This window comes from Vibrio ruber DSM 16370 (genome assembly GCF_900163965.1).
In the GTDB taxonomy this organism is placed as follows: Bacteria; Pseudomonadota; Gammaproteobacteria; order Enterobacterales; family Vibrionaceae; genus Vibrio; species Vibrio ruber.
Genome location: NZ_FULE01000005.1, coordinates 1 through 111,468 on the forward strand (window position 1 = coordinate 1; position 111,468 = coordinate 111,468).

Consider the following 111,468-nt stretch of genomic DNA (forward strand, 5'->3'; position numbering starts at 1 on the left):
ATCGCATTGCCCGGTAGCTAAGTTCGGAATCGATAACCGCTGAAAGCATCTAAGCGGGAAGCGAGCCTTGAGATGAGTTCTCCCTGGCGCTTAAAGCGTCCTGAAGGGTTGTTCGAGACTAGAACGTTGATAGGCAGGGTGTGTAAGCGCTGTGAGGCGTTGAGCTAACCTGTACTAATTGCCCGTGAGACTTAACCATACAACACCGAAGGGGTTTTGTGGCTCATTAAGAACGATTTGATTGTGTAGAGAACAGAAAGACAGCTTTCCGAATTAAAGAATTTGCTTGGCGACCATAGCGTTTTGGACCCACCTGACTCCATGCCGAACTCAGTCGTGAAACGAAACAGCGCCGATGGTAGTGTGGGGTCTCCCCATGTGAGAGTAGGACATCGCCAGGCTTTAATTTGCAGTTTGTCTACTGAAGCTTGATGCTTTTGATAGCTGCGATGCTCATGTGCGTTTGCACACTGCGCGTCTCGCTTCAAAATCCTCATCGCACAGCGACAAACTTCTAAATAAAGCGGTTGATTGTAAGACTTTATTTAAAGAAACATCTAAGTGGAGCTGTTCAGCGTAATACTCTATTTAGCAAATGTCTGTAGAGACAAGCTATTACCCAATTTGCTGATATAGCTCAGGTGGTAGAGCGCATCCTTGGTAAGGATGAGGTCCCCAGTTCGAGTCTGGGTATCAGCACCATTATATAGATAAAAATCAAATTTTGTTTAGCGGCCATAGCGTTTTGGACCCACCTGATTCCATGCCGAACTCAGAAGTGAAACGAAACTGCGCCAATGGTAGTGTGGGGTCTCCCCATGTGAGAGTAGGTCACTGCTAGACACTCATTTTAAAGCCCTGACATTGTCAGGGCTTTTTTCGTCTGGTGATTGGTGATACAGATGTAAGAGCGGCAATAAAGAAAAAGCTGATGTATACATCAGCTTTTTATCACTTCCATAAATGGCTTTGTTTTTGGGCTAACTTAAGAAGCTTGGGATTTTCGCTTCATACTCGGCAATTTTATCTTCGTGTTGCAGTGTCAGGCCGATATTATCCAGCCCGTTCAGAAGACAGTGGCGACGAAATTCATCAATTTCAAAGCTGTATTCTTGACCGTTTGCCGAAACTTTCATTGCTTCCAGATCAACGGTAATTTCAGCCCCTTCGTTAGCTTCAACGTACCGGAACAGCGCATCAACTTCGCTCTCTTTCAGGCGAACCGGCACCATCTGGTTGTTGATTGAATTACCGTAAAAAATATCAGCAAAGCTTGGTGCGATCATGACTCGAATACCGTAATCAGCCAAGGCCCATGGGGCATGTTCACGTGATGAACCACAACCAAAGTTTTCCCGAGCCAGCAGAATACTTGCGCCCTGATAACGGGGAGCATTCATCACAAAGTCAGGATTGGGCTGTTGGCCGGCATCGTCAAGAAAGCGCCAGTCATGAAAAAGGTGTTTACCGAAACCGATACGGTTTACTTTTTGTAGAAACTGCTTCGGGATAATCGCATCAGTATCGACGTTCGCTGCATCCAGCGGAACGACTAAACCTGTATGTTTTTTAAATCCTGACATCATTATTCCCCTTGCTCTAGTGTACGAATGTCGACAAAGTGTCCCGCGATTGCTGCCGCTGCTGCCATTGCAGGACTGACAAGGTGCGTGCGGCCATCCCGGCCTTGACGTCCTTCAAAGTTTCGGTTTGATGTCGATGCACAGCGTTCCCCCGGCCCTAAACGATCATTATTCATCGCCAGACACATGGAACATCCCGGTAAGCGCCATTCAAACCCGGCATCGGTAAAGATTTTATCCAACCCTTCAGACTCTGCTTGTGCTTTAACTTGTTCAGACCCCGGTACAACAATTGCCTGCACGTGCGGTGCGACTTGTTTACCCTGAGCAATTTTTGCCGCAGCGCGCATGTCTTCGATTCGGGAATTGGTACAAGAACCGATGAACACTTTATCGACGTTATAGTCAGAAAGGAGTTTTCCACCTTCAAGCCCCATGTAGTTCAGCGCTTTGATTGCAGATGATTGCTCAATTAAATCGCTAAAACTTTCCGGAGTCGGAATAGGTGCATCAATCGAAATCACTTGTCCCGGATTGGTGCCCCATGTGACCTGAGGTTTAATCTCGGCTGCATCTAATGTCACCACAGCATCGTATTCTGCACCGTCGTCAGATTTTAAGGTCTGCCAGTATTCGACGGCTTTATCCCAGTTCTCACCGGTTGGGGCAAATTTACGACCTTTAATATAGTCAAAAGTGGTTTGATCCGGTGCTATCAGGCCTGCTTTGGCGCCTAGTTCTATCGCCATATTACAGACCGTCATACGACCTTCCATTGACAGATCCCGAATCGCCTGACCACAGAATTCAACGACATATCCGGTTCCGCCTGCGGCCGTAGTTTTTCCGATGATCGCCAGCACGATATCTTTGGCAGTAATGCCGTCCGCAACCTTGCCTTGGACTTCAATTTTCATGGTTTTAGCACGCGCTTGCTTGAGGGTCTGAGTGGCAAGTACGTGTTCAACTTCGGAAGTTCCGATACCAAAGGCCAATGAGCCGAATGCGCCATGGGTTGCCGTATGGGAGTCACCGCAAACAATGGTCATCCCCGGTAGGGTGATCCCTAATTCTGGCCCCATAACGTGTACGATACCCTGATATTTGTGATTGATATCGTAGAGTGTGACACCGAATTCTTCGCAGTTTTTCAAGAGCGTTTCCATTTGGATCCGAGCCATTTCACCGGAAGCACTGATGTCTTTTGTGGTTGTTGAGACGTTATGATCCATCGTGGCAAAGGTTTTGTTGACCTGACGGACTGAACGACCTTTTTCCCTGAGTCCGTCGAAAGCTTGCGGAGACGTGACTTCATGAACTAAATGACGATCGATATACAAAATCGGGTTTTCACCTTCAGCGGCAACCACGACATGTGCATCGTAGACTTTTTCGTATAATGTTTTTGCTTTTGACATTGCTTCTACCTTGAGCTTGTTCGTGGAGCGAGAGTCCTCTCGGTCTCATGCTTATGCACTTAAGCTTTTTCACTTAATATATAGGCAGCGATTTTGTCGCCCATTTCAGTGGTTGTCAGTGCCGGTTTATTTGTCGCCAGATCTGCAGTTAGTTCACCAGCGGACAAAGCTTTGCTGACCGCGGCCTCAATATCTTGAGCCGCAGCTTCTTCACCGAGGCTGTAACGAAGCATCAGTGCTGCCGATAAAATCTGAGCAACCGGATTGGCAATATTTTTCCCTGCAATATCCGGAGCACTGCCACCTGCGGGTTCGTATAGCCCGAAATTACTTTCATTCAGACTGGCTGAAGGAAGCATTCCCATTGAGCCGGTGATCATTGCACACTCATCAGAGAGAATATCACCAAAGATATTTGAACATAACATGACATCGAACTGAGCGGGATCTTTAATCAGCTGCATGGTTGCGTTATCGATGTACATATGGGACAGCTCAACATCCGGATAGTCCTTGGCAATTTCATTGACGACTTCTCGCCATAAGATCGAGCTTTGTAGAACGTTCGCTTTGTCAATTGAGCACACTTTCTTCCGGCGTAAACGGGCAGACTCAAAAGCAATTTTGGCAATCCGTTCTATCTCGTAACGATGATAGACTTCGGTATCAAATGCTTTCTCATTGGCACCTTCTCCTTCGCGACCCTTGGGTTGACCAAAGTAGATCCCCCCCGTGAGTTCACGCACAACCACGATATCAAAACCATTGGCGGAGATATCGGCACGAAGTGGTGAAAACGCTTCAAGTCCCTGATGGATTTGTGCCGGGCGTAAGTTACAGAACAGCTGAAAATGCTTGCGCAATGGTAATAAAGCACCGCGTTCAGGCTGTTCATTTGGTGGCAGATGTTCCCACTTTGGTCCGCCAACTGAGCCAAACAGAACCGCTTGCGCCTGTTCACATCCTTTCAGGGTTTGTTCCGGAAGCGGGCTACCGTGATTATCAATTGCAATTCCACCCACGTCGTACTCGGTACGGTCAAACGTGATGTTGTGTTTGGTTTGAATCGCATCCAGTACTTTATGAGCCTGTTGCATGACTTCCGGGCCGATACCGTCACCGGGCAGTACTGCAATTTTATAAGTCTTGTCTGTCATGTGAGTCCTTGTTCACTCTCGTATTTATTGATTTGGTTGCCTACTTCGGTCTATGTGACACAACGAGACTGACGCGTAGGCAACTTATATTGTTGTATTATACTGTGGCTATTTTTTTCTTTTTGATGACTTCAATCTGATCGGCACGTTGAATACTGTTGATCACATGCAGCAATGCTTCTCCTGAAGCTTCAACGATATCGGTCGAGATACCTGTTCCATGATACTTGCGGCCTTTGTAGTTGGCGATAATATCCGCTTGTCCCAGACCATCTTCTCCTTCACCTTTCGCCGTCAGATCGAATTTATCGAGGACGATATCGTAACCGGTCACACGATAGATACATTGATATAATGCGTCTACCGGGCCGTTACCGACTGCCGCTTCACATTTTTCTTCATCACCACATTGTAACTTAATCGTGGTGGTTGCCATGACACTGCCCGATTGAACGCTCAGATAGTTCAGTTTGTAGAAATCGTCTTCTTCACGTAAGTTAGAGAAGAACATTAAAGATTCTAAGTCATAATCGAACACCTGACCCTTACGGTCTGCAAGTTTCAGGAAGTCTTCATAAAGTGCATCCAAGCTGTACTCATCTTCTTGATAGCCCATTGCATCCATATGGCTCTTCACCGCAGCTCTGCCACTACGACTGGTCAGATTCAATGCCTGATTTTTCAGACCTATCGACTCCGGCGTCATAATTTCATAGGTATTTTTATTTTTCAGCATACCATCTTGGTGAATGCCTGAAGAATGGCTGAATGCATTGGCGCCAACGATTGCTTTGTTGCTTTGGATTGGCATATTACATATTTGGCTGACTAATTTACTTGTCCGGTGAATTTCATCGTGCTTGATTCCCGTATGAACACCTAACAGCTCTTGGCGAGTTTTGATGATCATGGCGATTTCTTCTAGAGCACAGTTTCCGGCGCGCTCACCGATACCGTTGATTGTTCCTTCAACCTGACGCGCTCCGGCTTGAATTGCACTGATGGAATTCGCAACGGACATCCCCAAATCATCGTGGCAGTGGACAGAAATGATTGCTTTATCAATGTTGGGGACTCGATTGAACAATGTCTGAATGATACCACCAAATTCTCCCGGGACAGTATAACCGACTGTATCAGGGATATTAATTGTTCTTGCTCCGGCATCAATTGCTGCTTCAACCATCTGACATAAGTTGTCGATAGGGGTTCGGCCTGCATCCTCACAAGAGAACTCAACATCATCCGTATACCGACGTGCATGTTTGATTGCCTTCACGCCCATTTCTACTACTTGTTCATAGCTACGACGCAGTTTGTCCTGGACATGGATTGTTGATGTTGAAATGAAGGTGTGAATACGGAATGCTTCGGCAATTTTCAAGGCTTCCGCAGCAGCATCGATATCTTTTTCTACCGCACGTGCCAAGGCACAGACTCGGATATTTTTAATGTTCTTTGCTATGGTTTGTACCGATTCGAAATCCCCCGGCGAGGAGACGGGAAACCCTGCTTCAATGACATCCACTCCCAGTCGCTCCAGAGCATAGGCTATTTGTAATTTTTCTCTCACCGTTAAACTTGCAGATAATGCTTGTTCTCCGTCCCGTAAGGTTGTATCGAAGATAATGACCTGATCGTTCATATTGGCTGGCTCCTAGACCGGTAAGTAGTTGTGTTTGCTCACTGATATTTTCTTTTGTAAAGTGCTTTCAGCTATAAAAAAACCCGCATTTCGATGCGGGTTTTTGTGATTCTTTGTGGTGTCTTCTGTCCACAGGCTACCCGCGCGATTGATACACGATAAGGAGGAGGCCTAGTAGGAGAGAAGTTTTCAATGTCATATTCATTTACTTTCCACAAAATTCAATAACAAATTAGTACCGCACCTGATACATTACGTCAACCCAAAATTGTATATTTATTGGTAATACCTGTTTAGGGGACAAATGATATTCGGTGTATCACGATGGTCGGATGTGATCTTACATGGGACATGGGGGTAACGCTGGCCGGAAATCGTCGTGTAAGTCTCTGTGTCTGATCCAAATTAGCTTTCCGCTTTGAGTTTTTCGGTATACGACACCGATAATGCTATTCCTTGTTGATTATCCCTTCACTCTGATGACCCGTTCAGAATTGATTCTATCCAACAACATTTATGGTTTCGATAATAAATTCATGGTTCCGACAATAAATTCATGGTTCCGACAATAAATAGTCACACCGCTGTCATCTGGACTGATTAGTGTCTTGGGTATAAAGGGGTTGAACTATAGGAATTCAATCATGAGAGTTATTGAACCAATTGTGAAATTTGATCTGGCCTTGTCGCTGTTCTGCCTGCAACATCGATTCAGTTACCCGTTGGCGCGTATCAGCCGAGCGATATCTCATACCGGGGACGGTCATTTATATATTGTGATCGGTGGTATCGCTTTTTTGGTTGATGGGATTGCAGGTCAGGCATTGCTCATTACCGGATTGATCTCATTCCTGATTGAGTTACCCCTCTACTGGTTGTTTAAAAATATTTTCCAGCGACGTCGACCTCAAGAATTTTCTTCAAGGGTGATTGCTTATATTACACCTTCTGATCGGTTTAGCTTACCCTCCGGGCATACCAGTGCCGCTTTTCTGATGGCGACACTCATCGCTTCTTTCTATCCCTCATTGTCAATCATGGTGTTTCTCTGGGCGGGATGTATTGGTGCTGCCCGTATTTTGTTAGGCGTTCACTTTTTCACCGATGTGTTGATTGGTGCTTTGTTAGGGATTAGCTGTGCGCAAGCCGGCCAACTCGTCACGGAGTGGATGATTTGAAAATTCTCTATGGTGTTCAGGGAACAGGAAATGGTCATACGGCACGAGCCAGAGCGATGAGTCATGCACTCCGGCAATATCATGTTGATGTCGATTTTATTTTCAGTGGCAGGGAAAAAGATAAATATTTTTCAATGGACTGCTTCGGCAATTATCAAACCCGTCGCGGGTTGACTTTTATCACCGAAAAAGGCCGGGTCAATTATTTAAGAACAGCCAGAGAGAATCATTTCAGCCAATTGATTTCCGATATCCGTCAGCTCGATCTCAGCACTTATGATTTAGTGATCAGTGATTTTGAACCCATTACCTCATGGGCAGCAAAATTACAGCACAAACCCTGTATTAGTTTGAGTCATCAGAATGCTTTTCGTTATCCGGTACCATTGAAGGGAGCAAATTGGCTTGATAAGAAAATCATTACCAATTTTGCACCGGCAGACCATTATCTAGGCTTGCACTGGTATCACTTTGAACATCCGCTCTTACCGCCGATTATCCATACTGAGGGGGCAGCAGCAGAAAACCAATCTTTCATTTTAATCTATCTGCCATTCGAATCACTGGAATCCATTATGGAACTGTTTTTTCGTTTCGGTCACTATCGGTTTGTCTGTTATCACCCGATGGTTGAGGAAGTGAAGCAGACAGAAAACATGATGTTTCATCCATTATCTCATGAGCATTTCCAAGAGCATTTGCGCTGTTGTGCCGGTGTGATTGCCAATGGTGGTTTTGAACTTCCTTCTGAAGCCATGTCATATGGCAAAAAATTACTACTCAAACCTTTGATGGGCCAATTTGAGCAACAGAGTAACGTGGCAACTCTTGAAATTCTGGGGCTTGCTTCTGCGATGGAATCGCTGGATGTCGCTGTGATTCGCCAGTGGCTCGAGGAGCCGAACGCAGAGCGCGTTGTTTATCCCGATGTTGCCCAAGCGATTGCTGAGTGGGTGGTTCAAGGGGGATGGGATGACCATCGGCAACTGTGTCATTCACTCTGGAAGCAAGTCAACTTTCCGGACTATGTGATGGTTTAACCCCGCCTGAATTATTGATCAAAATAAATTCATTTTACTTGTTATATATGATGTGAATGATTGTCGGTTTTTTGTCGTAAACCTATAACTCGCGTCAATTAATTTTGTAAATCTGATAAAATGCGCGATTTGATGTTTTTTGATGTTTTTTTAACTTGTTGTTTTTTATCGTTATTTTTACAAATCAGGTAAAATAAACTGACTTTTTATCAATCCAGTTGCCTTTTGTATATCAATTAAAAGATAGTTAATTGCACAGCCTACTTATACGATTTATCAATAGGTTGTTCAAAAGAGAATCACGTTGAGTCACTTTATCTGATGTATGTCACTTTACCTGACAAGAGTGCTATCCCACGAGGGATAACGAAAGTGATGACTGAAGCAAAACAAAGAGGCATTCTGATGTTAGAAAAAAAAGAAGTTATCCAACCTGTCGCCAGCTATCGGATGGAAAGTACGTTACGAGGCGTTGATTTGAATTTGCTCACGGTGTTTGATGCGGTGATGCAAGAACAAAATATCACTCGGGCAGCGCATAATTTAGGGATGTCTCAGCCTGCAGTCAGTAACGCTGTGGCACGGCTGAAAGTGATGTTTAATGATGAACTTTTCATGCGTCAGGGGCGGGGGATTCAGCCGACTCAGCGCGCCCGGCAGCTTTTTGGCCCGATCCGCCAGGCATTGCAGTTAATTCGTAATGAACTGCCGAATTCAGTCTTTACGCCTGAATCTTCAACCAGACAGTTCAATTTGGCCATTTGTAGTCCGAATGATTTGCGCTTTGCACCGAAGATTTTCTCGTCGATTCACGATCAGGCACCTCAAGTGCAACTGCATTTAGAGGCCGACTCGAATCAGCAACTTGCCGAACGGTTACGGTATCAGGAAGTTGATTTTGTCATTGACTATGCTCGTTTTGACGAATCCGGATTTTGTAGCACCGAAATTTTCCAAGATGAACTGGTGATTGTTGCCTCTAAGCAACATCCCCGTATCCAAGGGACAATCACGCCGGCACAAGTGATTGAAGAGCAACACGCGAAGTTGTCTCAGGCGCACGGTATCCGGAGTTTTAGTGAACAGGCTTACCGGGATATCGATTGTCACTCTCATTATGAGGGGACGAGTTTAAGTAATGTACTTTATGTCGTGAGTCAGTCAGAGCTGATTACCATTGCACCACGCTGGTTGGTGGAAGCATCACCGAATAGCGAACAACTTCAAACCATCGCCTTACCGTTTGAACGCAAGCAGATCAGTGGTTATTTGAGCTGGCACGAATCGAATGAGAAAGATAAAGGACATGGCTGGTTAAGAGAACAGCTGATGATGATTTGTGGTGAAATCGTCGGTGTACCGATGAGCAACTAACCCGTGTTTGATGTTGCCGACCCTGCTGCGGAAGGCAACATCGATTTGTTCTGCTTCGCGCTTATCTCCTGCCATATTATCACCCTTCTTTTTTACCTGTTGTTAGTCAGGCTTGTTTACTTTATATCAACAGATTTGTTTCTTCTTTAGCATCTTGGTGACTTTTTTTACATGAGATGAATATTTTATGTCTTTTTTGATAGTTTATTTGACATAGTTATCTGATTTTTGGTGGATTTGCCGTAGAGAAAACTCCAATACCCTCTGTGTGCAATATTTTCCGTAAAATGCGACGAGAAACCGAATAGACCAACCTTTCAGAAGCGAGTAAAGTTGCTCTATCCCTTGTGGTGTTATGACCCTGCAAGGACATAGCCATTAGCGAATCGAATTCGATTAGGCTACGAATAAGCCCTAGACTATGTAACCACCAGACTGTTGAACTGACCTCGGGATACAGTGACTGGTAAGGAGAATAATATGGTAATGCTATCCGGTGCAGAGATGGTAGTTCAGTCTCTGATCGAAGAAGGTGTCGAGCAGATTTTTGGTTATCCCGGCGGCTCGGTGCTTGATATCTATGATGCCCTTCATGAAAAAACCGATCAAATCAAACATGTCCTCGTTCGTCATGAGCAAGCGGCAACACATATGGCTGACGGTTACGCACGCTCAACCGGTAAACCCGGCGTTGTGCTGGTCTGTTCCGGCCCGGGTGCCACGAATACCGTAACGGGTATTGCGACCGCTTACATGGATTCTATTCCCATGATCGTTATCTCAGGCAATGTACCTAACAGTCTGATTGGTAATGATGCATTTCAGGAGTGCGATATTGTCGGGGTCTCCCGACCGATTGTGAAACATAGTTTTTTGGTCAAAAAAGCTGAAGATATTCCCGAAACAATTAAAAAAGCGTTCTATATTGCTTCGACGGGGCGCCCCGGCCCGGTCGTGATTGATTTGCCGAAGGATGTCATGAATCCTCAGATCAAATTGCCTTATCAATATCCGAAAACCATCAAGATGCGCTCTTATAATCCGACCACCAGTGGTCATAAAGGGCAGATTAAGAAAGCACTCAAAGCACTGTTAGATGCGAAAAAACCCGTTTTATATGTTGGTGGTGGTGCGGTTATTTCTGAGGCGGATAAGCAGCTCCTTCAGTTAGCGGAAACCTTGAATTTGCCGGTGGTCAGTACACTAATGGGATTAGGTGCCTTTCCCGGAACCCATGCGAATGCATTGGGGATGCTGGGAATGCACGGTGTTTATGAAGCAAACATGGCGATGCACCATGCCGATTTGATCTTTGGTATTGGTGTCAGGTTTGATGACCGAACGACCAATAATCTGGAAAAATACTGTCCCAACGCCAAAATCATGCACATTGATATTGATCCGTCTTCGATTTCCAAAAACGTCCCGGCGGATTTACCGATTGTCGGCTCAGCAGAAAAAGTATTGGAAACCATGTTGAAGTTGCTGGTTGAACAAGGCGGTTCGAATGATGAAGAGGCTTTGGCACAGTGGTGGAAAGATATTCAGGGGTGGCGTGACCGTCAGTGTCTTGCTTATCAGAAGTCCAGTGACCGGATTAAACCCCAGCAAGTGATCGAAACGCTCCATCGCTTGACGGAAGGCAATGCTTACGTTGCTTCTGATGTCGGCCAGCACCAAATGTTTGCCGCACTGTATTACCCGTTTAATAAGCCACGCCGCTGGATCAACTCCGGTGGGCTGGGTACGATGGGGTTCGGTCTGCCTGCGGGAATGGGGGTCAAGTTCTCTCATCCGGAAGAGGAAGTAATCGTCGTGACCGGAGACGGCAGTATTCAGATGAATATTCAAGAGCTGTCAACCGCGCTTCAATATGATATTCCGGTCAAAATTATCAACCTGAATAACCGTTTCTTGGGAATGGTAAAACAGTGGCAGGATATCATCTATCAGGGACGCCATTCGAATTCGTATATGAGTTCTGTGCCGGACTTTGCTGCAATTGCTGAAGCTTACGGGCATGTCGGTATTCGTATTTCGACACCGGATGAATTAGAGGCCGGGTTGAAAAAAGCACTGGATCTGAAAGATCGTCTGGTGTTTGTGGATATCAATGTCGATGAAACTGAGCATGTTTATCCGATGCAGATAAAAGGCGAAGGGATGGACAAAATGTGGTTGAGCAAAACGGAGAGAACCTGATGAGACACATTATTTCTGTATTAATGGAGAACCAACCCGGTGCTTTGTCTCGTGTGGTCGGCTTGTTCTCCCAGCGTGGTTTCAATATTGAAACGTTAAATGTATCCCCGACTGACGATGAGACCCTGTCTCGCCTTAATATTACGACCAAAACCAACGCTATGGAACTGGAACAGATTCAGAAGCAGCTCCATAAGTTGATTGATGTATTGAAAGTTCAGGAAGTGTCAGAATTTGAACATATTGAACGAGAGTTGATGTTGGTGAAAGTCAGAGCCAGTGGCGCTGTCAGAGCAGAAGTGCAGCGGACGACTGACATTTTCAGAGGTCAAATCGTCGATGTTACCAGTAGTCAATATACGGTTCAGATAGCCGGAACAACCGAAAAACTGGATGCGTTTATTGAGGCCGTTTCAGAAGTGACGGAAGTGCTGGAGGTCGCCCGCAGTGGTGTCGTCGGTATTGCTCGTCGTGAACGGGCACTCCGCGCGTAATATCTTGTGGTTACCCTGAATGAAACCGGCTGATGCCGGTTTTTTTACATCATCTGATTGGATACCAGTTGCGCTTCGCCAATAAAATAGCCGTCTTCGTCGAAGCGTTTGATTTCACCGTTCTCCACCACGATGGTGATTTTGCGGATATCTGAGAACTGCCAGTTTCGCCATTGATAGACAAACTGGTCATGTTCGACCCACCAGTAGCCTTCATCCATATCATTAGGGCGTTCGGAAACTCCCGTCATTTTACCATCAGCCTGAAAAGTGATCCGGTAAGGAATATTGAAGCAGTCTTTGGTTAAGAGCGTTTGATTCTTCAGCAGGTGGCGGATGGCTCTACTACTGAGTGGTGGTTGCTGACATTCTTGTAGGGTTTCGATCGGCATCACCTGTTTGGCAATTTGGGAAAGCAGCGCAATTCCCTCACGGATCTGCTCCGTTCTGATCGATTGAAAGCACAGCCGGAAGCTATTGATCCGCTCATCACAGTAATAGTATTTGGCACCGTTGTTGATCAGAATACCATGCTGTTCAGCCAGTTGTTCAAATCTCGCGGCATCAAAACCCTGCTTATAGTCGATCCAAAAAGCTGTTCCGGCCAACGAGGGGGTTACACCTGACTGGGGAAAATAGTAATTCAGCGCTTTTTCCATCGTCAGCCACTTTTCCCGATAACGTTTGAGCATTTTTTGTGCTAATGCATCGTAATACCCGAGGCTCAGAAACAGGGCGAGCGTTTGACAATTATTCTTCGGCGGCAAGCTATGTGTTCTGAACTGAAGTGCTTTGATTTGTGAGATCAACGGCGCGGGTGCCACGATATACCCGAGCCGTAACCCCGGTGCAATCGTCGAAGAAAAGCTGGAGATATAGATAATACGCTCACTGGATGATTCACTTTTCAGGGGCGGACAGGTGTCTTCAATGAAGTTAATATCATGTTCAAAGTCATCTTCAATAATCAATAAGTCATGCTCTTCAGCCAGCGCGAGAAGTTGACGGCGACGATTGGCAGACAGGCGTACCGTGGTCGGAAATTGATTACTCGGGGTGGTATAAACCAATTGGCAGTCAGTGAGACGCTCATCAATCACCATGCCTTCTTGATCGACGTTGATCGGTACGATCTGAGCACGTCTGGCCTGAAACTGATGTAATGCTTCGGGATAACCGGGGTTCTCAATGGCAATCGCTGAGTCTGCCGAGAGGAGGAGTTTGGACAGATAATAAAGACTGTTCTGACACCCGAGCGTAATGGCGATATTGTCCCGGTTGACGAATATGCCCCGTTTGGTCAGCACACGAGTCCGGATCTGTTCAATCAGATCATCATAGTCTGAGTCATTCGATGTCCACGTGCGATGATTAATGCGATTGAGTGACTGAATGCTACATTTGCGCCACTCGGAAACGGGGAATAAATCCTCATCCACAACGCCGCTGACAAAGAGATAGGGATAATTTTTGAGGTCTTTGGCTTCGCGTTCAGAGACGCTATTCTCCGCGTTCAGATAACGGCTCCAATCGAGTTGGGGCGATTGTTCTTGTGGTGTTGAAGAGGTGAGCGGTGTGACGGAAATCGTCAGTGCCGGGTTGACAAAATAGCCTTTGCGCTCAATGGAGACAAGGATCCCTTCTTCGGTCAGTTGTTCATAAACGCGCAAAATGGTGTTTCTGGAAACATTGAGATCTTTTGCCAGCTTTCGCGAAGAGGCCAGAGGGGATTGCTTAGGAATGAAGCCATCAAATATTGCTTTGGCAAGACTGCTTTTGATTTGATCCTGCAAGGTCTTCGAATCCTGCGGATCAAGGTGGATATACTGGCTTAGCATACGGCTCCTACAACGAGTTCTTGCTCCGCTGACTAATCCGGTTTAAGCAGCGAAGATACGAATATGAACGGTGATCGTATCTTCGCTGGATATATTTAGTGAGCGAGCAACGCTTGTAATTCTGCTTTGATGATTTCAAGCCCTTTGACAATCAGTTCTGGTTCGATGGTCAATGGTGGCAGGAAGCGAATCACATTTCCCTTTACACCACAAGATAACAGAATCACTCCGGCATGGTTACTTTTTACTACGAGCTGTTTGGTCAAATCAGCAAGTGGCGCACCATTTTCAGGATTATTGAGCTCGATTGCAATCATGGCTCCCACTTGGCGGATATCACCAATCTGGGGGATTTCTTTTTGCAATTCAGTCAATTGTTCCTTAAATTGCAAGCCAATATGTTGCGCTCTTTCACAGAGATTTTCTTTCTCAATGATATCGAGCACTTCTAATGCCGCGACACAAGCGAGTGGTGAGCCGGCATAAGTTCCGCCAACGCCACCGGGATTGGCAGCATCCATAATCTCTGCCTTACCGACTACACCGGAGAGCGGGAATCCACCTGCAATCCCTTTGGCCATAGTGATCAGATCAGCTTCAATACCGAGGTATTCTGTGGCAAACATTTTGCCGGTACGGGCAAAACCGGTCTGAATTTCATCGCAGATCAGCACAATACCGTGTTTATCACATATTTCGCGGATTTTTTGTGCCCATGATGCGGGTGCCTGATAGAAGCCACCTTCTCCCTGAATCGGTTCGAAAATGATCGCTGCGATACGACTTGGCTCGATATCACATGCGAATAAATCGTCCAAGGCATTCAGGCTTTGTGCTTCACTTACCCCATGATATTTATTCGGGAATGGCAGATGATAGATTTCATTTGGAAACGGCCCGAAACCAGCTTTATAAGGCGCAACTTTTCCAGTGAGACCCATACACATGTTTGTCCGACCGTGAAAGCCGCCTTTAAAGGCAATAATGCCAGAACGGCCGGTATGTGCCCGCGCAATTTTTACCGCATTCTCAACCGCTTCAGCGCCAGTGGTTACAAATGCCGCTTTTTTCTCAAAATTCCCCGGTGTTTTTGCCACGATCTTTTCAGCCAGTTCAACAAAGCTGGTGTAAGGCGTGACCATTGAACAGGTGTGGCTGAAATTATCCAGCTGCTTTTTCACCGCTTCAATAATCTGTGGGTGAGAGTGTCCGGTATTATTGACGGCAATCCCGGCGGCAAAGTCGATATACGTTTTACCGTCGATATCCGTGATGATCGCATTTTTAGCACTCGCCGCGTAAATCGGTGCCAGATTCGCCATTCCTTTAGCGACTACTTTTTCTTTACGGGCTTGCCATTCCATATTCGTCATGAGTTTTTATTCCTTCACATTGAAACCGTCGTTATTGGGAGCTATCAGAAGCCACCAAAGCAGAGATATTTGACATTGAGATATTCATCAATCCCTTGTTTGGCTCCTTCCCGGCCAAATCCGGATTGTTTTACACCACCGAATGGTGCGACTTCAGTGGAGATAATGCCTTCATTAATTCCAACCATGCCGTATTCAAGCTGCTCGGCAATCCGAAAGGCGCGATTCAGCGTACTGGTGTAGAAGTAACTGGCGAGTCCGTAAATGGTATCGTTGGCTTTCTCAACCAGTTCATCATCGTCGCTAAAGCGGACTATCGGAGCAACCGGACCGAATAACTCGGTTTGCACGATCTCCATCTTCTGAGTGACTTCGGTCAGAATGGTGGGTTCAACAAACAGACCTTCCAGAGAGCGGCCACCAAATGCAATTTTTGCCCCTTGTTCGACGGCCGTATTGATGTAACCCAACACGCTATTTTTCGCTTTCATATCGATCAGCGGGCCAATCACTACGCCGGGTTCTACGCCATTACCGACTTTCAAATCTGCAACGGCCGCGGCAAATTTTTCAACGAATTGATCGTAAACGCTGTCCTGAACATAGAAGCGGTTTGCACAGACACAGGTTTGTCCGGCATTCCGGAATTTTGAGGCAATCGCGCCTTTGACGGCTTCATCGATATCAGCGTCATCAAAGACGATGAATGGCGCATTGCCGCCTAATTCCATTGAGGTGCGCTTGATCGTTTCTGCACACTGCTTGATGAGGTGGCTTCCGACCTGAGTTGATCCGGTGAAAGACAACTTTTTGATATCATCGTGACTACAGAAAATATCACCGACGGCCACTGAAGAGTGGTTATTGACCACGATGAGAAGCTCTTTTGGCAATCCTGCTTCATATGCTAATTCTGCAATCGCATAGGCAGACAGTGGGGTTTGGTTGGCGGGTTTAACAATAAAACTACATCCTGCCGCCAGAGCAGGGGCTGCTTTACGGGTGATCATTGCGATGGGGAAGTTCCAAGGCGTGATCGCAGCAGCAACACCAACCGGCTGTTTAATGGTCATCAAACGTTTGTTCGACGCAGGTGCAGGAATGGTATCACCGTAAGTCCGTTTTCCTTCTTCGGCAAACCACTGAATGAACGATGCTCCATACATGACTTCACCTTTGGCTTCTGCCAAGGGCTTCCCTTGTTCGAGCGTCATAATTCGAGCCAGATCATCACTGTTTTCAACCACCAGATCATACCAGCGCTTTAAAATAGCAGATCGTTCTGCGGCAGAACGTTGTTGCCATGCTTGTTGAGCCAGCTTTGATTTCTCAATCAAAGTGAGGATATCCGTTGTCTGAACCGAAGGGATGTAAGTCAGCGTTTCATCGGTTGCCGGGTTGATAACTGCAATCGCATCTTCACTGAAAGGACACGTTGCTTTGAGTAAGTTTTTGTTAACAATTTTGTCCATCATTGTGTCTCTTTTGTTAGCTGTAAGAAGAATGGTAGATCTAAAAATGACACCACCCGAAGTACCAGTTAGCTCAATTATGTGGTACCAGCAATCAGTCGCTGGCTGGTACCATACAAATTGTCTTTCTGGTTCTATTGCTTTGGTTTTGCTTTCTTCATATTAACCTGTGAAACAAATCAGTAACAAACAAGTAACGACACAGGAAGAGGAATTTCTATGTTTGGGTTAAAGGGAAAGAAGCTGGCGAAGACATTATTGGCAGTCACGCTGGGTGTCAGCGCACTTGCGAGTTCTACGGTCAGTTTTGCCGCTGAATATAACTGGCGTTTTGCAAATCTATATGGCCGCGGTACCGCGTTTGGTACCGTTTATGAAGATTTGGCTAAAAATATCGAAACCATGTCGAATGGTCGTATTGCTGTGCAAGTTCTGTACTCCGGTGAAGGCGTCGGTACCAGTGGTATCTTAGGGGCTGTCCGTTCCGGTCTGATTACAATGGGCGCACCTTTCCAACCCATGCACGCGGGTGAGTTTCCGGCTGGGGTGGTTGAGGTCGGTTTACCCGGCGGAACGTCAGATGCCAGTGAACTGATGACATTATTTCATGAGCGGGGTTGGGGTGATGTCCTGAAAAAAGCTTATGCATCTCAAGGAATTGTCTGGCTGGAACCTTATATTCAGCCCCCGGTTTATATCATTACCAAACAACCGATCAACTCGATTGCCGACTTTAAAGGCATGAAAATCCGAGCTCCGGGCGCTTATGGTAAGTTCCTGCGTAACCTCGGGGCTGCACCGGTTTCTCTGTCTTGGAGTGAAATTTATACCTCACTGGCAACGGGGGTCATCGATGGTTCTATCGGTTCCAATATGATTGACCACCGCGATGGTAACCATGTGGAAGTTGCCAAGTACATGTACCCGCTGCCGATTGCCGGTGCTCAGGTGCTGCCGATTATTGTTAACCAAAAAGCATGGAATAAACTGCCGAAAGATCTGCAAGCCATTGTCAAAGGTGCGACAGCTGAACATGCTATTGAGCAGCTGACGAAATCGAAATTGTGGGAATCTCAGGCTGTGGCTGAGATGGAAGCAAAAGGGCTGAAATGGAGTCCTGAGCCGTCTGAAGCAGATAAAGAAGCCTGGAAAGCTGCGGGAATGTCACTTGCGCAGGAATATGCCAGTGCCGACCCTTATTCAAAACAGCTTGTTGAAATCCTGAACAAGCAGTAACAAGGAATAATCAAGGTGAGTCTGATGATTCACCTTGATTGGTTTGGGAGTTTATATGGTTGAACCAATTTTAAGAGGATATTGCCAGTTAGTCAGATATGTTGTTGGCCTAATCGGGCGTTCGGTTTCCTATCTGCTTCCTGTATTAGCCAGTATTGTTGCCTACGAAGTCTTTGCACGTTATGTCATTGATAAACCAACAATCTGGGGATATGACACTTCACTTTTCCTGTTCGGGTATATTGCCGCCTTAGGCGGAGCATACGCACAGCAGCGTGAAGCGCATATCAATGTTGATATCGTCCACGGTAAAGTCTCGGAAAAAACACGTCGGATTTTTGACCTGATTACTGCGGTTCTGGCAATCGGATTTTTAGTGGTCATGATCAAAACTTGCTACGGCATGTTTCTGGAGAGTCTTGAATATAATTATAAAACCCAGAGTGAATGGGCCCCGCCGATGCACCATTTCTGGCTGATGATTACCGTCTCTGCGAGTATTTTTGTTGCACAATATTCAACTGAATTGATCAGCAATCTGTTTTTCCTCGTGACAGGACGTGAACTGAGCGGAACTGTACATTCCCATGTTAGCTTAGATGATCAGCCTTTCCATGTCAGTTTGGATGATGAGCCGTTCCGTGATGAGCATCATCAGGCAGAGCAGTCGGGTTTTGACAAGGAGAATTCAAATGGGCATTGAGATGTTAACCCTTGTTTTACTGGCCTGTATCCTGACCGCTTTTGTGTTAGGTGCACAAGTAGGACTGGCATTGGGTGGTATTGCCATGGGCGTCGGCTATTTGGTCTGGGGAGAGGCATTGTTTAATATTGTGCCGACGACCGTTGAGAGCACATTTTTTAATTTTATCTTATTAGCGATCCCACTTTATATTTATATGGGACAGATCCTGACCCGCTCCGGGATTGGGGATGCCATGTTTAATGCCAGTCAATTGGTGATCGGCCGGTTGCGCGGTTCTTTGGCGATTAGTGTGATTGGGGTTTGCTCGATGATTGGTGCCATGGTCGGTATTATCGGTGCCGGTATCATGACTTCCAGTAGTATTGCTCTCAAACCGATGCTTGAGCGTGGTTATGATAAAAAGCTGGCACTTGGGGTCATTATGGCTGGTGGCTCTCTGGGGATTTTGATTCCACCGAGTATCCCCATGATTATGTTCGCTTCTGCAACCCAAAACTCAGTGGGCAAAATGTTCTTGGGAGCGATGATCCCGGCGCTGATCACCATCGTCCTGTTGATTACTTACGTAATTATCTCCTGTAAATTGCATCCGGAACGGGCACCGCTTGATTCTGATAACGATATTCAGGTCCCAAAAGGGTATGAGTTATTTAAGACGATCCGCGATGGTGCGTCGTCACTCGCCCTGATCGTGGTGGTTCTTGGTAGTATTATTGCCGGGATCGCGACACCGACCGAGTCCGGTGCTTTAGGCGTGATGGGCGCCATCCTCTTATCGATTCTGTTTAAGCGCTTTAAACCGGAGATGTTAAGACGCTCGGGGATGCAGACTGCAATGCTGGTGAGCGTGGCAATGTGGATTATTCTCGGTGCATCGGTTTTCAGTAATTTCCATTTATTGATGGGAATTCAGGGCATGGTGTCCGGGTTTACCCAAGGGTTGGACTTACCACCGATCATGATCATCATTATGTTCCAGCTGATCATGTTGCTATTGGGGTTCATCATCGATGAATTCATCATTGTGCTGATGTGTGCTCCGATCTTTACCCCGGTTGCTGTATCACTTGGCTATGATCCGATTTGGTTCGGCGTGCTGATGATTCTGAATATTGTGATTGCTGTTCAGACTCCGCCTTATGGTTTTGCGCTGTTCTATCTGAAGGGGATTGCGCCGAAAGGGGTGACCATGATGGATCTGTATAAATCGGTATTACCGTTTATTACGGTGCAGTTTATTGTGCTGGTTATCTGTATGGTTTTTCCTGATCTGGTGACTTGGTTACCCAATCTGGTGATTCATTAATATCAGTCTGTTTCTATCGATGCTCATCGATGAAGAAAAACCTGCCATCAGGCAGGTTTTTTTTATATCGGTGCGATGGAATGCATGACGGCAGATAAAGCAAAGCCCTTGCTTTGAAACAAGGGCTTTGGTCTTGAAAATTAATCTGAGATTAATGAAGAATTCGGGCGCGGATTGTGCCTTCGATTTTCTTCAGTTTTTGTAGTGCTTCTTCAGAGCGGGCGGTCTCAACATCAATGACAACATAACCGACATCAGCAGATGTTTGTAGATACTGTGCGGCAATGTTGATGCCATCCTGAGCAAAAATCGTGTTGATTTGATTCAGAATACCCGGACGGTTTTGGTGAATATGCAGCAGACGAGAACACTCTCTGAGTTCGGGGAGCGATACTTCGGGTAAATTGACACTGGAAACCGTTGAACCATTGTCAGAATATTTGACGATTTTGCCAGCCACTTCGCTGCCGATATTTTCTTGTGCTTCTTGCGTTGAGCCTCCGACATGGGGTGTCAGAATGACGTTATCGTACTGAAGCAGCTGTGACTCGAACGGGTCAGCATTGGTTTTCGGTTCAACAGGGAACACATCAATTGCAGCACCGTTAACCTGTCCTGATTCTAATGCAGCACATAAAGCGTCGATATCGACAACTGTGCCGCGGGAAGCGTTGATAAAGATAGAATTTGGTCTCATTTGAGAAAATTCTTTACTGGAAATCATATTTTTGGTGTCTGGTGTTTCAGGCACGTGAAGTGAGATAACATCACATTTACCCAGCAGTTCTGCCAGAGAAGAAACTTGGATGGCATTGCCAAGTGAAAGTTTATTCTCAATATCGTAGTAATAAACTCTCATCCCTAAGTTTTCAGCAATAATTCCTAGCTGAGTACCGATATGGCCATAACCGATAATACCGAGGTTCTTACCTCGCGCTTCGAAGCTTTGATCGGCACTTTTTTTCCAGATACCGCGGTGTGCTAAGGCATTTTTCTCTGGGATGCCCCGTAACAGCAGTAAGATTTCGCCCATGACTAATTCGGCAACGCTGCGGGTATTTGAGAATGGGGCATTGAATACAGGAATCCCGAGTTTGGCAGCAGCACTTAGGTCGACTTGGTTTGTACCGATACAGAAACAACCAATACCAACTAGTTTTTTTGCAGCATTAATGACATTCTCATTCAGGTTGGTACGGGAACGAATACCGACAAAATGCGCATCCTGGATAGATTCTAATAATTCGGCTTCTGATAATGAGCCTTTGTGATATTCGATATTGGTATAGCCGGCTTCCTGAAGCACTTCTACCGCAGAGTTATGAACACCTTCAAGAAGTAAAATTTTAATTTTGTTTTTTTCCAATGAAACCTTGGCCATTATTTTTGTCCTTAACGATGGAAAGATAAAGAAATGAGCTGCACAGTGGCCAAAACGGAGAATTTAGCATTTTTTTAACAAGCAAACGTTTGCCTTGTGCATCTTCTCGCCATAAAGTAACAAAAAAAAGCCTTAAATGGTAAGAAATTTCCGTCATAAGGAATAATTTTTCTATAGCTAATAAAAAAACGGTACGCAATGCACCGTTTTTCATGATTTGTTGATATTGGCACTGATAATATTGATGATCTACTCGATAAATTGGGTACCTTCGGGTGTCCCGATAATCACAATATCTGCCCCTCGATGTGCAAACAAACCATTGGTGACCACACCGGGGATGTTGTTGAGGGTTGATTCTAAGGCTTTCGGATCCGTTATCTGCATATTGTGAACGTCAAGGATGATATTGCCATTGTCGGTCAGTACACCTTCGCGATACACCGGGTCTCCGCCCAGTTTTTTCAGCTCCCGGGAAACCTGTTCCCGAGCCATTGGAATGACTTCAATCGGCAGCGGAAACTTACCCAATACATCAACTGTTTTGGTTCCGTCAACAATACATACAAATGTATCGGAGATCGCGGCAACGATTTTTTCCCGCGTGAGAGCCGCGCCTCCGCCTTTGATCATATCCCGCGTTGGATTGATTTCATCAGCACCATCAATATAGACATCCAGTTTTTCAACATCATTACAGTCGAATACTTGAATCCCTAATGCTTCAAGTTTTTCCGTTGATGCTTTTGAGCTGGAGACAGCACCTTTAATCTCATCTTTGACTGACCCTAAAGCATCGATAAAGTGATTGACGGTTGAGCCGGTGCCTACCCCGATGATGCCACCTTTGATGACATATTTGAGTGCAGCCCATCCCGCCTCTTTTTTCATTTCGTCTTGGGTCATGTATTGTCTCCTGCTGATTGCGCGTGAATACGGTCTGAAGTAAATCGTATCTGAAGTAAATAATCTCTGAATATGTAATCGATATTGCAGCGGAGGATTATATACTCATCTTCACCGGAGTTGCAGCGTCAATCTATCTTTTCCTGTACCTAGGGGCTGTTGATCTTTCGTGGTTGAATTTTGTTCAACCTGAACGGGTATTGATCGCGACGCGGGGCATGCCGCTTAGCTATCCTAAGCAAATGACCCCTTGCATCACACAGTTTTTGGCGCTATGCGTCCGATTGTTCCCAGCTCCAGATTTTGTCGGGTGTCACTATCTTTGGCAGCGGGACATCCCAGGATTCAACCGGTAGTTGTTCAACAAACTGACATGAGTGCGCTAAACCGATAGGCTTGGCACCACTGCGGTTGTGAAACCAAGGCACCAGTGTTCGATCATAATAGCCGCCGCCCATGCCAAGACGATGTCCTGATGCATCAAAGCCAACCAGTGGTGTAAAAATGAGATCGAGCTGACGTGTCGGAATAATCAGTTGTTTATTCAGGCGAGGTTCGGCAATCCCGTAGCGATTGGGAGCCATTTCGGTATCGGGGGTATAGTGCAAAAAAAGCAGGTGGCCGGCTGAAAAAGGATGAATGACAGGGAGATAAATCGATTTGCCTTGCTGCCAGAGCCATTCAATCATTGCACTGGTGGAGAGCTCTCCGTCAGCCGATAAATAAACAGCGATGTGCTGGCTGGCGTCCAGTTCGGGTAAGCGGGAAAGCTGGTGAATGAGCTGCTGACTGGCAGATTGTTGAAACGCGTCGGAGAGTTGTTTTCTTTTTGTGCGGATCTGTTTTCGAAAATCAGCGCGTGTCATTTTGTCTTGGTGCATAGGGAACCCCAAAGTGCCGTTGCAGATGTTTGACCCTTGAACCAGCTGGTTCAAGGCGGATCAGTAATGTTGACCGTAGGCTTCTCGGTGCGTGCCGAGCTTGCTCAATAGCCAGCAAGTACCAACCCTTATGTATTGCTTATCGGCTCAGGGACGTAATCCGCTGACGAACACTTCAGGGTAAATTTTGCGGCGTAGAGTTACGATTTTTCTTGCTCGACTTGATGAATCACACTATCCAGCGATATGGAGAGTTGCTCCATACGTGTCGCGAGATGATCCGTCGTTTGTTGATTCTCTTTTATCTTGCTTTGTAACTCATAACAAATATTTAAAGCAGCAATCGTGAGTAACTTCACTTCATTAGTCACCTTAGTTCTTTCCGCCATTTCTTTCAAACGATCATCCAGCTCTTTTGCTGCCTGAATGAGCGAATCCTCCTGACCCGGAGGGCAATTCACTCGTGTGATCTTTCCTAAAATCTCAACATCGACCGCTTGATTACTCATGACTTATGAACTCGCAACATGCCACTGTGAATGATACGTTGACGGTATCATCAAGACGGAAACTATAGGAAAAGCGTCGATAAGATTCAAGTCTTTCCCTTGATATCAAGGTCAATGATTGGTTAAAAACACAGATCTTAGACAATTCGGACAAAACCTGGTCGATTGTTCAGGACAGTTTAACAGATTTGATGTTTCGAACATTTCAGCAACGAGACTGAGGTGGTAGGATTAGTTTTATTTTTCTTTAGGCAGCCCTATGAGTGACAATAAGTTTCCTAAGTATGAGGCTTTTGCTGATACGCTAAAGTCTGTTTCCCTTTCCGTAACACCAGCCGAGTTGCATGGTTTTTTAACTGGGATGCTAGCCGGTGGTTTGAGCCCGGAAGATGGGCGCTGGCAACCGTTATTATTTGACTATACCAATGATGGCATGGGCTGGCCGATGGCTGCATTGGGTTTGGCGAGTGAGCTAATGGCTCATACCGCTGCAGAGTTGACACAAAATCATTTTCAGTTATGGCTGCTGCTGCCGCCGGACGATGGTGAACATAGTTTGTTTGAATTAGCCGATGGCGTATCTGAGTGGGTGAATCATTTTATCTCCGGACTGGGGCTGGCCTATCAGAATGTCAATAAGCTATCGAATGATGCCAAAGAAGCCTTGAAGGATCTGGAAGAGATTGCCCGGCTTGGGATCGACGAAGATGATGATCTTAAGGAACAGGCACTACTGCTGGAACAGGTGATCGAACATGTCAAAGCCTGTGCTCTGGCGCTCCATGCTGAATGTGGTATTCAGACTAAAACCGAGAATAAGCGCCCCACCATCCATTAAATTGGTTTGATTGCGCAGGCCTCGTGTGCATGGTCGGCAAACATATAACAACGGAAAACAGTCGAATGAAAATGTTTGATGTCATTATCTCTGGTGGTGCAATGGCCGGAGCGACACTGGCGCTGGCATTAGATGCCAGTTTTGGTGGAAAACTGCGGATCGCTGTGGTTGAGTCATGTGATTTTACGGCTCAGGCACATCCCGGATTTGACGCGCGATCCATTGCTCTTTCTGACGGGACTGTGCAAATACTCCGTGCATACCAGCTTTGGGATGCTATTGAACCTTACGCCACACCGATCTCACGGATTCATGTCTCTGACCGTGGACATGCCGGGATGACTGATCTTGAAGCCGGTCGCCTTGGGATGTCAGCGCTGGGGTATGTGGTTGAGTTGGCCGATGTGGGGCAGGTTTATCATCGTCTGTTGCAAGAACGTCCTGCAATATCTCTGTTTTGTCCGGCAACCATTCACAGTGTTGAGCGTACGACCGATGAAGTGCGGGTAAGACTCGATGAACAATCAATTCTTCATGGCAAGCTCTTAATTGCCGCAGATGGTAATGCATCGACTTGTTGCCGCCAGTTGGGGATCGACCCTGAAATCCATGATTTTGAACAAGTTGCCGTGATTGCTAACGTTGAATTGAGTCAGCCCCATCAAGGGCAGGCTTTTGAACGTTTTACGTCGTGTGGGCCATTGGCATTGTTACCAATGACGCGTCAACGGATGTCAATGGTGTGGTGTGTCAGGCCTGATTCTCTGGCGGACATGACAGACCAAGACGATGAGACATTTTTAGCCCGGCTTCAGCAGACATTTGGTTGGCGGTTGGGCAAAATGAATCGTGTCGGTACGCGGGTGGCTTATCCGCTAAAACTGACTTATCGCTCTCGCGCGGTTTCTCATCGTTTTGCCATTATCGGTAATGCCGCTCAAACACTCCATCCGATTGCAGGGCAGGGGTTTAATTTGGGGATCCGGGATATCGCCACATTGGTTGAAGAAGTGCGACGACACCCGGATGATGTCGGGTGTTATGCCGCATTGTCTGCATTTCAACATCGCCGAACCCCTGATCGACAAAAAACCATGGCAATGACTTCCGGTTTGGTTCACATTTTTTCCAATGAGTGGTTCCCTGCGGTTGTGGGAAGAAATTTAGGCTTGATGGCTATTGATAATCTCCCCGTGCTCAAACAACCGTTGTTGACTCGGACGCTGGGACATGTATCTCGTTAGAAGGTTTTTATATGATGCAAAGTTTTGATATTGCCATTATCGGTGGCGGTATGGTTGGGTTGACATTGGCCGCTGCATTGCAAAATACAGATTTAAGAATTGCGGTGATTGAAGGGTATCAACCGGTATCAACATTAGAGGATGTTCCGGATATCCGCGTTTCAGCATTAAGCCGGGCCAGTGAACATATCTTGAAGAATGTCGGGATCTGGGACGGCATTGTCCGCCGCCGCGCTTCACCCTATGGGGAAATGCATGTTTGGGAAAAAGACAGCTTTGCCCGGATTGAGTTTGATTGTCAGCAACTGTCTCAGCCCGATTTAGGGCATATTGTTGAGAACCGAGTAGTTCAACTGGCCGCTTTGGATGTGGTGCAATCTCAGCAAAATGTCACCTTTTTTATGCCGGCCCATTGCCAGAGTATGGTGGTCGGAGAAAGCGAAGTCTGGTTGACACTCGATAATGGCAGTGCTTTGACAGCCAAGCTGATTGTAGGGGCTGATGGTGCAAACTCTTGGGTTCGTCAGCAGCAGGATATTCCGTTGACGCATTGGGATTACGGTCATACAGCTTTGGTTGCCACGGTGATGACAGAAGAGCCTCATCGGCAAATTGCACGACAGATCTTTACACCTCAGGGGCCGCTGGCATTTTTGCCTCTGGCCGACCCGCATATGTGTTCTATTGTTTGGTCTACGGAACCGCAGCGAGCAGAAACGTTGCTGAATATGCCGACAGAACAGTTTAACCGTTCTCTTTGTGCTGAATTTGACCGACATCTTGGTTTATGCCAATTAGTGAGTGAGCGAGCTATCTTCCCTTTGAAAATGCGTTATGCCCGGGATTTTGTCTGTGAGCGTATCGCTCTCGCTGGCGATGCTGCCCATACTATCCATCCACTGGCAGGGCAGGGGGTCAATCTTGGGCTGCTTGATGCCGCATCGTTAGCACAAGAACTCAAGACATTATGGCAGCAGGGTAAAGACATCGGGTACCAGCGTAACCTGCGCCAATATGAACGCTGGAGAAAAGCCGAAGCGGCCAAGATGATTACGGCAATGCAGGGATTTAAGACCTTATTTTCCGGTGATTTCCCGGTGAAAAAATTAGTCCGGGGTCTGGGGATGTCGGTATTGAATCAAGTGCCGAATGTCAAAAATGAAATGATGATGCAGGCTTTGGGTGTTCGGGGGAATTTGCCGGAACTCGCAAAAACACAGAGTATCGATTGACCTATTGTCTGAGTCCTGAACTGAAGGGCAACGTATCTCGTTGCCCGATTCTGTTTTGCTTATGCGTGTACGTATTTGAGCCGCATAATTTCCTGATTAATTTCTTTGACCGTTCGATAATGGCGTGGTTCTGCTTGTTCGGGAAGCATCAGTTTCCCCTGATCGAACTCAAATTTACCGATACCGTCAATGTAGATTCTGCCTTTAAATAGCCGACTAATATGTTTAGCAATCATACTCGGTGTATAGCGCTTAAACAGTCTCATATTATCGTCCTTTCCTGAATATCTGAGTTGCTCATCAGCTTGATGGCTCAGAGCCAGCAAACCTCTGTATCAACTTTGTGAGAACCCAATCCACTCCAACGATTCTATTTTGTTTCGTACTTCATGCTGTGATATTTGTAGTGAAATAATCATAACATGATGAGTCAATTGAATTTTTGTGCTGTCATCTACATATTTAACAGAATGAAATGAATCGTTTGTATCGGTTCTGTTAACTCTGAGACAGCTTATGCACATCTTCTGCAATGATGTGCTGTCCCCGTTCTCGGTGGACTATTAGGCCGGATTAGTGTGACACTTTTATAACAAAATTGCTGAATCATTGTTAAATTTTATGATGTTTACCCATCAATATAGTGTTTGACTCGTGCCTGTCAAAAAAATCCCTGACCTTCATGAAAAAAAAGCCCGCATCTGTCTGGATACGGGCGAAATAGTCACAGATGCATTACACAAAAAGTGGATGTACTGACATGAATCAGTTTCACTTTTTAGTCGATTTAGTCGCGATTGTGTTAAAAGTGCGTGACTGAACCAACCCCGACAGACTACGTGAAAAAATAGCAAATGACTATTTATGTTTTATTTTTGATTAATAATTCACTTGTGGATTTAATTATGTTTGATTGAGGTCACATTTTTTTGCAATCAATTGGATTAGTTAACAGAAAATTCGCGATGAACTGAAAGGATAGTGGGTTGAACTAAGGTGATTAAATTTTGGGTTTGTATTGCGATACCGGCATGAAGAGAACCACTACTGATAGTCACTTCTGGTTCTTGGGAGATTGCAGGATCAAATAGGATTGGCATGTCGGTTTTAAGCAATAATGGTGTGACGGCACCGACAGGATAACCGGTCACCTGTAAAACTTGCTCGCTGGTGGCACATGTCATCCTTCGCCAGCCGAGATAAGATCTGACTTTTTGGGGGGCAACTGACAGGTGCCCCGGTACACAAGCCAATGCATAACGATCACTCATATCTCTCAGGAGTACACATTTGACCATTTGCGCAGGGCGAACACCACGCAAACGAGCCGTAGCTTCGATCGTGACGGCTGTTTGTGACTGTAACAGCAGCCAGTGTGGCACCTGCTGCTGGCGAAGGAATTCAAGTACTTGAGTATTCAGTTCAGGATTCATCATCCAAACTATACGGGAGGGGTTGAATCGTCCACTCTGTTTGCGGCGCATCCTTGATTCTGAATCGGGTTTCTTCATCGAGATTGTTTGGCAAAATGATCAGACCGATTGCGCAATGGTCACTAAATCGATAGAGAGCAAGGAAGCGACCGACGCTACGCCAGTTTTCTCCGACGGAACGTTCCAATTCGAGTGGTTGCTCATGGTTGAGTGTGGCGTCGATGTTTCCTTTGAGGATGTACATTGCCCGTTTGTTGGTGCCACGGTATTTTGCCCGGGCCACGATTTCCTGACCGGTATAGCAGCCTTTGGTAAAATCAATCCCGCCGAGCGCCTGAAGGTTGAGTGCTTGAGGAATGTGTTGTTCCTGTTCACCCGCAGTGACAAGAGGGAGCGCTTCTTCAATATCAAAACGGGTCCATAAACTTTCCGTGACTTTCTCGCCCTGAAAAGCGGCGACCAATGATTGTGCCGTTGATTGGTCTGTTATGAGTAACCAGCGTTGAGCCGAGATTTTTACCGCTGTTCCGCCCTCAATATCACGGACATCACCCTGAGTGTTACTGAGCGTGTTGATATAACTTTCAGCATCTTTACCCATCACGCCAAGGGCAATATTATCGCCTTGTGTCAGTTCGATTTTAGAAAATACTGCGTATTTTTTGAGTGCTTTGAGTTCTGCATCGATTGCACTGAAAGGCTGGAACATCGCGTAGCCATCTTTGTGGCGGAAAAGTCGAAATACCGACCAGACTTTTCCTTTCGGATCGCAATGGGCCCCGAATGTTGATTGATCGTGTGCGAGCGAAACAATGTTACAGGTAATCTGACCTTGCAGATAAGATGTCTGATCCGCGCCTGTGGCGTAAATATAACCCCATGATGAGAGATGAGTGAGGAGTAAATTCGGTAATGGGGTCTCTGGCGTATGTTCGAAAGGGTGAAAATTGTTTTCCCAGTTCATATCTGTATCACCTTTTGCCGATTGAATGGAGACATTCTATACGTAAATCTTTTGATTCCCAAATACCGTTAGTGTGTGTTTGAATTGTATTGAAAGGTAGGAGCGCGATAGTATTTTTTGGCTGACATCTCTCAACAAATACGGGCGAGTTCAAATCATATAATCGTTTTCAGATAAATCTTTTGCTAATCGTCAGGAAGGTATGTTAAATCGGATAGGTTTTGTTGCTTAGATTGGACTGTGACCCAGTTAGTAGCGGGTAGCATATTCCCTTGATACACTGATAAAAATTAAATCAATGAGGTTTTAGAATGTATACCGACGAAGAGAAAGCCCGTATTAAATGGGCATGCCGACGTGGTATGTTGGAACTAGATGTGGTGATTATGTCATTCTTTGAGGAATGTTTTGAACAATTGAGTGAGTCCGAACAGCAGGATTTTGTTTCTCTGCTTGAATGTGATGATCCGGATCTTTTTTCTTGGCTGATGGGGCATAAGCGGAGTGAAAATCTCAGTCATGCTTCGATGGTCGATAAGATAGTTGCTTATAACCTTGGTAAAGTTCGTTAATCTTTACACCTCTGTCTCTTTGAATGCCTATATGGTGCAATGGTTGGTTGTTCAACTTTCCATCTGGGCATTAATCTCTACTGATTTACCTCTTGTTTCCTCACTTATTTGTATCTGCTGGTTATTGAATATCTGGCATGAGCAACAACTTTTATTACCTGTGATTTCAGAACCATGCCGATATACGGATGCGGGGATATTGCACGTTGGCAGTCAGCAACATCAGGTTGAGCGAGTTGAGCTTTCATTTGCGATATGGTTCGTGATTTTTGTCGGAGTGTGCGGTAAGCGACAGATACTGTGGCGAGACAGTTGCCGGGATCATACATACCGACAGCTGTTAGTGATGGAAAAACGGAGGCGTTATCACCTCCGTTGACGAGCTGTGTACTCCAATGTGCTTTGAGACGTTTTAGCTCAAGATAAATCTTTCGGATCCAGAACTGTCGGACCACTGTTCTCCAATTGTTCAGGATAATCCAGAGTGTAATGTAACCCGCGGCTCTCCTTGCGTTGCATCGCACAACAGATCATCAATTCTGCAACCTGAAGTAAGTTTCTGAGTTCGATTAGGTTATTGGAAACCCGGAAATTACTATAGTATTCATGAGTTTCCTGTTGCAGCAGGTGGATCCGTCTCAGCGCGCGTTCTAAGCGTTTATCGGTGCGAACAATCCCCATATAATCCCACATAAACAGCCGTAGCTCATGCCAGTTATGTTGAATGACGACCTCTTCATCCGAGCAGGTCACTTGGCTTTCATCCCAAGGGGGAAGCGACTCGGCAAGTTGGGCATGTTCGTGTTTACTGAGGATATCCCGCGCCGCAGAACGGGCATAAACCACACATTCAAGTAATGAGTTAGATGCCATTCTGTTTGCCCCGTGTAAGCCGGTGTAACTGACTTCACCAATGGCGTAAAGTTGCTTCAGATCGGTTTCTCCTTGTCGATTGACCATCACGCCACCGCAGGTATAGTGTGCTGCCGGAACTATCGGGATCGGCTCCTTGGTCATATCGATTCCCAGCCCCTGAAGACGGGTGTAAATCGTCGGAAAATGTTTCTCAATGAAGTCCGCCGGTTTATGGCTGATATCCAGATACATACAATCCGCACCAATACGTTTCATCTCATAGTCGATCGCTCTGGCGACGACATCCCGCGGTGCAAGCTCCGCCCGCTCGTCGAAGTCCGGCATAAACCGAGAACCATCAGGGCGGCGTAAGAAAGCACCTTCTCCCCGCAAAGCTTCGGTTAGCAAAAAGTTACGTGAATCCGGATGATACAGGCAAGTCGGGTGAAACTGGTTGAACTCTAGATTGGCAACCCGGCAGCCGGCCCGCCAAGCCATGGCAATCCCGTCTCCTGATGAAACATCGGGATTTGACGTATATTGGTATACTTTGGATGCCCCACCGGTCGCCAGAACGATAAATTTGGCTTTAATGGTTTCGACATGCTCATCGTTGCGGTTCCAGACATAGGCACCAATCACTTTCTTCGGATCACCACCGATTTTATCTTCGGTGATCAGATCGAGTGCGTTGTGACGTTCCAGCACTTTGATATTCGGATGATGGATGACGTTATCTTGTAAAGAGGTCTGCATTGCCATGCCTGTTGCATCTGCGGCATGGAGGATTCTTCGGTGGCTGTGACCGCCTTCCCGGGTCAGATGATATTTAGGATGATCTTGCTGGCTGCCTTCGTCCAGATCAAATGGCACGCCACCATCAATCAGCCACTGCACACATTTTTTAGCATTTTCAGCAATAAAGCGAACCGTCTCTTCTTCGCAGATGCCGCCGCCGGCAATGAGTGTATCCTGAACATGTGATTCAATACTATCGGATTCATCGAATACAGCAGCAATGCCTCCCTGAGCATAATAGGTTGCCCCTTCACTCCAGGCGCCTTTGCTCAGGACGATAACACGACATTGGTTTGCCACGCGTAGTGCGAGTGAAAGCCCGGCTGCACCGCTTCCGATAACGAGTACATCACACTGATGTTCTTGATTTACGTGCATAGTTTTATCTTTTCCCAATAATTCCTAATCTATTTTTCTTCCGTTCATGTGGTTCTCAGTCATGAACCCGTTCCTTGAAGCGACAATTGGAGCTTAAGTATTGAAACACCGCGGCGATATAATCAATCAGACAGGTAAAAATGAATGAATTCCCGATTTCGCTTGTTTTTCTCTTTCACTACATGCAATGCTTGAGTAAACACGGTTGACATCGATGAAATTTTACCTCATTTAAAGAAAGTCACGAAGTGCTGATTTGTGTATCAACGGATTCATCTTTAAGATGGAGAAAAATTTCATCGCAGGCAGGGGAACTATTTTTCTGTACATGAGTCTCACTATACTGCTCATGTAAGCGGTGGTGTCAATACTACATTTTGAAGTATTAATACCCATATCTGAGAAGGTAAGGGATGAACGATAGGAGTATACGCTCGAATGCACGAGCAGTTAACTGATCAAGTATTGATTGAGCGCGTTCAGAGTGGAGATAAGCAAGCCTTTAATCTTTTGGTGGTTAAGTACCAGAATAAAGTTTGCAACCTCATCGCCAGATATGTAAATAACAGCGGTGATGTCGCTGATGTCGCTCAGGATACTTTTATTAAAGCCTACCGGGCTATTCCTTCATTTCGGGGTGAAAGTGCATTTTATACATGGCTCTACAGAATTGCTGTGAATACAGCAAAGAACCATATCGTTGCACAAAGCAGACGTCCTCCTGCAAATGATGTGGATGCCGAAGAGGCTGAATATTATGAAAGTGGCAATGTTTTAAAAGAAATTTCGAACCCAGAGAATATTACGCTGTCGAAAGAATTGAAACATGCTGTATTTGCGGCAATTGAAGCGTTGCCTGAAGATTTGAAGACCGCAATGACTTTGAGAGAGCTGGAAGGATTGAGCTATGAAGAAATTGCGGTAGTGATGAACTGTCCTGTCGGGACGGTGAGATCACGAATATTTCGAGCACGAGAAGCGGTAGAAAAGCGGATTGGTTCGCTTTTGTAATGTCTGGAGTTGTCTAGATAATGGTGAATATAATGGCTGATAAAGAGAAACTTTCGGCGCTTATGGATGGCGAGTTGATCGATAAATCGTTGATTAGCGATCTATCACAAGATCATGAAGGTTTAGAAACATGGCGCAACTATCACATGATTGGTGATGTGATGCGTGGTGATACACCTCAGGGGGAATGGGATATTGCCGCCCGGGTTGCGTTAGCGCTGGAAGATGAACCTGTCCATCGTAAAGATTTTGCTCATGAATCAAGTATTTATGAACAACATAATACTGAGAATCCGGACACTTTAAACATTACACCTTTGGAATCTCAGCCATTGCCAAAACAGTCAAGAAGACAGTTACCTGCATGGTTAGGTCAATTGGGGCAGGTGGCCGTTGCTGCGTGCGTTTCACTGGTCGTCATTGTGGGCGTACAACAGTATCACTCCGGTAATGGGGTTGACGGAGAGCGTGCCGCTGATAATGGACAGCTTCCAGTGTTACAGACGATCCCTCTGGCTGGAACGGCTGAACCGGTTAGTCTGACGCGTGACTCGATGATGAGACATACGACAGAAAATAATGCTCAGGAACAGCGTCGTCGTGTCAATGCGATGCTGCAGGATTATGAGCTACAATTAAAACTTTATAGCGAACAAAAACGGGAATCATCTCAACGTTCAGATGAAAACCAAGAGTTAGTTGTTGAATGAAAAAATTTCTGGTCAGTGTTGTAACTGCGCTGTTCAGCTTGAATGTATCACTAGCCTTTGCAGATGAACCCTCTGCAGAGGCTTTGTTGCATCAAATGAGCCGCGCCAGCCAAAAATTGAATTATGAGCTTTCCTATATTCTGATAAAAAAGAATGGGATTGAGCCTCTGTTATATCGTCATGCTGTCGAAAAGGGGTATTCTTTAGCCCATCTGGTCTACCTGAGTGGGCCGGTTCGAGAAGTGATCCGGCGTGGTCACGAGGTGAGCTATATCGAACCGGGAATTGAACCGTTTACCATTGAATCCGACAAAATGGTGGCGCCGGTTATCCCACTACTCCACGGCGACATGACCCAGCTGAGTCATTATTATGATTTTGTAAAAATCGGTCGTGGGAGAGAAGCCGGTGCAGCGTGTCAGGTCATTCGTGTGGTTCCGAAAGATGGGCTGCGTTATTCCTATGTCCTGTGGATCGATGAACGTAGTCATCTGCCGCTCCGTGCTGATTTGGTTGATCGCGATGGTGAAGTGTTAGAGCAGTACCGGACAATTTCTTATTCCCTGAGTGATAAATTGGCTGAGCTGATGCTGAGTTTGAATAAAGCGCAATTACCCCATGTACTTTCATTGCCGGAAAACCCGGTGAAGAAAACATTCTGGAGCGTTGGTTGGGTTCCCAATGGGTTCTCTTCTAAAGAGTTGAATCGTTACCGGATGGCGATCACGGATCGTTTGGTGGAAAGCCAGATTTACACAGATGGTCTGTTTAGCTTTTCAGTTTATGTTGCCGATAGTGACAATCTTTCGTTGAAAAATCAGTTGATTCGTCAAGGACGCCGGACATTACAGACGGTTGTGAAAGGGAATACTGAAATTTCGGTGATTGGTGATATCCCACCGTCGACAGCCAAAAGAATTGCACAATCCGTCAAATTTGAATTGCATTCGAAAGCTAAATCAGAGGAAAGTCAGCCATGATGACGGCTTTGGCAACAGTGGATCGCGTACATGAAACTGCGGGCGATTATCAGGTTGAACTGAGTTGTCAGCAGCAGACCAGTTGTAGCCAATGTGCTTCTTCTTCCAGTTGCAGCACCGGAGTGGTCTCTAAAGCCATCGGTAAGAAAGTGCTGACATGGCAGTTGCATACCTCTCAGCCGATTCAAACCGGTCAGATGGTCGAAATCGGATTCCCTGAAAAAAGCCTCTTGCAGTCTGCCGCCATTGTTTATCTTTTGCCTTTGTTTATGATGATCTTCGGTTGTGGGATCGGGCAACTTTGGCTGGCACCGTTGGTTGGTGGCGGAGAGCCATGGGTGATTGCTTGTACGATATTATTCACCGCAGGTGGCGTATGGCTGGCCAAAATATTAGCTCGTCGGATGGAACAGGTTTCTCTGGAAGAAGTTGTTTTACTCCGGGTTTTAGGAGAGCCGATTGTCAGACATGATGCCTCGAAGTGATTTATGATGCGAATCCCTTTTAAATTGGGTAGAATCTGCCAACTTAAATGGAATAGAACCTGTATCTTTGAGACGGTTTGTTCTTTTTCTTCTAAATATTAAAAGAGTTTAATCATCCCAAACCTATGAAGCACATTCGTAACTTTTCGATTATCGCCCATATCGACCACGGTAAATCCACCCTTTCCGATCGCCTGATTCAGGTGTGTGGCGGCTTAACTGACCGTGAAATGGCAGAACAGGTTCTAGATTCGATGGATCTTGAGCGTGAACGTGGCATCACCATTAAAGCTCAGAGTGTGACTCTGGACTACCTTGCTAAGGATGGACAAACCTACCAGCTCAATTTTATCGATACTCCCGGACACGTTGACTTTTCCTATGAAGTCTCTCGTTCTCTCGCTTCGTGTGAGGGCGCGCTGTTAGTCGTCGATGCCGGACAAGGCGTTGAAGCGCAAACCCTCGCTAACTGCTATACCGCGATTGAGATGGATCTGGAAGTTGTTCCTGTCCTGAACAAGATCGACTTACCAGCGGCAGAACCGGAACGGGTTGCTGAAGAAATCGAAGATATTGTCGGCATTGATGCGATTGATGCTGTACGTTGTTCTGCGAAGACAGGACTCGGTGTTGATGATGTGCTGGAGCGTATTGTTTCAGATATTCCACCGCCGGAAGGGGATGAAAACGCACCCCTGCAAGCATTGATCATCGATTCTTGGTTTGATAATTACCTCGGCGTTGTTTCTTTGGTTCGGGTCAAAAATGGGATCCTGAAAAAGAACGACAAGATCAAAGTTATGAGCACCGGGCAAACCTGGGGTGTTGACCGTATCGGGATCTTCACTCCGAAACAAGTTGATACCGAGAAATTGGGTACCGGTGAAGTGGGCTGGGTTGTCTGTGGGATTAAAGATATTCTTGGTGCTCCGGTCGGGGATACATTAACCCATGCAAAAAACGGGTGTGACAAACCGCTCCCCGGATTTAAAAAAGTGAAGCCGCAAGTCTATGCCGGATTATTCCCGGTATCGTCGGATGACTATGAAAATTTCCGTGATGCTCTCGGAAAACTCAGTCTCAATGATGCGTCGTTATTTTATGAGCCGGAGACATCAGCTGCGCTTGGTTTTGGTTTCCGTTGTGGCTTTCTCGGGATGCTGCACATGGAGATTATTCAGGAGCGTCTGGAGCGGGAGTATGATCTTGATTTGATTACAACCGCACCGACGGTGGTTTATCAGGTCGAGCAAACCGATGGTGAAGTCATTCATATTGATAGCCCAGCTAAATTACCTGCGATCAATGATATTCATGAAATCCGTGAACCGATCAGTCGGTGTAACATTCTCGTGCCTTCAGAATATTTGGGGAATGTGATTACACTCTGCGTCGAAAAGCGTGGGGTGCAGGTTGATATGATTTACCACGGCAATCAGGTTGCTTTGACTTACGATATCCCGATGGCTGAAGTGGTACTGGACTTTTTTGACCGCTTGAAATCAACTTCACGTGGTTACGCTTCTCTGGACTATGCTTTTCAACGGTTTGAAACATCAAATATGGTGCGTGTTGACGTACTGCTCAATAGTGAAAAAGTGGATGCTTTAGCGATTATTACCCACAAAGAGCAGGCTCAGACGCGTGGACGTCAGCTGGTTGAAAAAATGAAAGAATTTATTCCTCGCCAGATGTTCGATATTGCCATTCAGGCTGCCATTGGTAACCACATCATTGCGCGTTCAACGGTGAAACAATTACGCAAAAACGTATTGGCAAAATGTTACGGTGGCGACGTCAGCCGGAAGAAAAAACTGTTGAAGAAACAGAAAGAAGGTAAAAAACGCATGAAGCAGATTGGTAATGTCGAGTTACCTCAAGAAGCGTTTTTAGCGATTCTCCATGTGGGTAAAGATTAATTGAAGTGCAATTTGTTAGGCATGATACCCCACAAGCTTAAGATGTTTTGTTTGCATATTGAGTGATTTGGAGAGGCATAACTCAAGTGAAAGAGTCTCGGTTCTTTCACTTTCGTATTTTTAACAAAGGGAAGTTCATGGCGAATACATTTTCACTCATACTAGTCATTGTGACGCTTGTTACCGGGATTATCTGGACTCTCGAAAAGTTGGTTTGGGCGAAAAATCGCCAGCAGAAACGCGCTGACATTCTGGCTCAGACGAACGAGGTCGATCCATCCCTACAGAGTAAGGTTTTACCGCAGCCGTGGTGGGTGGAAAATAGCGTGTCTATTTTTCCTGTCATTGCGTTGGTTCTGATTGTCCGCTCATTTATTTTTGAGCCGTTTCAGATTCCATCGGGGTCGATGAAACCGACCTTACTCATCGGTGATTTTATTCTGGTTGAGAAATTTGCGTATGGTCTGAAAGATCCGGTGACACATACCGAGTTTTTGGCAACGAATAAACCGGAGCGTGGTGACATTGCCGTGTTCCGTTATCCGCCGGATCCTAGCGTTGATTATATTAAACGTGTTGTCGGATTACCGGGAGACATTATCCGCTATAGTCCGGATAAGCGTCTTTGCATTCAGCCCAAAGGGACGACTGAATGTAAGATTGTGTCGCAGACAAACCGCGTCCACAGTGACCTGAAATCGAACGCTACACCTATGTATCAACTGGATGAACAACTTGGTCAGGTGAAACACCATATTTTGATTAGTCCATGGCGGATGGATAACCCGATGAATTATAAACCTCGCCCGGGAGTCAATGAATGGGTTGTGCCGGAAGGTCATTATTTTATGATGGGTGATAATCGGGATAACAGTGCCGATAGCCGTTACTGGGGATTTGTTCCTGAAGCCAATCTGGTCGGTAAGGCGGTTGCGATATGGATTAGCTTTGAGTTTAATCGTTCGCCTGACAGCGTGTTACCATCATGGATTCCAACCGGAGTCCGCTTGAATCGGATTGGTCAGATTCATTAATCTTTACCGGATAATTGCGATTATCGGGGTATTTATTTAACCAGGCTGGTCAACCGATCAGCCTTTCAATATTGAGAAATCATGAATTCTCCAACACATCAACTTGAGAAAAAAATAGGATATCAGTTCAGCGATGGCGCTGTACTGGAACTGGCACTGACACATCGAAGTGCCAATGGTCATCATAACGAGCGTCTTGAATTTCTGGGCGATTCAATTTTAAGTTTTGTCATCGCAGATGAGCTTTATCACCGTTTTCCGAAGAGTAATGAGGGAGACATGAGCCGGATGCGTGCGACGCTTGTCCGGGGGAATACTCTGTCTGAGCTGGCTCGGGAATTCGGGCTGGGAGATTACTTAAAATTAGGTCCAGGGGAATTAAAAAGTGGTGGTTTCCGCCGCGATTCAATTCTTGCTGATGCTGTTGAAGCGATTATTGGCGCGATTTATTTAGATAGTGATATCGAGTCGATCCGACGGATCATTTTAAACTGGTATCAGACACGCTTGGATGCAATTCAGCCCGGCGTGTCGCAAAAAGATCCCAAAACCCGGCTGCAAGAGTACCTGCAAGGCAGAAGAAAACCACTTCCTGCCTATACAGTGACTAATATTAAAGGTGAAGCACACAACCAAGAATTTACGGTGTCGTGTGAAGTGGCGGGTATCGGAATGCCTGTTATCGGAAAAGGCACCAGCCGCCGCAAGGCAGAACAAGCGGCTGCAGAGCTAGCACTAGAGCAATTGAATAATGGCTGATAAAGAATTTGATATCGATGCTTTCTTTGCATCAGAAAGTCACGAAGAGAGTAAACCGGAGAACCAACATTGTGGTTTTGTCGCGATTGTCGGACGACCCAACGTCGGTAAATCCACGCTACTGAACCAGCTGTTGGGGCAGAAAATTTCGATTACATCGCGTAAGCCTCAGACGACAAGGCACCGAATTATGGGTGTTGATACGGACGGGGACTATCAGGCCATATACGTTGATACTCCGGGACTGCATATAGAGGAAAAGCGGGCGATTAACCGGCTCATGAACCGTGCAGCCAGCAGCTCACTCAGTGATGTCAATCTGGTACTGTTTCTGGTCGAAGGTACACACTGGACCAAAGATGACGAAATGGTGTTTAACAAGCTGAATAAAGCGGGTTTCCCGGTCATTCTTTGTGTCAATAAAGTCGATCATGTCAAAGATCGTAATGAAGTGATGTTGCATATGTACGAACTGTCTAACAAGATGGATTTTGTTGATGTGATTCCCATTTCTGCAAAACACGGTAAAAATATTGATGCGATTCGTCAGCATGTCCGCAACCACCTTCCCAAAACGGTTCATCATTTCCCGAGTGAATATGTGACGGATCGGTCGCAACGCTTTATGGCGTCAGAGATCCTCCGGGAAAAGATCATGCGCTTTACCGGTGAAGAATTACCTTATTCAGTAACGGTTGATATCGAACGTTTTGATTACAACCCGGAAACCGATGGCTTTCATATCAACGGCTTGATTTTAGTCGAGCGGATCGGTCAGAAGAAAATGATCATCGGTAAAGGTGGCGAGAAAATTAAAACCATTGGCCGGGAAGCGCGGCTTGATATGGAAGCGTTATTTGGTCGTAAAGTCTTTCTGGAAACTTGGGTCAAAGTCAAATCGGGCTGGGCTGATGATGAAAGAGCACTGAGAAGTCTGGGATATATCGACGATCTATAGGGATATGGCTTTCTCTTGTCGCAGAGGCGACTGATGAGCGTTATTGTGGATAAATCCAACAAGCCCCTGTGAGGTTGTTACCTCAGAGAGATAGGGAATGATGTCAGAGAACCAACTTCAGCGCTGTTTTGTTTTACATCGACGCTCATATAGTGAGAGTAGCCTGATTATTGATGTTTTCAGTGAAGAGTTCGGGAGAATGACTTTACTGTCTAAAGGCGCGCGACGAATTCGCTCTCCGCTAAAAGGTGTGCTGCAACCCTTTATACCACTGTTATTGAAATGGTCGGGAAAAGGCTCAATGCGAACCCTGCGTCAGGCCGAGCCGATTAGTCTGGGTTTACCTTTGACCGGCATTCATTTATATTCAGCGTTGTATGTCAATGAATTACTGGCACGACTCATCCCTTCAGAAGTTCCCTTACCGGGGCTTTTTTATGATTATCTGCAAGTATTGACCGAACTGGCACAATCATCGAATCCAGAGCCTGCTTTACGACGTTTTGAACTCTCGCTATTGGCTTGTTTGGGTTATGGCGTTGATTTTTTGCATTGTGCCGGCAGCGGAGAACCCGTTGTCCCGACGATGACTTATCTGTATCGGGAACAAAAAGGATTTATCGCTTCCGTTCGCAAAGATAATCTGACATTTGTGGGAGAAGAGTTGATTGCAATCAGTGAGCGACGTTTCACAACACAAGCACAGTTAAAAGCTGCCAAACGGTTTACCCGGATCGCCCTCAAACCTTATCTGGGGGCAAAACCATTAAAAAGCCGGGAGCTTTTCATTTCTCAAATTGGTATTTCGAGAGCACGGAGTAAAGGAACATGAGCGCAATTCTTTTAGGCGTTAATATCGATCATATTGCAACATTACGGAATGCACGTGGGACAAAATACCCCGATCCTGTCCATGCAGCAGAGGTCGCAGAACGTGCCGGTGCAGATGGGATTACGATCCATTTGAGAGAAGATCGTCGCCATATTCTTGATCGTGATGTGAAAATTTTAAGAGAGACGCTACAAACCCGGATGAATTTAGAAATGGCCGTCACGGATGAAATGGTCACTATCGCCTTAGAGGTTTGCCCGGACTATGTCTGTCTCGTTCCCGAGAAGCGTGAAGAATTGACCACTGAAGGTGGTCTGGACGTTTTAGGGCAACTGGAGAAAATTAAATCTGCTACGCAGAAATTAACCGATGCCGGTATCAAAGTATCGCTTTTCATTGATGCTGATAAAGAGCAGATTGATGCTGCCAAAGCATGTGGCGCCCCTTATGTTGAGCTACATACCGGTCATTATGCAGATGCTGAAACGACTGCGGCTCAGCAAGATGAGTTGAAGAAAATTTCAGCGGCAGCCAGTTATGCCAGTGATATTGGTCTGATCGTCAATGCCGGTCATGGTCTGACTTACCATAATGTTGCTGCTATTGCCTCAATGCCGGAAATCCACGAACTGAATATCGGTCACTCGATCATCGGGCGTTCTGTCTTTGACGGGCTGGCTAAAGCTGTGGCGGATATGAAGTCATTAATGATAGAGGCCAGACGTTAATTTATGGCAATTGTCGGCTTTGGCACTGATATTGTTGAAATCGAGCGGATCGCAGCTGCGATTTCCCGCAACGGTGATGCTTTTGCTCAGCGGATTCTGAGTGAAAGTGAGTTTGCAATTTATGCTCAGAGTAAAAAGCCGGAGCGATTCCTGGCGAAGCGTTTTGCGGTCAAAGAGGCCGCATCGAAAGCTTTAGGAACCGGGATCGCATTGGGCGTCTCACTCCAAGATTTTACCGTGTTGAACGATGAGCATGGTAAACCATGGTTACATTTGAGCGGTAAAGCTGAAGAATTTGCACAATCATCTGGCGTCAATGCCATTCATCTGTCGATATCGGATGAGCGACGTTACGCAGTTGCTTCTGTGATTCTTGAAACTTAACGCCTCCATCCCTTAGCCAATTAGCTGTTGCGCAGTATCAGCCACCTTTGCCATCTCATCCTGTAATTCGAACAGTTCAGGCTCAAGGTCTTTGATGGCCGCATCTGAACGTAGCGATTGTTCCAGCGTCGCGCAGATTTTTCTTAATCTGGGAACGCCACTATAGGAACAACTACCGTGGAGCTTATGGATATGATGGAGTAATGTTGCCTGATCAGATTCGCCATTCAAAGCCAATTCAATGGTTTGATTGATGTCAGGGATAGAATTAACCAACATTGTCAGCATATCTTTGGCTAAATCTTCTTTATTCGCTGCCTGTTTTAAAGCCATATGCCAGTCAATCACTGAGGGCTGCGAGGAGACTGGCTGCGCGGTGCTATCATCAACCGATGGTGAAAGAACCACAGTTGACGTATCTTGTTGTGAGCGTTGTGGCTGCGGGTTCCAGTGAACTAAAACTTGCTGTAGTACATGTTCTTCTATCGGTTTAGTCAGATAATCGTCCATGCCTTCGCTGAGCAGGCGATCCCGTTCTCCGACCATGGCATGAGCCGTGACAGCAATGACCGGCGTGGTGGTATTGATCGGTAATTTTTTGATCTCCTGACAGGCGGTCACCCCATCCATTTTAGGCATCTGAATATCCATGAAGATGATATCAAACTTTTGATGGCTGGCGATCTCGACGGCTTCTTCTCCATTGGTACAGCTAATCACCGTATCAACCCTTTCTTGCAATAGCGCAGTGATCAGCTTCAGGTTAGCAGGGTTGTCATCGACAGCCATGACCGTTAACGGCATCTTCTCAATCGATGTCGAATGGGTGGACTCTTCGCGGAAAGAAGTCAGCTCAGGATGAATATCCAGCATGAGCTGTAGCAGCTTCTTACGTGCGAGCGGTTTCGTGAGACATTTGATCGGATAGTGCGTCATCAGATGATCAGCCAGTGCCAGCTCGGTACTCGGGATCCCGATCAACACATGGTCAGAACAAGCCACCACTTTTTTGACCAGTGCTTCCGCTTCTTCCGAAATCAGTTTTTGTGTCGGTGAGAAATTGAGAATCACGTAGTCTGACTGAGGCGGATTGTCAGGCAGAGTGGTCATATAGTTAACGCGTAAACCCGACTGAGTCAGGGTTTGCTGTAAGATCGAAGCGGACTGCATGTGTGACTCGATCAACAGCACTTCTTTACCCGATAATTGTTTCTGTGTGTACCACTCGCCCATCATAATATCGGTCGGGTGGAGGCGAATGGTGAACCAGAACGTTGAACCGCGGTGTAAACGGCTGGTCAGACTGATTTCACCGCCCATCTGACTGACGAGTTTTTGGGTGATCACCAATCCGAGTCCCGTGCCGCCATAACGACGGGAGATACTGGCATCCGCCTGACTAAATGCCTGGAATAACTGTGCCTGTTGTCGCTCAGAAATACCAATCCCCGTATCCCGGACCATAAACTGCAACTCAACTAAGTCGTCCCGGACGGAGCGAAGTTCGACGCTGATATCAATATTACCTCGCTCGGTAAACTTAATCGAGTTACCGACAAGGTTAGTGATGACTTGCTGGATCCGGAGTGGATCTCCGACCAGGCCGACCGGGATCTTCGGATCAACTTTAAGATTGATTTCCAGCCCTTTTTCGTGCGCGCTGGTGGCCAGCAGATCAACCACTTCTTCAAGATTTTCCTGCAACTCAAACGGCACATTTTCAAGCGCCAGTTTACCTGCTTCCAGTTTGGAGAAGTCCAATATGTCATTAATGATCGTTAAGAGATTATTCGCTGAACGTTCAATGGTTTGCAGGTAATCTTTCTGACTATTGGTAAGCTGGGTTTTCAGAATTTGTCGGGTAAAGCCGATCACACCATTCAATGGTGTTCTTAATTCGTGAGACATATTGGCCAAGAATTCAGATTTGACCCGGGCGGCTTCCTGAGCCCGCTTTTTGGCGATATCCAGCTCAACGTTTTGGATTTCAAGTTGTTCGAGCGTCTCTCTGATCTCTGAGATCTGAGGTCGCCTGATCAATGCTATGTTGCATCTCGACATGGTATTCCGACAGCGAAACCGCCATCGCATTGATACCTTTTTCAGTTCATCCAGCTCACCATGCATTTCTCCTTCAATCCGCACATCCAGATGCCCGCGTCGAATCCGGTCCAGCATATTTTTCATATGGGTAATCGGTCGGGTCACATCATGGAGTAAACGAAACGCAAAGACCCCGGAAAGTGCCAAGCCCAGAATCAACACTAAAATCGCGGAAAAAATTTCCTGATACTGTTGTAGCCTCAGGGATGACAGGTCGAGTTCGATCACGATATAGCCAAGAACCGGTAAGGTCTCGGCATTCGCCGTGCCGTCAATCAGCCGGCTTTCCGCCAGAATCGGGGAACGAAGAATTAAGGTATTGTTATCCTTCATTTCTGAGCTGCCCAGAATCGGAATAGGTTTGTTTTTCGGATAAGTCAGCGATTCAAAATCAGGATGGAAGTTAGAGGTGACGAATAGTTCATGATGCTTGTCGAAAACAGCGATACTGCGGACAAACTGAGAATTTTTGCGGTGTGCATAACTGATAATGCGTCTGACCGATTCCCGACTGTGTTTCTCCAGCCCTTCTTCACTGGCTATCGCCAGCGGTTCAATGATATTTGAGCCCGCATTAATGACCTGAGACTCAAGATCGTGGTAACGATTATAAGAAAAAAAAGCACTTAACAGCAGTCCGATAATCAGTGTCGGTGCCAGCGTGAGTGTGATGACGCGAGTGCGCAAGCCATATTTGGTGGTCATGAGTCTCTAATTATCATAATGAAGATCAGAAATAACGCATCCAGTCATGCACTTTTCTGCTTTCGGTTGAGGTTTTTTCCGCCACGGAGACGCTTTATCTGAGCTGCTAGCTTAATCAAGTCATCGGCAATTCACAATTTATTCTTAATCAGAATAGTGACGATTTCACGAAATTTAATCCACTTTTATGACCCGTTTTTTTCTGAGCGGATTATTTACTAAACATCATGATGTGGATATGGGAAAATAGTAAAAATTTGCAAACTTCAGCTGTTATATCGGCCGCTTAAAATGGCAGGCGTAGTATAAGATATTCGGCAACTTCACAAGCGGTAACAGATTCATATGGCTCGTTTTTTCCAACCTAAAAAACAATCAACAATCAATAAAAAGCATCAATTGGTTCAGGTGACGCGCATGGATCACCATGGTGAAGGGATTGCCTATCTGGAAGGGAAGCCGGTTTTTATCGAAGGTGCTTTGCCGACTGAGCAGGTGTTGATTCAACTGACCGAGAAGAAAAGTAAATATGCCCGGGCGAACTTGATCCAAGTGCAGCAGCGCAGTGCCGAGCGGACTAAGCCGTTTTGCCCGCATTATCATCGTTGTGGTGGTTGCAACCTGCAACATCTCAGTCACCGGGAACAATTAAGATACAAGCAACAATCGTTATCCCAGTTGCTGCATAAATTTGCCGGATTATCCGTGCCGCTCTCTCCGGTGATGTCTGACGTTGATTTGGGATATCGGCGCCGAGCGCGTTTCAGTTTAAAGTGGGACACTCAAGCGAAGCGTCTGGCATTCGGTTTTCGTCAGAAAAACAGTAATCATATTGTCGATATTGAGCAGTGTGCGGTATTGGCGCCCGGTTTAGAGTCATTGATTGCACCGCTCAGGGCGTTATTTGAGTCGCTTTCACACCCCGAAAAGCTTGGACATTTAGAGTTGATTGCCGCTGATAACGAGCCTGTCATGCTATTGCGTATCTTAGGCGCGTTGCCCGAGTCTGATCAGGCTGATCTCGTTCATTTTGCACAGCAACGGCATCTTTCACTCTATGTGATGAGTGAAGCCGGTAATCCCCGTTTGCAGTATGGCGATAAACCGGTTTATCGCGAGACAGGGATTGAAATTGCTTTCCAACCACACCATTTCATACAGATAAATCGACACATTAATCAAAAAATGGTTGAACAGGCACTGTCTTGGCTGGCACTCGGTGAAGAAGATCGTGTGCTAGATTTATTTTGTGGTGTCGGTAATTTTAGTCTGCCGATCGCGCAACAAGTGAAGTCACTGGTCGGGGTTGAAGGGATTGAAGAAATGGTGGTTCAGGCGCGCGAGAATGCTGCGCACAACCAGATTCTCAATGCAGATTTTTATCAGGCAAATCTTGAGAAAACCTTGACCGGAATCGAGTGGGCACAGGATAAATTTGATAAAGTGTTACTCGACCCGGCCAGAGCCGGTGCAAAAGGCGTTATTGAGCGGCTGTCAGATTTTGGTGCTCAGCGCGTGGTATATGTATCCTGTGATCCGGCGACACTGGCCAGAGACACTCAGCACCTGTTACAGCAAGGATACCAGTTAGAGAAAGTGGGGATGCTGGATATGTTTCCTCATACGAGTCATCTCGAATCAATGGCTTTGTTTATCAAAATTTAGCCTTGATCGTGAAACCGTCAGGCGAGATGAACTCATCAATATCGATAGGGTCGAAGTCAAATAATCGGCTCTCAATAAACGAATAGACTAGGACGAAATAGAGAATAATGGTTGCGGTAAGAAGCGCACATCTGAATCCAGACGAACAATTTGAACCTGATAAGTGGATCACCACTATTGTACGAGATCCTAAAACAGCGGATCGACTGAAACTGGTTTACCGGCAGATGGAAAATTTAGTGGTTGATCATCCGGCCGGCCCGCTATTGTTGTGGCGTGGTCGTGAGATGATCGAGATTCTGGTAACGCTATCGATGGATCAGGAGACCTTAGTCGCAGCGTTATTGTTTCCGATTGTGTCTGGTGGATTGCTCGATGCTGAAATCTTACAAGAGCGCTATGGCAAAGACATTATCAAGTTGATTGATGGTGTTGAGGAGATGGCGGCAATCGGTCAGTTAAATGTCACGATGCAAGGCAGCGAAGCGTCAACTCAGGTCGATAATGTGCGGCGGATGCTGCTGGCAATGGTGGATGATTTCCGTTGCGTCGTCATTAAGCTTGCCGAACGAATTTGTAATCTGCGGGAAGTGAAAGATCAGCCTGACGAAATCAGACGTCAGGCGGCAAAAGAGTGTGCCAATATTTATGCACCTTTAGCCAACCGTCTGGGAATCGGTCAGTTAAAGTGGGAAATGGAAGACTACGCATTTCGCTATCAACAGCCGGATACCTATAAACAGATTGCCAAGCAGCTCTCTGAACGACGCATTGTTCGTGAAAAATATATTCAGGATTTTGTTGAAGATCTGCGTGAAGAAATGCTGCTGTCCAATATTCAGGCCGAAGTCAGCGGGCGTCCGAAACATATCTACAGTATCTGGCGCAAGATGCAGAAAAAGAGTCTGGCATTTGATGAATTATTTGATGTTCGGGCGGTGCGGATTATCGCGGAGAAACTACAGGATTGTTATGCCGCTCTTGGGGTGGTGCACACCAAGTATAAGCACCTCCCCAGCGAGTTTGATGATTATGTCGCCAACCCAAAACCGAATGGCTATCAGTCGATTCATACGGTCATTCTCGGCCCGGAAGGGAAAACCATTGAGATTCAGATTCGGACTCGTCAGATGCATGAAGAGTCTGAATTAGGGGTGGCAGCCCACTGGAAATATAAAGAGGGCAGTTCTGCCGGGCATCGAGGCTATGATGAGAAGATCACCTGGTTGCGTAAGCTGCTTGACTGGCAAGAAGAAATGTCTGACTCCGGTGAAATGCTCGACGAGTTACGCAGTCAGGTCTTCGATGATCGGGTTTACGCGTTTACACCCAAAGGGGATGTGGTTGATTTACCGATGGGGGCAACACCGCTGGATTTTGCTTACCACATTCATTCCGAAGTGGGGCACCGGTGTATCGGTGCCAAGGTCGCAGGACGGATTGTGCCGTTTACCCATAAACTGACAATGGGCGATCAAGTTGAAATTATCACCGCCAAAGAACCCAACCCATCCCGGGACTGGCTGAATCCGGCTCTGGGATTTGTTCATTCCGGACGAGCCCGGGCGAAAATTAATGCTTGGTTTCGCAAGCAAAGCCGGGAAAAGAATTTAGAGGCCGGGCGAGAGATTCTGGAAACGGAACTGGCAAAAATCGGTGCGACACTCAAAGATGCCAGCGAGTATGCGCTGAAACGATTTAATGTCAATTCTCCGGACGAGCTGTATGTCGGCATCGGCAGTGGTGACCTACGGATCAACCAGATCGTCAATCACATTAATGCCTTGGTCAATAAGCCGACTGCGGAAGAAGAAGATCAGCTGGTTCTTGAAAAGTTACAAGAGAAAGAGCAAAAGACCACAACGCCGGCACCGAGTAAAGATGCGGTTGTGGTTGAAGGGGTTGATAATTTAATGACCCATTTGGCACGCTGCTGCCGTCCGATTCCCGGGGATGAGATTAAAGGTTACATTACTCAGGGGCGGGGGATTTCCGTTCACCGGAGTGACTGTGAACAGTTGGAAGAGCTGAGCCACCACGCACCGGAGCGAATTATAGATACCGTTTGGGGACGCGGACTGCTGGGCTCTTATGTGCTGACGGTTCGGATTGAAGCGATGGAGCGTGGTGGATTGTTGAAGGACATTACATCGCTACTGGCGAATGAGAAAATCAAAGTGACCAGCATGAAGAGCCGGACTGATCATAAACGTCAGCTCATCTATATGGATTTTGATTTGGAACTGGCAAGTGTTGAAGTGCTCTCCCGAGTGTGTAAGCGGATAGAGCAGACCAAAGATGTCCTGTCGGTCAAACGATTAGGATAACGTGACTGGTACACTTATGCCTGTTTAGGTGCTACAGAAAGCGAGGGGGAGCCCTCGCTTTCTCTTTAGAGTAAAAGAGGGGTTATGTCTCATCCGATTGAACAGTTAAAGCAGATTATGGCTCAGCTCCGGGATCCTGAGAGCGGATGTCCGTGGGATCAAAAGCAGACATTTGACAGTATTGTGCCTCATACCGTGGAAGAAACTTACGAAGTGATCGATGCCATTCATGCGCGGGACTGGGAAAATCTGCAAGAAGAATTAGGTGATTTTGTTTTTCAAGCCATTTTTTACAGTCAGTTGGCTCAAGAGCAGGGACTATTTGACTTTGATGATGTGATTCGCAGTGTTAACGAGAAGCTGATCCGTCGCCATCCACATGTTTTTTCCGATCAGGTTTTTGCCGATGAAGCTGCGATTCGGGCCAATTGGGAAAAAATCAAATCAGAAGAGAAATCCAGCGCTGGTCGTGAAGAACAAAGCATTTTAGATGGTGTGCCTAAGTCGCTTCCGGCATTGAGCCGAGCCTATAAATTGCAAGCCAAGTGCGCCAAGCATGGCTTTGACTGGGATACGCTGACGCCCGTTGTTGATAAAGTTCGTGAAGAGCTGGATGAAGTCATCGAAGCGGTGCATGACACTCCGCCTGATCCGGCTGCAATCGAAGATGAGTTGGGCGATCTGCTGTTTGCCGTAGTGAACCTGACGCGCCATTTGGAATTTCATCCGGAGTCTGCTCTTACGCGAGCAAATCAGAAATTTGCCCGACGTTTTCAAGGGGTTGAAGCACTGGCGAATCAGGAAGGTAAATCACTCGATGACTATACACTCAGTGAATTAGATCGCTTTTGGGAACAGGTTAAGCAGCGGGAGAAAAATCGGGGTTCAGATTGAACTCTGACAGTTGATCACAGTCCTTATAATGTAGCCCAAGCAGAATGAGCTACAATTGTGCGGATTGGATTTGATTTGAAGCAAAAAAGAAAAAGTGAGAGTGTGATAAGTTTCACGTTGTGGCGTTAATGGGGTTCTGGTATATTTACATCCCGTCCAGAAGAAATCTATTTCCCTCATTCAACCAATTTCAGGTTAAACATGACGACAAAGTATATTTTTGTGACTGGCGGGGTCGTATCCTCTCTAGGTAAAGGCATTGCAGCAGCATCGCTTGCAGCGATTTTAGAAGCACGTGGTCTGAAAGTGACCCTCATGAAGCTCGATCCGTATATCAATGTGGATCCGGGGACAATGAGTCCGACTCAGCACGGTGAAGTATTCGTCACTGAAGATGGGGCGGAAACCGATCTGGATTTGGGCCATTACGAGCGCTTTATCCGAACCAAAATGACCAAACGGAACAATTTTACCGCAGGTCGAGTGTATGCTGATGTGTTACGCAAAGAACGTCGTGGTGACTATCTCGGTGCGACCATTCAAGTTATCCCTCATATTACCAATTCGATAAAAGATCGTGTGATTGCCGGTGCAGAAGGCCATGAAGTCGCAATCGTTGAAATTGGTGGTACGGTTGGTGATATCGAGTCTCTACCGTTTATCGAAGCGATTCGCCAGCTTGCTGTCGACATTGGTCGTGAAAATGCAATGTTTATGCATTTAACACTGGTCCCTTATCTGGCAGCCGCCGGAGAAGTGAAGACCAAACCGACTCAGCATTCTGTGAAAGAACTGCTCTCTATCGGTATTCAGCCGGATATTTTGATCTGTCGTTCTGATCGCATCATTCCGGCCAATGAGCGGAAGAAGATTGCGCTGTTCTGTAATGTGGCAGAAAAAGCCGTCATTTCAATGAAAGATGTAGATTCCATCTATAAGATTCCTCAGTTGATTAAGTCGCAGGGTTTGGACGATTTAGTCTGCTCGCGTTTTGGTATTCAAGCACCAGAAGCAGACCTGTCTGAATGGGAACAGGTTATTTATGAAGAAGCCAACCCCACCGGTGAAGTTGTGATTGGCATGGTTGGTAAATATATTGAGTTGCCTGATGCGTATAAATCGGTCAACGAAGCTTTAAAACATGCAGGGCTGAAAAATCGTTTGAGTGTTCAGATCAAGTATGTTGATTCTCAGGATCTGGAGAATAAAGGCGTTGAGTTACTGGAAGGGCTGGACGCAATTCTGGTACCGGGCGGATTTGGTGATCGCGGTATCGAAGGTAAGATCTTAGCTGCGCAGTATGCGCGTGAAAATAAGATCCCTTATCTGGGAATTTGTCTGGGAATGCAGGTTGCTTTAATTGAATATGCACGTCATGTCGCTGGCATGGAAGGGGCGCATTCAACTGAGTTTAATCGTGCCACTCAATACCCGGTTGTTGGTCTGATTACTGAGTGGATTGATTCTGACGGTCAAGTTGAAGAGCGTACCGAGAAATCAGATTTAGGTGGTACGATGCGTTTAGGCGCACAGTTGTGCCATCTTGAAGAAGGCAGTAAAGTTCATGCATTGTATGGCAGTAAAACCATTTATGAACGTCACCGTCATCGTTATGAAGTGAATAACGTGCTTCGTCCGCAAATTGAAGCGGCGGGTCTGAAAGTTTCTGGTTTATCAGCAGATAAAAAACTGGTTGAGGTGATTGAGAATCCGGATCACCCGTGGTTTGTGGCTTCTCAGTACCACCCTGAGTTTACTTCAACACCTCGCGATGGACACCCGCTGTTTACCGGGTTTGTTAAAGCCGCTGGTGAGTACCAGCGTCGCACTATTGAGAAATAAAAGGACACGGGTAACGGTAAGGAATACGGTTACCCTATAGGTTTGACATTTAAATTCAAAGAGAGGAAACATTAATGTCTAAGATCGTTAAAATTCTAGGTCGTGAAATCATCGACTCTCGCGGAAATCCAACTGTAGAAGCTGAAGTCCACCTAGAAGGCGGTTTCGTAGGTATGGCTGCTGCACCATCAGGTGCATCTACTGGCTCTCGTGAAGCGCTCGAGCTTCGTGATGGTGACAAGTCTCGTTTCCTGGGTAAAGGGGTTCTGAAAGCTGTTGAAGCAGTGAATGGCCCAATTGCTGAAGCGCTGATTGGTAAAGATGCAAAAGATCAAGCGGCTATCGACCAAGTCATGATTGATCTGGACGGTACCGAAAACAAATCTAAGTTTGGTGCAAATGCGATTCTGGCTGTTTCTTTGGCAAACGCAAAAGCTGCAGCTGCAGCAAAAGGCATGCCTTTGTACGAGCACATCGCTGAACTAAACGGCACTCCTGGCGTATTCTCTATGCCATTACCAATGATGAACATCATCAATGGTGGTGAACACGCAGACAACAACGTTGATATCCAAGAATTCATGATTCAACCAGTTGGCGCCAGCACACTGAAAGAAGCGCTGCGTATCGGTGCAGAAGTTTTCCATAACCTGGCGAAAGTTCTGAAAGCCAAAGGTTTAAACACTGCTGTTGGTGATGAAGGTGGTTTTGCACCTAACCTTGAATCAAACGCAGCAGCACTGGCAGCGATCAAAGAAGCTGTTGAGCAAGCTGGCTACGTTCTGGGTAAAGACGTGACTCTGGCTATGGACTGTGCAGCATCTGAGTTCTACAACAAAGAGCAAGGCATCTACGACCTGAAAGGCGAAGGTAAAACTTTCTCTTCTGAAGAGTTCTCTAAATATCTGGAAGGCTTGGTTGCAGAATATCCTATCGTTTCTATCGAAGACGGTCTGGATGAGTCTGACTGGGACGGCTTCAAGTTCCAAACTGAACTGCTGGGCGGCAAAATCCAGCTGGTTGGTGACGACCTGTTCGTAACAAATACTAAGATCCTGAAAGAAGGTATCGAGAAAGGCGTTGCTAACTCTATCCTGATCAAGTTCAACCAGATCGGTTCTCTGACTGAAACTCTGGCTGCAATCAAGATGGCAAAAGACGCTGGTTACACTGCAGTTATCTCTCACCGTAGTGGTGAAACTGAAGATGCAACCATTGCTGATCTGGCTGTTGGTACTGCTGCAGGTCAAATCAAAACTGGTTCTATGAGCCGTTCTGATCGTGTTGCTAAATATAACCAACTGATTCGTATCGAAGAAGCGCTGGGTGAACGTGCGCCTTTCAACGGTCTGAAAGAAGTGAAAGGTCAAGCTTAATCACAGCTTGCTCGTCAATTGAAAAACGCCTCTTCTGAGGCGTTTTTTTTGTCTTGATGATTGTTAATTTGTTTGAGGGGGGGATTGTGACTATAAAATCGTTTTGATTGCTGTAATTCTGCGTTTGTCTAATTCATCCCGAATCTCTGCCCCTTTAAATCCTGCGGCAATGATCGATTGAACATCAATCGCGAGGGCAGCCTGATAGGCTGATTCAAATTGCGCTTTTTGTGGATAGGGAATGTCTTCAAAGCCCAGTCGTCCCTGATGATCGGCTTGGCAGCACAACAGCACATGTTCAAGGCGTTCTGGCTTGCGCCACACATCCATTTTATTCAGTATTTTGAGATAAGTTGCCGGTTTCAAAATAGCAGCATTGTGAATATTGGTATGTTGTTCACAGACGATTAATGCTAAATCCCTGTATTCCGCCGGAACTCGAATTCGTTCGCAAAGTGCACGGATACAAGCTAAACCAGTATGTGTATGCATTTTATGGCTCGGCCATTCACTCGGTGGTGTTTTTCCTTTACCGAGATCATGAACCATGGCTGCAAATCTGACCGGCAGCGATGCAGAGAGACGTGTCGATTGACGCATCACCATGAGTGTATGCTCACCGGTATCGATTTCGGGATGCCACTTCTGAGGCTGCGGAACGCCGAATAGACCGTCTATTTCGGGGAAAATGACAGCCAGTGCGCCACATTCTCTCAAGACGGATAAAAAGATGTCAGGATGATCCGTTGCGAGTGCTTGATGGAGTTCTTGCCAAACACGTTCTGCGGTTAAGTGAGCGACTTCTCCGGACTGAACCATTTGGCTCATTAAGGCCATTGTTTCCGGTGCGACGGTAAAACCGAGTGAAGCGAATCGGGCTGCGAACCGGGCAACACGGAGTATTCGCACCGGGTCTTCTGCAAAGGCATTTGATACGTGACGCAGTATTCTCTGCTCTAAATCGGCTTGACCGTGATAGGGATCGATCAGCTGCCCTTGAGGATCTTGTGCGATCGCATTGATGGTTAAATCCCGACGCATGAGATCATCTTCAAGGGTCACTTCCGGTGCAAAAAAACACTCAAACCCATGATAACCAGAACCACTTTTCTTTTCGGTTCTGGCGAGCGCATATTCTTCTTTTGTTTGTGGATGAAGAAATACCGGAAAATCTTTTCCGACGGACGTAAAACCTTGCTCAAGCATCAGTGAGGGGGTGCTGCCAACAACAACCCAATCTCGATCTTTGATAGGAAGACCGAGTAACTGGTCACGAACAGAACCACCGACGAGATAGACTTCCACAGCTTGCCTCTTTTAGAACGGATGGTTGAAATCAGAAGGCCGGGAGCCGGCCTTCTTCATATATCACAGCCAGTTTGAGTGTGACTTTTTCCGTCTCGGAATCAGATGCGGGAGGATGATTCCCAGTAGTATGCCACCGAGAGCGACGCCACCGCCGTACATAAAATATTTCATCAGCAGGTCTTCTTTTTGGGTATCCAGCTTCGCTCTCAGCTCACGAATTTCACTTTGTGCTGTCGCCAGCTTCTCACTGATACCACTATAGTTTTCTTCCAGCTCAGAGATCTGCTTATTACGAACTTCAAGAGACTCTACTAACCCGGCTTTTTCCTGACTGGCGTTCTTTTCTGCATCAGCCAATTGCCCTTTCACATTCTTGAGTTCTTTCTCTAAACGCGGAAGACGGGACGCCATACTCTCTGTGGTGGTAATAAATTTATCTTGCACCCAACCCTGACGACCTTTGTTATCGAGTATTTCACTATAACCTGTTTCTTTATTGGTTTTGAGCAGCTGTACTTTTTCACCTGCATTGATACTGCCAATAATTCGATACTGGTTGCTCGGGCCTGAATGCATATAGGTAAACAAGTCATCTGCTATATAATGTACTTGTGCAAAAACGGGCGTGGTCAGAAGCGAAAGCAGCAACATGAATAACAGTTTTTTCACGATAAATCCTTTAACGATAGGGTTGAAAAGTAAATCTCTCCAAATAGTAAAAAGTTTCTTTATATGGTGCAACAAAGAAGGGAGGCTTGGCCTCCCTTTATGCAGATTTGAGTCAATAATCACATGGTTCTGACAAACGTCTGACGGTTACACACACTATATGAAGAGTTTCTCGAGCATATAATAGAAAATAACAGCCAGTAGTGCACCTGCCGGTAACGTCACGACCCATGAGGCGACAATATTACGTACCACACCGAGGTTTAATGCTGCAATACCACGGGCGAAACCAACCCCGAGAACCGCACCAACCAATGTTTGCGTGGTTGAAATCGGCAAACCAGTTCCTGAAGCCAGTACAACGGTTGAGGCTGTGGCAAGTTGTGCTGCAAAGCCACGACTCGGCGTCAGTTCAGTGATGCCGGTACCGACCGTTTCCATCACCTTATGTCCCAGCGTAGCAAGGCCGACGACAATCCCAAATCCACCTAAGGGTAAGATCCACCATGCGATTTGGGTTTTGCCTGAAATCTGACCAAGATTTTCAACCGTAGAAACAACAGCAGACAATGGACCAATCGCATTCGCGACATCGTTAGAACCGTGAGCGAATGCCATCGCACAGGCGGTTACAACCATCAGCACACTGAAAATACTTTCGACGCCAGAGAAGCTGTGGTCTTCTTCACGCTTTGAGAAGCGCTTTTGGATGTACAGGTAGCCTCCGACCATGACAAGTGCTGAAACAAAAACAGCGGCTAGCCATGCTTCACCGGTAGTCAGATGAAGACCGACGTGTTTCAGGCCTTTCTTAATGGTAACCAACGCGATGACCATGGTGGTGATAAACATATAGACCGGAACAAAGCGTTTGGCATTTTGGAGCGGGTTTTCCGTATCGAATATCAGGCGTTGTGCACTGACGAAAATCACATAGGCGAAGAACCCCGAGATAATCGGTGTGATAATCCAACTGCCGACAATCCCCTGGACTGAATGCCAGTCAACGGCTTCAGTGCCCAGAGTGATACAGGCAAAACCGATAATTGCACCGATAATAGAGTGGGTTGTCGAGACCGGCCATCCCATATATGAGGCTAGTAATAGCCATGTCCCGGCTGCCAGAAGGGATGACATCATGCCATAAACAAGCGTTTCAGGCTGTGCGACAAACAGGTTTGTTTCGATGACGCCTTTACGAATTGTGTCTGTTACTTCTCCACCGGCAAGATAGGCGCCGGCGAACTCAAAAACCATCGCAATAAAGATAGCTTGTTTTACGGTCAGTGCTTTAGAGCCAACTGATGTTCCCATCGCATTTGCTACATCATTTGCACCGATGCCGATCGCCATCAAGAAACCGAAGGCTGCTGCCACAAGAATCAAGATAGATCCGTAACTTACAAGGATATCCATCATAATACCTAGTTGTTGATAACTAGCGGAGCACGCGCGACTATCTATCGTGGCCTATTCTTTAGCCACAATAATCAGATTCAGAGACGCAATGTGTGAGTGCCCTTAGTTATTGTGAAAATCTATAATCTCAGGAACGAGAGAGCATTAGCTCTAAGCGAGCTCCCACACGTTGAGCTTGGTCAGCGATACCGCCCACCCACTCTAGAATTTTGTATAAGAACATCATGTCAATCGGATTATATTTTGACTCGATAGCCATCAACTGTTGGCGCAGGTGAATTTGCATCGTGTCGGTATCATCCTCAATGGCGTCTAGTTGGTTGATCATTTCCGCAACCAGAGTGACTTCCCGGCCCTTAAATCCGGTTTCAAGCAATTCATCCAGTTCTCCGATGACTTTCTGGGCTTGTGTCGCTGCATCAAGACAACGTTTCACATAGGCGATGAAATCTTGTTGAAGTGGTTCTGGTATCATCAGCTCTCGACCATAAACCCGGCCTGAGATATCTTTCGCGAGATTCGCAAGCTTATCTTGTTGGGTCAGGAGTTCGAGCATATCGGTTCGATCAACAGGAAGGAACAATCCGCGTGGCAGTTTCAGGCGGATTTCACGTTTGAGCACGTCGGCTTCTTTTTCCAGATGAGAGATCTGAGCCCGAATTTCGGCTGCTTTTTCCCAGTCTTTCTGGAAAGTGACTTCAAAGAAGCTGATCAAGTAAGAACAGCATTCATTGACACAGACAACGTGTTTCTGCAAAGGCTTTATCGGGGACTTTGCAAATAACCCCATAATTGTATTCACTGGCATGTGACTCAATCCAAAAATATAACCTTAAAAGAACATACAACATTATGATGAAATGTCGAACATTGGCTATAAAGGCGCGCATGGTAACTCATTCGACGGTGCTTTAAAACCATTTTAGCGCATCAATGATATGTTATTTCTCACTTGCTCCTGTCCGAAATAGGCAATATCCTGTCGCTATCTGCCACGAAAGGTATTGTTATGGAAACTGAGATAGAACTGAAGTTTTTCGTTTCTCCTGAATATTCAGATGTTTTGCGTCGTAAGATTGCCCAGACTAAAATTTTACAGCACCGTTGCCGGGAATTAGAGAATACATATTTTGACACGCCGGATAACTGGCTGCGTCAACATGACATTGGTCTGCGTATCCGGTGCAGCGATGGGGTGTATGTACAAACGGTGAAAACCTCAGGGCGGGTTGTTGCTGGTCTTCATCAACGACCGGAATATAATGCTGAACATGACAGTAATACACCTTCTCTTTCTCTTCATCCTCAAGAAATCTGGCCCGAAGGCCGCAGTCCCGAGCAACTCGAAGCAGAGCTTCACCCTCTTTTTTCAACGGATTTCACGCGTGAGCAGTGGCTTGTCGGTATGCCTGACGGCAGTCAGATTGAAGTTGCATTCGATCAGGGAAAAGTACAGGCCGGTGAATTGGAAGATCCGATTTGTGAAGTTGAACTGGAACTGAAATCGGGTCAGACCGATGCTTTATTTTCTTTGGCAAGAACCCTGAGTGATGAAGGCGGTGTTCGCCTTGGCAATTTAAGTAAAGCGGCCAGAGGTTATCGACTGGTTTTCGGATATATGGGCGATGAACCCAAGCCTCTGGCTTTAGTTGAAACGACAGCCAGTGACACGGTTGAATCTTGTTTTATCCATTCATTGGAACATGCATTAGAACATTGGCATTACCATGAGCAGATTTATGTCGAGAAGGCCACGATCGAAGCTTTGCACGAGATTCGTCATGCGATCTGTTTTATTCGTCAGACGCTCGCCGTATACAGTGATATTGTCCCTCGACGTGCCAGTGCCATTCTGCGTCAGGAACTCAAATGGCTGGAAGAGGAACTGTCTTGGTTGAAAACCTCCAATTATCTGGATTATCTCTGTGAAGACAAAGGCCATATTCTACGCAAGCTCGATGCCCGGAAGTTTTTATTAGCAGAGCTGCGGACCCTACAGGACGCCTTACCTTCAACGCAAGATATGCTGAAGCTATTTTATGGCTCCCGCTATGTCGGTTTGATATTGGATTTGAGTCGTTGGATTTTGACCAAAGGCTGGCAGCCTTTTTTGAATGACAAAGCACGAGAGATGATGGCGGAATCGATTGAGCCATTTTCCGCAGAGCAGCTGGAACGAACCTGGAATGAGTTATTGGCTGCCTTCCCGGCGGATAAGTCGTTCTCCAGACAGGATTATCTGATTCAACGGTATTGTCTGATGAGGAATTTATACACCGGGATTGGGTTTGCCAGTCTTTATGATGAAAACGAGCGCCAGTCATTTCGGTTGCCGTGGGCAGATTTGTTGCAAGGGATTGATGATCTTTTAACCCTCGAACCGTTGGAGAAGCAGATTGATAAGCTTGAAGGCGAACAGCAAGAGCAATTAAAACGCTGGTTAATTCGGCAGGAAAACTCGATTCTTCATGCTATGGAGCAAACCCGGAGCATTAGTATGAGTGTGACGCCATATTGGAAACACGCATGATCTGAGGAACATTGAATCGCTGCGTCGGGTTGGTGCAGTCGATATCCTTATTTCTGGTCTTTTGTCATATTTAACAGTAAGAAAAGACTACAGAACAGCTCCGATGAGTCGATATAATCGTTATCATCTGGGCTTCAAATCACTTTATCAGTGTGGATGTCTGAAAATATAAGGGGATCTACGCTGTTCTTGATGACCTTCATAATGTTTGCAGATGAATTTTGATATGCTCTTTCTATTGTTATGGCAATCATAAAAATAAGACTAGTGATCGAACGGGAATGATTGAATTTAAAAAATTAGGAATATTAGGACTTAGTGGAGACGGATCATGACAAAACTGGCTTTTAAGCCTTGGGAACGAGTAATTACGGATATTCGTCTTGTTCCCAAGATGGTGATGCTGATGGTATTCAGTACGATATTAATCGTTGCAAAACAGCTCTGGGATGCCAGTGTGTTTTACTCCGCGTTGTTGGATGCCACCAATAATGTTCAGATTGCACAACACCATTATGAAGCCTATATCACACAGGTTGTCTGGCAGACTTTACTCTTGATTGTTGTGTTCATCGTCCTATTGCTGTTTGCTGCGCGAGTGATGTTAAGGCAAACGCAGTATATCAGTGATGCGATTAAGGTCATGGCAAACCGGGATTTATCCGAACCGGTCATGATGGAATGTAAAGATGAATATGGTGATGTTGCCAGAGAACTTGAGAAAACCCGCCGTCAATTGCAGGACATGATCAAACTTCAAATCAGCAGTTCTCAAGAGTTATCCGGACTGACTGAAGTAATGACACTCAGTATGTCGGAAACGAAAGAGTCGGCACAAGAAGAGTTTAATGAAATTGATCAGTTAGCGACTGCAATGAGTGAAATGTCTTCTACTGTTCATACCGTTGCTGATCACGCACAAAGTGCCTCTTCATTGACTGAACAGGCTTCTTCCCGTGCGAAAACCGGGCAGGAGTTTGTTCAGAGTACGGTTCTGAAAATGCGAGATCTCTCCTCTGATATTTCTGAATCAGCCCAAGCCGTCAATCAGGTTGAGGAACGGGTTGTTGCTATCAGTAGTGTGGTCGGCACAATCCAGAGTATTTCTGAACAGACGAATTTATTGGCACTGAATGCTGCGATTGAAGCCGCTCGTGCCGGTGAAGCCGGCCGGGGCTTTGCTGTGGTTGCCGATGAAGTCCGTAATCTTGCTCAGAGAACCCAGCAGGCCACGGTTGAGATTCAGGAAATGATTTCTCAGCTGCAAAGTAGTGCTAACTCCGCGGTAGGGTTGATGGAAAAAAGTGTCGTTGAAGCTGCCGACGGGGTGGACTTGGTCACCAATGCGGGCAGTGAACTGGACGGTATCGTTGAACAGATTCAGCAAATTAATGATATGAATTTCCAAATCGCCAGTGCTGCCGGTCAGCAGAGTGGTGTTGCCGAGGAAATGAACCAGAACCTGACGAATGTGCGTGAGCTGGTAGAAGCATCAGTCACTGTGGTCAGTGAGTTACTGGAAACATCAGAAATCATGCAGAGTAATGCTGAGGAACTGGATCAGAAGATTACTTCATTCAAAGTATGATCCGGTTTTGAAATTGTAAGCGCTCACTTAGGGGCTTGTGAACTCTCGTGGTCTAATCACGTTGGCGCATTCCTTCAAGTGGGCGTTTTTTTAATCATGTTTCTCAAGTTGCTATGACTCATCACCGTTGTGTGGGGCACCGATAATAAGAGGCTGCAAATGCAATTACCATCCGAACTCCAGACATTATCCGATTTAAATTATCAGCGATTGACGGAAAAACATCCGGTCATCTTATCTTGGTCTGCATCTTTAACTGAACAATTGAAATATGTGTTGGGGTTGAGTGATTTTCTTTATGAAGCGTTGATGCGTGATGCGCAGTTGTGTGAGATCTTTCCGTCAATGATTGCGAGTCAATCCCGGGCTGATGATTACCGGCAGCAGTTACAAAAGCAATTGGTTACAGAGCCGGATGAAGCAACGGGAGAGCATATTCTGCGTACGGTGAGAAACCGGGAAATGTTTTATATTGCCTGGCGTGATTTTCTGGCGGACTGGCCACTTGAAGAAAGTTTGCATCATCTCTCAGAATTGGCGGAAGCATTGATTTTTGAAACATATCAATGGCAATACGCGCTTTGCTGCAAGCTGTGGGGAACACCGGTCAACCAAGCCGGTGAAACCCAGCCCATGTTAATTATCGGGATGGGAAAGCTGGGCGGCGGAGAACTGAATTTTTCATCCGATATCGATTTGATTTTTGCCTACCCGGATAATGGTGAAACGCAAGGGGTGCGCAAAAGTATTGCGAATGCGCAATTTTTTACGCGACTGGGGCAAAGAATCATCAAGAGCCTGGATCAGCAGACAGCCGACGGTTTTTGCTATCGTGTCGATATGCGTCTCAGACCTTTTGGCGATAGCGGCCCGCTGGTGATGAGTTTTGCGGCATTAGAAGACTATTATCAGGAACAGGGAAGAGACTGGGAACGTTATGCGATGGTCAAAGCACGCGTGATGGGGCGCGAAATGTATGCGTGCTATCAGGAGCTGAGACAGATGCTGCGTCCTTTCGTGTTTCGTCGTTATATTGATTTCAGTGCGATTCAGTCGCTGCGCCGGATGAAATCAATGATTCAAAGTGAAGTTCGCCGTCGGGGATTGGTGAATAATATTAAACTCGGTGCCGGTGGGATTCGGGAAATTGAGTTTATTGTCCAGTCATTTCAATTGATTCGGGGAGGACGGGAGCCGAGTTTAAGAAAACGTGGTTTATTAGAAACGCTGCATGCGATTCAGACGTTAGGACTGCTCGGTGAGCATGATGTGACTTCGCTACAACAGGCATATTTATTTTTAAGACGTGTGGAAAACCTGCTGCAAGCCTTGGCGGACAAGCAGACCCAAACCTTACCCGATGATTCGTGTTCTCAGCAGCAACTGGTGACAGCTTTAGGGATGGATTGTTGGGAGACACTCCTTCAGGAGATTCAGGTCCATATGGCTCGGGTGCATCAAATTTTCAGAGATTTGATCGGTGATGAAGACGATAGCGAAGAGGCTCCGGTTGAGTCGGTGTATCAGGAGCTTTGGGATATGGCTCAGAAACCGGAAGTAGTCGCCGATATTCTCCAACAAGATCTCGCTTTAGCACCGGAAAGCAAAGTGGCGGATGTGTTGCTGCAATTTAAAACCGAACTGGCTAAAAAAACCTTGGGACCTCGTGGTCGGGACGTATTGAACCATTTAATGCCGAAAGTGTTTCAGGGCGTTTTCCGACACCCCGATGCGCAGTTCGGTTTCCCCCGGGTTTTGCATCTGTTGCAACGTATTGCAACCCGAACCACCTATCTGGAACTGCTCGATGAGCACCCCGCGGCACTGATGCAGTTAACCCGCTTATGCACGGCGAGCCCGATGATTTCTGAGCAGTTGGCTCGTTATCCCATTTTGCTCGACGAATTACTCGATCCGCATCAGCTTTATCATCCGATTCCGCTTGATCAATACCGTGTGGAGTTACGAGATTTCCTAGCCCGTATTCCTCAGGATGATATGGAACAGCAAATGGAAGGTTTGCGGCAGTTTAAACAGATCTGTCTGCTGCGCATTGCAGCAGCAGACATTGCAGAAGTGCTCCCTGTCATGAAAGTGAGTGATCACCTCACTTATTTGGCTGAGGCGATCGTTGAAGTGGTTGTTCATCAGGCGTGGGAGCAGTTAAAAGAGAAGTATGGAGAGCCGACACATTTGAATCAGCGTGTCGGCAAAGGATTTGCGGTGATCGGTTACGGTAAAGTCGGCGGCTGGGAACTGGGCTATAACTCTGATCTGGATTTGGTTTTCCTGCACGACTGTCCGGCCAATATTAATACCAATGGCAACAAAGAAATTGACGGACGACAATTCTACCTGCGTCTGGCACAACGCATCATTCATATTTTTTCGGTGCGGACGGCTTCCGGTATTTTATATGATGTTGATATGCGCCTCAGACCCTCAGGCGCTTCGGGTTTATTAGTCGCACCGGTCAGTGCTTTTGCTGAATATCAGCATCAGGAGGCATGGACATGGGAGCATCAGGCACTCGTCCGTGCACGAATGATTTATGGCGATGAATTACTGGCAGACGCATTTATGCAAACGCGTCATCAGATATTAAGCCGGGTCAGAGATGCATCCGTTCTGAAACAAGAAGTGATTGAAATGCGGGAAAAAATGCGTCAGCACCTTGCAGAGAAAAAGCCGGGTCGCTTTATGCTTAAACAAGATCGTGGCGGCATCACGGATATTGAATTTTTGGCGCAGTATCTGGTGCTTTGCTATAGCAGCCAGTATCCGGATCTGACGCGATGGTCGGATAATGTCAGAATTTTTGAGTCATTGTTGAGTGTCGGCATGATGTCACAAGAACAGGTGCAGGATTTGATCGAGGCTTATACCGCCATGAGAGATCAAATCCACCATCGTAATCTGCTGAATCTGGATGCGGACGTGAGTCAGGATAAATTCTTAGCAGAGCGTGAGGTTGTGATTCAGGCTTGGCAACAGTGGCTGGGATAATATCTCGGAGAGTGGTTATTCAGCCTGTGATTCGGCTGTGATAAACTCTGGGCAAATCGAAAAACTGGAGATTTCTAATGAAGCCAATTCTACCTGACTATGATCAAGCAGGTGTTTTAATTGTTGGTGATGTCATGCTGGATCGCTACTGGTATGGCCCGACCGGGCGTATTTCACCGGAAGCCCCGGTTCCTGTTGTGAAAGTTGAACATAATGAGGAACGTCCGGGCGGAGCAGCAAACGTTGCTATGAATATTGCATCGCTTGGCGGACAGGCGCATATCGTCGGGTTAACCGGACAAGACGAGCCTGCCGCGGTTTTGGAAGAAAAGCTGACTTCATTAAATGTTCATTGTCACTTTGTGGCCTTGCCTTCTTATCCGACGATTACCAAGCTACGTGTTTTAAGTCGCGGCCAACAACTAATCCGTCTTGATTTTGAAGATAAATTCGAGAATACCGATCCCGAGCTGGTATTGTCCCGCATGGAAAGTGCGCTCCCTCAGGTTCGCTCCGTCATTCTGTCTGATTATGCGAAAGGGGCACTCGAGCATGTACAGCAGTTTATTCAGAAAGCCAAACAGTTCGGTGTGCCGGTCTTCATTGATCCGAAAGGGGCTGATTTCGAACGCTATCGGGGCGCGACGCTGTTAACACCGAATATGGCTGAGTTTGAAATGGTGGTCGGCAAGGTTCATTCAGAAGATGAGTTGGTCGCCAAAGGGTTCGCATTAATTGATAAATATGAACTCGATGCATTGCTCGTGACACGAAGTGAACATGGCATGACCTTGTTGCGCCGCGACCATGAACCTTTCCACTTACCGACGCTGGCTAAAGAAGTTTATGATGTGACGGGGGCCGGTGATACCGTGATTTCCGTTCTGGCAGCTTCTGTTGCCGCAGGGAAACCGTTGGATGAAGCTTGTGCGCTGGCAAATGCCGCTGCCGGTATTGTCGTCGGCAAGGTCGGCACGTCAACGGTCTCGACGATTGAGTTGGCCGAAGCGATTCATGGTAGTCAGGATACCGATTTCGGTGTTATCGGTGAGAAAGCACTGATTGAAGCTGTCAGAAAAGCGCAGGCCCACGGAGAGAAAGTCGTGATGACCAATGGCTGTTTCGATATTCTTCATGCCGGGCACGTCTCTTATCTCAACCATGCCGCTCAATTGGGCGATCGCTTGATTGTCGCTGTAAATACTGATGAATCGGTGAAGCGTCTGAAAGGCCCGGGTCGTCCGGTAAATCCGACTGATCGGCGGATGGCGGTACTGGCTGGTTTAGGCGCAGTCGATTGGGTTGTTCCATTCAGCGAAGATACACCACAGCGTCTGATTGCGACCGTATTACCGGATCTGCTGGTTAAAGGTGGCGATTATCGTCCCGAAGAGATCGCGGGGGGGCAGGAAGTCATTGCCGCCGGCGGAGAAGTTCGGGTGCTTAACTTTGAAGATGGCTGCTCAACTTCTGAAATCATTGAAGCGATCAAAGGTGGCCGTGGTTAAATACTTTTATCAATTGTCGCTCAAATAAATAAAGCCAGCATTTTGCTGGCTTTATTGTCAATGTAACTGGCAGTCTGATGTGTAGGTGACTATTTCAGGCCAGCGTTGATATCAAGAATATCTTGTTCGTTTAACGTGCCGACAGCCTGTTTTAATTGAAGTACATTCAGAATGTAGTCATAACGTGCATCTGACAAATTTCTGTTTGCATCATAGAGGCGACGGGTGGAATCCAATACATCCACAATGGTGCGGGTTCCGACATCAAAACCGGCTTCAGTCGCTTGCAGTGCCGATTTGGCGGATACGACTGCTTGTTGGTAAGCCCGGATCGCTTCGATAGAAGCATTGATATTGTTATTGTATGCACGAACGTTTTTGACGACACTGCGGTAGCTTGCTTCGAGATCCTGACTGGCTTGTGTTAAACCATATTCAGCCCGTTTGGTTTCAGCGGTGATTTTTCCACCGGTATAAAGTGGTACCGAGAGGTTGACACCGACACTGACATTATTAATAGGATCGAAGGCGTTATAGTTCGCATTTGACTGTTCATATTCATGTTTAGTGCTGTAACCCGCATCCAGACTTAGATTGGGCAAATGTCCTGAGCTGGCTAAAGCAATTTTTTCCCGGGCGATATCTTGGGAGATTCTGGCCGTCAAAAGCGATAAATTCTTCTTCTGAGCTTCATTTACCAGTTCAGTCATCGAGCTGCCCATTTTACTGGCCGAGAAACGATTGGTATCTAATGGACTGAGGTGATCGTGTTCCTGACCGGTAATTTCACGAATCGCTTCGTAGCTGTTAGTCAGACTATTTTCCGCTAAAACTTCATCAGCCAGAACACTATCATATTGTGCCTGAGCATCGTGGACATCAGTAATCGCAGATAAACCGACTTCAAATCGTTGTTTCGTCTGTTCCAGTTGACGCGCAACTGCATTCTTTTCAGCACGTACAAAAGCAAGGTTATCTTTGGCTCTCAGTACTTCAAAGTAAGCTTGAGCAACCCGTAAAATGAGGTTTTGCTGCGTTTGTGCATATTGAGAATCAACCTGGCGCGCTGATTTTTCAGCGATACCTAAGTTCAGCCAACTGTTTCTGTCATAAAGCGTCTGAGATAAAGTCACACCCGCTGACCATTGCTTACTATCTGCAATATCTTTATTACTGCTGATGACGTTATAACCTGTTGACAGGTTAATCTGTGGTAATAGTTCTCCCCGGGTTGACTTTATTGCTTCATAGGCTGAGTCACGTTGTGCCGCAGCACTAAGCAACTGGGGATCATTTTGTTTGGCTTGGTCATAGATTTCCGCAAGGGTATCTGCCCAAACGATAGGGGACAGACTTCCCAGAGTGATACTGACGCATAGTGGGAGCAGTTTTTTCATTCTTCCTATTCCTGCAATATTGTCATGAGAGATTGCGCTCGCTAGTTTAACTTAAATTTACTAAGAAGTGCTCAGGCAGTTTGTCATTTTTCTGGTTAATTATCCATCTGTATAGTAAACAAATTACTTAATTTAACTATTTTAGTAATTTTTATATAAAAAATTGAGCTGAATCCTTGGTACGTAAACTCTTACATGGTTAAATTTAAATATTCAAATGGAGAATAGAAAGAATGCGATCATCACAAAAAGAGCCGACCCGGTTTTCTGCTCAAGATTTGCAGGTTGTCAAAAAAGAGACACTTTTTAACGGCTTCTTCAAAATGGTAAAGTATTATTTCAAATATAAGCAGTTTGAAGGTGGCTGGAGTCGGGTTGTTGAGCGGGAGATGTTTGTGCGCGGCCGTGCTGCTGCGGTGCTTCCTTATGATCCGGTGCTTGATCAGGTCGTCTTAATTGAGCAAATCCGTGTTGGCGCACTTGAAAACCAGCACCCATGGCAGTTTGAAGTGGTGGCCGGGATTGTCGAAGAGGGCGAATCCTCGGAAGATGTCGTGCGTCGTGAAGCTGTCGAAGAAGCGGGACTCATCGTTGAACGGATTACGCCGGTAACGTCGTACTATCCTTCATCTGGCGGATGCAATGAAATGATTGATGTCTATGTCGGTGAAGTGGATGCTTCGAAAGCGCATGGGATTCATGGGCTGGATGGGGAAGATGAGGATATTCGTGTCCACGTGTTAAGCCGGGAAATGGCTTATGACTGGGTGAAAACGGGTAAGATTGAAAACGGTGCCTCCATTATTGCGCTGCAATGGTTGGCGTTAAACTGGGAAGAACTGAAGACACAATGGCAGAAGTAGCAATGAAAAAGCCGTATCATGTCGATTTACCGGAGCTGATGCGGGTTTATGAAACCAACTATGCAAAACTGAATGCGTTGTTGCCGTCGTTGCACAGCGCTGAAGATGTGCGTTGTTACCAAGCCTTGCGTATGAATTATCAACTCGAAGTTATAGAAGTAACCAAGTATACGACATTGGTTAAGATCTGTCAGAGTGATGATGTAGCAGTATTTCCGCTGCCGACTATGTCCGTCAGGTTATATCATGATGCGCGTGTTGCCGAGGTGTGCAGCGCCGAACAGATACACCGGTTAAAGCCTCGTTATGACTATCCGAACGATAGCATGGTACAAAAAGATGAAAAAGCTCAGACGAACCGTTTTTTAGGGGATTGGCTGACCTTTTGTTTAAAGCATGGTATTACTCGCGCACCGATTAATATCCGAGATCGATCATCTTCATAAGGTTAAGTAGATTTGGACGTATCGTTTCATACCGAACATCTTGAGAGTATTAAACTGCTTCAGGTGACCGATACTCATTTATTTGCTTCTGATGAGGGCAGTTTGCTCAGTGTCAATACGGCAAATAGTTTTAAGGCGGTCGTACAGGAGGTTATCTCCAGGAATGTCGATTATCAGCTCATTTTGGCGACCGGAGATATTTCTCAGGATCATTCTGAAGCGTCTTATCAGTTGTTTGTAGACAGCATTGCGCCTTTGCTGAAGCCTTGCTTATGTCTGCCGGGCAATCATGATGAGCAGAATGCGATGAAAACCATTCTGGCGAGTGCTCAAATCATCCAGCCGAGGCATGTGACAGTGGGGGCTCACTGGCAGATGATTCTGCTCGATTCACAAGTCTCCGGTGTGCCTTATGGTTATATCAGTCCGGAACAATTGCAGCAGATGGATGATATTTTACGTAAGAGTCAGGCAAAACATACGCTGATCTTACTTCATCATCATCCGCTGTTAGTTGGCAGTCGCTGGTTGGATCAACATACGTTAAAAAACAGCGATGCGTTCTGGGAAGTGCTGTTGAAATACCCGCACGTTAAAGGCGTGCTCTGTGGTCATGTTCATCAAGTGATGGAACGTGATTATCATGGGATTCAGGTGATGTCTACGCCTTCGACTTGTGTGCAGTTTAAGCCGCGTTCTGATGAATTTGCACTGGACTTGGTTTCTCCCGGTTGGCGTGAGCTGACGCTTCATCCCGGAGGGGAATTGACGACACACGTTGGTCGTTTGAAGCAAGGTCTTTTCTTACCTGATTTCTCCGCGAACGGCTACTGATAACAGTGAATTGGCCTGTATAGGCAGCAGATGAGGCAAGCAATGCGTAAACCTTCTTTATTGATCTATATTCACGGCTTTAACAGTTCTCCGTTATCGCATAAAGCGATGATTATGCAGCAATACTGTCGTGATTATCGCCCGGATATGCGGGTGATTGTCCCTCAGCTTCCCAGTTTTCCTGAAGCTGCCGCTCAGATGCTCTCCGGTTTGATTCGCGAGAAACAGCAGGAATATCGCATCGGTCTGATAGGCAGTTCGCTCGGAGGATATCTATCGATCTGGCTGAATGCCCAGTTTGATCTCAAAGCGGTTGTTGTTAACCCGGCTGTACGTCCTTACGAATTGTTACAAGACTACCTTGGTGAACAAGTTAATCCGTATACTCATGAAACGTATACTCTGAAGGCTTGCCATATTGAGGAACTCAAAGCGCTGGATGTTAAGGCTTTAGCTCACCCGGAACAGTTCTGGCTGTTGCAACAAATGGGCGATGAAGTGCTTGATTACCGTCAGGCCGTTGAAAAATTCCGCGATGCGCGGCAAACCGTAGAACAAGGGGGGGATCATAGTTTTATTGGCTTTGAACGCTACGCAGCGGCTATCCTTGAATTTCTGGAACTTTGACATGCATTGAGAAAAGTGTCAGAAACTCATGCTGATGCCTGACAGAAGCTTGACAGGAAGCCTTCTCTTCCAGACTATACCTCAAACGTCGATGGAAACGCGGAGGATTGAAGTCTCCATCGTTTCCCACGTATGATGAGTGCCATACAAATAAACTTTTTCAGTGACAACTGTAAATATTCTCGAAATGTTTACAGATTGAGCGCAAAGTTAGAATCATTGATTGATATAAGCATCCCTAAATATGACTGAACAATATAATGCTGGTGCCATTGAAGTATTAAATGGCTTAGAGCCAGTGCGTCGCAGACCTGGGATGTATACCGATACCGCACGTCCGAACCATTTGGGTCAGGAGGTCATTGATAATAGTGTTGATGAAGCGTTAGCCGGTTATGCATCGAAGGTACAGGTTATTCTTCATTCTGACCAATCTCTGGAAGTGATTGACAACGGGCGAGGTATGCCGGTTGATATCCACCCGGAAGAGAAAGTCTCTGGCGTTGAGCTGATTATGTGTAAGCTTCATGCCGGAGGTAAATTTTCCAATAAGAATTATCAGTTCTCCGGTGGTTTGCACGGGGTGGGTATTTCAGTAGTTAATGCCTTGTCCAAACGGGTTGAAGTTACGGTTCGGCGTGATGGACAGGTTTATGAGATAGCGTTTGAACATGGTGATAAGGTCTCCGATCTGACGGTGACCGGTACCTGTGGGCGTAGAAATACCGGAACCAGTGTGCATTTCTGGCCGGATAGCAGCTACTTTGATTCAGGTAATTTTTCGGTTTCCCGACTGATCAATAACCTGCGTGCCAAAGCTGTATTATGCCCCGGGCTTGAAATCACCTTTGAAGATAAAGTCAATGGCAATGACCATCGTTGGTTCTACGAAGATGGTTTGAAAGACTATCTCGCTGAAGGGGTCAAAGGCTATACGCTCTTGCCCGAAGAACCGTTTACCGGTGAATTCAAAGCGGAAATCGAAGCGGCGAACTGGGCTGTCATCTGGCAACCTGAAGGCGGTGATATGATCACCGAAAGCTACGTCAACTTGATTCCGACCCCATTAGGCGGGACGCATGTCAACGGATTGCGTCAGGGGTTACTCGATGCGATGCGTGAGTTTTGCGAGTTCAGAAACTTGTTACCGCGAGGCGTCAAGCTCACGGGTGAAGACGTATTTGATCGTTGTTCTTATGTCTTGTCCGTCAAGATGCAGGATCCGCAGTTTGCCGGCCAAACCAAAGAGCGGTTGTCATCCCGTCAGACTGCGGCATTTGTTTCCGGTGTCGTCAAAGATGCTTTCAGTCTGTGGCTGAATGAAAAACCACAATTAGCGGAGCAATTGGCGGAAGTCTGTATTGCGAATGCCCATCGGCGGATGAGAGCCAGTAAAAAGGTTGTCCGTAAAAAAGTGGCTTCAGGGCCGGCACTGCCGGGCAAACTGACCGATTGTACCGTTCAGGATTTGAGCCGTACCGAACTATTTCTGGTGGAAGGGGATTCCGCCGGCGGGAGTGCTAAGCAAGCCAGAGATCGTGAGTTTCAGGCGGTGATGCCACTGCGGGGTAAAATTTTGAACACATGGGAAGTTTCAGCCGATCAGGTGTTAGCTTCACAAGAGGTTCATGATATCTCAGTCGCTTTGGGGATCGACCCCGACAACGATGATCTGGATAATCTGCGTTACGGTAAAGTTTGTATTCTTGCGGATGCGGATTCGGATGGTCTGCATATCGCGACTTTGTTATGTGCGCTGTTTACTCGTCACTTTCCTGCATTGGTTCGGGCCGGACATGTCTATGTTGCCATGCCTCCCCTGTATCGGATTGACTGCGGTAAAGAGGTTTATTACGCACTGGATGATCAGGAAAAAGATGGCGTGCTGGAACGCCTGAGTCAGAAAAAAGCCAAAATCAACGTACAGCGTTTTAAAGGACTGGGTGAGATGAATCCACTTCAGTTACGTGAAACAACCATGGATCCGAATACACGTCGTCTTGTACAGCTCACGATTGATGATATTGAAGCAACCGATGAGATGATGGACATGCTGCTTGGTAAGAAACGAGCGGATGACAGACGCTCTTGGTTGCAACACTACGGTGATTTGGCAGAGGTATAAACATGGCAACAGAAATCACTTATGACGGAGTAGAACAGCTGCCGTTACGTAAATTTACGGAAGACGCATACCTGAACTACTCGATGTACGTCATTATGGACCGTGCGCTGCCTTACATTGGGGACGGTCTGAAACCGGTTCAGCGTCGCATTATTTTTGCGATGTCGGAACTTGGGTTATCTGCTTCAGCTAAATATAAAAAATCAGCACGAACCGTCGGGGATGTACTGGGTAAATATCATCCTCATGGTGACTCGGCTTGTTATGAAGCCATGGTTTTAATGGCACAGCCTTTCTCTTACCGCTATCCGCTGGTTGATGGTCAAGGAAACTGGGGGGCGCCGGATGATCCGAAATCTTTTGCAGCGATGCGTTATACCGAAGCCAAGCTGTCTCGTTTTTCGGAGGTTCTGCTTGGTGAGTTAGGACAGGGGACCGTGGAGTGGCAGCCGAACTTTGATGGCACCATGCGTGAACCACAAATGCTGCCCGCGCGTCTGCCGCATATCTTACTCAATGGTGTGACGGGGATTGCTGTCGGGATGGCGACCGATATTCCCCCGCATAATGTCCGGGAAATCGCGAATGCTACGATTCATCTCATCGATAAACCACAGGCTGGTTTAGATGAGATCATGGGATATGTTCAGGGACCGGACTACCCGACGGAAGCCGAGATTGTTTCCCCCCGTACCGATATTGAAAAAATCTACCGGACAGGACGTGGCAGTATCAAAATGCGTGCGCTTTGGCATAAAGAAGGCGGGGAAATTGTTATCACAGCTCTGCCTCATCAGGTTTCCGGCGCCAAGCTGCTGGAGCAAATTGCCAACCAGATGCGTGCGAAAAAGCTACCGATGGTCGAAGATCTGCGCGATGAGTCCGATCATGAGAATCCGACGCGGATCGTCATTGTACCGAGCAAGAAAAAAGTCGATTGTGATGTACTGATGAATCATCTGTTTGCCTCGACCGACTTAGAAAAAAGCTTCCGCGTCAACCTGAATATGATTGGTCTGGATAATCGTCCTCAGGTGAAAGGATTAGTGGAGATCTTGTCGGAATGGCTTGAATTTCGTCGCACGACGGTGAAGCGTCGTTTGCAGCACAGACTGGATAAGGTGCTGGCAAGACTACACATTCTCGAAGGTTTGCTGGTTGCCTATCTCAATCTTGATGAAGTCATTGAGATTATCCGCAACGAAGATGAACCGAAAGCCGTACTGATGGCGCGGTTTGGCATTACTGAAATTCAGGCGGATGCGATTCTGGATACGCGCTTGCGTCATTTAGCGAAGCTGGAAGAGTTCAAAATCCGAGCTGAGCAAGAAGAGCTGGAAAAAGAGCGGGATAAATTAGAGCAACTGCTTGGCTCAGAGCGTCGTTTGAACACGCTGCTGAAAAAAGAGCTTAAAGCTGATGCCGAGAAATATGGTGATGACCGTCGTTCTCCGTTGGTTGAAAGAGCTGAAGCCAAAGCACTTACGGAAAGAGAACTGGTGCCGAGTGAGCCGATTACGGTGATCTTATCGGATAAAGGCTGGATTCGCCATGCCAAAGGTCATGACATCGATTGTCAGGGGCTGAATTACAAATCGGGTGACCAATATCTGGCTCATGCGTGTGGGAAAAGTAATCAGCAGGCGGTTTTCTTCGGCAGTGATGGCCGCAGTTATTCACTTGAAGCGCACACCTTGCCTTCAGCCCGTTCTCAGGGCGAACCGATTACCGGGCGACTGAATGTAGCGGAAGGCACACAAATCCGTCAGGTGGTCATGGGCGATGAAGAGCAACTGTGGCTGGTCGGTTCGGATGCCGGATATGGATTCGTCTGTAAAGGCAGTGATTTTCTTTCCAAGAACCGCAGCGGGAAAGCATTGGTCAATTTGCCGGATAATGCTCTGATCATGACGCCTCAGCCGCTGAATAGTTTGGAATCCGATGAAATTATGGCGATCACCAATCAAGGGCGAATGCTGTTATTCCCGATTAAAGATCTGCCTCAACTCGGTAAAGGCAAAGGTAACAAGATCATTAATATTCCTTCGGCCAAAGCCAAAGAAAGAGAAGAGTTTGTCTCTCATCTGATGGTGTTGCCACAAGGTGCTGCGATCACAATTTATGCCGGCAAACGTAAGCTCGGACTGAAGCCTGATGATCTGGAAAACTTCCGGGGCGAACGAGGCCGCAGAGGTGCTCTGCTGCCGCGTGGTCTGCAACGGGTGACCCGGATTGATATTGAAGGCGTTGCCACAGAGGAAGATGTGCAATCCGGCAGTGATGATGTCTGATTGAACTGACATGTTTCACTGACAATGCAAAATGTACCATCGGGCGATTCAATCGCCCGATTTTTTATGTATCGATATTGATTAGCCTGCCGGGTGATGACGGCGAAAACGCAGTAAATAATCGAATGAAATTGTCCCGGCTCCCTTGTACATGATCCAAGCGCTCAGTGCTAACCATGTCGCATGTGTCGGATAAGCATCCGGGTAAACAAAAATCTGAATCACCAGTGTCATGCCAAAAATTCCCAGCGCAGCAAAGCGACTCATCAGGCCGGTGAGCAATAAAACAGAAAGCAGATGTTCGGCAATCGTAGCAAGGTAAGCGGCGAGCACATAAGAAATAATCGGGAGATTATATTCATATTCGAACAGCGCAAATGTGCTGTCTTTGATGGTCGGCCACTCCAGGTGAATTGAGCCGGAAATCAAATTGAAAGCAAATCCTTCGATTTTGGTTTGCCCGGACAGCCAGAAAATTGCAGCGAGGCCAAAGCGACTCAGCAGTAAAATAATCGATTCTGTCCACGGAGAGACGGAGATTTTCTTGAGTAATAGCAGTGACATAACCAGCTCCTATTGTGGCAAAATCGCTCGGATAATGGGTTTTTGTAAGAGGGTTGAAAATAACTCTGGAAAATGCTCAGGCGCGATGTTTTGGCTTGCTTGTTCCAGCGTGGCACCTTGCTGTAACCGCTGAAGTAAATGGTATTCATCCGCTGAAAGAGAGTAGAAGACACCATAATGCTCTCTCTTGGTCAGTAGTAGGTACTCACTTTTATCCCACTGAATATCCTGAATCATGAGTGTCGAATCGGGCTGGTGAGCCTGATAGATTTGCCCGACAGCACAAGATGGCTGCCATAACAGGCAGGATTCGGCGAGCTGCCAGACCGATTGTGTCGGATCGGCGCATTCTGCCAGATGCTGTTGAATGTCAGTCACGGAGAGCACCGGCATATCTGCTGCATGAGTCAATTGCAGTAACTGATATTCCAGTCGGGCTAATTCAGCAAAATAAGGCAGTGATGAGAGCTGTGGTATTGAGCCGGAAAATTCGGCAAAATCTGCACCGTATTCACTCAAAACAGGCGAAGTCGGCGGGTGACGCTGAATAAAATGTCTTGCCAGCATGGTGAAAAAATCCTCACCGACGACTTGTTTGCAGACCGGGTAGATTTCTGCCAGTGCTTCAGTCAGCGAGTGGTAGACATTGTTGCGGTAAACGGCAAAGCGAGCTTGTTTTTCTGCGGTTGATGCCGCGTCGATTTGGGGTAACACATCATCGCTTTGCATCAGGATCGACTGACTAATTGCTGTTGCATGATCTGCCCCTGACTCTGATTGAAAATGACGCTGAATACGAGTACGTATCTGATCGGCCATAGCGGCCTGCTGCTGTAGTTCGGCGAATTCCGGGAGCTGTCCGTCCCATTCAATCAACGTAGGCTTGTCTCCCCATTGCTGTAGGGTGTATTGATAGAGCTGCCAGACATCTTCAGTCACGGCTCGATCATGACTGTCGATTCTCAGTGGAATTGTTTCGTTGTGGTCAACTGCATAGCCAGCCAGATGAATTTGTCGCACAGCTTGGCCGGGAAATTGATCGATATATTGGTAAGGATCCTGCTGATGGTTAAAACAGGAGACGGCAACATTATTGACGTCAAGTAACAACTGGCATCCGGTACGCTCAATGATAGCTGTAATAAATTCCAGTTCAGTCATGGTGGTTGTTTTGAAACGCAGGTAAGTAGACGGATTCTCCAATAGCATGGGACGTTTCAGCAGTTCCTGAATCTGATCAATGTGGGCACAGACCTGCCGGAGCGTTTTTTCCGTGTATGGGAGCGGAAGCAGATCGTTGAAAAAGTGATTAAAATGACTCGACCAAGCCAAATGTTCTGAGAAAACCAGAGGTTCGATCCACTCAACCAGTTGGGCAACTTTTTTTAAATGTTCCCGGTTTAATGGTGACTCACCACCGATTGATAACCCAACACCATGCACGGTAATCGGGTAGTGCTCGCGGATTTTTTCCAGATAGTAACGACTAGGGCCGCCTGCGGAAAGATAGTTTTCGGCATGGATTTCAAAAAAACCGACAAGGGGTTTTTCTGCCACAATCGCCTGATAATGGCAGGGTTTTAAGCTCACCCCACTCAAGTGTGGAAAGCCCGAAGACGTTTGCACGTCTTCGGCGGATGGGGTTGGACGAAGTTCAATCATCGCGAATTCCCCGACTTAGAATGCTTTGAGCTGTCCATGACCCGTTGGTGAGGTTTCAGAGCTCATATCCATACAAGTCCCTTTCGGCACAAGCTTCCATGCATTTCCTTGATAGTCGGTTTTCGATGTTCCGGCGCAAGATGTTCCGGGACCTGCTTTACAATCATTTTGCCCGGCAAGTGCGACCCCGTAGCATTTTTCTTTACTGGCGGCTTGAGCCGGTAGTGTTGCTGCCGAGAGTGCAACTGCGGTTGTCAGAGCGAGAGCCAGAGATGTTTTTGATGTGTTCATCGTGTTTTCCTCACAAGTGTGTTGTCTGATTCCCTTATTCGACGGATGAACAGGGATGGGTATTACACTAAAAATGAAAAAAATTTATTATTCTTTATCTTTTAATTCTGTATACATGTAACTTTTTGATAATAAACGAATATCATCCATCTGTTTGCCAAAGCGACGGCAACTGCTGCACATGCCCGTATGGAGGCGTAGTGCTAATTTTTCTTTGGTGGTGAGTGTTCGTTCCATTCGCTCGGAAAGAAGGCGTGTCGCCTGTTTACAGTTCATCATCGTTCCTCCGACAGATACCAGTTATTTTCTAAACACTCCCTGAGTCTGAGACGAGCACGGTAGAGCGTGACATTGAGATGACTGACCGAGATGTCTTCATGGTGACAAATCTCGGGAGTTTCCAGCTCAAGAAACTCGCGCATCATGAATAATCGGCCATAGCGTTCCGGTAAGGCATTCAGGCAAGCATCGAATACGCGCCAAAAATGTTCATTTTCAATGCAACTATCAGGTTGTTGCCATTTCACCGGGCGTTCATGTTTATGCCAGTGGCCATGTTGATCAAACAGTTTTTCCATCAAGGCATCACCTTGAGTGCAATCTCCCTGTTCAAGCTGGCTGGCGACCGTGGTGCGCTTTTCTTTTCTCAGTAAATCGATCAACTTATTTTTAAGAATGGCAAAAATCCAAGTTTTCAGCGCGGCTTGCTGCTCAAACTTATCGATATGTTGATATGCGGCAATCATTGCTTCCTGGACTGCGTCCTCGGCCAGTTGCTCGTCTTGCACCTGTAACCGGGCAAATTTCAACATCTGCTGCCTTAACGGTTGGATAAACTGCTCATCGTCAAAGAGATGCTGTGAAAAAGTATTGGGTTGAATATCTGAATCGGCTAATGTCATTCAATATCTCGATAGAAAGGAACTCTGTTAGTTTAGACGAATCTTGAATCTATTCCTTACAGGGTATTTTTATTTTTATGAATCGGAGGGCTGCATTGGGTTTTGTTATGACGTTGCTGCTGTTGTGAATGACAAGGGACAACTGATGGGAGACTACCAAATTGGCTGGAACCGGATGTCTTAGCGATGTTCAATTGAAAGAGGAATATCGGTGAGGAGCGATATCCGCTCAATTTGAGCGGATATGCGGATTAATCGAGGTTGTCTTCTGACCAATCATCCGTATCGGATATATCGGTCGCGCTGGGGATGACATTTTCTTCATTCGCCCAACTGCCGAAGTCAATCATTTGGCATTGTTTACTACAAAACGGGCGGAAGGGACTCTGTTCTCCCCAGACAACATCGGTACCACATTGAGGGCATTGAACGGTAGTAATTTGTGGATTCGTCATAATTCTCTATATAGTTCGTTAACAACAAACCGCCAGCTCAAACTGAATATCGCTGGCGCTGGCTTGATTGGTTTCAAATTCAATAAATTTAATCGCAAAACGGTTTTTGTGTCCTGAGATCATCGGATAAACGCCATATTCCAGCGGAATCATCAGGCGAAGAATATTCGCATCTTCAGCATCACTCTGATAGAAGCCTGATTTTGCCGTATAAGCGCGGTACTGGCCTGTTTCCCGGGCAAGTTTAAGCCATAAACTCAGTGCTGATGACAAAGGTTTCAGGGTTTGGAGCCAAGTTAATGCATCCCGCTGTTTTTGTTCGGTCGGGGTATGCAGCCAGTAATGTAAGGCCGGTAGATCAAAACAGCATGAACCACCGGGAAGGTTAAATCGCTGGCGGACAGAGATCAGAAAACGATCTTCTTTGAGTGACACGCCAAAGCGTTCAGCATTCATCAGGTTTGAATGGACTTCATCGACTTCTTTCAGTAACGCCAATAAGGTATTTTGGTCGACACCGTCAACATTCAGCCAATTTCGATACATGATGCGCTGTTTTTCGATATCTTTTGCCAGTTCACTGCGCAGCTGGATCTGTTCAAAGATATCCAACAGATCAAACAATGCCCGGAAAAATAGCTGATATTGGTCACTGTCATCAAATTGAGATGCACGATGAAGTTGGGCCAGCAAGGCTTCGACTCTCAGATAAATTCGAGTCTTTTCATTCAGAGGATGTTCGAATTGATGAATCGTCATTTCGCTAGCCTTTATTTATATCCGTATCATTTTCACAAATTTCTGCCGCTCATGGCTAGGTACTTTTGATGTAATTCTGTGATTTGAGGCAGAAGTTGATGGTTTTCTGTACTATTGTGAATCACATCATCGGCTACGGCAAGACGTTCAGCCCTTGTTGCCTGAGCAGAAAGTATACTCTGGGCGTGCGGATAAGTGATTCCGTCACGAGCCATGGTGCGCTGGATCTGGATTGATTCATCCACATCAACGACTAATATTCGGTCAGCCATCGACTGGAGCTGATTTTCAACCAACAGAGGGATGACTAACAATGCATAGGGAGAAGTGGTATGAGTCAGTGCTGTTTGCATTTTTTGTCTGATCATCGGATGAAGGAGTTGGTTCAGCCATGATTTTTCATCCGCATCGGCAAAGATAATTTCTCTTAGGCGCGCACGGTTTAATGTGCCGTCATCGTTGAGTATATTGTGACCAAAATGTTCTGTAATGGCCGTCAGCCCTGTTGTGCCGATGGCAACCACTTCTCTGGCGATCACGTCGGCATCGACGATATCAATCGCAAAGTGTTGATGAAAGAGCTCGGCTACCGTTGTTTTCCCGCTCGATATGCCTCCTGTTAATCCGACAACGAATGTCATACTACGCTCCTAATACTTATACGCCTAATGCAATAGATGTGTACCAGCTCATGATGGGGGCGCCCCAGATGAGACCGATCCATCCGGCAATTGCCAGAGAAGGGCCGAATGGGAAGGCCTGATTTCCCTGTTTTCTTATCAAAACCTGTTTTCTTATCAAAAGCAGTGTGACCCCTAAAATGATGCCAATCACGGAGGACAATAAAATTACCATTGGTAAGGTTTGCCAGCCGAGCCATGCTCCGATGGCAGCAAGATATTTAAAGTCACCGTATCCCATGCCTTCTTTTTTCGTCAGCAGTTTAAAAATCCAGTAAATCGACCAGAGTGATAAATAGCCGGCAATCGCCCCGATAACTGCATCGGATAGGGGCAGCGGACTGATATGTGTCAGTGATAGTAATAGACCCAGCCAGATCAATGGGATGGTTAAATTGTCGGGGAGTAACATCTGGTTGAGATCGATACATGCTGCGGCAATACTGATGTAAGTAAATATCAGCAAGGCCAGCGTGTAATAGGTCATGCCACCATGAATTGCGATGATGCAGCTTGCCAGTGCTGTCACAAGCTCTACCAGCGGATATTGTATCGATATCCGCTCGCCACAGTCTGCACATTTGCCACCGAGCAGTAACCAGCTAAACAGCGGGATATTATGCCAAATCCGGATTCGGTGATGGCAGTGCGGGCAAAATGAAGCCGGGAGACTGAGTGAAATCTGCTCCTTTCTGGTTGGTGCAGGAATATCGTACTCAGGAAAAGCCTCAGCAAATTCTTGCTTCCAGTTTGTGACCATCATTTGTGGTAAACGATAAATAACCACATTAAGAAAACTGCCGATGATGAGACCGAAGAGGCTCGCAAAAACAGGAAATAACCAAGGATAAATCAAAAATGCATCCATTCAACTGTGCTCAATATTATTCGATAACCCCGTTCGACGAGGTGGTTTCAATTCAGATCAACGACTTAGCGCGCATCCGAGCGTTCAACTGCGGGCATTATACTATCCCATCACCTGCATTAAGTTAAAGACAGGTAAATACATTGCGATGACTAATCCCCCGATCAGGCCGCCAAGCAACAAGATTAATAAAGGTTCTATCATTTCTCCGAGTTGTTCAATGCATTGATCGATGTCTTGTTCGTATTGTCGGGCGACTTTGGTCAGCACCTGACCTAATGTGCCGGACTCTTCTCCGATGAATACCATTTGGGTGACAAACTCAGGAAAGTGGTGGCTGTTCTGCATCGCAATATACAAGCTGTTTCCGGCTGAAACCTGTGCTAAAACGGTTTCCAGCGCGGTTCGATAGCGCAGCGACCCTGCAATATTTTGTGCGCTTTTCAGGCTATCCAATAAAGGAATGCCGCAATCATAGCAGGTTGCCAGAGTGCGACAACAACGAATCATGATTGCTTTGATTCTCAAAGGGCCAATAAGCGGTAATTGCAGTTGGAGTGATTCTGTCACTATCCGAAGCATCGTGATGCGCTGCCAGAAGATTTTCAACAGGCATATCACTGCGATTATGAATACGATCGTCCATTTCCCCCACAAGCGCAGTCCGTCCGATATCGTCAGCACCTGACGAGTTAACCAAGGTAATTCTGCGTGCATATGGGTAAACATTTGCGCGAATTCAGGAATAACTTTCGTTAACATCAGTACAGTGAGCAGCACTGCGCTCAGCAAAACAATGGATGGATACGTTGCCGCTTTGAGCATTTTTGCCCGCAGTTGGGCATGTTTCTCCCGGTAATCGGCAATTTGGAACAGTGTTTCAGCAAGTTTTCCCGTCATTTCTCCGGCATGGAGCATATCCCCATATAAACCATGAAAAGCCGGAGAGCTTTGTTGTAGTGCATCAGTTACCGAGGCACCATTCATCAACGCATCATGTGCTTGTAATACAATAAGTTTTCCGCCAAAACGAGAAAATTGCGTAGTCATTAAAAGGAGCGCCTGAACGATGGGCAGCCCTGCATTCAGCATGATGGCCAGTTGTCGCACAAGATTTGTAATATCCTTCTCGCGAGCGCGATTGAGCCATCGAGTGAGCGGGTTGGGGGGCGCCGGGCGAATAACGTGAATTGCCGTCAGATTTTGTTGTAACTGGCGGAGCGCATCTTCCCGAGAAAACGCCCAGAGATGACCGGTTTTACGGCGTTGATTGAGAAGAATACCTTGCCAGTAATAGCGATGTAGTTCAGGTGTCGCGAGCGGCATGGCGGTCTCCTTTGTCTGTTGCGTGTTGAGATGATGTCGGCTGACCTTGTTGTGGCAGCGATGAGTGTGGCAGCGATGAGTGTGGCAGAGATGATTGTCGCAGAGACGGTGGTGACTGAGATGGTTGTGACTGAGACGGTGTTGCTGAAAAGGTTTTCGTCCGTTCGACCGGCGGCGTTCCCAGCACTCGGACGAGCTCTTCATAAGCCGTCTCGCCCTGGCGGACTTTTTTTAGTCCTTCATACCAGAGGCCTGCTGCGGAGTCGTTTTCGGGGAACAGTCTGTGTTGTTCCGGAGGGGGGAGCTCTTGGTCTGAGAAGGCGGGAAACTGGCCAGGATGATACATGTCATAAATGCTGAAGCGACCTTGGTAGCCGGCAATACACGCGTGACAGCCTTGAGAGGCGGGCTGATAAACCTGTCCGTGATTTAATATTGGCCAGCGTTGGTACAATTCAGGTGGTAGCTGTACAGCGACCTTACAGCGTGGACAAAGTTTACGAAGTAGTCGCTGGGCAACGACTAAACGAATGGTCGGCAGAATATGATAGGTTTCCAGCCCCATGTTGAAGAGTCTGGTCAAGGCTTCATGTGCCGAGTTGGTGTGCAGCGTTGATAACACCAGATGCCCCGTCTGCGCAGCCCGGAAGGCAATCTGCGCCGTTTCCGGATCGCGGATTTCACCAATCATCAGGATGTCTGGATCCTGTCGCAGCATCGCTCTGAGTATATGGCTGAATGTCAGACCGATTTTTTCGTTGACTTGAATCTGATTGACACCGGAAAGCGCAATTTCTATCGGATCTTCCACGGTTGAAATATTACGTGACTCATCGTTGAGCCAAGTGAGGGCGGAATAGAGTGTCACTGTTTTACCACTGCCTGTCGGGCCGGTAATCAGGATTATTCCCTGTGGATGCTGAATAGCCTGTAGAAACCTCTCGTACTGAGCGGCTGAAAATCCCAGTTGATCAGGATGTAGTTCCATTTGATGACTATTGAGCAGTCGAATCACAATCTTCTCCCCCCACTGGGTCGGTAATGTTGAGATTCGGAGATCAATATCGATGGTTAATAAGGCGCCGAGTTTGATCCGTCCGTCTTGCGGTAAACGACGTTCTGCAATGTTTAAATCGGCTAACACTTTCAACCGGGATGCAAGTCTGCGGCTGACTTTATTTGAGGGCGTATGTGTTGTCAGCAGCAATCCGTTAATTCTCATGCGAATACGATAAGTATTCTCATAAGGTTCAAAATGAATGTCTGATGCATGTTTTTGATGGGCTTCCTGAATCAGTTGCAGAATAAATTCTGTGACAGGCGCATCGTTGGGCTGGATATCCGTTGTCTGGTAGTTATCAGAATCTTCCTGAATGACGTATTCATCCAAACGGTTCTGAGCAGGAATACTCTGACTGACGTGGTCGCTGGATTCGTAGTGTGCAATCGCTTCTTGTAATTGTTCAGCATCCGCAACAACCACATCAATATTGAGCCCGGTAGCAAACTGAAAATCTTCCCGGAGATGCGGAATGGTTGGATCTCCGACCGCCAGTGTCAGCCATTCATGCTGGATTGATATGGGCAGAGCTAAGTAAAGCTGCATCAGATCAGGGACATCGAATTGCTGACAGGTTTCTACATAAGCGTAAGCGTAGATGTCTATCTGGCGCATCTTGAGATGTCGGGTAATGAAATCCGCGATCTGTTTTGCTGTCATCAGTTGAGAATCGAGCAGGGCTTTCAGGGGGGCGGTGGCATGATGGCCGCACTGTTCGGTCATCATGGTGAATTGTGCCTGAGTCAGGTGGTGTTCTGAGTGGAGCAGCCGAAGTAATATACTCATCGTTGAGCCTCTGATCGTTTGTCTGTTTTGGCGGGGGCTGGGACTACATCACAGTGCCTTGCTGGCATCCTTTGATTTGTTGTGTGGCATCCTGAATGCATTGCCATCCGGTGGTGATGTTTTTTCGCCACTGCACTTTTTTCCCGGGAACAGATGTTGTGGTATTAAATTCAAACGACAACACTCCTTGTTCTGCAACCTCTGTGTCCGGGAGCAGCGATAGGGTTCCCAGCGTGCTCATCGTGGCACTTGCGCCAATATCACTCAGACCTGTTGCGGACGGGAATCTGCCATTTTCCTGAATGAATAAATCGATATTGGTGGTCAGCGCACTGGTGGTACTGACACCGGCGGTGACTTCAGATTTCTGGATGTAGTTCCGGTAAGCCGGGAGGGCAATAGAAGATAAAATGCCGATAATAGTGACGACAATCATCAATTCAACGAGGGTAAATCCAAGTTGTCGGCTGGTCGTTGAGGTCATAGACAATCTCCGTTGTTAGATAAACGGAGATCATCATAATTTGGTGCCGAGGGATTGAAATGGACGCGATTTCTGCGTGCGGGAGAGCTCCTGAAAGCTCATTTCTGACAGACATATGAATCTCAGAAGATTTCGACAGAGTATGCATTTTGGGGCACGAATATCCCACCCGAGTGGGCTTTCTTAGTCTCTGGACCACTCATATTCACAGGCATCGAAGTGTTTTTTGGTGCAGAAGTAGTGTTTGTTTTTCTGAATGAACTGATCTTTTTTCAGAAATGCCAATGCCCAGTGACTGGGCTGAAAGGTGACTGACTGCCGATCGAAAGTCATAGTTAAGGGGTGAGGTGTCGCCATAACCAGCCGAAAAGAAAGCTCACGACCATTCTCATCGCAGATAAGCGGCTGTTGTGTTGAGCCCTTATCGCTGTTGACGATGACGTGATAAGCCTGATCCGGTGAACACGAATGACGGAAGATGGTGAACAGATCAAAACGGTTGTCCAGCGTAAGCGATGTAAATATAACCGCTTGCTGAAAAGGATAAACGCGGCGAAACAGTAACTGATGGGTATCAGTGGTTCGTGTGACTTGTACACCACCGATATCGTACCATTCCCAGTCCATTTCTTTATTCTGGTAGGTCAGCAGATAATGGGACGCCAGCCAAAGGCTGAGCGTGAGCACCAGCAGAAACAGCAGGAAAACTTTTGTGCCCGTAGCGCGTAACAGGGATTGAACATTGATCATATCGGTTGTGATTTTATCCGGTATCTTATTTCGCAAGGAACTTTCACAAGGAACGTACAGTTTCGCAAGAAACATACAAACTAAATAGACACGCGCCGTGTGTCAGCGTTCAGAATTTTTTTACCCTTTGCTGAACTTTTGATGAGCCGGGAAAGGCCAGCAAAGGGCGCTGCATCAATCCGGAATGTCCTTTATTTTGAAACGCATGAGCTTCGAAATGACCTATCCCTGAAAACGCATCGACAGATCGAGCGCCTGAATATGTTTGGTCAGTGCACCGACAGAAATGTAGTCAACGCCGGTCAGGGCATATTCACGAATCGTTTCCAGCGTCACGTTGCCTGAGGTTTCCAGCGCGGCTCTGCCGGCATTGATGCGAACCGCTTCTCGCATCATCTCGCAGTCGAAATTATCCAACATAATGATATCGGCACCAGCTTCGATTGCTTGTTGCAGCTCTTCGAGCGATTCAGTTTCAACTTCAACCGGTTTGCCGGGGTTGAGTTGTTGTGCGGTTTGGATGGCGGCTGCGATCCCCCCGCAGGCAATAATATGATTCTCTTTGATCAGATAGGCATCAAATACACCGATGCGATGATTCAATCCTCCCCCGCAGGTGACGGCATATTTGAGTGCATGACGCAGACCGGGAACAGTTTTACGCGTATCAAGCAGGCGACACTCAGTGCCTTGCAGCATGGCTGCATACTGCGCAGTTTGGGATGCACAACCGGATAATGTCTGAATAAAGTTCATGGCATTGCGTTCACCGGTCAGCAAAATCCGGGATGGGCCGCGCAGAGTACACAATGTTTGGTCGGGGGCAATGGAATCACCATCTTGCACATGCCATTCAATCGTGACGCTGCCACCGAGTTGCCGAAATACTTCATCTGCCCATGCCTGACCACAAAATATACCTGCTTCTCTGGTGATGATTGTGGCTGTATTATGTTGCTCAGCCGGAATCAGGCTGGCTGTGATATCGGCACTTGGATCAACGGTTCCGCCCAGATCTTCATAAAGGGTTTCTCTGACGACCCGGGTAATATCGAGAGGCAGTTGCTGTTTGAGATAGCTCAGGCGTTCCTGACTGTTATGGCTGTTTTTCATCGACGATCTTTCGCTGTTGGTTAGACATTTTCAGTGATACAGATGCGGCATAATACGATGACCGGATGTGAAATTCAGCCATTGTGTTCGAATTTTCCGGTGATTGGCGTAAAATTCGGGACAACGTTGTGAGAGGATAACAGTGATGATCGATCCGAATGGATGGTACGACAAGTCTCAGCGGGTGATTTCGCCGTTTTATGATCAACGGGAAAGCCCTGATGATATCTCTTTACTGGTCATTCATAATATCAGTCTGCCACCGGGACAATTTGGCGGGCCTTATATCGAACAGCTTTTTCAGGGGAACCTACAAGCGGCACAGCATCCTTTTTTTCAAGTCATTGCTGATTTTCGGGTCTCGGCGCATTGTCTGATTCGACGTGACGGTCAGGTGATTCAGTTTGTTTCTTTTCTGGATCGGGCCTGGCACGCCGGGGTGTCTTCGTTTGCCGGACGGCCGCGATGTAATGATTATTCGATTGGGATTGAGCTGGAAGGCACAGAATTTACCGCCTATACCGATGCGCAGTACCAGTCTCTGGCGATACTGACGCAAGCAATTTTAGCGCGCTACCCGCAGATTTCCCATGAACGCATCACCGGCCACCAGTACATTGCACCGCTGCGCAAAACGGATCCGGGGTTAACCTTTGACTGGCAGCGCTATCGACACATGGTGAAACAATAAGTTGAATCATGCATTGAAGCGGGAGATACATATCATTCGCTAAAGCGCATCATGATATTCAACGAGAATTTGCTCACACCAGCTGGCGATTCGTTCATCACTCAGTTCGTATTGAGAGTCTTCATCTAATGCGAGTCCGACAAAGTAGCGGCCGTCTTCTGTCAGTGCTTTGGAGGCATCAAACTGGTAGCCTTCATTCGGCCAGTAGCCGATAAAATGGACGCCACAATCTTGCAGTTCATCGTGCAGCAGCCCCATGGCATCGAGATACCATTCACCATAGCCTTCCTGATCACCTAAGCCGTAGAGTGCGACATATTTTCCGGCCAGATTTGGCTGTTGAATCTGATCCCAAATGGCTTGCCAGTCTTCTTGAATTTCACCGAAATCCCAAGTCGAGATCCCGAGAATCAACAGATCGTAATCTTGCATTCGCGCAAGTGGTACTTCTTTGACGTTGTATACATCGACGATATCTTCACCGATCATCGCGCGAATTTTTTCGGCTGTCATTTCGGTATAACAGGTGGTGGAACCGTAGAAAAGACCAATCTTCATAACAATTATTCCAGCAAATCAATGTGTGCCAACGTGCTCAAGGTCGTCGGATTCTAACGCTATCCCCCGATGAGCTCAAGATGAGTGATCCGCGATAAAATTGATCGGTTTTTGGTGATGTTTCTTCTGTCGGCAGAGGATTCTATGGTATTAAGGGCAGGTGAAATAAAAGTGAGGTCGATAGTGGCGGAGATTTTTGCAGCGGATCAACGCTGGGTTGAGCAGTTTCTGGATGCGATGTGGATGGAACGTGGGTTATCAGAAAACACGTTGGCGTCTTATCGCCATGATTTGGAAAAACTGTTGCGTTGGATGCAGCGTCACGACTATCGGCTTGCATCTGTTCTGGCGCCTGAATTGCAGGCGTTTCAGGCTTGGCTGGTGGATGAGAATTATAAACAGACATCCCGGGCCAGAATGCTTTCTGCGATTCGTCGTCTGTTTCAATATCTGAATCGTGAAAAAATCAGAACGGATGATCCGAGTGCTTTACTGGTGACCCCCAAGTTACCGAAACGGTTACCGAAGGATTTGAGTGAAGCTCAGGTTGAAGCCTTACTGGATGCCCCAAATCCTGAAGATCCCGTCGAGTTACGTGATAAAGCGATGCTTGAGTTGTTGTACGCGACCGGATTACGGGTGACAGAACTGGTCACGCTGACGATGGAGAATATCAGTCTGAGGCAGGGGGTGGTCAGAGTATTCGGTAAAGGTGGTAAAGAAAGACTGGTACCGATGGGCGAAAATGCCATTGAGTGGATTCAGACATTTTTGCAACAAGGCAGAGGGATTTTGTTGGGTGAGCATTCATCTGATGTGTTGTTTCCCAGTCGCAGAGCGCGTCAGATGACGCGTCAAACGTTTTGGTATCGGATTAAATATTACGCAGTTCAGGCTGGTATCGATACAGACATGTTATCGCCTCATGTGCTACGCCATGCATTTGCAACTCATTTACTGAACTATGGTGCAGATCTCAGAGTCGTACAGATGTTGTTGGGGCATAGTGACTTATCGACAACGCAAATTTATACTCATGTGGCGACTGAAAGATTAAAACAGCTCCACAACGAACATCATCCAAGGGCTTAAGTAAGGTGACAATGATGCGCGCAATCCGCGAATTAGTTTTATTAGGTTTAGTATTTTTCTCTCTGGCAGCGTCTGCCGCTGATTCATTTGATAAACAGGCATTAATGCAGCGATTCCAGTCGTTGGGATTGAGCGTCAAAGATGTTGTCCCTGCGGATATTGATGGTTTAGTTGAAGTTCAGACCACCAGCGGGGTGCTGTTTGCTTCTCCCAAAGGGGATTATTTCATTGCCGGCACTCTGTATAAAATGAAAGGCAACGGTCAGTATGAAGATGTGATTGCGAAGCGTCAGGCACCGATCAATGCCAAGCGAATTGAACAGCTGAAAGATCAGATGATCGTCTATAAAGCTGACCATGAAAAATATGTGGTCACGGTATTTACCGATATTACTTGTGGATATTGCATTCGTCTGCATAGTCAGTTGAAAGCGTATAACGATTTAGGCATTACGATCCGTTATCTGGCGTTCCCGCGTCAGGGGCCAACCGGACAGGTGGCCGAGCAGATGGCTGCAATCTGGTGTGATGCTGATCCGGCCAAAGCGCTCAATAATGCCAAAATTAATCGCGATATTCCTAAGCCTGAAGGCGATATATCGCAATGCAAGAAAGAAGTCGCTAACCATTATCAGCTGGGTCGGGAGCTGGGGATTAGCGGGACGCCGGCAATTTTCCTACCAAACGGAGAAATGATCGGCGGTTATTTACCACCAGAGAAATTACTGGAGCGCTTAAAAGCGATTTAATCGACAGACGCTGTCTTACAACCGACCTGTTGGCCCGATCTTGATCGGGCCATTTATTTTCCCCGGTCACTGACTGATGGTGGTCGAAATCACAATGGCCTGAACAGAAGCTTTGTCCGCATGGTATGATGTCTCGGGGATTCATTGGAACCGAGTATCCGAATCATCTTGCAGTGAACAATAATTGAAGTAAAACATGATTGAAGTAAAAAGAAGACCTGTCGCTGATATTTCCTTACTTCCGGACAGCATTCCTCCGATTTTGAGACGTTTGTATATCGGTCGTGGTGTCCGGCATATCAATCAACTGGAAAAAAGCGCTAAATCCTTACACAGTTATCAGTTGCTTGACGGCATTGAACGTGCGGTGGCTATCTTGTTTGATGCAATACAGCATCAACAGCGAATCGTCGTTGTCGGTGATTTTGATGCTGATGGCGCAACCAGTTCTGCATTGTCTGTTTTGGCATTGCGGATGATGGGCAGTCAGCGGGTTGATTATTTGGTGCCGAATCGATTTGATGACGGTTACGGTTTGAGTCCTGAAGTGGTCGATCAGGCATTGGCGATGAATGCCGAAGTGATCATGACGGTGGATAATGGCGTTTCTTCGATTGAAGGGGTTCGTTATGCCAAACAGCAGGGACTGACTGTGATCGTCACTGATCACCACCTGCCGGGTAATGTGTTACCTGAAGCGGATGCGATGGTGAATCCGAATTTACCCAGTTGCCAGTTTCCTTCGAAATCACTGGCGGGGGTTGGCGTTGCTTTTTATATCATGATGGCACTTTGTGTTGCCATGCGTCGCCACAATTGGTTCGAGCATCAAGCCATTCCGGAACCCAAATTAATGGAACTGCTGGACTTGGTTGCGTTGGGCACCGTTGCGGATGTGGTGCCGCTGGATGAGAATAATCGCGTGTTGGTTCATCAGGGATTGCAACGTATCCGTGCCGGACATGTGCGCCCCGGCATTCAGGCATTGATCGAAGTGGCAAAACGGGATGCACGCCAATTGGTTGCTGCCGATTTCGGCTTTGCTTTAGGGCCGAGAATCAATGCCGCAGGCCGATTGGACGATATGTCTTTCGGTGTTGAACTGTTGTTATGTGACAACATCCATGCGGCGCGCAGAATGGCCAGTGAACTGGATGCGCTCAACCAGACTCGCAAAGAGATCGAATCAGGCATGAAGCAAGAAGCGATGGCATTCTGTGAGCGGCTGAAACTCGGTGCCGGAAGTGAGCTGCCTGTCGGGATCTCTCTGTTTCAACCGGACTGGCATCAAGGGGTGATTGGGATTCTGGCCTCCCGGATTAAAGACGCCTATCACCGCCCCGTCATTGCTTTTGCCGATGCAGGAAACGGTTTGCTCAAAGGGTCTTGTCGTTCAATTCCCGGCTTGCATATGCGCGATACGCTGGATTTGATTGACACCCATCATCCCGGTTTGATTCTGAAATTCGGCGGCCATGCGATGGCTGCGGGACTGTCGATCAGAGCCGGTGATTTTGAACACTTCTCCCGCCAGTTTGATCAGATCGTGCGCGATAATCTTGATGAAGCGGCACTTAAAGGTGTGCTTTTGTCTGACGGAGAACTGCTGCCGGAAGAGTTTTCGATGTATACCGCGGAAATTATCAGAGCCGGAGGGCCTTGGGGGCAGGCATTCCCTGAGCCACTGTTTGATGGTGAATTTAAAGTGCTGGATCAGAAGCTGGTCGCAGAGAAGCATTTGAAATTAATGCTTGAGCCGATTTATCAGGGACATACCACCCATAAAATGATCGATGCGATTGCGTTTAATGTTGATGTGCGTCGCTGGCCGGATCGATCAGTAAAAACTGTTCATATTGTTTATAAGCTGGATATTAACGAGTTTCGCGGCAATCAGTCGCTGCAACTGATAGTCGATCATATTGAAGCGCGTTAACGGATTTATTTTGCTGTGAGATGATTTCGGTTGCGGAATCATCTTCATCCCACCTTGATTTTTTCCGATTCCTTCGCTGTGGATAGCGGCTGCTTGCCCTGGCAAATTGGTCAGATCTGCTAAAATTATTACCTTATGTCACTATGTTTATTAGCAATTATGAATGAATATTGTTGCTAGTATGTTTAATTGTGATGGGTTCTATGATTTGGGTCAATTTTTATCTGGACAGGCAACTTTTGAATATGTTAATTTCTGCACCAGTTGGGAATTGGTATTACCAATTGACTAGATGCCAAAATATAACATAGCAGAATGATCAGTATGGCCTATCAAAGGATTCGTCAGCCGAAACTTGCCGATGTCATAGAGCAAGAGTTAGAACGGTTGATTGTGGAAGGAATATTAGCGCCCGGGCAGCAACTTCCGCCAGAGCGAGAACTCGCCCGACAGTTTGATGTATCCCGTCCATCTGTCCGAGAAGCTATTCAGCGGCTTGAGGCAAAGCGTTTGTTGACTCGCCGTCAGGGGGGAGGAACATTCGTCACTGCAAACATCGGAACAAGTTTTTCGGATCCTTTACTCGATTTACTGTCTAGCCATTCTGAAACTCAATTAGATTTACTTGAAGCCCGCCATGCTTTGGAGGGGATCTCTGCTTATTTTGCAGCCCTGCGTGGTACGGAAGAAGATTTTGTGCGAATTCAGGCCTGTCTGGAAAAGATTAGCGAAAAACAAGCAGCAAAAAATATCGCAGAAGAATCATCCAGCGTCGTCGAATTTTTAATCGCACTGACTGAAGCTGCACATAATGTGGTCTTGCTACATATCGTTCGTAGTCTGGCGCCGCTGCTTGAGCAGAACGTATTACAGAATTTCAAATTATTACACCGCCGCCCTGAAGTGGTGGAGAAAGTGAGTAAACATAGGGCAAGTATCGTAGATGCTATCGTTTCCGGAGAGCCTGAAAAAGCTCGTGAAATGTCGCATTCTCATCTCGCCTATATTGAAGAAACACTGCTGGACCTAACGCGTGAACAGACTCGACGAGAACGTTCGTTACGCCGGATTCAGCAGGGTAATAAGCCGGACTGATTAATTGAAATCGAATGTCCTTTATTACTGATTTGTTTTGATCAAACCAACAAAAGGAAAGATCGCATGTCTGACATGAAGCATGACGTAGATGCACTGGAAACTCAGGAGTGGTTAGAAGCACTTGAGTCAGTTGTCCGTGAAGAAGGCGTTGAACGTGCTCAGTATCTCCTGGAAGAAGTTCTGGAGAAAGCACGTCTCGATGGCGTTGATATGCCAACAGGCGTTACAACAAACTATATCAATACCATTCCTGCCGATCAGGAGCCTGCCTATCCGGGCGACACGACACTTGAGCGTCGTATCCGGTCAATTATTCGCTGGAACGCAATCATGATCGTTCTTCGTGCTTCGAAGAAAGATTTAGAGTTGGGTGGCCACATGGCTTCGTTCCAATCTTCAGCTGCATTTTATGAAACATGCTTTAACCATTTCTTCCGTGCGCCAAACGAGAAAGACGGCGGCGATCTGGTTTACTATCAAGGTCATATCTCTCCGGGAATCTACTCCCGTGCTTTTGTTGAAGGCCGTCTGACTGAAGAGCAACTCGACAACTTCCGTCAAGAAGTTGATGGTAAAGGGATTCCATCTTATCCACACCCTAAATTGATGCCTGAATTCTGGCAATTCCCGACGGTATCAATGGGGCTTGGACCTATCTCTGCTATTTATCAGGCGCGTTTCCTGAAATATCTTGACGGCCGTGGCTTGAAAGATACCTCAGAACAGCGTGTTTATGCCTTCCTTGGGGATGGTGAAATGGACGAGCCGGAATCTCGTGGAGCGATCTCTTTTGCCGCACGTGAAAAACTGGATAACCTTTGCTTCCTGATCAACTGTAACCTGCAACGTCTGGACGGACCGGTCATGGGTAACGGTAAAATCATTCAGGAACTGGAAGGTCTGTTCCGTGGCGCAGGCTGGAACGTGGTTAAAGTCCTGTGGGGCAACAACTGGGATTCGCTGTTGGCAAAAGACACGTCTGGCAAACTGTTACAGTTAATGAATGAAACCATTGACGGTGACTATCAGACATTCAAGTCAAAAGATGGTGCCTACGTCCGTGAGCATTTCTTCGGCAAATATCCTGAAACAGCAGCGCTGGTTGCGGATATGACCGATGATGAAATCTTTGCTCTGAAACGCGGTGGTCACGATACATCGAAGCTGTTTGCTGCATTCAAAAATGCTCAGGACACCAAAGGCCGTCCAACCGTGATTCTTGCCAAGACCGTCAAAGGTTATGGTATGGGTGATGCGGCAGAAGGTAAAAACATTGCGCACCAAGTGAAGAAGATGGATATGACCCATGTTCTGAAAATGCGTGACCGTTTAGGCCTGCAAGATCTGATTTCAGATGAAGACGTAAAATCGCTGCCTTATCTGAAACTTGAAGAAGGTTCAAAAGAACATGAATACCTGCACGCTCGTCGTAAAGCGTTGCATGGCTATACACCACAACGTCTGCCGAAATTTACGCAAGAATTGGTGACGCCTGAACTGGATGAATTCAAGCCGCTGCTGGAAGAACAGAAGCGTGATATTTCTTCAACCATGGCATTTGTGCGTACGCTGAATATTCTGCTGAAAGATAAAAATATCGGTAAGCATATTGTGCCGATCATTGCCGATGAAGCACGTACTTTCGGTATGGAAGGTCTGTTCCGTCAAATTGGTATCTATAACCCGCATGGTCAGACCTATATACCGGAAGACCGCGGCGTTGTTTCTTACTATAAAGAAGATACTTCCGGTCAGGTTCTGCAAGAAGGGATCAATGAGCTGGGCGCGATGTCTTCCTGGGTTGCCGCTGCAACGTCATACAGCACTAACGACCTGCCGATGATTCCGTTCTACATCTATTACTCGATGTTCGGTTTCCAACGTGTCGGTGATATGGCATGGATGGCGGGTGACCAACAAGCTCGCGGTTTCTTGCTCGGTGGAACTGCCGGACGGACAACGCTCAATGGTGAAGGTCTGCAACACGAAGATGGCCACAGCCATATTCAGGCTGGCACGATTCCAAACTGTGTGTCTTATGACCCGACATTTGCCTATGAAGTTGCGGTCATCATTCAGGATGGTATTCGTCGCATGTATGGTGAACAAGAGAATGTTTACTACTACCTCACGCTGATGAATGAAAACTATGCAATGCCTGCGATGCCAGATGGTGCTGAAGAAGGGATTCGCAAAGGGATCTATAAACTGGAAACACATGCTGGTAACAAAGGTAAAGTGCAGTTGATGGGCTCTGGTACGATCATGAATGAAGTGCGTCAAGCTGCAGTGATCCTGAGCGAAGAATATAACATTGCTTCTGATGTTTTCTCCGTGACTTCATTTAATGAACTGACTCGTGATGGTCAGGCATGTGAGCGTGACAACATGCTGCATCCTGAAGCGGAAGAGAAAGTGCCTTATATCGCGACTGTGATGGGTTCTGAGCCTGCAATCGCAGCTACAGATTATATGAAAAACTATGCCGAACAGGTGCGTGCTTATATACCTGCTGCATCTTATAAAGTTCTGGGAACCGATGGTTTCGGTCGTTCTGACAGCCGTGAAAACTTACGTCGTCACTTTGAAGTGAATGCGGGATATGTTGTGGTTGCTGCACTGAATGAACTGGCTAAACGAGGTGATATCGAGAAATCTGTTGTGACCGCAGCGATTAAGAAATTCGATATCGATACAGAAAAAACAAACCCGCTATACGCTTAATTGAGGTAGAAAAGCAATGACAATCGAAATTAATGTACCTGATATCGGTGCGGATGAGGTTGAAGTCACTGAGATTCTGGTAAGCGTTGGTGACAAAGTTGAAGAAGAGCAATCCCTGATCACCGTTGAAGGTGACAAGGCTTCTATGGAAGTCCCTGCATCACAGGGTGGGGTTGTCAGAGAGATCAAAATTGCGGTTGGCGATAAAGTGTCGACTAACTCTCTGATCATGATCTTTGAAGATGAGGGTGCAGCTGATGCTGCACCTGCCGCTGAAGCGAAGTCTGAAGATGCTGCGCCAGCGGCATCTTCAGCAAGCACTGAAGTCAAAGAAGTGCATGTCCCTGATATCGGTGGCGACGAAGTTGAAGTCACTGAGATCATGGTTGCTGTCGGTGATCAAGTTGAAGAAGAGCAATCTCTGCTGACCGTTGAAGGTGATAAAGCTTCTATGGAAGTCCCTGCACCGTTTGCCGGTACAGTCAAAGAGATCAAAGTTGCGACGGGTGACAAAGTGTCGACCAATTCTTTAATTATGGTCTTTGAAGTGGCGGGTTCAGGTTCTGCACCGGCTGCGGCTTCTGAGCAGCAAGCGCCGGCGGCCGCTTCAACAGCATCAGCATCTGAAGACGTACATGTTCCGGATATCGGTGGTGATGAAGTTGAAGTGACTGAAATCATGGTTGCTGTGGGTGATTCGATCACTGAAGAGCAGTCGCTGATTACCGTTGAAGGGGATAAAGCTTCAATGGAAGTGCCTGCACCATTTGCCGGTACGGTCAAAGAAATCAAAATCAAAGTCGGTGACAAAGTATCAACAGACTCTTTGATCATGGTCTTTGAAGTGGCCGGTGCTGCTCCTGCTGAAGCGCCTGCAAAATCAGAGTCTGCACCAGCACCAAAAGCAAATGCTGAAAAACCGGCCGCTGCGAGTGCTGCACCGGCAACGGGTGATTTCCAGGAAAATAACGAATATGCCCACGCATCTCCGGTTGTTCGCCGTCTGGCGCGCGAATTCGGTGTTAATCTGGCAAAAGTCAAAGGGACGGGGCGTAAGAGCCGCATCCTGAAAGAAGATGTGCAGAACTTTGTCAAAGAAGCATTGAAACGACTAGAGTCTGGTGCTGCTTCTGGCAAAGGTGACGGTAGTGCGTTGGGTCTGTTGCCATGGCCAAAAGTGGACTTCAGCAAATTTGGTGAAACTGAAGTTAAGCCGTTATCTCGCATTAAGAAGATCTCCGGTGCCAACCTGGCGCGTAACTGGGTGATGATTCCTCATGTGACCCAGTGGGATAATGCGGATATCACTGAGCTGGAAGCGTTCCGTAAAGAACAGAATGCGATTGAAGCGAAGAAAGATACCGGTATGAAGATCACGCCACTGGTTTTCATTATGAAAGCTGCGGCCAAAGCACTGGAAGCTTTCCCGTCATTTAATGCCTCACTGTCTGAAGATGGTGAAAGCCTGATTGTGAAGAAATACGTCAATATCGGGATCGCAGTTGATACACCAAATGGCCTGGTTGTCCCTGTGTTCAAAGATGTGAACAAGAAAGGGATTTACCAGCTTTCAGAAGAACTGATGGCGGTTTCCAAGAAAGCCCGTGCAGGTAAATTGACAGCATCAGATATGCAAGGTGGTTGTTTTACAATTTCTAGCCTTGGTGGTATCGGTGGTACGGCATTTACACCAATCGTGAATGCACCAGAAGTCGCGATTCTGGGTGTGTCTAAGTCAGAAATGAAACCGGTCTGGAATGGCAAGGACTTTGCGCCTCGTCTGCAACTACCGTTGTCTCTTTCCTATGATCACCGCGTGATCGATGGGGCAGAGGGCGCTCGTTTCATTAGCTATCTGAACGGCTGCCTGAGCGACATTCGTCGTCTGGTACTGTAATCTCGAGAAATGAAAAGGCGGCTGAATAGCCGCCTTAATCGATAGAATCAAAGGGCAATTAAAACCGGAATGTTATTCTTGAGTTTTAATTGTTGACTGGCTCACAGGCTTTGGGGTTTATCTTTTCATATCATTAACATCTCTGTAAACTGAGTTGGTTTTAGGATTCACTCCTCACATGTTTAGACGTATGTTTTTGAAGCCCCGTTAGCCTGTAAGGGATAATGACTACAAGAGGTCAAAATGAGCAAAGAAATCAAAACCCAGGTGGTTGTTCTGGGTGCAGGTCCTGCTGGTTACTCCGCTGCTTTCCGTTGTGCCGACTTAGGTCTGGAAACTGTAATTATTGAGCGTTACAACACCCTTGGTGGTGTATGTTTGAATGTCGGTTGTATTCCATCTAAAGCACTGTTACACGTTGCGAAAGTAATTGAAGAAGCGAAAGCATTATCAGAACACGGCATCGTATTTGGCGAACCGTCAACAGACATCGACAAGATTCGTCTGTGGAAAGAAAAAGTAATCAATCAGTTGACCGGCGGTCTGAGCGGAATGGCGAAGATGCGTAAGGTTAACGTTGTTAACGGTTTTGGTAAATTTACCGGCCCGAACAGCATCGAAGTTGAAGGTGAAGATGGCAAAACAGTCATTAACTTCGACAATGCAATTATTGCGGCGGGTTCTCGTCCGATTGAATTGCCATTTATTCCGCATGAAGATCCACGTATCTGGGATTCAACCGATGCGCTGGAATTGAAAGAAGTGCCGAAGAAAATGCTGATCATGGGTGGCGGTATTATCGGTCTTGAAATGGGTACGGTTTATCACGCACTCGGTTCACAGATTGATGTGGTTGAAATGTTTGATCAGGTGATTCCTGCGGCAGATAAAGATGTCGTGAAAGTTTTCACCAAACGCATCAAAGACAAATTTACCCTGATGCTGGAAACCAAAGTCACGGCTGTTGAAGCGAAAGACGATGGTATCTATGTTTCGATGGAAGGCAAAAATGCCCCGGCAGAAGCTGAGCGCTATGATGCAGTATTGGTTGCAATCGGCCGGACACCAAACGGTAAAATGCTTGATGCTGAGAAAGCGGGTGTGGAAGTTGATGAGCGTGGCTTTATCAATGTTGATAAGCAGATGCGTACGAATATTCCTCATCTGTTTGCGATCGGTGATATTGTCGGTCAGCCAATGCTGGCACACAAAGGTGTTCATGAAGGACACGTTGCTGCTGAAGTAATTGCCGGTAAGAAACATTACTTTGATCCGAAAGTGATCCCATCGATTGCATATACTGAGCCTGAAGTTGCATGGGTTGGTAAGACAGAGAAAGAAGCGAAAGCTGAAGGCATCAACTATGAAGTTGCGACTTTCCCTTGGGCTGCTTCCGGTCGTGCAATTGCATCTGACTGCTCTGACGGTATGACGAAGATGATCTTCGATAAAGATACACACCGTGTAATTGGTGGTGCGATTGTTGGTACCAATGGTGGTGAGTTGCTCGGTGAAATTGGTCTGGCGATTGAAATGGGCTGTGATGCTGAAGATTTGGCTCTCACCATTCATGCGCACCCAACGTTGCATGAGTCTGTCGGCCTGGCTGCTGAAGTCTTTGAAGGAACCATTACCGATCTGCCTAATGCGAAAGCGAAAAAGAAATAATGGCCTGATGCCCTTCAATAAAAAACCGCTGTCATTGACAGCGGTTTTTTTATCTCTGAAATCCTGTTGAATCTCTCACCGGAACGAACACATTTTCCAGTCGAACACAAAGAGAATGGATTTCCGAATAATCAGTTAAGCCCGACGGTTGTTATAAATGCATAACATGTCCAGATAGCTGTTCACCAGATCATCAATCTCTTTTTGATCTTGTAAACGGTTTACTTGAACAAACAGAGAGTAGAAGATCCCGAGGAACAGGGTGACTAAGTGCTCAGAATCATAATGATCGCTGACATCACCGCGTTCGATTGCGTTGACAAACATGTTTTTCACCAGCAGGCGGTTTGTATGGTTGGTCGATACGAATAGCGGCCAGACTTCATCGCGAGTTGATGCACTCCACTCAAACCACACTTTCAGCCAATGACAATCTTCAAATACCAATTTTGTCATTTTATGTGTGAGATGATAGAGGTTATCTTTGATATAACTGTCTACATCAATATTGTCTGCGAGGAAGTTTGAGAATTGGTGAACGACATGAGTGAGCACATCATCAACTAAATCCTCACGCGTTGGGAAATAGTTAAATACTGTTGCAACAGAAACCTGAGCAATCTCAGCGATATCTGCATGTCCACCACGTCCGATACCTCGCTTGGCGAAAACTTCAAGCGCAATTTCCATGAGCTGAAGTTTACGTTTCTGAGGTGATAATCGTGTACGAGGGCGTTTTTCTATTGAAGCGTCCATAGTTTTTTTTCCTTGCCAATTACGTTGAATGAATATGTGTTCTAATGATTATTTTATTATTTTGTGTTCGATATATGAGTGTAATGGTGCATATGTGTCAGGCCAATTCTTTATATGAAGTTTTTGTGCAGTGCCTCAAGTATCATTTGTGATGGAATTTAATCATATTAGTGATAATTATCGTGAAATTATGTCTTTATTTTATAGATGAATTTTATTCATCCAGAAATAGCGTTAATGAGTGTCATTATTTGCTGTTTCGCTGGAGAGAGGCGAGTATTGAGAAGAATAACAAAAGAGGATGAGTGCTCTGTCAGCTCTGTTTAACTCTCGGGTTAGAGGTGATACTATACGCCCCCTTCATTGATAGGCTTATCATCCAAAAATGCCGGATTCAATGAGATGCCCATTTAAAAAGCCCAACCAAAGCAATGAGATTCTTATGAAGCATACCGTTGAAGTCATGATTTCTGAGCAGGATGTCCAGAAACGTGTACAAGCCCTAGGGAAGGAAATTACCGAATATTATCAGCATAGCGAGGAATTGGTTCTTGTCGGGTTACTCCGCGGATCATTCGTATTTATGGCTGATTTAGCCCGCGCGATTCAACTGACGCATCAAGTCGATTTTATGACGGCTTCCAGTTATGGCAACGAAATGCAAAGCTCACGAGATGTCCGTATCCTGAAAGATCTCGATGATGATATTAAAGGCAAAGATGTATTGCTGGTCGAAGATATTATCGATACGGGGAATACCTTAAATAAAGTGAAAGAGATTCTGTCGTTGCGCGAGCCGCGTTCGATCCGTATCTGTACATTGCTGGATAAGCCTTCACGCAGAGAAGTCCCTGTGGATGTAGCGTGGATTGGTTTTGAAATACCGGATGAGTTTGTCGTCGGTGTCGGTATTGACTATGCGCAGAAATATCGCCATTTGCCTTATATTGGGCGAGTCACGCTCCAGGAGTCATAAGAGCGGCATAAAGCGCTGTATAGATGTGAAAATAAGAGCCCGGAAGGGCTTTTATTTTTTAGACACTCAATACGGCGCTCAGCGACAAAGTAGCTTGTAGTCCGGATTGAGAATTTTTTCCATCGCTTGATGGTAGGTATCTTCAACGGTTTGCGGTGAATTGCAGCGAACCCCGAGATATTCTAATTTTCCGTCTTCGATGCCGTAAACCACGCCATGAAGTTCGATCTGCTGTCCGCGTTCCCAAGCACCTTGAAGAATGGTGGAGTTGCCCAGATTATACACCTGCTCTGCGACATTGATTTCTGCCAGCTTATCGGCGCGGTCTTGATCAGACATTTTGTCAAGGTAAGTCCGGTGTTTACAGTAGACATCGTGAATATGCAGCAACCAGTTGTTAATGAGCCCGAGTTTCGGAGTGTCAATTGCAGCATTGACGCCACCACAGTGATAGTGTCCGCAAATAATTACATGTTTCACTTTGAGCACATCAACAGCATACTGGACGACAGAGAGACAATTCAGATCGGTATGAATGACCAGATTAGCGACGTTGCGGTGAACAAATAATTCTCCGGCATAAAGCCCGGTCAGACGCTCTGCCGGCACGCGGCTATCGGAACAACCAATCCACAGGAAATCTGGATTCTGGCCTTCTGCCAGTTTACTGAAATATTCAGGATTCTCTGCTTTAATCGATTGGGTCCATTTCGCATTATTTTCGAATAGTGTTTTGATCTGGGGCATCTTACTTTCCTTACCTGCAATGGGAGGCATTTCCCACAGCCTAAAGATAATCCGATTGTTTGGTCGGCTTAACTGAGAATCAATATACACAATATAGTTGCGAATATATTGCTTTTTTTACTCATCTGATCAGATATGGCAAGATTAGGAAAATTGAGGTGATAAAAGCATCAGTTTTTAAAGACTTGAACGAATCATGCGAATGAGTTGTAAAACGGTGCATTTTCCCTGTAAATACCCGCATTTAAATTAAGTTTTTTTGATTTTTAGCTGCAATTTGGCTATTTCATTTTTTCTGATGTAAGGTTGAAACTTCTTCGTTGAACCTCCATATGAAAACTATTCGTCTACTGGCATCCTTATCATCAGGTTGCGGTTTCAGCCGACGATGTCAATGACATAGGATCTTATTCAATATGAATGCATTAGAACTAACCGATTTACGTAAAACGTATGCCGGTGGATTTGAAGCACTGAAAGGCCTCAATCTGACGGTGAGAAAAGGGGATTTTTACGCTTTACTTGGCCCCAATGGTGCCGGTAAGTCAACCACGATTGGGATTATTTCCTCACTCGTCAATAAAACCTCGGGAAAGGTATCCGTATTCGGCCACGATCTGGACAAAGAAATGGAGCTGGCTAAACTTTCTTTGGGGTTGGTGCCGCAGGAGTTTAACTTCAACCAGTTTGAAACCGTTGAACAAATTGTGATTCAGCAAGCGGGATACTACGGTGTACCACGTGCGCAAGCCAAAGAGCGGGCGAAGAAATATCTCACACAGCTCGACCTATGGGAAAAACGCAAAGAACGTTCCAGAAACCTCTCCGGGGGGATGAAGCGTCGGCTGATGATTGCCCGGGCTTTAATGCATGAACCTCAGTTATTGATTCTTGATGAACCGACGGCTGGCGTCGATATTGAATTGCGCCGCTCGATGTGGGATTACCTTCAGCAGCTCAACCGCCAAGGGATTACGATTATTCTGACCACACATTATCTCGAAGAAGCGGAAATGTTATGCCGTAATATCGGGATTATTCACGGTGGTGAGTTAATTGAAAATACCTCGATGAAGGCGTTACTTGGTCAGCTTAAGGTCGAAACATTTATTCTCGATCTGGCACCGACGGTGACCGACATCCCCGAGCTGACCGGCGTACTGAGTCAGAAACATGCCGATGGCTCTTTGGAGATTGAAATTGAGAAAACCCAAGGCCTGAACCATGTATTTCGCCAGCTAAGTGAGCATGGTATTCCGGTTCTGTCGATGCGCAATAAAGCCAACCGACTGGAAGAACTGTTTGTCCGTATCGTCAATGAATCCACAGCGGGCGGTCGCACCAGCGGCAATCATGATGCGACCACAACACATCATGAGACATCAACGAATTAAAGAATCAAAATGAGAGGAAGCATGTATAAGCTTTATTGGACCGCCTTTTGCAGTCTGCTGGGGAAAGAAGTGGTTCGTTTTTCCCGTATCTGGGTGCAAACCCTTGTACCGCCAGCGATTACCATGACACTCTATTTTATTATTTTCGGTAATTTGATTGGTTCCCGCATCGGGATGATGCACGGTGTCAGTTATATGGCGTACATTGTGCCCGGCCTGATTATGATGTCGGTGATTACCAACTCTTATTCGAATGTCGCCTCTTCGTTCTTTGGTGCCAAAATGCACAAAAATATTGAAGAGTTACTGGTTGCACCGGTGCCGACTTACGTCATCATTGGCGGCTATATTATGGGTGGGGTGGCCCGCGGATTATGTGTCGGCGTGATGGTCACGCTGGTGTCCCTGTTTTTTGTCGATCTTCAGGTCGAACACTGGGGGATCATTGTCGTGACTGTGTTCCTGACATCTGTGGTGTTCTCACTCGGTGGGTTTATCAATGCCATCTATGCCAAAAGCTTCGATGACATCTCGATTGTGCCGACGTTTATCCTGACGCCACTGACTTATCTTGGCGGTGTGTTCTACTCATTATCGCTGCTGCCTGAATTCTGGCAATATGTGTCCAAGGTTAATCCCATTGTGTATATGGTTAATGCATTCCGTTATGGATTTCTGGGGATTTCCGATGTGAGTATTCTGGCATCATTTTCGGTGTTAGGGATCTTCATCGTAGCGCTGTATAGCATATCTTATATCTTGGTGAAAAAGGGGATAGGGCTAAGAACTTAACCACGAACCCGAGTCACTGAATATCTTGCGAACAACACAGTATGATCAACCGGGGCGCATCCATTCGAGATGCGCCCCGGTTTTTATAGCGGCTCATTTTATATGACGTTCTGATATAGTTTTATAAAAACGGCCAGGATGTGGTTAAAACGCTCAACGTGATCAATACACCCATCGTCAAAAAGAATCGTACGGATTTCAGATAGGACATTTCATTTCCCTCAGAACATTCATATTGCCATTGTGCTTATCTTTCTATTTTATCTGAATTCACTCATCTTGATCTGTTTTTGTTGTAATTTTTCTTCATTTTAACGTTTTTTATCTGAATCAAATCTCTTTCAGAGTTTAATTTACTGATTTATCTCTTAATTGTGTATTTATATTTCATTTTTATTCGTTTCGTATAGCGAAACAAAAAATGCCATTTGTTTTGAATTTGAATCATTGGCTCACAAAGTGAGCAATTTGAGATTTTAAAATTCGGAATAAAACGTAGCATCAATTACGTAATATGAAATGAATCGGAGATAAGCAATGCCTCTCGTATCCTTAAATGAACTGCAACATCAATTTGAAAGTGCCTTGCTCAAAAGGGGCATGGCCGCCGACTCAGCAACCAAACTTGCCCAAGGGTTTGTTGAAATGGCGAATGAAGGAACCTACTCGCATGGTATCAACCGATTCCCGGTTTTTATTTCTCAGGTGGATCAAGGGCATATTAAGCTCAATGCCATTCCGGAATGCGTTAACAGTCTGGGTGCCCTGGAGCAGTGGGATTGCCATTTCGGCCCCGGAGTCCTCAATGGATTAATTTGTACTGACCGTGCGATTGAACTGGCGAAACAGTATGGCATCGGCATGGTGGCAATGCGCAATTCAAACCACTGGATGCGCGGCGGAACTTACGTACTCAAAATGGCTCGTGCAGGCTTGGCCGGTATTGCATCCACCAACTCAATTGCCGTAATGCCAGCCTGGGGAGGGAAAGATCATCGCGTGGGCAGTAATCCATTAATTATGGCGGTTGCCGGTGATCCGCCGGTATTGGTGGATTGTTCAATGAGTCAGTATTCCTACGGTCAGCTGCAAAACTATGTGCTGGCGGATAAAGAACTTCCGGTCGTCGGCGGCTTTGATGATGAGGGTCAGTTAACCACCGATCCGCATGTTCTGTGGGAAAACAAACGACTCCTGCCGATGGGATTCTGGAAAGGCTCTTCAATGGCTGTAGTGCTGGACATGCTGCTGACGGCGGTAAGCGGTGGGTATTCCGTCCCTGCATTAACTGAAGATATGCAAGCTGAATTCGGTGTTTCACAGTTTTTGATTGCCATTGATACCAGCAAAACGATGGACGGAGAGCGTCTGATCGAAGAGATGAAGCGCATCCGGGAATATGTGCTTGCCTCCGAGCCTGCCGAGAGCGGCAAGGTGATGATTGCGGGATCTGAGATTCAGTCTTATATCGACAAGCACCGGGAGCAAGGTGGTATCGAAATTCACGATGAGATTTGGCAGCAGATCCTTGCACTTTAGATTGACCGAATCAGTCGAACTGATAACAAAAGTCGATCCATAAAAAGAATGATTCAGACAAGTAAGCACCGCCGGAGAGTTGTATATGCGAACGGTATTGAAATGGGTTTTGGACAGTATTGACATCATCATGGCAGCGATATTGGTCGCCATGTTAGTGCTGGTATTTACCAATGTAGTACTCAGGTATGGATTTTCTTCAGGGCTGAGAGCATCGGTTGAATTGTCGCGTCTGGGGTTAGTCTGGGTGGTGATGTTGGGGGCGGTGATCGTCCTCCAGCGAGATGAGCATCTGGCTGTTAAAGAGTTTACCGAAAAACTCATGCCTCGCTGGGTCCCATTTCTCAGACGGCTCTGTTGGTTGATTATTTTGGTCTCGGTCGGGATGCTGTTTTATGGCGCATTCGGTCAGATGATGGATAACTGGCGTGATATTTCCCCGCTGACAGGCCTGCCATCGGCACTATTTTATCTGGCCGGTGCGATCTCCGGTGGATTAATGGCGATTTTGGCGGCCGTCCGAATATTTTTTCCACAGTGGTTGATAGACAAGTCCGCTGATGAATCCGTTGTGACACAACAGGCTCAGGAGGATCAGGCATGACGCTATTTATCTTCTTAACGGTCTTGATTGTGTCGATCCTTTTAGGTTTGCCCGTCGCCTTTGCTTTATTACTGTCTTCTATTGCGTTGATGGTGCATATGGATCTGTTCAGTGCTGACATTCTGGCTCAGTCACTGGTGAACGGGGTGGATAGTTTTACCTTACTGGCGATTCCGTTTTTCCTGATTGCCGGTGAGGTAATGTCTGCGGGCGGGTTATCTACACGGATTGTCCGGCTGGCAACCTGTTATGTCGGTCACCGCAAAGGTGGATTAGGGTATGTAGCGATCATGACCTCGGTGCTGCTTGCCGGGCTTTCCGGCTCTGCGGTAGCCGATGCTGCAGCGCTGGTCAGTATTCTTTACCCGATGATGAAAGCGGCCAAATATCCGCAAAGCCCGTCAATGGGGCTGCTGGCCGCCGGTGGCATTATCGCTCCTGTTATTCCGCCGTCTCTGCCGTTAATTTTGGTCGGGGTTGCCGGTGGTATTTCCATCAAGAACCTATTTCTCGGTGGGATCGTGCCCGGTATCTTGATGGGACTGACACTGATGTTTGTCTGGGCGTTCACGGTGCGCAGCGAAGATCTGGACGTGCAGCCCAGAGCTTCAAAAACGGAAAAACGTGCCGCACTGAAAGATGGTATCTGGGCGTTATTGTTACCGGTGATCATTATCGGCGGGATTCGCTTTGGCGTGTTCACCCCGACAGAAGCTGCGGTTGTCGCTGCCGTGTATGCCATCTTTGTTGCGGCGGTCATTTACCGGGAAATCAATCTGCGCAGTTTTTATCACATCCTGCTCAATGCCGGGCGCTCAACAGCCATGGTGATGTTTCTGGTCGGTTGTGCCATGGTCGCGGCCTGGCTGATTACCGTGGCTCAGTTGCCCCAACAACTGGCACAGATGCTGGCACCGTTGGTTGACAGTCCGCGTCTGCTGATGGCGGTCATTATGCTGCTGGTTTTGTGTGTCGGGATGGTGATGGATCTCAGCCCGACCATTCTGATTCTGGTGCCGCTCCTGATGCCGGTCGTCAAACTGGCAGGGATCGACCCCACCTATTTTGGACTGATGTTTGTGATCAATTGTTCGATTGGTCTGATTACCCCTCCGGTCGGTACCGTGCTCAATGTTGTGTGTGGTGTAGCTAAAGTACCGATGTCGGCAGCGGTTAAAGGCATCTTTCCATTTATTCTGGCGTACACCGTGTTACTGACGCTGTTCGTCATCTTCCCGAGCATTATAACAATACCAATGAAACTTATTATCGGATAACGGAGAAACAACATGAAATCAATTCTGAAAGTTGCAGGTTTGGTGACAGCACTGGCGATGTTCACCACCCAGTCTTATGCCACCACATTGAAACTTGCTCACGCTGCCCCTGAATCAGATCTACAACAGGACATGTCACTGTTCTTTAAAAAAGAGGTCGAAGCACGTTCTCACGGGGATATCAAAGTCAACATCTTCCCCCAAGGACAATTGGGCAATGATAAACAGATGATTGATGGCACCCGGGCGGGAATCATTGATATCTCAATGGTCGGATTAAATAACTGGTCTGGCTTACTCCCTGAATCGGCTGCTTTCACTCTGCCATTCATTTTTCCGACTCGGGAAGCTGCTTATCAGGTCTTAGACGGTAACGTGGGTCAGGACGTGCTCAAGTCGATGGAAAAATATGGCATCAAAGGGTTGGGATATCCGGAAAACGGCTATCGGAATATGACCAATAATCGTGGGCCAATCCGTAAACCGGCAGATGTCGCCGGGTTGAGAATGCGGGTCAATAATTCCAAAGCACTCAATGATATGTTCAATGCATTACATGCGAACCCGCAACAGATCCCGGTCTCTGAGTTGTATACCGCTTTAGAAACTGGCGTGGTCGATGCTCAGGATCATCCGATTGGTGTCACCCTGTCTTTTAAATTTTATGAAGTACAGAAATATTTGAGCATGACTCAGCACGCGTATTCACCGCTCGTCTTAACCATGAACTTAAAAAGCTTCAAAAAACTCAGTGCCGCTGAACAGAAAATTATCACTGATGTTGCGGCTGAAGCCGTCAAGATGCAGCGCCAAATGAGTATCAAAAAAGAAGATCAGATGATCGCTGAGCTGGAATCTCATGGCATGAAAGTCAACCGGGATGTGGATGGTGCAGCATTTCAGGCGGTAGTTAAACCGGTCTGGAATGAATTTATCAAAGCAAACGGTGACACCATGATCAATCGCATTCTGGCAGCGCAAAAATAACCGTCAGCGATTGAGTAACCCTTCGGTGTGCAGTGGTGCTGGACACCGAAATGGACAGGAGAGGTATCGACAATGCATGTCGATAGGAGCGGCTATGTATTCTGAAATCAAGCAACGCGTATTAGAGGCGAATTTGAGCCTGCCAAAATATGGTTTGGTGACATTCACATGGGGCAATGTTTCTGAGATTGACCGGGCAGCTCATGTGATCGCTATCAAGCCATCCGGCGTGGCGTACGATGACATGACCATCGACGACATTGTTATCGTCGATCTGGATGGCAACATTGTTGAAGGGACACTGAATCCTTCCAGTGATACCAAAACCCATCTTGAACTGTATAAAGCTTTTCCGTCGGTTGGTGGCATTGTGCATACCCATTCTCGCCATGCCACGATCTGGGCACAGGCCGGATTGGATATCCCGGCGCTCGGCACCACCCATGCCGATTATTTTTACGGCAACATCCCTTGCACGCGTCCGCTGACACCGGCAGAGATTCAGGGGGATTATGAGCAAAATACCGGCCTAGTGATCATAGAAGAATTTCAGCGGCGAGCGATTGATCCGGTTGCGGTTCCCAGTGCGATCATTGCCGGTCATGCCCCGTTTAGCTGGGGGAAAAATGCTGATGAAGCGGTGCACAATGCCGTGGTGCTGGAAGAAGTAGCCACGATGGCACTCGGCACCCGGGCACTGAATGCCGGTATTGTGTTACAGCAAGAGCTTTCGGATAAGCATTATTTCCGCAAACACGGGCAAGATGCTTATTACGGACAAAAAAGTAAATCAATCAGCTGATGTACAGATGGCGGAGCAACGTATGGGGCACAACACGATGAGTTACTTTCTGGGCATTGATTCCGGTGGCACGGTGCTGAAAGCGGGCCTGTTTGATTGTCACGGCCGTCAGATTGCGTTGTACCGGGAAAATACCCAAGTGATTCGTGAGAAACAGGGGTGGATCGAACGGGATCTGTCGCTGTACTGGCAAGAAACCTGTCGCGCGATTCAAGGGGTGATTCAGCAGAGTGGTATCCGTGCGGAGCAGATTCGCGGGCTGAGTATTTCTGCTCAGGGGAAAGGGCTCTATTTGCTGGATAAAAACGGCAAAGCCCTGCGTCATGGTATTTTGTCGTCCGACTCCCGTTCGATTGATATTGTCAGACAGTGGCAACATGATGGTATTCCTAAGACGATCTATCCGCTGACCCGGCAGACATTATGGACGGGACATCCCGTCTCCATCCTGCGCTGGGTGAAAGAGCATGAACCGCATCTCTATCGACAGATTGGGACGGTTTTTATGTCACATGACTATTTGCGTTATCGTCTGACCGGTGAGATCCGGGCTGAGGTGACCAATATGTCGGAAAGTAACCTCTACCATGCCAGCAAACAGCAATACGATCCGGCTCTGCTGGCGATATTTGGTATTGAAGAGATCGCCAATGCGCTGCCTGAGCTGATTTATCCTGCGGAATGCTCCGGCACGGTCAGTGAAGCGGCGGCTCAGGCTACCGGGTTAATGGTCGGTACACCGGTTTACGGCGGTTTATTCGATGTCGTCTCGACTGCGATCTGTTCCGGTATTCATGCTGAAAAGCCGATGTTGAATGCTGTGATGGGGACCTGGTCGGTCACCTCCGGGATCACAACCACACTGGAAACCCATACCGATGAGCCGTTTGTTTACGGACATTATGCGATGCCCGGGTCTTATATCGTCCATGAAGCCAGCCCGACATCAGCAAGTAATTATGAATGGTTTGCGCCTTATCTGGGGGGCGAACAGATCGATCATCAGGAGAATGAGCGTTTAGTCAGCTCGCTGAATCCACTCGCCAGTGATGTGCTGTTTGTGCCGTTTCTCTATGGATCTAATGCCGGACTGGGACTGAAAGGATCATTCTATGGATTGCAGGCCTATCACAGCAAAGCCCATCTTATCCAAGCGATCTGGCTGGGCATTGTGTGTTGTCATCATGTTCATCTGCAAAAAATGTTACGCCGTTTCCCTGAGACCCGGGTATTACGCGTAACCGGCGGCACGACACAATCACCGACCTGGATGCAGATGCTGGCGGACTTAACCGGATTATGTCTTGAAATCCCTGCGGTTGAGGAAACCGGTGCACTAGGGGCGGCACTCGTCTCAATGGTTGGCAGCGGGACTTATCCGGATCTCGCCACTGCCTTGGCTGCATCTGATATCCCGATAGAAACGGTTCTTCCTAATCCTGATTTATATGCCAGCTATCAAAGCCGGTTTGAACGTTATCAGCGTTATGTCGAAGCACTGAAAAATTTTGAGGAAATGGTATGAACCAGACACAACCTTATTTGCAAATTGCACTGGACTCAACGGATCTGAGCACCGCATTAAATGATGTTCATCATGTGGCGGATGCGGTGGATGTAATTGAAGTCGGGACGGTACTGGCTTTTTCAGAAGGTATGCATGCGCTCAAAACCCTGCGTCAGCATTATCCTCAGCATATTTTGGTGTGTGACATGAAGCTGCTTGATGCGGGAGAAACACTGGCGGAAATGGCATTTGCCAGCGGTGCAAACTGGGTGACCGTCGGTGCTGCCGCTCATATTGAAACTGTCCGCTCGGCACAGCGGATCGCACAGCAATTTAACGGTGAAATTCAGATAGAACTATTCGGACACTGGACGATTGAGGACGCGAAACTCTGGGTAGAGAGTGGCGTGACGCAGGCGATTTATCACCGCTCCCGGGATGCGCAGGCTGCCGGAGTGGGGTGGGGTGAACATGATTTGCTGTTGATGGAACAATTATCCGAGGTCGGGCTTGAACTCTCGATTACCGGTGGTATTGTTCCGGAAGATATTCATTTATTTAAGAATATCCGTGCAAAATCGTTCATCGCTGGACGCGCACTGGCCAATCACGACGGTAATACTATCCACGACGGTAAGACTATCGCCCGTGAATTTCGCAAACAGATCAACCACTACTGGTAAGGTTTCTTTATGAGTGAGCAGGTAAAATCACTGGTGAAGTCTATGGCTGTGCTGGAATTTCTGAGCCACCACCCCGATGGGGTCGCGTTGCATGAAATTGCGCAGCAGACTGGCATCAACAAAACCTCGGCTTATCGTATGCTCAGTACCTTTGAGGCATTGGGTTATGTCGCCCAACATTCAGCATCGAAGAACTATCGGCTAACCCTGAAGCTATTGCATATCGGTCATTCGGCATTGAGTTCTGATGTTCTGGCGACGACCAGACCGAAGCTGAATGAGCTGGTGAAAGAGCTGAATGAAACGATCAATTTTATTTCCCGTGAGGGGGATAAGATCGTGTTTCGCGACAAGCTGGAACCTCAGCATTCACCGTTCAGAACCCGCACGTTTGTCGGCATGTACTCCGAAATGTATTGCACCGCAGCAGGTAAAGTTTTTCTGGCGTTTTCAACCCAGGAAGATCAAGAGAATTACTGGCAGCGCAATGTCGGACTGATTCAGAGGCTGACTGACAATACCATTACCGACAAAGCTCACTTTCTCAATGAGCTGAAGCAAATCAGAGCACAAGGGTATGCGATTGATAATGAAGAAAATGAAGCCGGGATCTCATGTACTGCTGTCCCGATTTTTGACCGTTCAGGGGTTCCGGCGTATGCCGTCAGCCTCTCAACCCTGACTCCCCGGTTAAGAAATTTCGGGCCGGATAACCTTGCGAAGAAAATTAAACAAACGACAGAAAAGATAGAACAAGAACTGTTTAAGCAGTGATTGAAAAGGATACCAGCGATGAACAACTATACCCTCAAATCTCGCATCGGCTTATATGAAAAGGCGATGCCGGCAACGCTGTCCTGGGAAGAGCGTCTCAGAGAAGCGAAATCACTCGGATTCGATTTTGTCGAAATTTCTGTCGATGAAACCGATGAACGACAACAACGACTGGACTGGGGAGATGATGACATTAATCAGCTTCGTCAGCTCTGTTTTCAGTACGACATCCCCTTACAGAGCATGTGCCTGAGTGCGCATCGTAAATTCCCGTTTGGTTCTGAACATCCACAGGTGCGTGAAAAAGCCCGGGAGATTATGGAAAAGGCGATTAAACTGGCGTATCGATTGGGAATCCGGACGATTCAATTGGCCGGATACGATGTTTACTATGAATCCCAATCGCTACAAACCCACCAGCGCTTCGTTGATGGTATGCGTTGGGCGGCAAAGCGGGCCGAGCAGGCCGGGGTGATGCTGGCCGTAGAAATAATGGATACTCCCTATCTGAATTCGTTATCCAAATTTGAAGTTCTGAAACGGGAAGTCCCATCTCCTTATTTCATGGCGTATCCCGATGTCGGTAATATTACCGGCTGGAATCACGATGTGTGTACCGAGCTGAAGCTGGCCCGCGATCATCTGGTTCAGATTCATCTCAAAGACACGCTGAAAGTCAAACACGGTTTTCCCGGCAAATTTCGTGATTTGGTCATTGGTGAAGGGGAAGTCGATTTCCCGGCCATTTTTACCGCACTCAAAGAGATTCACTACGGTGCACCGTTTGTGATTGAAATGTGGGCCCACGATGAACACTGGCGGGACAATATCATCACCGCCAAACAGCGTTTAACAGCGATGGCCCAGAGCGTCGGGTTTGCGCTCTAAGCGATTCTCTGTTCGCCAGTTTTCCTGAGTCAATCACGGATAGGGCGCGTGTCGACGCGCCCTTTTTTGTATAGAGAAAACCCCCAGCTAGGCTGGGGGTTCCGTAAAGCTTACAGCTATAAGTCAGTTATATAACCCCTTTCAATTTGATAAAAACGTCTTGTGGTCTGGCAACTACAAGAGTTAATTAAGAATTGAAAGGGGGTCCCAATGGGGGACGAAAAGAGCTTAGCGCACACGCGCTGGAACTGTAAATACCACATAGTCTTTGCACCGAAATATAGAAGGCAAGT

The 111,468-nt window shown here is 46.7% G+C and carries 97 protein-coding genes, 1 tRNA gene, 3 rRNA genes, 1 other RNA gene and 2 pseudogenes; 64 read left to right on the forward strand and 40 right to left on the reverse strand.

The features are described 5' to 3' along the window. From VR7878_RS00710 to rrf (VR7878_RS00725), 4 genes are all read left to right on the forward strand, one after another. Positions 1-199, forward strand: a 23S ribosomal RNA gene (locus VR7878_RS00710); the annotation flags it as partial. Positions 200-285: 86 nt separating this feature from the next. Then, positions 286-401: ribosomal RNA gene (gene rrf / locus VR7878_RS00715) — 5S ribosomal RNA — on the forward strand. A 225-nt stretch (positions 402-626) separates the two neighbouring features. Then, positions 627-702: transfer RNA gene (locus VR7878_RS00720), tRNA-Thr, on the forward strand. A gap of 25 nt (positions 703-727) precedes the next feature. Continuing rightward, positions 728-843 (forward strand): 5S ribosomal RNA (rrf, locus tag VR7878_RS00725). A gap of 137 nt (positions 844-980) precedes the next feature. Here rrf (VR7878_RS00725) and leuD read toward each other — a convergent pair. From leuD to leuA, 4 genes are all read right to left on the reverse strand, one after another. Then, positions 981-1,583 (reverse strand): 3-isopropylmalate dehydratase small subunit, encoded by a 603-nt coding sequence (gene leuD / locus VR7878_RS00730; RefSeq protein WP_077332483.1) that lies wholly within the window; start codon positions 1,581-1,583, stop codon positions 981-983. A gap of 2 nt (positions 1,584-1,585) precedes the next feature. Further along, a complete protein-coding gene (gene leuC / locus VR7878_RS00735; RefSeq protein ID WP_077332485.1) occupies positions 1,586-3,001 on the reverse strand; it encodes a 3-isopropylmalate dehydratase large subunit in 1,416 nt (471 codons plus the stop codon). 59 nt (positions 3,002-3,060) lie between these two features. Then, positions 3,061-4,158: a 3-isopropylmalate dehydrogenase gene (gene leuB, locus VR7878_RS00740; protein WP_077332487.1), complete on the reverse strand. Its 1,098-nt coding sequence runs from the start codon at positions 4,156-4,158 to the stop codon at positions 3,061-3,063. A gap of 97 nt (positions 4,159-4,255) precedes the next feature. Then, complete coding sequence (leuA, locus tag VR7878_RS00745; protein ID WP_077332489.1) at positions 4,256-5,803, reverse strand: 2-isopropylmalate synthase; 1,548 nt, start codon at positions 5,801-5,803, stop codon at positions 4,256-4,258. Between the two features lie 644 nt (positions 5,804-6,447). On the opposite strand from leuA, the gene VR7878_RS00750 reads away from it, so the two are divergent. From VR7878_RS00750 to ilvN, 5 genes are all read left to right on the forward strand, one after another. Continuing rightward, on the forward strand, positions 6,448-6,981 hold the full coding sequence (locus VR7878_RS00750) for a phosphatase PAP2 family protein (RefSeq protein WP_077332491.1): 534 nt from the start codon (positions 6,448-6,450) through the stop codon (positions 6,979-6,981). Next, positions 6,978-8,021 carry an MJ1255/VC2487 family glycosyltransferase gene (locus tag VR7878_RS00755; protein WP_077332653.1) on the forward strand — a complete coding sequence of 348 codons (1,044 nt, stop codon included), beginning with the start codon at positions 6,978-6,980 and terminating at the stop codon, positions 8,019-8,021. The genes VR7878_RS00750 and VR7878_RS00755 overlap by 4 nt, the downstream gene beginning before the upstream one ends. Before the next feature lie 405 nt (positions 8,022-8,426). Beyond that, positions 8,427-9,395: a transcriptional regulator LeuO gene (leuO, locus tag VR7878_RS00760; RefSeq protein ID WP_077332655.1), complete on the forward strand. Its 969-nt coding sequence runs from the start codon at positions 8,427-8,429 to the stop codon at positions 9,393-9,395. 480 nt (positions 9,396-9,875) lie between these two features. Beyond that, complete coding sequence (locus VR7878_RS00765) at positions 9,876-11,597, forward strand: acetolactate synthase 3 large subunit (protein ID WP_077332493.1); 1,722 nt, start codon at positions 9,876-9,878, stop codon at positions 11,595-11,597. Next, positions 11,597-12,091 carry an acetolactate synthase small subunit gene (gene ilvN, locus VR7878_RS00770; protein WP_077332495.1) on the forward strand — a complete coding sequence of 165 codons (495 nt, stop codon included), beginning with the start codon at positions 11,597-11,599 and terminating at the stop codon, positions 12,089-12,091. Before VR7878_RS00765 ends, ilvN begins: the two co-directional genes overlap by 1 nt. Positions 12,092-12,135: 44 nt before the next feature. On the opposite strand, the gene pdxR is transcribed toward ilvN, so the two are convergent. The 3 genes from pdxR to VR7878_RS00785 all read right to left on the reverse strand — a co-directional run bounded on the left by pdxR (position 12,136) and on the right by VR7878_RS00785 (position 16,774). Further along, entirely contained in the window at positions 12,136-13,929 is a 1,794-nt protein-coding gene (gene pdxR / locus VR7878_RS00775; protein WP_077332497.1) for a MocR-like pyridoxine biosynthesis transcription factor PdxR, read from the reverse strand. A gap of 95 nt (positions 13,930-14,024) precedes the next feature. Beyond that, a complete protein-coding gene (gene gabT, locus VR7878_RS00780; RefSeq protein ID WP_077332499.1) occupies positions 14,025-15,302 on the reverse strand; it encodes a 4-aminobutyrate--2-oxoglutarate transaminase in 1,278 nt (425 codons plus the stop codon). A gap of 44 nt (positions 15,303-15,346) precedes the next feature. Continuing rightward, positions 15,347-16,774 carry an NAD-dependent succinate-semialdehyde dehydrogenase gene (locus VR7878_RS00785; protein WP_077332657.1) on the reverse strand — a complete coding sequence of 476 codons (1,428 nt, stop codon included), beginning with the start codon at positions 16,772-16,774 and terminating at the stop codon, positions 15,347-15,349. A 219-nt stretch (positions 16,775-16,993) separates the two neighbouring features. Here VR7878_RS00785 and VR7878_RS00790 point away from each other — a divergent pair, with 219 nt between their 5' ends. Genes VR7878_RS00790 through VR7878_RS00800 form a run of 3 tightly spaced genes read left to right on the forward strand, consistent with a single transcriptional unit; the run spans position 16,994 to position 20,022 of the window. Beyond that, positions 16,994-18,010, forward strand: a complete 1,017-nt coding sequence (locus VR7878_RS00790) for a TRAP transporter substrate-binding protein (RefSeq protein ID WP_077332501.1) — start codon at positions 16,994-16,996, stop codon at positions 18,008-18,010. Between the two features lie 55 nt (positions 18,011-18,065). Further along, positions 18,066-18,713, forward strand: coding sequence for a TRAP transporter small permease subunit (locus VR7878_RS00795; protein WP_077332503.1), 648 nt, complete (start codon positions 18,066-18,068; stop codon positions 18,711-18,713). Then, the gene (locus VR7878_RS00800; protein WP_077332505.1) at positions 18,703-20,022 is read left to right on the forward strand and encodes a TRAP transporter large permease; all 1,320 of its coding nucleotides are present in this window, start codon (positions 18,703-18,705) and stop codon (positions 20,020-20,022) included. The genes VR7878_RS00795 and VR7878_RS00800 overlap by 11 nt, the downstream gene beginning before the upstream one ends. A 151-nt stretch (positions 20,023-20,173) precedes the next feature. Here the strand turns inward: VR7878_RS00800 and serA are convergent, their stop codons facing one another. The 6 genes from serA to zapA all read right to left on the reverse strand — a co-directional run bounded on the left by serA (position 20,174) and on the right by zapA (position 23,699). Beyond that, complete coding sequence (gene serA / locus VR7878_RS00805) at positions 20,174-21,403, reverse strand: phosphoglycerate dehydrogenase (protein ID WP_077332507.1); 1,230 nt, start codon at positions 21,401-21,403, stop codon at positions 20,174-20,176. After that, a complete protein-coding gene (locus VR7878_RS00810) occupies positions 21,369-21,617 on the reverse strand; it encodes a hypothetical protein (RefSeq protein ID WP_077332509.1) in 249 nt (82 codons plus the stop codon). Before VR7878_RS00810 ends, serA begins: the two co-directional genes overlap by 35 nt. 35 nt (positions 21,618-21,652) lie before the next feature. Then, a complete protein-coding gene (gene rpiA, locus VR7878_RS00815; protein WP_077332511.1) occupies positions 21,653-22,309 on the reverse strand; it encodes a ribose-5-phosphate isomerase RpiA in 657 nt (218 codons plus the stop codon). A 272-nt stretch (positions 22,310-22,581) separates the two neighbouring features. Continuing rightward, positions 22,582-23,175, reverse strand: a complete 594-nt coding sequence (locus tag VR7878_RS00820) for a 5-formyltetrahydrofolate cyclo-ligase (protein ID WP_077332659.1) — start codon at positions 23,173-23,175, stop codon at positions 22,582-22,584. A gap of 16 nt (positions 23,176-23,191) precedes the next feature. Further along, positions 23,192-23,375, reverse strand: a non-coding RNA gene (gene ssrS / locus VR7878_RS00825) — 6S RNA. A 15-nt stretch (positions 23,376-23,390) separates the two neighbouring features. Beyond that, positions 23,391-23,699, reverse strand: a complete 309-nt coding sequence (gene zapA, locus VR7878_RS00830; protein WP_077332513.1) for a cell division protein ZapA — start codon at positions 23,697-23,699, stop codon at positions 23,391-23,393. Between the two features lie 259 nt (positions 23,700-23,958). On the opposite strand from zapA, the gene VR7878_RS00835 reads away from it, so the two are divergent. The 3 genes from VR7878_RS00835 (at position 23,959) to VR7878_RS00845 (ending at position 27,013) form a co-directional block, all read left to right on the forward strand. Beyond that, a complete protein-coding gene (locus tag VR7878_RS00835) occupies positions 23,959-24,537 on the forward strand; it encodes a YecA/YgfB family protein (RefSeq protein WP_077332515.1) in 579 nt (192 codons plus the stop codon). A gap of 65 nt (positions 24,538-24,602) precedes the next feature. Further along, positions 24,603-25,781, forward strand: a complete 1,179-nt coding sequence (ubiH, locus tag VR7878_RS00840; RefSeq protein WP_077332517.1) for a 2-octaprenyl-6-methoxyphenyl hydroxylase — start codon at positions 24,603-24,605, stop codon at positions 25,779-25,781. A gap of 11 nt (positions 25,782-25,792) precedes the next feature. Beyond that, the gene (locus VR7878_RS00845) at positions 25,793-27,013 is read left to right on the forward strand and encodes an FAD-dependent 2-octaprenylphenol hydroxylase (protein ID WP_077332519.1); all 1,221 of its coding nucleotides are present in this window, start codon (positions 25,793-25,795) and stop codon (positions 27,011-27,013) included. A 59-nt stretch (positions 27,014-27,072) separates the two neighbouring features. Here the strand turns inward: VR7878_RS00845 and VR7878_RS00850 are convergent, their stop codons facing one another. The 3 genes from VR7878_RS00850 to ygfZ all read right to left on the reverse strand — a co-directional run bounded on the left by VR7878_RS00850 (position 27,073) and on the right by ygfZ (position 29,410). Next, positions 27,073-27,279 (reverse strand): DUF1107 domain-containing protein, encoded by a 207-nt coding sequence (locus VR7878_RS00850; RefSeq protein WP_077332521.1) that lies wholly within the window; start codon positions 27,277-27,279, stop codon positions 27,073-27,075. Positions 27,280-27,957: 678 nt separating this feature from the next. Next, on the reverse strand, positions 27,958-28,449 hold the full coding sequence (locus tag VR7878_RS00855) for an aminoacyl-tRNA deacylase (RefSeq protein ID WP_306345786.1): 492 nt from the start codon (positions 28,447-28,449) through the stop codon (positions 27,958-27,960). Beyond that, positions 28,436-29,410 (reverse strand): tRNA-modifying protein YgfZ, encoded by a 975-nt coding sequence (ygfZ, locus tag VR7878_RS00860; protein WP_077332523.1) that lies wholly within the window; start codon positions 29,408-29,410, stop codon positions 28,436-28,438. The genes VR7878_RS00855 and ygfZ overlap by 14 nt, the downstream gene beginning before the upstream one ends. Positions 29,411-29,721: 311 nt before the next feature. Here ygfZ and VR7878_RS00865 point away from each other — a divergent pair, with 311 nt between their 5' ends. After that, positions 29,722-29,982, forward strand: a complete 261-nt coding sequence (locus VR7878_RS00865; RefSeq protein WP_077332525.1) for an FAD assembly factor SdhE — start codon at positions 29,722-29,724, stop codon at positions 29,980-29,982. Positions 29,983-30,013: 31 nt separating this feature from the next. Continuing rightward, a complete protein-coding gene (locus tag VR7878_RS00870; RefSeq protein ID WP_077332527.1) occupies positions 30,014-30,361 on the forward strand; it encodes a hypothetical protein in 348 nt (115 codons plus the stop codon). 38 nt (positions 30,362-30,399) lie between these two features. Here VR7878_RS00870 and nadB read toward each other — a convergent pair whose 3' ends face one another. Then, entirely contained in the window at positions 30,400-32,013 is a 1,614-nt protein-coding gene (nadB, locus tag VR7878_RS00875; protein ID WP_077332529.1) for an L-aspartate oxidase, read from the reverse strand. 438 nt (positions 32,014-32,451) lie between these two features. Between nadB and rpoE the strand changes: the two genes are divergently transcribed. The 11 genes from rpoE (at position 32,452) to acpS (ending at position 41,813) form a co-directional block, all read left to right on the forward strand. Further along, positions 32,452-33,024, forward strand: coding sequence for an RNA polymerase sigma factor RpoE (gene rpoE / locus VR7878_RS00880; protein WP_077332531.1), 573 nt, complete (start codon positions 32,452-32,454; stop codon positions 33,022-33,024). Between the two features lie 32 nt (positions 33,025-33,056). Then, positions 33,057-33,734, forward strand: a complete 678-nt coding sequence (locus tag VR7878_RS00885; protein WP_077332533.1) for an RseA family anti-sigma factor — start codon at positions 33,057-33,059, stop codon at positions 33,732-33,734. Further along, positions 33,731-34,714 (forward strand): sigma-E factor regulatory protein RseB, encoded by a 984-nt coding sequence (rseB, locus tag VR7878_RS00890; protein WP_077332535.1) that lies wholly within the window; start codon positions 33,731-33,733, stop codon positions 34,712-34,714. Before VR7878_RS00885 ends, rseB begins: the two co-directional genes overlap by 4 nt. Beyond that, entirely contained in the window at positions 34,711-35,199 is a 489-nt protein-coding gene (locus tag VR7878_RS00895) for a SoxR reducing system RseC family protein (protein WP_077332537.1), read from the forward strand. The genes rseB and VR7878_RS00895 overlap by 4 nt, the downstream gene beginning before the upstream one ends. A 125-nt stretch (positions 35,200-35,324) precedes the next feature. Then, positions 35,325-37,118, forward strand: a complete 1,794-nt coding sequence (gene lepA, locus VR7878_RS00900; protein WP_077332539.1) for a translation elongation factor 4 — start codon at positions 35,325-35,327, stop codon at positions 37,116-37,118. 137 nt (positions 37,119-37,255) lie between these two features. Beyond that, complete coding sequence (gene lepB, locus VR7878_RS00905; protein WP_077332541.1) at positions 37,256-38,152, forward strand: signal peptidase I; 897 nt, start codon at positions 37,256-37,258, stop codon at positions 38,150-38,152. Between the two features lie 81 nt (positions 38,153-38,233). After that, the gene (gene rnc, locus VR7878_RS00910) at positions 38,234-38,911 is read left to right on the forward strand and encodes a ribonuclease III (protein ID WP_077332543.1); all 678 of its coding nucleotides are present in this window, start codon (positions 38,234-38,236) and stop codon (positions 38,909-38,911) included. Next, positions 38,904-39,869, forward strand: coding sequence for a GTPase Era (gene era, locus VR7878_RS00915; RefSeq protein ID WP_077332545.1), 966 nt, complete (start codon positions 38,904-38,906; stop codon positions 39,867-39,869). The genes rnc and era overlap by 8 nt, the downstream gene beginning before the upstream one ends. 100 nt (positions 39,870-39,969) lie before the next feature. Beyond that, on the forward strand, positions 39,970-40,701 hold the full coding sequence (recO, locus tag VR7878_RS00920) for a DNA repair protein RecO (RefSeq protein ID WP_077332663.1): 732 nt from the start codon (positions 39,970-39,972) through the stop codon (positions 40,699-40,701). Further along, positions 40,698-41,429 (forward strand): pyridoxine 5'-phosphate synthase, encoded by a 732-nt coding sequence (gene pdxJ, locus VR7878_RS00925; protein WP_077332547.1) that lies wholly within the window; start codon positions 40,698-40,700, stop codon positions 41,427-41,429. The genes recO and pdxJ overlap by 4 nt, the downstream gene beginning before the upstream one ends. Before the next feature lie 3 nt (positions 41,430-41,432). Continuing rightward, positions 41,433-41,813, forward strand: coding sequence for a holo-ACP synthase (gene acpS / locus VR7878_RS00930; protein ID WP_077332549.1), 381 nt, complete (start codon positions 41,433-41,435; stop codon positions 41,811-41,813). 12 nt (positions 41,814-41,825) lie between these two features. Here acpS and barA read toward each other — a convergent pair whose 3' ends face one another. After that, complete coding sequence (gene barA / locus VR7878_RS00935) at positions 41,826-44,621, reverse strand: two-component sensor histidine kinase BarA (protein ID WP_235862823.1); 2,796 nt, start codon at positions 44,619-44,621, stop codon at positions 41,826-41,828. 345 nt (positions 44,622-44,966) lie between these two features. On the opposite strand from barA, the gene rlmD reads away from it, so the two are divergent. The 5 genes from rlmD to eno all read left to right on the forward strand — a co-directional run bounded on the left by rlmD (position 44,967) and on the right by eno (position 52,725). Next, positions 44,967-46,286 carry a 23S rRNA (uracil(1939)-C(5))-methyltransferase RlmD gene (rlmD, locus tag VR7878_RS00940; RefSeq protein ID WP_077332551.1) on the forward strand — a complete coding sequence of 440 codons (1,320 nt, stop codon included), beginning with the start codon at positions 44,967-44,969 and terminating at the stop codon, positions 46,284-46,286. Between the two features lie 107 nt (positions 46,287-46,393). Next, positions 46,394-48,613: a GTP diphosphokinase gene (gene relA / locus VR7878_RS00945; RefSeq protein WP_077332553.1), complete on the forward strand. Its 2,220-nt coding sequence runs from the start codon at positions 46,394-46,396 to the stop codon at positions 48,611-48,613. A gap of 84 nt (positions 48,614-48,697) precedes the next feature. Further along, entirely contained in the window at positions 48,698-49,507 is an 810-nt protein-coding gene (gene mazG / locus VR7878_RS00950; protein WP_077332555.1) for a nucleoside triphosphate pyrophosphohydrolase, read from the forward strand. A 201-nt stretch (positions 49,508-49,708) separates the two neighbouring features. Next, positions 49,709-51,349, forward strand: coding sequence for a CTP synthase (gene pyrG, locus VR7878_RS00955; protein WP_077332557.1), 1,641 nt, complete (start codon positions 49,709-49,711; stop codon positions 51,347-51,349). Between the two features lie 74 nt (positions 51,350-51,423). After that, positions 51,424-52,725, forward strand: a complete 1,302-nt coding sequence (gene eno / locus VR7878_RS00960; protein ID WP_077332559.1) for a phosphopyruvate hydratase — start codon at positions 51,424-51,426, stop codon at positions 52,723-52,725. A 90-nt stretch (positions 52,726-52,815) separates the two neighbouring features. On the opposite strand, the pseudogene VR7878_RS00965 reads toward eno, so the two are convergent. The 4 genes and pseudogenes from VR7878_RS00965 to VR7878_RS00980 all read right to left on the reverse strand — a co-directional run. After that, positions 52,816-54,024, reverse strand: a pseudogene (locus VR7878_RS00965) (multifunctional CCA addition/repair protein); the annotation flags it as partial. Between the two features lie 69 nt (positions 54,025-54,093). Next, positions 54,094-54,702, reverse strand: a complete 609-nt coding sequence (locus VR7878_RS00970) for a TIGR04211 family SH3 domain-containing protein (protein WP_077332563.1) — start codon at positions 54,700-54,702, stop codon at positions 54,094-54,096. Between the two features lie 156 nt (positions 54,703-54,858). Further along, the gene (locus tag VR7878_RS00975; RefSeq protein WP_077332565.1) at positions 54,859-56,118 is read right to left on the reverse strand and encodes an inorganic phosphate transporter; all 1,260 of its coding nucleotides are present in this window, start codon (positions 56,116-56,118) and stop codon (positions 54,859-54,861) included. Between the two features lie 130 nt (positions 56,119-56,248). Further along, on the reverse strand, positions 56,249-56,929 hold the full coding sequence (locus VR7878_RS00980; protein ID WP_077332567.1) for a TIGR00153 family protein: 681 nt from the start codon (positions 56,927-56,929) through the stop codon (positions 56,249-56,251). A 201-nt stretch (positions 56,930-57,130) separates the two neighbouring features. Between VR7878_RS00980 and VR7878_RS00985 the strand changes: the two genes are divergently transcribed. From VR7878_RS00985 to hldE, 4 genes are all read left to right on the forward strand, one after another. Continuing rightward, entirely contained in the window at positions 57,131-58,651 is a 1,521-nt protein-coding gene (locus tag VR7878_RS00985) for a CYTH and CHAD domain-containing protein (protein ID WP_077332569.1), read from the forward strand. Between the two features lie 331 nt (positions 58,652-58,982). Further along, positions 58,983-60,239 carry a methyl-accepting chemotaxis protein gene (locus VR7878_RS00990; protein WP_077332571.1) on the forward strand — a complete coding sequence of 419 codons (1,257 nt, stop codon included), beginning with the start codon at positions 58,983-58,985 and terminating at the stop codon, positions 60,237-60,239. Positions 60,240-60,398: 159 nt separating this feature from the next. Next, positions 60,399-63,245: a bifunctional [glutamate--ammonia ligase]-adenylyl-L-tyrosine phosphorylase/[glutamate--ammonia-ligase] adenylyltransferase gene (gene glnE, locus VR7878_RS00995; protein WP_077332573.1), complete on the forward strand. Its 2,847-nt coding sequence runs from the start codon at positions 60,399-60,401 to the stop codon at positions 63,243-63,245. Positions 63,246-63,322: 77 nt separating this feature from the next. Next, entirely contained in the window at positions 63,323-64,753 is a 1,431-nt protein-coding gene (gene hldE / locus VR7878_RS01000) for a bifunctional D-glycero-beta-D-manno-heptose-7-phosphate kinase/D-glycero-beta-D-manno-heptose 1-phosphate adenylyltransferase HldE (RefSeq protein WP_077332575.1), read from the forward strand. A gap of 89 nt (positions 64,754-64,842) precedes the next feature. On the opposite strand, the gene tolC is transcribed toward hldE, so the two are convergent. After that, positions 64,843-66,150, reverse strand: coding sequence for an outer membrane channel protein TolC (tolC, locus tag VR7878_RS01005; protein WP_077332577.1), 1,308 nt, complete (start codon positions 66,148-66,150; stop codon positions 64,843-64,845). A gap of 233 nt (positions 66,151-66,383) precedes the next feature. On the opposite strand from tolC, the gene nudF reads away from it, so the two are divergent. From nudF to parC, 6 genes are all read left to right on the forward strand, one after another. Beyond that, a complete protein-coding gene (nudF, locus tag VR7878_RS01010) occupies positions 66,384-67,013 on the forward strand; it encodes an ADP-ribose diphosphatase (RefSeq protein WP_077332579.1) in 630 nt (209 codons plus the stop codon). Continuing rightward, positions 67,001-67,459: a DUF1249 family protein gene (locus tag VR7878_RS01015; RefSeq protein ID WP_077332581.1), complete on the forward strand. Its 459-nt coding sequence runs from the start codon at positions 67,001-67,003 to the stop codon at positions 67,457-67,459. Before nudF ends, VR7878_RS01015 begins: the two co-directional genes overlap by 13 nt. Before the next feature lie 12 nt (positions 67,460-67,471). Next, positions 67,472-68,293 carry a 3',5'-cyclic-AMP phosphodiesterase gene (gene cpdA, locus VR7878_RS01020; RefSeq protein WP_077332583.1) on the forward strand — a complete coding sequence of 274 codons (822 nt, stop codon included), beginning with the start codon at positions 67,472-67,474 and terminating at the stop codon, positions 68,291-68,293. A 42-nt stretch (positions 68,294-68,335) separates the two neighbouring features. Then, the gene (yqiA, locus tag VR7878_RS01025; RefSeq protein ID WP_077332585.1) at positions 68,336-68,920 is read left to right on the forward strand and encodes an esterase YqiA; all 585 of its coding nucleotides are present in this window, start codon (positions 68,336-68,338) and stop codon (positions 68,918-68,920) included. Positions 68,921-69,164: 244 nt separating this feature from the next. Next, entirely contained in the window at positions 69,165-71,045 is a 1,881-nt protein-coding gene (gene parE / locus VR7878_RS01030) for a DNA topoisomerase IV subunit B (RefSeq protein WP_077332587.1), read from the forward strand. 2 nt (positions 71,046-71,047) lie between these two features. Continuing rightward, a complete protein-coding gene (gene parC, locus VR7878_RS01035; RefSeq protein WP_077332589.1) occupies positions 71,048-73,336 on the forward strand; it encodes a DNA topoisomerase IV subunit A in 2,289 nt (762 codons plus the stop codon). Positions 73,337-73,417: 81 nt separating this feature from the next. Here parC and VR7878_RS01040 read toward each other — a convergent pair whose 3' ends face one another. The 14 genes from VR7878_RS01040 to nadC all read right to left on the reverse strand — a co-directional run bounded on the left by VR7878_RS01040 (position 73,418) and on the right by nadC (position 85,036). Further along, the gene (locus VR7878_RS01040) at positions 73,418-73,900 is read right to left on the reverse strand and encodes a DoxX family protein (protein WP_077332591.1); all 483 of its coding nucleotides are present in this window, start codon (positions 73,898-73,900) and stop codon (positions 73,418-73,420) included. 9 nt (positions 73,901-73,909) lie between these two features. Further along, positions 73,910-75,562, reverse strand: coding sequence for an MNIO family bufferin maturase (bufB, locus tag VR7878_RS01045; protein WP_077332593.1), 1,653 nt, complete (start codon positions 75,560-75,562; stop codon positions 73,910-73,912). A gap of 15 nt (positions 75,563-75,577) precedes the next feature. Next, on the reverse strand, positions 75,578-75,853 hold the full coding sequence (locus VR7878_RS01050; protein WP_038178203.1) for a BufA1 family periplasmic bufferin-type metallophore: 276 nt from the start codon (positions 75,851-75,853) through the stop codon (positions 75,578-75,580). Positions 75,854-75,940: 87 nt separating this feature from the next. After that, entirely contained in the window at positions 75,941-76,132 is a 192-nt protein-coding gene (locus VR7878_RS01055; RefSeq protein ID WP_077332595.1) for a zf-HC2 domain-containing protein, read from the reverse strand. Then, complete coding sequence (locus VR7878_RS01060; protein WP_077332597.1) at positions 76,129-76,755, reverse strand: RNA polymerase factor sigma-70; 627 nt, start codon at positions 76,753-76,755, stop codon at positions 76,129-76,131. Before VR7878_RS01060 ends, VR7878_RS01055 begins: the two co-directional genes overlap by 4 nt. Before the next feature lie 251 nt (positions 76,756-77,006). Continuing rightward, positions 77,007-77,210, reverse strand: a complete 204-nt coding sequence (gene yacG, locus VR7878_RS01065; RefSeq protein WP_077332599.1) for a DNA gyrase inhibitor YacG — start codon at positions 77,208-77,210, stop codon at positions 77,007-77,009. Positions 77,211-77,228: 18 nt separating this feature from the next. Next, positions 77,229-77,969, reverse strand: coding sequence for a cell division protein ZapD (zapD, locus tag VR7878_RS01070; RefSeq protein WP_077332601.1), 741 nt, complete (start codon positions 77,967-77,969; stop codon positions 77,229-77,231). Positions 77,970-78,001: 32 nt separating this feature from the next. Next, positions 78,002-78,610, reverse strand: a complete 609-nt coding sequence (coaE, locus tag VR7878_RS01075; RefSeq protein WP_077332603.1) for a dephospho-CoA kinase — start codon at positions 78,608-78,610, stop codon at positions 78,002-78,004. A 16-nt stretch (positions 78,611-78,626) separates the two neighbouring features. Next, on the reverse strand, positions 78,627-79,517 hold the full coding sequence (locus VR7878_RS01080) for a prepilin peptidase (RefSeq protein ID WP_077332605.1): 891 nt from the start codon (positions 79,515-79,517) through the stop codon (positions 78,627-78,629). A 102-nt stretch (positions 79,518-79,619) separates the two neighbouring features. After that, positions 79,620-80,843, reverse strand: a complete 1,224-nt coding sequence (locus tag VR7878_RS01085; protein ID WP_159440413.1) for a type II secretion system F family protein — start codon at positions 80,841-80,843, stop codon at positions 79,620-79,622. Then, positions 80,824-82,689, reverse strand: coding sequence for a GspE/PulE family protein (locus tag VR7878_RS01090; RefSeq protein ID WP_077332609.1), 1,866 nt, complete (start codon positions 82,687-82,689; stop codon positions 80,824-80,826). The genes VR7878_RS01085 and VR7878_RS01090 overlap by 20 nt, the downstream gene beginning before the upstream one ends. A gap of 43 nt (positions 82,690-82,732) precedes the next feature. Continuing rightward, the gene (locus tag VR7878_RS01095; RefSeq protein ID WP_077332611.1) at positions 82,733-83,173 is read right to left on the reverse strand and encodes a pilin; all 441 of its coding nucleotides are present in this window, start codon (positions 83,171-83,173) and stop codon (positions 82,733-82,735) included. Between the two features lie 183 nt (positions 83,174-83,356). Continuing rightward, positions 83,357-83,959 (reverse strand): hypothetical protein, encoded by a 603-nt coding sequence (locus tag VR7878_RS01100; RefSeq protein WP_139343966.1) that lies wholly within the window; start codon positions 83,957-83,959, stop codon positions 83,357-83,359. A 186-nt stretch (positions 83,960-84,145) separates the two neighbouring features. Then, positions 84,146-85,036 (reverse strand): carboxylating nicotinate-nucleotide diphosphorylase, encoded by an 891-nt coding sequence (nadC, locus tag VR7878_RS01105; RefSeq protein WP_077332615.1) that lies wholly within the window; start codon positions 85,034-85,036, stop codon positions 84,146-84,148. A gap of 145 nt (positions 85,037-85,181) precedes the next feature. Here nadC and ampD point away from each other — a divergent pair, with 145 nt between their 5' ends. After that, on the forward strand, positions 85,182-85,727 hold the full coding sequence (gene ampD, locus VR7878_RS01110; RefSeq protein WP_077332617.1) for a 1,6-anhydro-N-acetylmuramyl-L-alanine amidase AmpD: 546 nt from the start codon (positions 85,182-85,184) through the stop codon (positions 85,725-85,727). 39 nt (positions 85,728-85,766) lie between these two features. Here ampD and fldB read toward each other — a convergent pair whose 3' ends face one another. Then, positions 85,767-86,285 (reverse strand): flavodoxin FldB, encoded by a 519-nt coding sequence (gene fldB, locus VR7878_RS01115; protein ID WP_077332619.1) that lies wholly within the window; start codon positions 86,283-86,285, stop codon positions 85,767-85,769. A 183-nt stretch (positions 86,286-86,468) separates the two neighbouring features. On the opposite strand from fldB, the gene xerD reads away from it, so the two are divergent. From xerD to lpdA, 7 genes are all read left to right on the forward strand, one after another. Then, positions 86,469-87,377 carry a site-specific tyrosine recombinase XerD gene (gene xerD / locus VR7878_RS01120; protein WP_261855941.1) on the forward strand — a complete coding sequence of 303 codons (909 nt, stop codon included), beginning with the start codon at positions 86,469-86,471 and terminating at the stop codon, positions 87,375-87,377. Positions 87,378-87,391: 14 nt separating this feature from the next. Next, on the forward strand, positions 87,392-88,126 hold the full coding sequence (gene dsbC, locus VR7878_RS01125) for a bifunctional protein-disulfide isomerase/oxidoreductase DsbC (RefSeq protein WP_077332621.1): 735 nt from the start codon (positions 87,392-87,394) through the stop codon (positions 88,124-88,126). 196 nt (positions 88,127-88,322) lie between these two features. Then, positions 88,323-90,062 carry a single-stranded-DNA-specific exonuclease RecJ gene (gene recJ / locus VR7878_RS01130; RefSeq protein ID WP_077332623.1) on the forward strand — a complete coding sequence of 580 codons (1,740 nt, stop codon included), beginning with the start codon at positions 88,323-88,325 and terminating at the stop codon, positions 90,060-90,062. Between the two features lie 324 nt (positions 90,063-90,386). Beyond that, a complete protein-coding gene (pdhR, locus tag VR7878_RS01135; protein WP_059119915.1) occupies positions 90,387-91,157 on the forward strand; it encodes a pyruvate dehydrogenase complex transcriptional repressor PdhR in 771 nt (256 codons plus the stop codon). A gap of 66 nt (positions 91,158-91,223) precedes the next feature. Further along, complete coding sequence (gene aceE / locus VR7878_RS01140) at positions 91,224-93,884, forward strand: pyruvate dehydrogenase (acetyl-transferring), homodimeric type (RefSeq protein WP_077332625.1); 2,661 nt, start codon at positions 91,224-91,226, stop codon at positions 93,882-93,884. Positions 93,885-93,900: 16 nt separating this feature from the next. Continuing rightward, the gene (aceF, locus tag VR7878_RS01145; RefSeq protein WP_077332627.1) at positions 93,901-95,781 is read left to right on the forward strand and encodes a pyruvate dehydrogenase complex dihydrolipoyllysine-residue acetyltransferase; all 1,881 of its coding nucleotides are present in this window, start codon (positions 93,901-93,903) and stop codon (positions 95,779-95,781) included. Positions 95,782-96,024: 243 nt separating this feature from the next. Next, positions 96,025-97,449 carry a dihydrolipoyl dehydrogenase gene (gene lpdA, locus VR7878_RS01150; protein ID WP_077332629.1) on the forward strand — a complete coding sequence of 475 codons (1,425 nt, stop codon included), beginning with the start codon at positions 96,025-96,027 and terminating at the stop codon, positions 97,447-97,449. 135 nt (positions 97,450-97,584) lie between these two features. On the opposite strand, the gene VR7878_RS01155 is transcribed toward lpdA, so the two are convergent. Continuing rightward, complete coding sequence (locus VR7878_RS01155) at positions 97,585-98,205, reverse strand: LuxR/HapR/OpaR family quorum-sensing transcriptional regulator (RefSeq protein WP_059119918.1); 621 nt, start codon at positions 98,203-98,205, stop codon at positions 97,585-97,587. Positions 98,206-98,647: 442 nt separating this feature from the next. Here VR7878_RS01155 and hpt point away from each other — a divergent pair, with 442 nt between their 5' ends. Then, positions 98,648-99,181, forward strand: a complete 534-nt coding sequence (gene hpt, locus VR7878_RS01160; protein ID WP_059119919.1) for a hypoxanthine phosphoribosyltransferase — start codon at positions 98,648-98,650, stop codon at positions 99,179-99,181. 78 nt (positions 99,182-99,259) lie between these two features. Here hpt and can read toward each other — a convergent pair whose 3' ends face one another. Beyond that, entirely contained in the window at positions 99,260-99,928 is a 669-nt protein-coding gene (gene can, locus VR7878_RS01165; protein ID WP_077332631.1) for a carbonate dehydratase, read from the reverse strand. 416 nt (positions 99,929-100,344) lie between these two features. Between can and VR7878_RS01170 the strand changes: the two genes are divergently transcribed. From VR7878_RS01170 to VR7878_RS01225, 12 genes and pseudogenes are all read left to right on the forward strand, one after another. Continuing rightward, on the forward strand, positions 100,345-101,322 hold the full coding sequence (locus VR7878_RS01170; RefSeq protein ID WP_077332633.1) for an ABC transporter ATP-binding protein: 978 nt from the start codon (positions 100,345-100,347) through the stop codon (positions 101,320-101,322). Positions 101,323-101,343: 21 nt separating this feature from the next. Further along, a complete protein-coding gene (locus tag VR7878_RS01175; protein WP_077332635.1) occupies positions 101,344-102,114 on the forward strand; it encodes an ABC transporter permease in 771 nt (256 codons plus the stop codon). A 537-nt stretch (positions 102,115-102,651) separates the two neighbouring features. Continuing rightward, the gene (gene yiaK / locus VR7878_RS01180; protein WP_077332637.1) at positions 102,652-103,653 is read left to right on the forward strand and encodes a 3-dehydro-L-gulonate 2-dehydrogenase; all 1,002 of its coding nucleotides are present in this window, start codon (positions 102,652-102,654) and stop codon (positions 103,651-103,653) included. 85 nt (positions 103,654-103,738) lie between these two features. Then, positions 103,739-104,257, forward strand: coding sequence for a TRAP transporter small permease (locus VR7878_RS01185; RefSeq protein ID WP_077332639.1), 519 nt, complete (start codon positions 103,739-103,741; stop codon positions 104,255-104,257). Then, positions 104,254-105,534 (forward strand): TRAP transporter large permease subunit, encoded by a 1,281-nt coding sequence (locus VR7878_RS01190; RefSeq protein ID WP_077332641.1) that lies wholly within the window; start codon positions 104,254-104,256, stop codon positions 105,532-105,534. The genes VR7878_RS01185 and VR7878_RS01190 overlap by 4 nt, the downstream gene beginning before the upstream one ends. Positions 105,535-105,546: 12 nt before the next feature. Next, positions 105,547-106,521, forward strand: coding sequence for a TRAP transporter substrate-binding protein (locus tag VR7878_RS01195; protein WP_077332643.1), 975 nt, complete (start codon positions 105,547-105,549; stop codon positions 106,519-106,521). Positions 106,522-106,615: 94 nt separating this feature from the next. After that, positions 106,616-107,323, forward strand: a complete 708-nt coding sequence (locus VR7878_RS01200; RefSeq protein WP_077332645.1) for an L-ribulose-5-phosphate 4-epimerase — start codon at positions 106,616-106,618, stop codon at positions 107,321-107,323. 37 nt (positions 107,324-107,360) lie between these two features. Further along, complete coding sequence (locus VR7878_RS01205; RefSeq protein WP_077332667.1) at positions 107,361-108,848, forward strand: FGGY-family carbohydrate kinase; 1,488 nt, start codon at positions 107,361-107,363, stop codon at positions 108,846-108,848. Continuing rightward, positions 108,845-109,513, forward strand: a complete 669-nt coding sequence (locus VR7878_RS01210; RefSeq protein WP_077332647.1) for a 3-keto-L-gulonate-6-phosphate decarboxylase UlaD — start codon at positions 108,845-108,847, stop codon at positions 109,511-109,513. Before VR7878_RS01205 ends, VR7878_RS01210 begins: the two co-directional genes overlap by 4 nt. Before the next feature lie 9 nt (positions 109,514-109,522). Further along, positions 109,523-110,287 carry an IclR family transcriptional regulator gene (locus VR7878_RS01215; RefSeq protein ID WP_077332649.1) on the forward strand — a complete coding sequence of 255 codons (765 nt, stop codon included), beginning with the start codon at positions 109,523-109,525 and terminating at the stop codon, positions 110,285-110,287. A gap of 18 nt (positions 110,288-110,305) precedes the next feature. Beyond that, on the forward strand, positions 110,306-111,175 hold the full coding sequence (locus VR7878_RS01220; RefSeq protein WP_077332651.1) for an L-ribulose-5-phosphate 3-epimerase: 870 nt from the start codon (positions 110,306-110,308) through the stop codon (positions 111,173-111,175). Positions 111,176-111,385: 210 nt separating this feature from the next. Next, positions 111,386-111,468 (forward strand): annotated as a pseudogene (locus tag VR7878_RS01225) (IS200/IS605 family transposase); the annotation flags it as partial.

Excerpts from the sequence above, each read along its gene's own strand:
- pdhR (WP_059119915.1), top strand. The coding sequence starts at position 90,387 with ATGGCCTATCAAAGGATTCGTCAGCCGAAACTTGCCGATGTCATAGAG.
- acpS (WP_077332549.1), top strand. The coding sequence starts at position 41,433 with ATGGCAATTGTCGGCTTTGGCACTGATATTGTTGAAATCGAGCGGATC.
- VR7878_RS01085 (WP_159440413.1), bottom strand. The coding sequence starts at position 80,843 with ATGCCGCTCGCGACACCTGAACTACATCGCTATTACTGGCAAGGTATT.
- VR7878_RS00820 (WP_077332659.1), bottom strand. The coding sequence starts at position 23,175 with ATGACACGCGCTGATTTTCGAAAACAGATCCGCACAAAAAGAAAACAA.
- relA (WP_077332553.1), top strand. The coding sequence starts at position 46,394 with ATGGTTGCGGTAAGAAGCGCACATCTGAATCCAGACGAACAATTTGAA.
- coaE (WP_077332603.1), bottom strand. The coding sequence starts at position 78,610 with ATGACATTCGTTGTCGGATTAACAGGAGGCATATCGAGCGGGAAAACA.
- VR7878_RS00800 (WP_077332505.1), top strand. The coding sequence starts at position 18,703 with ATGGGCATTGAGATGTTAACCCTTGTTTTACTGGCCTGTATCCTGACC.
- VR7878_RS00865 (WP_077332525.1), top strand. The coding sequence starts at position 29,722 with ATGTATACCGACGAAGAGAAAGCCCGTATTAAATGGGCATGCCGACGT.
- hpt (WP_059119919.1), top strand. The coding sequence starts at position 98,648 with ATGAAGCATACCGTTGAAGTCATGATTTCTGAGCAGGATGTCCAGAAA.
- glnE (WP_077332573.1), top strand. The coding sequence starts at position 60,399 with ATGCAATTACCATCCGAACTCCAGACATTATCCGATTTAAATTATCAG.
- VR7878_RS00980 (WP_077332567.1), bottom strand. The coding sequence starts at position 56,929 with ATGCCAGTGAATACAATTATGGGGTTATTTGCAAAGTCCCCGATAAAG.
- VR7878_RS01215 (WP_077332649.1), top strand. The coding sequence starts at position 109,523 with ATGAGTGAGCAGGTAAAATCACTGGTGAAGTCTATGGCTGTGCTGGAA.
- rseB (WP_077332535.1), top strand. The coding sequence starts at position 33,731 with ATGAAAAAATTTCTGGTCAGTGTTGTAACTGCGCTGTTCAGCTTGAAT.
- leuB (WP_077332487.1), bottom strand. The coding sequence starts at position 4,158 with ATGACAGACAAGACTTATAAAATTGCAGTACTGCCCGGTGACGGTATC.
- VR7878_RS01170 (WP_077332633.1), top strand. The coding sequence starts at position 100,345 with ATGAATGCATTAGAACTAACCGATTTACGTAAAACGTATGCCGGTGGA.
- VR7878_RS01190 (WP_077332641.1), top strand. The coding sequence starts at position 104,254 with ATGACGCTATTTATCTTCTTAACGGTCTTGATTGTGTCGATCCTTTTA.
- parC (WP_077332589.1), top strand. The coding sequence starts at position 71,048 with ATGGCAACAGAAATCACTTATGACGGAGTAGAACAGCTGCCGTTACGT.
- VR7878_RS00850 (WP_077332521.1), bottom strand. The coding sequence starts at position 27,279 with ATGAGACTGTTTAAGCGCTATACACCGAGTATGATTGCTAAACATATT.
- VR7878_RS00750 (WP_077332491.1), top strand. The coding sequence starts at position 6,448 with ATGAGAGTTATTGAACCAATTGTGAAATTTGATCTGGCCTTGTCGCTG.
- VR7878_RS00795 (WP_077332503.1), top strand. The coding sequence starts at position 18,066 with ATGGTTGAACCAATTTTAAGAGGATATTGCCAGTTAGTCAGATATGTT.
- VR7878_RS00810 (WP_077332509.1), bottom strand. The coding sequence starts at position 21,617 with ATGAAAAACGGTGCATTGCGTACCGTTTTTTTATTAGCTATAGAAAAA.
- yacG (WP_077332599.1), bottom strand. The coding sequence starts at position 77,210 with ATGACGAATCCACAAATTACTACCGTTCAATGCCCTCAATGTGGTACC.
- VR7878_RS01205 (WP_077332667.1), top strand. The coding sequence starts at position 107,361 with ATGAGTTACTTTCTGGGCATTGATTCCGGTGGCACGGTGCTGAAAGCG.
- leuO (WP_077332655.1), top strand. The coding sequence starts at position 8,427 with ATGTTAGAAAAAAAAGAAGTTATCCAACCTGTCGCCAGCTATCGGATG.
- bufB (WP_077332593.1), bottom strand. The coding sequence starts at position 75,562 with ATGATTGAACTTCGTCCAACCCCATCCGCCGAAGACGTGCAAACGTCT.
- VR7878_RS01210 (WP_077332647.1), top strand. The coding sequence starts at position 108,845 with ATGAACCAGACACAACCTTATTTGCAAATTGCACTGGACTCAACGGAT.
- zapA (WP_077332513.1), bottom strand. The coding sequence starts at position 23,699 with ATGAGTAATCAAGCGGTCGATGTTGAGATTTTAGGAAAGATCACACGA.
- mazG (WP_077332555.1), top strand. The coding sequence starts at position 48,698 with ATGTCTCATCCGATTGAACAGTTAAAGCAGATTATGGCTCAGCTCCGG.
- rpoE (WP_077332531.1), top strand. The coding sequence starts at position 32,452 with ATGCACGAGCAGTTAACTGATCAAGTATTGATTGAGCGCGTTCAGAGT.
- aceF (WP_077332627.1), top strand. The coding sequence starts at position 93,901 with ATGACAATCGAAATTAATGTACCTGATATCGGTGCGGATGAGGTTGAA.
- VR7878_RS01040 (WP_077332591.1), bottom strand. The coding sequence starts at position 73,900 with ATGTCACTGCTATTACTCAAGAAAATCTCCGTCTCTCCGTGGACAGAA.
- VR7878_RS01200 (WP_077332645.1), top strand. The coding sequence starts at position 106,616 with ATGTATTCTGAAATCAAGCAACGCGTATTAGAGGCGAATTTGAGCCTG.
- ubiH (WP_077332517.1), top strand. The coding sequence starts at position 24,603 with ATGAAAATGTTTGATGTCATTATCTCTGGTGGTGCAATGGCCGGAGCG.
- VR7878_RS01185 (WP_077332639.1), top strand. The coding sequence starts at position 103,739 with ATGCGAACGGTATTGAAATGGGTTTTGGACAGTATTGACATCATCATG.
- leuD (WP_077332483.1), bottom strand. The coding sequence starts at position 1,583 with ATGTCAGGATTTAAAAAACATACAGGTTTAGTCGTTCCGCTGGATGCA.
- VR7878_RS01090 (WP_077332609.1), bottom strand. The coding sequence starts at position 82,689 with ATGAGTATATTACTTCGGCTGCTCCACTCAGAACACCACCTGACTCAG.
- leuC (WP_077332485.1), bottom strand. The coding sequence starts at position 3,001 with ATGTCAAAAGCAAAAACATTATACGAAAAAGTCTACGATGCACATGTC.
- nadC (WP_077332615.1), bottom strand. The coding sequence starts at position 85,036 with ATGAAAAACAGCCATAACAGTCAGGAACGCCTGAGCTATCTCAAACAG.
- pyrG (WP_077332557.1), top strand. The coding sequence starts at position 49,709 with ATGACGACAAAGTATATTTTTGTGACTGGCGGGGTCGTATCCTCTCTA.
- VR7878_RS01195 (WP_077332643.1), top strand. The coding sequence starts at position 105,547 with ATGAAATCAATTCTGAAAGTTGCAGGTTTGGTGACAGCACTGGCGATG.
- rnc (WP_077332543.1), top strand. The coding sequence starts at position 38,234 with ATGAATTCTCCAACACATCAACTTGAGAAAAAAATAGGATATCAGTTC.
- can (WP_077332631.1), bottom strand. The coding sequence starts at position 99,928 with ATGCCCCAGATCAAAACACTATTCGAAAATAATGCGAAATGGACCCAA.
- recO (WP_077332663.1), top strand. The coding sequence starts at position 39,970 with ATGTCAGAGAACCAACTTCAGCGCTGTTTTGTTTTACATCGACGCTCA.
- gabT (WP_077332499.1), bottom strand. The coding sequence starts at position 15,302 with ATGACGAATATGGAATGGCAAGCCCGTAAAGAAAAAGTAGTCGCTAAA.
- VR7878_RS01080 (WP_077332605.1), bottom strand. The coding sequence starts at position 79,517 with ATGGATGCATTTTTGATTTATCCTTGGTTATTTCCTGTTTTTGCGAGC.
- rlmD (WP_077332551.1), top strand. The coding sequence starts at position 44,967 with ATGGCTCGTTTTTTCCAACCTAAAAAACAATCAACAATCAATAAAAAG.
- VR7878_RS00835 (WP_077332515.1), top strand. The coding sequence starts at position 23,959 with ATGAGTGACAATAAGTTTCCTAAGTATGAGGCTTTTGCTGATACGCTA.
- era (WP_077332545.1), top strand. The coding sequence starts at position 38,904 with ATGGCTGATAAAGAATTTGATATCGATGCTTTCTTTGCATCAGAAAGT.
- VR7878_RS00785 (WP_077332657.1), bottom strand. The coding sequence starts at position 16,774 with ATGGACAAAATTGTTAACAAAAACTTACTCAAAGCAACGTGTCCTTTC.
- zapD (WP_077332601.1), bottom strand. The coding sequence starts at position 77,969 with ATGACGATTCATCAATTCGAACATCCTCTGAATGAAAAGACTCGAATT.
- VR7878_RS01015 (WP_077332581.1), top strand. The coding sequence starts at position 67,001 with ATGGCAGAAGTAGCAATGAAAAAGCCGTATCATGTCGATTTACCGGAG.
- fldB (WP_077332619.1), bottom strand. The coding sequence starts at position 86,285 with ATGAAGATTGGTCTTTTCTACGGTTCCACCACCTGTTATACCGAAATG.
- ilvN (WP_077332495.1), top strand. The coding sequence starts at position 11,597 with ATGAGACACATTATTTCTGTATTAATGGAGAACCAACCCGGTGCTTTG.
- VR7878_RS00975 (WP_077332565.1), bottom strand. The coding sequence starts at position 56,118 with ATGGATATCCTTGTAAGTTACGGATCTATCTTGATTCTTGTGGCAGCA.
- eno (WP_077332559.1), top strand. The coding sequence starts at position 51,424 with ATGTCTAAGATCGTTAAAATTCTAGGTCGTGAAATCATCGACTCTCGC.
- recJ (WP_077332623.1), top strand. The coding sequence starts at position 88,323 with ATGATTGAAGTAAAAAGAAGACCTGTCGCTGATATTTCCTTACTTCCG.
- tolC (WP_077332577.1), bottom strand. The coding sequence starts at position 66,150 with ATGAAAAAACTGCTCCCACTATGCGTCAGTATCACTCTGGGAAGTCTG.
- VR7878_RS00790 (WP_077332501.1), top strand. The coding sequence starts at position 16,994 with ATGTTTGGGTTAAAGGGAAAGAAGCTGGCGAAGACATTATTGGCAGTC.
- yqiA (WP_077332585.1), top strand. The coding sequence starts at position 68,336 with ATGCGTAAACCTTCTTTATTGATCTATATTCACGGCTTTAACAGTTCT.
- rpiA (WP_077332511.1), bottom strand. The coding sequence starts at position 22,309 with ATGACCCAAGACGAAATGAAAAAAGAGGCGGGATGGGCTGCACTCAAA.
- VR7878_RS00765 (WP_077332493.1), top strand. The coding sequence starts at position 9,876 with ATGGTAATGCTATCCGGTGCAGAGATGGTAGTTCAGTCTCTGATCGAA.
- VR7878_RS01050 (WP_038178203.1), bottom strand. The coding sequence starts at position 75,853 with ATGAACACATCAAAAACATCTCTGGCTCTCGCTCTGACAACCGCAGTT.
- VR7878_RS00990 (WP_077332571.1), top strand. The coding sequence starts at position 58,983 with ATGACAAAACTGGCTTTTAAGCCTTGGGAACGAGTAATTACGGATATT.
- VR7878_RS01175 (WP_077332635.1), top strand. The coding sequence starts at position 101,344 with ATGTATAAGCTTTATTGGACCGCCTTTTGCAGTCTGCTGGGGAAAGAA.
- barA (WP_235862823.1), bottom strand. The coding sequence starts at position 44,621 with ATGACCACCAAATATGGCTTGCGCACTCGCGTCATCACACTCACGCTG.
- VR7878_RS00885 (WP_077332533.1), top strand. The coding sequence starts at position 33,057 with ATGGCTGATAAAGAGAAACTTTCGGCGCTTATGGATGGCGAGTTGATC.
- ampD (WP_077332617.1), top strand. The coding sequence starts at position 85,182 with ATGATCGATCCGAATGGATGGTACGACAAGTCTCAGCGGGTGATTTCG.
- aceE (WP_077332625.1), top strand. The coding sequence starts at position 91,224 with ATGTCTGACATGAAGCATGACGTAGATGCACTGGAAACTCAGGAGTGG.
- VR7878_RS01155 (WP_059119918.1), bottom strand. The coding sequence starts at position 98,205 with ATGGACGCTTCAATAGAAAAACGCCCTCGTACACGATTATCACCTCAG.
- VR7878_RS00845 (WP_077332519.1), top strand. The coding sequence starts at position 25,793 with ATGATGCAAAGTTTTGATATTGCCATTATCGGTGGCGGTATGGTTGGG.
- lepB (WP_077332541.1), top strand. The coding sequence starts at position 37,256 with ATGGCGAATACATTTTCACTCATACTAGTCATTGTGACGCTTGTTACC.
- nadB (WP_077332529.1), bottom strand. The coding sequence starts at position 32,013 with ATGCACGTAAATCAAGAACATCAGTGTGATGTACTCGTTATCGGAAGC.
- VR7878_RS01220 (WP_077332651.1), top strand. The coding sequence starts at position 110,306 with ATGAACAACTATACCCTCAAATCTCGCATCGGCTTATATGAAAAGGCG.
- pdxJ (WP_077332547.1), top strand. The coding sequence starts at position 40,698 with ATGAGCGCAATTCTTTTAGGCGTTAATATCGATCATATTGCAACATTA.
- VR7878_RS00895 (WP_077332537.1), top strand. The coding sequence starts at position 34,711 with ATGATGACGGCTTTGGCAACAGTGGATCGCGTACATGAAACTGCGGGC.
- yiaK (WP_077332637.1), top strand. The coding sequence starts at position 102,652 with ATGCCTCTCGTATCCTTAAATGAACTGCAACATCAATTTGAAAGTGCC.
- nudF (WP_077332579.1), top strand. The coding sequence starts at position 66,384 with ATGCGATCATCACAAAAAGAGCCGACCCGGTTTTCTGCTCAAGATTTG.
- VR7878_RS01055 (WP_077332595.1), bottom strand. The coding sequence starts at position 76,132 with ATGATGAACTGTAAACAGGCGACACGCCTTCTTTCCGAGCGAATGGAA.
- leuA (WP_077332489.1), bottom strand. The coding sequence starts at position 5,803 with ATGAACGATCAGGTCATTATCTTCGATACAACCTTACGGGACGGAGAA.
- lpdA (WP_077332629.1), top strand. The coding sequence starts at position 96,025 with ATGAGCAAAGAAATCAAAACCCAGGTGGTTGTTCTGGGTGCAGGTCCT.
- VR7878_RS01060 (WP_077332597.1), bottom strand. The coding sequence starts at position 76,755 with ATGACATTAGCCGATTCAGATATTCAACCCAATACTTTTTCACAGCAT.
- pdxR (WP_077332497.1), bottom strand. The coding sequence starts at position 13,929 with ATGCTAAGCCAGTATATCCACCTTGATCCGCAGGATTCGAAGACCTTG.
- lepA (WP_077332539.1), top strand. The coding sequence starts at position 35,325 with ATGAAGCACATTCGTAACTTTTCGATTATCGCCCATATCGACCACGGT.
- ygfZ (WP_077332523.1), bottom strand. The coding sequence starts at position 29,410 with ATGAACTGGGAAAACAATTTTCACCCTTTCGAACATACGCCAGAGACC.
- VR7878_RS00870 (WP_077332527.1), top strand. The coding sequence starts at position 30,014 with ATGGTGCAATGGTTGGTTGTTCAACTTTCCATCTGGGCATTAATCTCT.
- hldE (WP_077332575.1), top strand. The coding sequence starts at position 63,323 with ATGAAGCCAATTCTACCTGACTATGATCAAGCAGGTGTTTTAATTGTT.
- dsbC (WP_077332621.1), top strand. The coding sequence starts at position 87,392 with ATGCGCGCAATCCGCGAATTAGTTTTATTAGGTTTAGTATTTTTCTCT.
- VR7878_RS00855 (WP_306345786.1), bottom strand. The coding sequence starts at position 28,449 with ATGATGAATCCTGAACTGAATACTCAAGTACTTGAATTCCTTCGCCAG.
- VR7878_RS01095 (WP_077332611.1), bottom strand. The coding sequence starts at position 83,173 with ATGACCTCAACGACCAGCCGACAACTTGGATTTACCCTCGTTGAATTG.
- serA (WP_077332507.1), bottom strand. The coding sequence starts at position 21,403 with ATGGCCAAGGTTTCATTGGAAAAAAACAAAATTAAAATTTTACTTCTT.
- parE (WP_077332587.1), top strand. The coding sequence starts at position 69,165 with ATGACTGAACAATATAATGCTGGTGCCATTGAAGTATTAAATGGCTTA.
- VR7878_RS00985 (WP_077332569.1), top strand. The coding sequence starts at position 57,131 with ATGGAAACTGAGATAGAACTGAAGTTTTTCGTTTCTCCTGAATATTCA.